107 protein-coding genes, 3 tRNA genes and 2 pseudogenes (1 of these 112 cut by a window edge) are annotated in these 113668 nt (G+C 62.1%); 41 read left to right on the top strand and 71 right to left on the bottom strand.

Features of this window, described 5'->3' with window-relative positions; all coding sequences use genetic code 11:
- From AB8A27_RS08835 to AB8A27_RS08810, 6 genes and pseudogenes are all read right to left on the bottom strand, one after another.
- Positions 1–80, bottom strand: a pseudogene (locus AB8A27_RS08835) (GFA family protein) (it extends 335 nt beyond the left edge of the window).
- Between the two features lie 98 nt (positions 81–178).
- A complete protein-coding gene (lon, locus tag AB8A27_RS08830; protein WP_441241589.1) occupies positions 179–2605 on the bottom strand; it encodes an endopeptidase La in 2427 nt (808 codons plus the stop codon).
- Between the two features lie 306 nt (positions 2606–2911).
- Positions 2912–4186: an ATP-dependent Clp protease ATP-binding subunit ClpX gene (gene clpX, locus AB8A27_RS08825; protein WP_092142213.1), complete on the bottom strand. Its 1275-nt coding sequence runs from the start codon at positions 4184–4186 to the stop codon at positions 2912–2914.
- Positions 4187–4631: 445 nt separating this feature from the next.
- Positions 4632–5267: an ATP-dependent Clp protease proteolytic subunit gene (locus AB8A27_RS08820; RefSeq protein WP_441241588.1), complete on the bottom strand. Its 636-nt coding sequence runs from the start codon at positions 5265–5267 to the stop codon at positions 4632–4634.
- A 310-nt stretch (positions 5268–5577) separates the two neighbouring features.
- Entirely contained in the window at positions 5578–6930 is a 1353-nt protein-coding gene (tig, locus tag AB8A27_RS08815; protein WP_092142207.1) for a trigger factor, read from the bottom strand.
- Positions 6931–7091: 161 nt separating this feature from the next.
- A tRNA-Leu gene (locus tag AB8A27_RS08810) sits at positions 7092–7176 on the bottom strand.
- Between the two features lie 149 nt (positions 7177–7325).
- On the opposite strand from AB8A27_RS08810, the gene AB8A27_RS08805 reads away from it, so the two are divergent.
- Positions 7326–8642: a multicopper oxidase family protein gene (locus AB8A27_RS08805; RefSeq protein ID WP_441241587.1), complete on the top strand. Its 1317-nt coding sequence runs from the start codon at positions 7326–7328 to the stop codon at positions 8640–8642.
- A 68-nt stretch (positions 8643–8710) separates the two neighbouring features.
- On the opposite strand, the gene AB8A27_RS08800 is transcribed toward AB8A27_RS08805, so the two are convergent.
- Positions 8711–10207 (bottom strand): NAD(P)H-hydrate dehydratase, encoded by a 1497-nt coding sequence (locus AB8A27_RS08800; RefSeq protein WP_441241586.1) that lies wholly within the window; start codon positions 10205–10207, stop codon positions 8711–8713.
- 443 nt (positions 10208–10650) lie between these two features.
- Between AB8A27_RS08800 and AB8A27_RS08795 the strand changes: the two genes are divergently transcribed.
- Together AB8A27_RS08795 and glnA are read left to right on the top strand one after the other, a co-directional pair.
- Positions 10651–10989 carry a P-II family nitrogen regulator gene (locus tag AB8A27_RS08795; protein ID WP_068730910.1) on the top strand — a complete coding sequence of 113 codons (339 nt, stop codon included), beginning with the start codon at positions 10651–10653 and terminating at the stop codon, positions 10987–10989.
- Between the two features lie 187 nt (positions 10990–11176).
- Positions 11177–12586 (top strand): type I glutamate--ammonia ligase, encoded by a 1410-nt coding sequence (gene glnA / locus AB8A27_RS08790; protein WP_441241585.1) that lies wholly within the window; start codon positions 11177–11179, stop codon positions 12584–12586.
- A gap of 78 nt (positions 12587–12664) precedes the next feature.
- Here glnA and AB8A27_RS08785 read toward each other — a convergent pair whose 3' ends face one another.
- On the bottom strand, positions 12665–13345 hold the full coding sequence (locus AB8A27_RS08785; protein ID WP_441241584.1) for a hypothetical protein: 681 nt from the start codon (positions 13343–13345) through the stop codon (positions 12665–12667).
- Between the two features lie 128 nt (positions 13346–13473).
- On the opposite strand from AB8A27_RS08785, the gene AB8A27_RS08780 reads away from it, so the two are divergent.
- Positions 13474–14613, top strand: coding sequence for an AI-2E family transporter (locus AB8A27_RS08780; RefSeq protein ID WP_441241583.1), 1140 nt, complete (start codon positions 13474–13476; stop codon positions 14611–14613).
- Between the two features lie 72 nt (positions 14614–14685).
- On the opposite strand, the gene AB8A27_RS08775 is transcribed toward AB8A27_RS08780, so the two are convergent.
- The 6 genes from AB8A27_RS08775 to AB8A27_RS08750 form a co-directional block, all read right to left on the bottom strand.
- Positions 14686–14982 carry an antibiotic biosynthesis monooxygenase family protein gene (locus AB8A27_RS08775; protein ID WP_441241582.1) on the bottom strand — a complete coding sequence of 99 codons (297 nt, stop codon included), beginning with the start codon at positions 14980–14982 and terminating at the stop codon, positions 14686–14688.
- A 78-nt stretch (positions 14983–15060) separates the two neighbouring features.
- Positions 15061–15297 (bottom strand): hypothetical protein, encoded by a 237-nt coding sequence (locus tag AB8A27_RS08770; protein ID WP_441241581.1) that lies wholly within the window; start codon positions 15295–15297, stop codon positions 15061–15063.
- Positions 15298–15333: 36 nt separating this feature from the next.
- Positions 15334–16584, bottom strand: coding sequence for a diguanylate cyclase (locus tag AB8A27_RS08765; RefSeq protein ID WP_441241580.1), 1251 nt, complete (start codon positions 16582–16584; stop codon positions 15334–15336).
- A 247-nt stretch (positions 16585–16831) separates the two neighbouring features.
- Positions 16832–17308 (bottom strand): 30S ribosomal protein S9, encoded by a 477-nt coding sequence (gene rpsI / locus AB8A27_RS08760; protein ID WP_441241579.1) that lies wholly within the window; start codon positions 17306–17308, stop codon positions 16832–16834.
- Positions 17308–17772, bottom strand: coding sequence for a 50S ribosomal protein L13 (rplM, locus tag AB8A27_RS08755; protein ID WP_092142175.1), 465 nt, complete (start codon positions 17770–17772; stop codon positions 17308–17310). The genes rpsI and rplM overlap by 1 nt, the downstream gene beginning before the upstream one ends.
- 151 nt (positions 17773–17923) lie before the next feature.
- Entirely contained in the window at positions 17924–18355 is a 432-nt protein-coding gene (locus tag AB8A27_RS08750; RefSeq protein ID WP_068730919.1) for a PaaI family thioesterase, read from the bottom strand.
- 76 nt (positions 18356–18431) lie between these two features.
- On the opposite strand from AB8A27_RS08750, the gene AB8A27_RS08745 reads away from it, so the two are divergent.
- The 3 genes from AB8A27_RS08745 (at position 18432) to AB8A27_RS08735 (ending at position 21410) form a co-directional block, all read left to right on the top strand.
- A complete protein-coding gene (locus AB8A27_RS08745; protein WP_441241578.1) occupies positions 18432–19253 on the top strand; it encodes an enoyl-CoA hydratase in 822 nt (273 codons plus the stop codon).
- A 130-nt stretch (positions 19254–19383) separates the two neighbouring features.
- Positions 19384–19980, top strand: coding sequence for a CoA-binding protein (locus AB8A27_RS08740; RefSeq protein WP_441241577.1), 597 nt, complete (start codon positions 19384–19386; stop codon positions 19978–19980).
- 149 nt (positions 19981–20129) lie between these two features.
- Entirely contained in the window at positions 20130–21410 is a 1281-nt protein-coding gene (locus tag AB8A27_RS08735) for an O-acetylhomoserine aminocarboxypropyltransferase (protein ID WP_441241576.1), read from the top strand.
- A gap of 19 nt (positions 21411–21429) precedes the next feature.
- Here AB8A27_RS08735 and AB8A27_RS08730 read toward each other — a convergent pair whose 3' ends face one another.
- On the bottom strand, positions 21430–22239 hold the full coding sequence (locus AB8A27_RS08730; RefSeq protein ID WP_441241575.1) for an FTR1 family iron permease: 810 nt from the start codon (positions 22237–22239) through the stop codon (positions 21430–21432).
- A 119-nt stretch (positions 22240–22358) separates the two neighbouring features.
- Positions 22359–23450, bottom strand: a complete 1092-nt coding sequence (locus tag AB8A27_RS08725) for a COX15/CtaA family protein (RefSeq protein ID WP_441241574.1) — start codon at positions 23448–23450, stop codon at positions 22359–22361.
- A 154-nt stretch (positions 23451–23604) separates the two neighbouring features.
- Between AB8A27_RS08725 and AB8A27_RS08720 the strand changes: the two genes are divergently transcribed.
- Complete coding sequence (locus AB8A27_RS08720; protein WP_441241573.1) at positions 23605–23826, top strand: DUF2842 domain-containing protein; 222 nt, start codon at positions 23605–23607, stop codon at positions 23824–23826.
- Between the two features lie 105 nt (positions 23827–23931).
- Here the strand turns inward: AB8A27_RS08720 and AB8A27_RS08715 are convergent, their stop codons facing one another.
- Entirely contained in the window at positions 23932–24969 is a 1038-nt protein-coding gene (locus tag AB8A27_RS08715) for a polysaccharide deacetylase family protein (protein ID WP_441241572.1), read from the bottom strand.
- Between the two features lie 127 nt (positions 24970–25096).
- Here AB8A27_RS08715 and AB8A27_RS08710 point away from each other — a divergent pair, with 127 nt between their 5' ends.
- The gene (locus AB8A27_RS08710; protein WP_441241571.1) at positions 25097–26278 is read left to right on the top strand and encodes a GNAT family N-acetyltransferase; all 1182 of its coding nucleotides are present in this window, start codon (positions 25097–25099) and stop codon (positions 26276–26278) included.
- A gap of 171 nt (positions 26279–26449) precedes the next feature.
- Here AB8A27_RS08710 and AB8A27_RS08705 read toward each other — a convergent pair whose 3' ends face one another.
- A complete protein-coding gene (locus AB8A27_RS08705) occupies positions 26450–28759 on the bottom strand; it encodes a GumC family protein (RefSeq protein ID WP_441241570.1) in 2310 nt (769 codons plus the stop codon).
- Between the two features lie 233 nt (positions 28760–28992).
- Here AB8A27_RS08705 and AB8A27_RS08700 point away from each other — a divergent pair, with 233 nt between their 5' ends.
- From AB8A27_RS08700 to AB8A27_RS08690, 3 genes are all read left to right on the top strand, one after another.
- Positions 28993–30126, top strand: a complete 1134-nt coding sequence (locus AB8A27_RS08700) for a glycosyltransferase family 4 protein (protein WP_441241569.1) — start codon at positions 28993–28995, stop codon at positions 30124–30126.
- A 108-nt stretch (positions 30127–30234) separates the two neighbouring features.
- Positions 30235–31773, top strand: a complete 1539-nt coding sequence (locus tag AB8A27_RS08695; protein WP_441241568.1) for an undecaprenyl-phosphate glucose phosphotransferase — start codon at positions 30235–30237, stop codon at positions 31771–31773.
- 204 nt (positions 31774–31977) lie between these two features.
- Positions 31978–33246, top strand: coding sequence for an O-antigen ligase family protein (locus tag AB8A27_RS08690; protein WP_441241567.1), 1269 nt, complete (start codon positions 31978–31980; stop codon positions 33244–33246).
- A 64-nt stretch (positions 33247–33310) separates the two neighbouring features.
- Here AB8A27_RS08690 and AB8A27_RS08685 read toward each other — a convergent pair whose 3' ends face one another.
- Entirely contained in the window at positions 33311–33571 is a 261-nt protein-coding gene (locus AB8A27_RS08685) for a hypothetical protein (protein WP_441241566.1), read from the bottom strand.
- Between the two features lie 192 nt (positions 33572–33763).
- On the opposite strand from AB8A27_RS08685, the gene AB8A27_RS08680 reads away from it, so the two are divergent.
- Entirely contained in the window at positions 33764–33934 is a 171-nt protein-coding gene (locus AB8A27_RS08680; protein ID WP_441241565.1) for a hypothetical protein, read from the top strand.
- A 347-nt stretch (positions 33935–34281) separates the two neighbouring features.
- Positions 34282–34560, top strand: a complete 279-nt coding sequence (locus tag AB8A27_RS08675) for a hypothetical protein (protein ID WP_441241564.1) — start codon at positions 34282–34284, stop codon at positions 34558–34560.
- A 128-nt stretch (positions 34561–34688) separates the two neighbouring features.
- Here the strand turns inward: AB8A27_RS08675 and AB8A27_RS08670 are convergent, their stop codons facing one another.
- From AB8A27_RS08670 to AB8A27_RS08635, 8 genes are all read right to left on the bottom strand, one after another.
- Positions 34689–34826, bottom strand: coding sequence for a hypothetical protein (locus AB8A27_RS08670; protein ID WP_441241563.1), 138 nt, complete (start codon positions 34824–34826; stop codon positions 34689–34691).
- Positions 34827–35275: 449 nt separating this feature from the next.
- Positions 35276–35353: transfer RNA gene (locus AB8A27_RS08665), tRNA-Pro, on the bottom strand.
- Positions 35354–35433: 80 nt separating this feature from the next.
- Positions 35434–36279 (bottom strand): MerR family transcriptional regulator, encoded by an 846-nt coding sequence (locus AB8A27_RS08660; protein WP_441241562.1) that lies wholly within the window; start codon positions 36277–36279, stop codon positions 35434–35436.
- Between the two features lie 35 nt (positions 36280–36314).
- Entirely contained in the window at positions 36315–36650 is a 336-nt protein-coding gene (locus AB8A27_RS08655) for an integration host factor subunit alpha (protein ID WP_092152083.1), read from the bottom strand.
- 145 nt (positions 36651–36795) lie between these two features.
- Entirely contained in the window at positions 36796–37773 is a 978-nt protein-coding gene (locus AB8A27_RS08650) for a beta-ketoacyl-ACP synthase III (protein ID WP_441241561.1), read from the bottom strand.
- Complete coding sequence (plsX, locus tag AB8A27_RS08645; protein ID WP_441241560.1) at positions 37770–38831, bottom strand: phosphate acyltransferase PlsX; 1062 nt, start codon at positions 38829–38831, stop codon at positions 37770–37772. The genes AB8A27_RS08650 and plsX overlap by 4 nt, the downstream gene beginning before the upstream one ends.
- Positions 38832–39034: 203 nt before the next feature.
- Complete coding sequence (locus AB8A27_RS08640; protein ID WP_441241559.1) at positions 39035–39625, bottom strand: YceD family protein; 591 nt, start codon at positions 39623–39625, stop codon at positions 39035–39037.
- Positions 39622–40164, bottom strand: a complete 543-nt coding sequence (locus AB8A27_RS08635; protein WP_441241558.1) for a ubiquinol-cytochrome C chaperone family protein — start codon at positions 40162–40164, stop codon at positions 39622–39624. The genes AB8A27_RS08640 and AB8A27_RS08635 overlap by 4 nt, the downstream gene beginning before the upstream one ends.
- A 140-nt stretch (positions 40165–40304) precedes the next feature.
- On the opposite strand from AB8A27_RS08635, the gene AB8A27_RS08630 reads away from it, so the two are divergent.
- The gene (locus AB8A27_RS08630) at positions 40305–40775 is read left to right on the top strand and encodes an outer membrane protein assembly factor BamE (RefSeq protein ID WP_441241557.1); all 471 of its coding nucleotides are present in this window, start codon (positions 40305–40307) and stop codon (positions 40773–40775) included.
- Between the two features lie 160 nt (positions 40776–40935).
- Entirely contained in the window at positions 40936–41940 is a 1005-nt protein-coding gene (locus AB8A27_RS08625; protein ID WP_441241556.1) for a Bug family tripartite tricarboxylate transporter substrate binding protein, read from the top strand.
- A 71-nt stretch (positions 41941–42011) separates the two neighbouring features.
- Here AB8A27_RS08625 and AB8A27_RS08620 read toward each other — a convergent pair whose 3' ends face one another.
- From AB8A27_RS08620 to AB8A27_RS08605, 4 genes are all read right to left on the bottom strand, one after another.
- Positions 42012–42254 (bottom strand): DUF2171 domain-containing protein, encoded by a 243-nt coding sequence (locus AB8A27_RS08620; RefSeq protein WP_441241555.1) that lies wholly within the window; start codon positions 42252–42254, stop codon positions 42012–42014.
- 83 nt (positions 42255–42337) lie between these two features.
- Entirely contained in the window at positions 42338–42493 is a 156-nt protein-coding gene (locus AB8A27_RS08615) for a hypothetical protein (RefSeq protein WP_441241554.1), read from the bottom strand.
- 88 nt (positions 42494–42581) lie between these two features.
- Positions 42582–43412 (bottom strand): arylamine N-acetyltransferase family protein, encoded by an 831-nt coding sequence (locus AB8A27_RS08610; RefSeq protein ID WP_441241553.1) that lies wholly within the window; start codon positions 43410–43412, stop codon positions 42582–42584.
- Between the two features lie 1090 nt (positions 43413–44502).
- The gene (locus AB8A27_RS08605) at positions 44503–45303 is read right to left on the bottom strand and encodes a hypothetical protein (RefSeq protein WP_441241552.1); all 801 of its coding nucleotides are present in this window, start codon (positions 45301–45303) and stop codon (positions 44503–44505) included.
- 156 nt (positions 45304–45459) lie between these two features.
- On the opposite strand from AB8A27_RS08605, the gene AB8A27_RS08600 reads away from it, so the two are divergent.
- The 3 genes from AB8A27_RS08600 (at position 45460) to AB8A27_RS08590 (ending at position 48904) form a co-directional block, all read left to right on the top strand.
- Positions 45460–45942, top strand: coding sequence for a YaiI/YqxD family protein (locus AB8A27_RS08600; RefSeq protein WP_441241551.1), 483 nt, complete (start codon positions 45460–45462; stop codon positions 45940–45942).
- Positions 45943–45951: 9 nt separating this feature from the next.
- Positions 45952–47763 (top strand): ABC-F family ATP-binding cassette domain-containing protein, encoded by a 1812-nt coding sequence (locus AB8A27_RS08595; RefSeq protein ID WP_441241550.1) that lies wholly within the window; start codon positions 45952–45954, stop codon positions 47761–47763.
- Positions 47764–47824: 61 nt separating this feature from the next.
- Positions 47825–48904, top strand: a complete 1080-nt coding sequence (locus AB8A27_RS08590; RefSeq protein ID WP_441241549.1) for a D-TA family PLP-dependent enzyme — start codon at positions 47825–47827, stop codon at positions 48902–48904.
- Here AB8A27_RS08590 and AB8A27_RS08585 read toward each other — a convergent pair.
- The 9 genes from AB8A27_RS08585 to AB8A27_RS08545 form a co-directional block, all read right to left on the bottom strand.
- Complete coding sequence (locus AB8A27_RS08585; protein WP_441244860.1) at positions 48901–50076, bottom strand: TIGR03862 family flavoprotein; 1176 nt, start codon at positions 50074–50076, stop codon at positions 48901–48903. The genes AB8A27_RS08590 and AB8A27_RS08585 overlap by 4 nt on opposite strands.
- 84 nt (positions 50077–50160) lie before the next feature.
- Complete coding sequence (locus AB8A27_RS08580; protein WP_441241548.1) at positions 50161–51078, bottom strand: SDR family NAD(P)-dependent oxidoreductase; 918 nt, start codon at positions 51076–51078, stop codon at positions 50161–50163.
- Positions 51079–51090: 12 nt separating this feature from the next.
- Complete coding sequence (locus tag AB8A27_RS08575) at positions 51091–51552, bottom strand: MaoC family dehydratase (protein ID WP_441241547.1); 462 nt, start codon at positions 51550–51552, stop codon at positions 51091–51093.
- Positions 51553–51658: 106 nt separating this feature from the next.
- The gene (locus AB8A27_RS08570) at positions 51659–53401 is read right to left on the bottom strand and encodes an AMP-binding protein (RefSeq protein ID WP_441241546.1); all 1743 of its coding nucleotides are present in this window, start codon (positions 53399–53401) and stop codon (positions 51659–51661) included.
- Positions 53402–53415: 14 nt separating this feature from the next.
- Positions 53416–54303 carry a 3-hydroxyisobutyrate dehydrogenase gene (mmsB, locus tag AB8A27_RS08565; protein WP_441241545.1) on the bottom strand — a complete coding sequence of 296 codons (888 nt, stop codon included), beginning with the start codon at positions 54301–54303 and terminating at the stop codon, positions 53416–53418.
- 62 nt (positions 54304–54365) lie between these two features.
- Positions 54366–55436: an enoyl-CoA hydratase/isomerase family protein gene (locus AB8A27_RS08560; protein WP_441241544.1), complete on the bottom strand. Its 1071-nt coding sequence runs from the start codon at positions 55434–55436 to the stop codon at positions 54366–54368.
- A complete protein-coding gene (locus AB8A27_RS08555) occupies positions 55433–56578 on the bottom strand; it encodes an isobutyryl-CoA dehydrogenase (protein ID WP_441241543.1) in 1146 nt (381 codons plus the stop codon). The genes AB8A27_RS08560 and AB8A27_RS08555 overlap by 4 nt, the downstream gene beginning before the upstream one ends.
- Before the next feature lie 87 nt (positions 56579–56665).
- The gene (locus tag AB8A27_RS08550; RefSeq protein ID WP_115033219.1) at positions 56666–58162 is read right to left on the bottom strand and encodes a CoA-acylating methylmalonate-semialdehyde dehydrogenase; all 1497 of its coding nucleotides are present in this window, start codon (positions 58160–58162) and stop codon (positions 56666–56668) included.
- Positions 58163–58325: 163 nt separating this feature from the next.
- On the bottom strand, positions 58326–59036 hold the full coding sequence (locus AB8A27_RS08545) for a TetR/AcrR family transcriptional regulator (protein ID WP_441241542.1): 711 nt from the start codon (positions 59034–59036) through the stop codon (positions 58326–58328).
- Positions 59037–59211: 175 nt separating this feature from the next.
- Between AB8A27_RS08545 and AB8A27_RS08540 the strand changes: the two genes are divergently transcribed.
- The 4 genes from AB8A27_RS08540 to fabF all read left to right on the top strand — a co-directional run bounded on the left by AB8A27_RS08540 (position 59212) and on the right by fabF (position 63959).
- Complete coding sequence (locus tag AB8A27_RS08540; protein WP_068730701.1) at positions 59212–59982, top strand: enoyl-CoA hydratase; 771 nt, start codon at positions 59212–59214, stop codon at positions 59980–59982.
- 109 nt (positions 59983–60091) lie between these two features.
- Positions 60092–61288, top strand: a complete 1197-nt coding sequence (locus AB8A27_RS08535; RefSeq protein ID WP_441241541.1) for an acetyl-CoA C-acyltransferase — start codon at positions 60092–60094, stop codon at positions 61286–61288.
- Positions 61289–61361: 73 nt separating this feature from the next.
- Positions 61362–62645, top strand: coding sequence for an MFS transporter (locus AB8A27_RS08530; protein WP_441241540.1), 1284 nt, complete (start codon positions 61362–61364; stop codon positions 62643–62645).
- Positions 62646–62696: 51 nt separating this feature from the next.
- Positions 62697–63959, top strand: a complete 1263-nt coding sequence (gene fabF, locus AB8A27_RS08525; RefSeq protein ID WP_441241539.1) for a beta-ketoacyl-ACP synthase II — start codon at positions 62697–62699, stop codon at positions 63957–63959.
- Position 63960: 1 nt separating this feature from the next.
- Here fabF and AB8A27_RS08520 read toward each other — a convergent pair whose 3' ends face one another.
- Positions 63961–65517, bottom strand: a complete 1557-nt coding sequence (locus AB8A27_RS08520; protein ID WP_441241538.1) for an acyl-CoA carboxylase subunit beta — start codon at positions 65515–65517, stop codon at positions 63961–63963.
- Complete coding sequence (locus AB8A27_RS08515) at positions 65447–66415, bottom strand: IclR family transcriptional regulator (RefSeq protein WP_441241537.1); 969 nt, start codon at positions 66413–66415, stop codon at positions 65447–65449. The genes AB8A27_RS08520 and AB8A27_RS08515 overlap by 71 nt, the downstream gene beginning before the upstream one ends.
- A gap of 238 nt (positions 66416–66653) precedes the next feature.
- On the opposite strand from AB8A27_RS08515, the gene AB8A27_RS08510 reads away from it, so the two are divergent.
- The 3 genes from AB8A27_RS08510 to AB8A27_RS08500 all read left to right on the top strand — a co-directional run bounded on the left by AB8A27_RS08510 (position 66654) and on the right by AB8A27_RS08500 (position 70446).
- Positions 66654–66875, top strand: coding sequence for an acetyl-CoA carboxylase biotin carboxyl carrier protein subunit (locus AB8A27_RS08510; protein WP_439093414.1), 222 nt, complete (start codon positions 66654–66656; stop codon positions 66873–66875).
- A 169-nt stretch (positions 66876–67044) separates the two neighbouring features.
- Positions 67045–68196 carry a TAXI family TRAP transporter solute-binding subunit gene (locus AB8A27_RS08505; protein ID WP_441241536.1) on the top strand — a complete coding sequence of 384 codons (1152 nt, stop codon included), beginning with the start codon at positions 67045–67047 and terminating at the stop codon, positions 68194–68196.
- A 45-nt stretch (positions 68197–68241) separates the two neighbouring features.
- Complete coding sequence (locus tag AB8A27_RS08500) at positions 68242–70446, top strand: TRAP transporter permease (RefSeq protein ID WP_441241535.1); 2205 nt, start codon at positions 68242–68244, stop codon at positions 70444–70446.
- 37 nt (positions 70447–70483) lie between these two features.
- On the opposite strand, the gene AB8A27_RS08495 is transcribed toward AB8A27_RS08500, so the two are convergent.
- Positions 70484–70936, bottom strand: coding sequence for a hypothetical protein (locus AB8A27_RS08495; protein WP_089267265.1), 453 nt, complete (start codon positions 70934–70936; stop codon positions 70484–70486).
- A 150-nt stretch (positions 70937–71086) separates the two neighbouring features.
- Positions 71087–72604, bottom strand: a complete 1518-nt coding sequence (gene ilvA / locus AB8A27_RS08490; protein ID WP_441241534.1) for a threonine ammonia-lyase, biosynthetic — start codon at positions 72602–72604, stop codon at positions 71087–71089.
- A gap of 227 nt (positions 72605–72831) precedes the next feature.
- Between ilvA and AB8A27_RS08485 the strand changes: the two genes are divergently transcribed.
- Positions 72832–73905, top strand: coding sequence for an acyltransferase family protein (locus AB8A27_RS08485; protein WP_441241533.1), 1074 nt, complete (start codon positions 72832–72834; stop codon positions 73903–73905).
- Here the strand turns inward: AB8A27_RS08485 and AB8A27_RS08480 are convergent.
- On the bottom strand, positions 73902–75344 hold the full coding sequence (locus AB8A27_RS08480; protein WP_441241532.1) for an O-antigen ligase domain-containing protein: 1443 nt from the start codon (positions 75342–75344) through the stop codon (positions 73902–73904). The genes AB8A27_RS08485 and AB8A27_RS08480 overlap by 4 nt on opposite strands.
- Positions 75345–75447: 103 nt before the next feature.
- Here AB8A27_RS08480 and AB8A27_RS08475 point away from each other — a divergent pair.
- Positions 75448–75524: transfer RNA gene (locus AB8A27_RS08475), tRNA-Arg, on the top strand.
- Between the two features lie 46 nt (positions 75525–75570).
- On the opposite strand, the gene AB8A27_RS08470 is transcribed toward AB8A27_RS08475, so the two are convergent.
- Positions 75571–76566 carry a hypothetical protein gene (locus AB8A27_RS08470; RefSeq protein WP_441241531.1) on the bottom strand — a complete coding sequence of 332 codons (996 nt, stop codon included), beginning with the start codon at positions 76564–76566 and terminating at the stop codon, positions 75571–75573.
- 203 nt (positions 76567–76769) lie between these two features.
- Between AB8A27_RS08470 and AB8A27_RS08465 the strand changes: the two genes are divergently transcribed.
- The 3 genes from AB8A27_RS08465 to AB8A27_RS08455 all read left to right on the top strand — a co-directional run bounded on the left by AB8A27_RS08465 (position 76770) and on the right by AB8A27_RS08455 (position 77825).
- On the top strand, positions 76770–77081 hold the full coding sequence (locus tag AB8A27_RS08465; protein WP_092151936.1) for a pilus assembly protein PilZ: 312 nt from the start codon (positions 76770–76772) through the stop codon (positions 77079–77081).
- A gap of 142 nt (positions 77082–77223) precedes the next feature.
- Positions 77224–77442, top strand: coding sequence for a hypothetical protein (locus AB8A27_RS08460; protein ID WP_441241530.1), 219 nt, complete (start codon positions 77224–77226; stop codon positions 77440–77442).
- A 104-nt stretch (positions 77443–77546) separates the two neighbouring features.
- Positions 77547–77825, top strand: a complete 279-nt coding sequence (locus AB8A27_RS08455) for a hypothetical protein (protein WP_441241529.1) — start codon at positions 77547–77549, stop codon at positions 77823–77825.
- Here AB8A27_RS08455 and AB8A27_RS08450 read toward each other — a convergent pair.
- Positions 77794–78033 (bottom strand): hypothetical protein, encoded by a 240-nt coding sequence (locus AB8A27_RS08450; protein WP_093758827.1) that lies wholly within the window; start codon positions 78031–78033, stop codon positions 77794–77796. The two genes, AB8A27_RS08455 and AB8A27_RS08450, sit on opposite strands and share 32 nt — an antisense overlap.
- A gap of 498 nt (positions 78034–78531) precedes the next feature.
- On the opposite strand from AB8A27_RS08450, the gene AB8A27_RS08445 reads away from it, so the two are divergent.
- Entirely contained in the window at positions 78532–79731 is a 1200-nt protein-coding gene (locus tag AB8A27_RS08445) for an MFS transporter (RefSeq protein WP_441241528.1), read from the top strand.
- Between the two features lie 4 nt (positions 79732–79735).
- On the opposite strand, the gene AB8A27_RS08440 is transcribed toward AB8A27_RS08445, so the two are convergent.
- Positions 79736–80188 (bottom strand): hypothetical protein, encoded by a 453-nt coding sequence (locus AB8A27_RS08440; protein WP_092151942.1) that lies wholly within the window; start codon positions 80186–80188, stop codon positions 79736–79738.
- A gap of 400 nt (positions 80189–80588) precedes the next feature.
- Here AB8A27_RS08440 and AB8A27_RS08435 point away from each other — a divergent pair, with 400 nt between their 5' ends.
- Complete coding sequence (locus tag AB8A27_RS08435) at positions 80589–80948, top strand: GrlR family regulatory protein (protein WP_092151944.1); 360 nt, start codon at positions 80589–80591, stop codon at positions 80946–80948.
- Positions 80949–80957: 9 nt separating this feature from the next.
- Here AB8A27_RS08435 and AB8A27_RS08430 read toward each other — a convergent pair whose 3' ends face one another.
- Together AB8A27_RS08430 and AB8A27_RS08425 are read right to left on the bottom strand one after the other, a co-directional pair.
- Entirely contained in the window at positions 80958–83639 is a 2682-nt protein-coding gene (locus AB8A27_RS08430; protein WP_441241527.1) for a PAS domain S-box protein, read from the bottom strand.
- Positions 83640–83741: 102 nt separating this feature from the next.
- Positions 83742–85802: a PQQ-dependent dehydrogenase, methanol/ethanol family gene (locus AB8A27_RS08425; RefSeq protein ID WP_441241526.1), complete on the bottom strand. Its 2061-nt coding sequence runs from the start codon at positions 85800–85802 to the stop codon at positions 83742–83744.
- Positions 85803–86163: 361 nt separating this feature from the next.
- Between AB8A27_RS08425 and AB8A27_RS08420 the strand changes: the two genes are divergently transcribed.
- Entirely contained in the window at positions 86164–87732 is a 1569-nt protein-coding gene (locus AB8A27_RS08420; RefSeq protein ID WP_441241525.1) for a long-chain-fatty-acid--CoA ligase, read from the top strand.
- 9 nt (positions 87733–87741) lie between these two features.
- Here AB8A27_RS08420 and AB8A27_RS08415 read toward each other — a convergent pair whose 3' ends face one another.
- The 9 genes from AB8A27_RS08415 to AB8A27_RS08375 form a co-directional block, all read right to left on the bottom strand.
- A complete protein-coding gene (locus AB8A27_RS08415; protein ID WP_441241524.1) occupies positions 87742–88542 on the bottom strand; it encodes an NUDIX hydrolase in 801 nt (266 codons plus the stop codon).
- A gap of 163 nt (positions 88543–88705) precedes the next feature.
- A complete protein-coding gene (locus AB8A27_RS08410) occupies positions 88706–89662 on the bottom strand; it encodes a dihydrodipicolinate synthase family protein (protein ID WP_441244859.1) in 957 nt (318 codons plus the stop codon).
- Between the two features lie 79 nt (positions 89663–89741).
- Entirely contained in the window at positions 89742–90620 is an 879-nt protein-coding gene (locus tag AB8A27_RS08405; protein WP_441241523.1) for an SDR family oxidoreductase, read from the bottom strand.
- A gap of 195 nt (positions 90621–90815) precedes the next feature.
- Positions 90816–91676 carry a MaoC/PaaZ C-terminal domain-containing protein gene (locus AB8A27_RS08400; protein ID WP_441241522.1) on the bottom strand — a complete coding sequence of 287 codons (861 nt, stop codon included), beginning with the start codon at positions 91674–91676 and terminating at the stop codon, positions 90816–90818.
- A gap of 89 nt (positions 91677–91765) precedes the next feature.
- Complete coding sequence (locus AB8A27_RS08395) at positions 91766–92155, bottom strand: Zn-ribbon domain-containing OB-fold protein (RefSeq protein WP_441241521.1); 390 nt, start codon at positions 92153–92155, stop codon at positions 91766–91768.
- Positions 92155–93303, bottom strand: coding sequence for a thiolase domain-containing protein (locus AB8A27_RS08390; protein WP_441241520.1), 1149 nt, complete (start codon positions 93301–93303; stop codon positions 92155–92157). The genes AB8A27_RS08395 and AB8A27_RS08390 overlap by 1 nt, the downstream gene beginning before the upstream one ends.
- A 1261-nt stretch (positions 93304–94564) precedes the next feature.
- Positions 94565–95002, bottom strand: a complete 438-nt coding sequence (locus AB8A27_RS08385; RefSeq protein WP_441241519.1) for a DUF1489 family protein — start codon at positions 95000–95002, stop codon at positions 94565–94567.
- Positions 95003–95052: 50 nt separating this feature from the next.
- Positions 95053–96021 carry a hypothetical protein gene (locus AB8A27_RS08380; protein WP_441241518.1) on the bottom strand — a complete coding sequence of 323 codons (969 nt, stop codon included), beginning with the start codon at positions 96019–96021 and terminating at the stop codon, positions 95053–95055.
- A 160-nt stretch (positions 96022–96181) separates the two neighbouring features.
- Positions 96182–96838 carry a glutathione S-transferase family protein gene (locus AB8A27_RS08375; RefSeq protein ID WP_441241517.1) on the bottom strand — a complete coding sequence of 219 codons (657 nt, stop codon included), beginning with the start codon at positions 96836–96838 and terminating at the stop codon, positions 96182–96184.
- Between the two features lie 128 nt (positions 96839–96966).
- On the opposite strand from AB8A27_RS08375, the gene AB8A27_RS08370 reads away from it, so the two are divergent.
- Positions 96967–97668, top strand: a complete 702-nt coding sequence (locus AB8A27_RS08370) for a DUF599 domain-containing protein (protein WP_441244858.1) — start codon at positions 96967–96969, stop codon at positions 97666–97668.
- Between the two features lie 35 nt (positions 97669–97703).
- Here the strand turns inward: AB8A27_RS08370 and AB8A27_RS08365 are convergent, their stop codons facing one another.
- Positions 97704–98642 carry a hypothetical protein gene (locus AB8A27_RS08365; protein ID WP_441241516.1) on the bottom strand — a complete coding sequence of 313 codons (939 nt, stop codon included), beginning with the start codon at positions 98640–98642 and terminating at the stop codon, positions 97704–97706.
- Positions 98643–98758: 116 nt separating this feature from the next.
- On the opposite strand from AB8A27_RS08365, the gene AB8A27_RS08360 reads away from it, so the two are divergent.
- Entirely contained in the window at positions 98759–99076 is a 318-nt protein-coding gene (locus AB8A27_RS08360; protein WP_441241515.1) for a DUF3253 domain-containing protein, read from the top strand.
- Between the two features lie 4 nt (positions 99077–99080).
- Here AB8A27_RS08360 and AB8A27_RS08355 read toward each other — a convergent pair whose 3' ends face one another.
- From AB8A27_RS08355 to AB8A27_RS08340, 4 genes are all read right to left on the bottom strand, one after another.
- Positions 99081–99884 (bottom strand): YdcF family protein, encoded by an 804-nt coding sequence (locus AB8A27_RS08355; RefSeq protein WP_441241514.1) that lies wholly within the window; start codon positions 99882–99884, stop codon positions 99081–99083.
- Positions 99885–99970: 86 nt separating this feature from the next.
- A complete protein-coding gene (locus AB8A27_RS08350) occupies positions 99971–100789 on the bottom strand; it encodes an aldo/keto reductase (protein WP_441244857.1) in 819 nt (272 codons plus the stop codon).
- A 94-nt stretch (positions 100790–100883) separates the two neighbouring features.
- Positions 100884–101204 carry a helix-turn-helix domain-containing protein gene (locus AB8A27_RS08345; RefSeq protein WP_081421759.1) on the bottom strand — a complete coding sequence of 107 codons (321 nt, stop codon included), beginning with the start codon at positions 101202–101204 and terminating at the stop codon, positions 100884–100886.
- 184 nt (positions 101205–101388) lie between these two features.
- Positions 101389–101772, bottom strand: coding sequence for a c-type cytochrome (locus AB8A27_RS08340; protein WP_441241513.1), 384 nt, complete (start codon positions 101770–101772; stop codon positions 101389–101391).
- Between the two features lie 567 nt (positions 101773–102339).
- Here AB8A27_RS08340 and AB8A27_RS08335 point away from each other — a divergent pair.
- Entirely contained in the window at positions 102340–103101 is a 762-nt protein-coding gene (locus AB8A27_RS08335) for a hypothetical protein (RefSeq protein WP_441241512.1), read from the top strand.
- 207 nt (positions 103102–103308) lie between these two features.
- On the opposite strand, the pseudogene AB8A27_RS08330 reads toward AB8A27_RS08335, so the two are convergent.
- Positions 103309–103449 (bottom strand): annotated as a pseudogene (locus AB8A27_RS08330) (magnesium transporter); the annotation flags it as partial.
- Between the two features lie 45 nt (positions 103450–103494).
- Complete coding sequence (locus AB8A27_RS08325) at positions 103495–103977, bottom strand: lysozyme inhibitor LprI family protein (protein WP_441241511.1); 483 nt, start codon at positions 103975–103977, stop codon at positions 103495–103497.
- A gap of 601 nt (positions 103978–104578) precedes the next feature.
- On the opposite strand from AB8A27_RS08325, the gene AB8A27_RS08320 reads away from it, so the two are divergent.
- Complete coding sequence (locus tag AB8A27_RS08320) at positions 104579–105277, top strand: hypothetical protein (RefSeq protein ID WP_441241510.1); 699 nt, start codon at positions 104579–104581, stop codon at positions 105275–105277.
- A 217-nt stretch (positions 105278–105494) separates the two neighbouring features.
- Here AB8A27_RS08320 and mgtE read toward each other — a convergent pair whose 3' ends face one another.
- Positions 105495–106925, bottom strand: a complete 1431-nt coding sequence (gene mgtE / locus AB8A27_RS08315; protein ID WP_441241509.1) for a magnesium transporter — start codon at positions 106923–106925, stop codon at positions 105495–105497.
- A gap of 166 nt (positions 106926–107091) precedes the next feature.
- Here mgtE and AB8A27_RS08310 point away from each other — a divergent pair, with 166 nt between their 5' ends.
- On the top strand, positions 107092–107874 hold the full coding sequence (locus tag AB8A27_RS08310) for a polysaccharide deacetylase family protein (RefSeq protein WP_441241508.1): 783 nt from the start codon (positions 107092–107094) through the stop codon (positions 107872–107874).
- 117 nt (positions 107875–107991) lie between these two features.
- Positions 107992–109281 carry a polysaccharide deacetylase family protein gene (locus tag AB8A27_RS08305; RefSeq protein WP_441241507.1) on the top strand — a complete coding sequence of 430 codons (1290 nt, stop codon included), beginning with the start codon at positions 107992–107994 and terminating at the stop codon, positions 109279–109281.
- A 27-nt stretch (positions 109282–109308) separates the two neighbouring features.
- Here AB8A27_RS08305 and AB8A27_RS08300 read toward each other — a convergent pair whose 3' ends face one another.
- Both AB8A27_RS08300 and AB8A27_RS08295 read right to left on the bottom strand, forming a co-directional pair.
- A complete protein-coding gene (locus tag AB8A27_RS08300; protein WP_441241506.1) occupies positions 109309–110412 on the bottom strand; it encodes an alkene reductase in 1104 nt (367 codons plus the stop codon).
- Positions 110413–110646: 234 nt separating this feature from the next.
- A complete protein-coding gene (locus AB8A27_RS08295) occupies positions 110647–111033 on the bottom strand; it encodes a nuclear transport factor 2 family protein (RefSeq protein ID WP_441241505.1) in 387 nt (128 codons plus the stop codon).
- Between the two features lie 133 nt (positions 111034–111166).
- Between AB8A27_RS08295 and AB8A27_RS08290 the strand changes: the two genes are divergently transcribed.
- Positions 111167–111799 (top strand): TetR/AcrR family transcriptional regulator, encoded by a 633-nt coding sequence (locus AB8A27_RS08290; RefSeq protein WP_441241504.1) that lies wholly within the window; start codon positions 111167–111169, stop codon positions 111797–111799.
- Positions 111800–111824: 25 nt separating this feature from the next.
- Here the strand turns inward: AB8A27_RS08290 and AB8A27_RS08285 are convergent, their stop codons facing one another.
- Both AB8A27_RS08285 and AB8A27_RS08280 read right to left on the bottom strand, forming a co-directional pair.
- Positions 111825–112199 (bottom strand): hypothetical protein, encoded by a 375-nt coding sequence (locus AB8A27_RS08285; RefSeq protein WP_441241503.1) that lies wholly within the window; start codon positions 112197–112199, stop codon positions 111825–111827.
- 152 nt (positions 112200–112351) lie between these two features.
- A complete protein-coding gene (locus tag AB8A27_RS08280; RefSeq protein ID WP_441241502.1) occupies positions 112352–113566 on the bottom strand; it encodes an ABC transporter substrate-binding protein in 1215 nt (404 codons plus the stop codon).
- Positions 113567–113668 lie beyond the last annotated feature (102 nt).

Here is a 113668-nt window from a genome sequence, read left to right as displayed (position 1 = left end):
TGGCAGATCGACACCCGCTGCGGATCGATTGTCGCGCGATAGCTGATGAAGCCGCAGTGGCATTGGCCGTCGATCTGCATGTCGCACTCCTCCCTCATGGCCTCATCTGTGCCGGATGATGCCACAAAAAAAGCGGCGCCCCGAAGGGCGCCGCGGATTGTTGTCGAGAAGTCCGGCCTTAGTGGGCCGTCAGGCCGCCTGCGGCCTCTTCCGCGCCGTCGGCCTTCACCGGCAGCTTGGTGTCCTCTTCCCAGACGATCGCCTTCGGCGCCCTTACCAGGGCATTGGCAATCACCTCGTCCATCCGGGCGACCGGGATGATGTTCAGCCCGCCCTTGATGGCGTCGGAGATCTCGGTGAGGTCCTTGGCATTGTCCTCGGGGATCAGCACCGTCTTGATGCCGCCGCGAGCCGCCGCCAGTAACTTCTCCTTCAGACCGCCGATCGGCAGCACCCGGCCGCGCAGCGTGATCTCGCCGGTCATGGCGACATCGTGCCGGATCGGAATGCCGGTGAGCACCGACACGATCGTCGTCGCCATCGCCACGCCTGCGGACGGACCGTCCTTCGGCGTTGCGCCCTCGGGCACGTGGACGTGGATGTCGCGCCGCTCGAACAGCGGCGGTTCGATCCCGAAGGTGATCGCGCGCGAACGGACGTAGGACGCCGCCGCCGAGATCGATTCCTTCATCACGTCGCGCAGGTTGCCGGTGACGGTCATGCGGCCCTTGCCGGGCATCATGACGCCTTCAATGGTGAGCAGCTCACCACCGACATCCGTCCATGCCAGACCGGTGACGACACCGACCTGATCGTCGCTCTCGATTTCCCCGAAGCGATACTTGGGCACGCCCAGGAACTCTTCGAGATTCTTCTCGGTGACCTTCACCACCTTCTTCTTCGAGAGCATCAGCTCCTTCACGGCCTTGCGGGCCAGTGTGGAGAGCTCACGCTCCAGATTACGCACACCCGCTTCGCGGGTGTAGCGGCGGATCATCAAGAGCAAGGAATCGTCGTCCATCGACCATTCCTTGGCGTCCAGACCGTGCTTGGAGAGCGCGATCGGGATGAGATGCTTGCGGGCGATCTCGACCTTCTCGTTCTCCGTGTAGCCGGCGATCCGGATGATCTCCATACGATCCATCAGCGGGCCCGGAATGTTCAGGGTGTTCGCCGTGGTGATGAACATCACGTTCGACAGATCGTAGTCGACCTCCAGATAGTGATCGGCAAAGGTGCCGTTCTGCTCGGGGTCGAGGACCTCAAGCAGAGCCGACGACGGATCGCCGCGGAAGTCGGCGCCCATCTTGTCGATCTCGTCCAGCAGGAAGAGCGGATTCGTCGTCTTGGCCTTGCGCATCGACTGGATGATCTTGCCGGGCATCGAACCGATATAGGTCCGGCGATGTCCGCGGATCTCCGCTTCGTCACGCACGCCGCCGAGCGACACGCGCACGAACTCACGTCCGGTCGCCTTGGCGATCGACTTGCCGAGCGAGGTCTTGCCGACGCCGGGAGGTCCGACGAGGCACAGGATCGGTCCGCTCAGCTTGTTGGCGCGCGTCTGCACCGCGAGGTACTCGACGATGCGGTCCTTGACCTTCTCGAGCCCGTAGTGATCGTCGTCCAGCACGGCCTGCGCCGCGGCGAGGTCCTTCTTGACCTTGGACTTCTTGCCCCACGGAATCGACAGCAGCCAGTCGAGATAGTTGCGCACGACGGTCGCTTCCGCGGACATCGGCGACATCTGGCGCAGCTTCTTCAGCTCATGCTGCGCCTTCTCGCGAGCTTCCTTCGACAGCTTGGTCTTGGCGATCTTCTCTTCGATGTCGGCCAGCTCGTCACGACCTTCGTCGTCGCCGAGCTCCTTCTGGATCGCCTTCATCTGCTCGTTGAGATAGTACTCGCGCTGCGTCTTCTCCATCTGGCGCTTGACGCGCGAGCGGATACGCTTCTCGACCTGCAGCACCGAGATCTCGCTCTCCATCAGGCCAAGCACCTTCTCCAGGCGCGCGGTGACGGACAGCGTTTCCAGGATGCCCTGGCGATCCGCGATCTTGACGGCGAGATGCGACGCGACGGTATCGCCGAGCTTGGCGAAGTCAGTGATCGCCTGCACGACGCCGACGACTTCGGCGGAGATCTTCTTGTTGAGCTTCACATAGCTCTCGAAGTCCGAAACCACCGAACGCGACAACGCTTCCGCCTCGACGCTCTTCGCATCGGTATCGGCCAGCGCGACTGCGGTCGCTTCGTAATATTCGGTGCGATCGGAATACTTCTCGACCTTCGCGCGCTCGAGGCCTTCCACCAGCACCTTCACGGTACCGTCGGGAAGCTTCAGCAGCTGCAGCACGCTGGCGAGCGTACCGATCTCGTAAATGGAGTCCGGGGCTGGATCATCATCCGACGCATTCTTCTGCGTGGCGAGCATGATGAGCGCATCGTTCTTCATCACCTCTTCGAGCGCGCGGATCGATTTCTCGCGGCCGACGAAGAGAGGCACGATCATGTGCGGGAAGACGACGATGTCGCGCAGCGGCAACACCGGATAGGAGTGGCTTTCGCCGTGAACAATGGTTGGCCGGGGTTTGGAGGCAGTCATGGCCCATTCCTTTTGCTGTGCCCCCTTGCAAGCAGTCCGCCCGATGGCGCAACCGCACAAGGTGCCGATTTTCCGTCTTTGCTCGGCCGTCTCAGGCTCTACGTGTCCGGATCGTTATGGCGAATCTTGAGGGAGATTTTGTGTTCGCCGAGAGCATTAGGTGGCTATGGCCCGGGGGGGTGTCAAGTCGCGGAAATACCCATGAACAAGGGCGGTTTACAGAGCGTAGCAGCAATAAAATAGGCGGCTGCCGATCACCGGCAGCCGCCTATTGAACTTAAGTCGATGGGCCCGAAAGCCGCCCTATCAGGCGCTTGCGCTGCTCTCCGCGGTCCGGTCCGAACGGTCGGCGTAGATGTAGAGCGGGCGAGCCGTTCCATCCACAACCTCCTTGGAGATGACGACTTCCTCGACACCTTCCAGGCCAGGCAGATCGAACATGGTTTCGAGCAGGATGCTCTCCAGGATCGACCGCAGACCACGTGCACCGGTCTTGCGCTCGATGGCCTTGCGGGCCACCGCGCCCAGCGCTTCGTCGGCGAAGGTCAGCTCGATGTTCTCCATCTCGAACAGGCGCTGGTACTGCTTGACCAGCGCGTTCTTCGGCTCGACCAGGATCTTCTTCAACGAGGTCTCGTCGAGATCCTCGAGCGTCGCGACCACTGGCAGACGGCCGACGAATTCGGGGATCAGGCCGTACTTCAGAAGATCTTCCGGCTCGACGTGACGGAAAATTTCACCGGTGCGGCGATCTTCCGGCGCCAGAACCTGCGCGGCGAAGCCGATCGAGGTGGTCCGCCCGCGCGACGAGATGATTTTCTCGAGGCCCGAGAACGCACCGCCGCAGATGAACAGGATGTTCGTCGTATCCACCTGCAGGAATTCCTGCTGCGGATGCTTGCGGCCGCCCTGCGGAGGCACGGAGGCAACGGTGCCTTCCATGATCTTCAGCAGAGCCTGCTGCACGCCCTCACCCGACACGTCGCGGGTGATCGACGGATTGTCCGACTTGCGCGAGATCTTGTCGATTTCGTCGATATAGACGATGCCGCGCTGCGCACGCTCGACATTGTAGTCAGCGGCCTGCAGCAGCTTGAGGATGATGTTCTCGACGTCCTCACCGACGTAACCGGCTTCGGTCAGCGTCGTCGCATCGGCCATCGTGAACGGCACATCCAGAATGCGCGCAAGCGTCTGCGCGAGCAGCGTCTTGCCCGAACCGGTCGGGCCGATCAGCAGGATGTTCGACTTCGCGAGTTCGACGTCGTTGTGCTTGGTCTGGTGGTTGAGGCGCTTGTAGTGGTTATGCACCGCGACCGAGAGAACCTTCTTCGCATGGAACTGACCGATGACGTAGTCATCGAGCACCTTGCAGATTTCCTTCGGCGTCGGAATGCCGTCGCGCGACTTGACCAGCGAAGACTTGTTCTCTTCGCGGATGATGTCCATGCACAGTTCGACGCATTCGTCGCAGATGAATACGGTAGGACCCGCGATCAGTTTGCGAACTTCGTGCTGGCTCTTGCCGCAGAACGAACAATACAGCGTGTTCTTGGAGTCGCTGGTACCGACCTTACTCATTCCTATCTCCGTCCGCCGTTCGATCTTTGTCTGCCGGTCGCCCAGTTACGGGACATATCCCGTAGATAGAGCAAAATCCGTACCAAAAAAGACCTCGTTCCAGAATGCCGTTCGAATCACGGCTCACTCGAATCCCCGCGATAGTAACCGATCCGCATCAGCGAACCATGCTGACAGCCGATGATCAAGAATTCGCTAATCGGCTCCATCGCCTGGAGCGTGACAATAGCGTGATTTGCGGCATTTGCGCGGGAGAACCCCGAAAATTGGGGAACGTTGCGTGAATGACACCACCCGACCAGCACGAAAGCGGAACTCTCGCGTCTGCTGGCGTCGGCACATAGTACCAATTCGGGAATAACTCGATCGATATGGCTTGTTTGGGACAGGCGGCGCGCGGGCGCCGTCTGTCTCGGTCTCGATATGTTCGCCGAAACGGCGTCGTTTAGGCCGGCTTCGCCGGGGTCGCTTCTTCAGCGCGCTTGTCGATGACCTTGTCGATCAATCCGAAATCCTTCGCCTGATCCGCCGTCATGAAGTTATCGCGCTCGAGTGCGTTGTGGATGTCCTCGTAAGGACGTCCCGTGTGCTTCACATAGATCTCGTTGAGGCGACGCTTGAGGCTCTCGACTTCCTTGGCATGGATCAGGATGTCGGTGGCCTGGCCCTGGAAGCCGCCCGATGGCTGATGAACCATGATGCGGGCGTTCGGCAGCGCAAAGCGCATGTCCTTCTCACCTGCTGTCAGCAGCAGCGAGCCCATCGACGCAGCCTGACCGACGCACAGCGTCGACACCGGCGGACGAATGAACTGCATCGTGTCGTAGATCGCGAGGCCCGACGTCACCACGCCACCGGGCGAGTTGATGTACATCGAGATTTCCTTCTTCGGATTCTCGGCTTCGAGAAACAGAAGCTGGGCGACGGTCAGCGTCGACATGCCATCCTCGACCGGACCGGTCACGAAGATGATGCGCTCCTTCAGAAGGCGCGAAAAGATATCGTAAGCCCGTTCACCGCGGTTGGTCTGTTCGACCACCATCGGGACGAGGTTCATGTAGGTTTCTACCGGATCGCGCATTGATCACCCGAAAGGTTGGAGGAGACACACGTCCATCGGCAAGACTGGAACCGGTTACGGTTTGCCGGGGAAGGACGAGCGTCCCGTGATGCAGGAACAACAAACAGAGCCCACAGATATGGACCAATCGAGCGGCAACAAGACCACCGGTCCGGATGCCGCCTCTAACCTCAGTTCAAGCCGATTCGGACGGCCGCCGCAAAGCACTGGAGCCGTTTTGGAACCTGTTTCGAGCGGTATCCTTAACATCAGAACGCCGGCTGGAGGACCCAGCCGGCGTTCATTTTAACGCCTTCTAAGAAGTTGCGGCTCAGGCCGCAGTCTTCTCGTCCTCGTCCTTGTAGAGGTCGTCCTTGGACACCTTCTTCTCGGTCACATTGGCCAGTTCGAGGATGAAGTCGACGACCTTGTCCTCGTAGATCGGTGCACGAAGCTGGGCCAACGCCTGGGGATTGCTGCGGTAAAAATCCCAGACTTCCTTCTCGCGGCCCGGCATCGAGCGGGCGCGCTCGATCACGGCGCGGCTGACCTCGTCATCGCTGACGGTGATCTTGTTCTTCTCGCCGATCTCCGAGAGCACGAGACCGAGACGCACGCGGCGGTCGGCGATCTTGCGGTATTCTTCCTGAGCAGCTTCTTCGGTCGTGTCCTCGTCGGCGAAGGTCTTGCCGGATGAGGCCATCTCCTGCTGGATCGAATTCCACATCAGCTTGAACTCCTCGTCGACCAGCGACGGAGGCGCATCGAACTTGTGGGTCTCGTCGAGACGGTCGAGCAGCACGCGCTTGACGCGCTGGCGGGTTGCACCGGCGAATTCGGCAACCAGACGCTCGCGCGCGGCTTCCTTCAGCTTGTCGAGGGACTCAAGGCCGAGGGTCTTGGCGAACTCGTCGTCGATCACGGTGTCGACCGGCGATTCAACCTTGGTCGCGGTGGTCTCGAATTCGGCGGCCTTGCCGGCCAGCGTCTCGCTCGCATAGTTGGTCGGGAACGACACCTTGAGGGTGCGGGTCTCGCCGGCGGCGATGCCGATCAGCTGGTCCTCGAAGCCCGGGATGAAGGTGTTGGAGCCGATAGCCACCGGGATGTCCTCGCCGGTGCCGCCTTCGAAGGCGACGCCATCGATGGTGCCCTTGAAGTTGACGACGACACGGTCGCCCGACTCGGCCTTGCCAGCCTTCTCGGTGAACGAACGGTTCTGATCGGCAACGCGCTTGATCGCCTCATCCACGTCCGCATCGGTGACTTCGGCCACCGGCTTCTCGACGGTGAAGCTCTTGAAGTCGGCGAGCGTGATCGGCGGCACGACTTCGATCGCGACCGTATAGTTCAGGTCCGACTTGCCCGACAGGATGTCTTCGACTTCCTTCTGCTCGGTCGGCATCGTGATCTTCGGCTCGGAGGCGAGCTTGAAGCCGCGCTCGGTGAAGATCTGCGTGTTGGTGTCGCGGATCAATTCATCGACGGTCTCGGCGGCGACAGAGCGACCATAGAGGCGCTTCAGGTGACCGACGGGAACCTTACCCGGACGAAAACCGTTGAGCTTGACCTTGCCCTTCATGTCATCGAGGCGCGCATCGACCTTGGCTTCGATGTCGGCAGCCGGCACGTTGACCGAAAATTCGCGCTTCAATCCCTCGGAGAGGGTTTCATTCACCTGCATGGCGTCAATCTTCTTCCCGCTTGGTCCGGCCCAATGGCCGGACATTGTAAAATCTGTGCGGCATCAGGCCAGAGCCTGCGCCGGTGGTGCGAACCGTCTCTGCAAGGCCAGCCTTGCGGAAACACGTCCGAAAATCGTCATGGTCAAACGCTATGTGCGCTTGGTGCGGGCGGAGGGACTCGAACCCCCACAACTTTCGTCACTGGAACCTAAATCCAGCGCGTCTACCAATTCCGCCACGCCCGCGAAAAACATCATGTCCGGCCGCGATGTCGCGAGCGGCGGGCTTATAACATGGGGACCGTGGTTCGCAGCAAAAAAATGGTCACATAGCGGCTTGTTTGCCGCGGCCCGGCAACTGGACTTTGGCGCGGCAAAATGGTCGGGATTCGGGCATGACGAACCGCTTTCTCCCTCTCACGCGCCGGACCCTGCTTGCAGGCGCCGGGACCGCGCTGATCGCCCCGATTCTGCCCCGGGTCAGCCTTGCGCAAGCCATCGCCGCGCTGGAACTCCAGGCCAGAGCTGATCCCTTCCCGGTGAAGCCCGGCGCCTCCACTGAGGCCTGGACGCTCCATTCGGCCCAGAAGGGTCCGCTGCGTTTCAACCGCGGCGACGAGATCACGGTTCAACTCGCCAATCAGCTGCCGGTTCCTATCGCCTTGAACTGCCGGGGGATTAACGGCTCGTCGGGAATCGCGCCCCTGCTCGACCGCAAGCCGGTCGCAGCCGGGGCCAAGGATGCATTCAAGCTGCAGATGCGCAGCGCCGGCACGTCCTATCTGGACATGCGCCTGCTCGGCGACGGCCAGACACTGCCGTCCCAGGTTCGCAGTGTGGTCGTCCAGGAGAGCGATCCGGTCGAGGTGGACCGCGACGAGGTGCTGCTGATCGAGGACTTCCGCCTCAAGCCGGACGGCGGCCTGCTCGCCCCCGCCAGCGATCCCAAAGACGCCACCGCGCTGTTCCTGATCAACCGGAAATCCACGCTGGACCTGTCGGCCCGGGTCAATGAACGGCTCAGACTCCGTCTCATCAATGGCTGCCAACGCAATGTGGTTGCTCTGAAATTCGACGATCACGAGGTTCGGGTCATGGCCATCGACGGTCAGCCCTCGGAGCCATTTCCGGCCCGCAACAATCAGTTGGTTCTGGCGCCCGGAACCCGGGTCGACGTCTTCCTCGACGCCGTCAGACCGGCTGGGTCGACCTCGGCGATCCTGCTCCATGATGGCAAGACCGCCCGGCCGATCGGCCAAATCAAGATGTCCAATGATCCGCCGCTACGGGCTGCGCCCCTGCCGGCCGCCGCGCCGCTGCCCTCCAACGGCTTGCCCGCTCAGCTCGACCTCAAGGGCGCGCTGCGCGTCGATATGGCGCTCAGCGCCGTCAGTCCGGAATGGGGAAAGCCGGTGGACATGTCCACCAGCACACCGCCGGCATTCCGGACCAAGCCCGGCCGCACCGTGGTGCTTGCGCTGACCAACCGGGCCACCAGCCCGATGGTGTTCCAGATCCACGGCCATCACGTCCGGCTGCTCGACAGGCTCGATGATGGCTGGAAGCCGTTCTGGCTCGACACCCTGGCGCTCGGCGCCGGTCAGACCCAGCGCGTCGCCTTTGCCGCCAACAATGTCGGGCGCTGGCTGATGGAGGCCTTCGTCGCCGACTGGGCCGCCCCGCGTCAGGTCCGCTGGTACAGCGTCGACTGACAGAGCGTTTTCAAGCGAAGTGGATACCGGGTCGCGTCAAGGAAACGCGACCCAACAAGACTCCTAGCTCAGTACTGGATGCCGAGCTGGTCGTAGAGCCGACGGAATACCGCCGGCAGCACCTCGGTCAGATCCTCGGCGATCAGTCCGGGGCCAGCCTCGCTGCCCGCCTCGCCATGCATCCAGACGCCGATACAGGCGGCCTCATAGGCCGGAACGCCCTGCGCCAGCAGCGCGCCGATGACCCCCGCCAGCACGTCGCCGGACCCCGCGGTGGCCAGCCAGGGCGGCGCGTTGGCAGCGATGGCGGCCCGGCCATCAGGCGACGCCACCACCGTATCCGGCCCCTTCAACAGTACGATAGCACCCGACTCTTGCGCCGCCAGACGAACGCGCTCCAGCTTAGATAGCGCTGGATGTTCCCCGTCCATCTTGCTGAAGATGCGCGAAAATTCACCTTCGTGGGGCGTCAGCACGACACCCGCCTCGGGATTGCCCTTGATCAAGCCGAACAGCCGCTCGGGCGCATCGGCGAAGCTGGTCAACGCGTCGGCATCGAGCACCGCATGTCGTTTCGCGGCCAGGATCGCCTCCACAAACATGCGCGTCCGTTCGCCCACACCGGCGCCCGGCCCGATCACGCAGACTGACACTTTGCCGCCGATCAGCGCGGCGAACTCTGCCGCCGTATCCACCGGCCGCACCATCACCGCGGTCAGCGCCGCGGCATTGACCGCCAGTGCATCGCGCGGCGATGCCACCGTCACGAGGCCTGCCCCGCCGCGCAGCGCGGCCCGGGCCGACAGCCGGGCGGCGCCGGTCGCAGCGATGTCGCCGGAGACGACCACGGCGTGCCCCCGCGAGAATTTGTGGCTGTTGATCTTGGGCACCGGAAAGGCGTCGGCCCACAGGTCCGGATTGTTCTCGGAAGTCTGGGGGCGAATTTCCGCCAGCACATCCTCGCCGATGCCGATGTCGATCACCCGGAGCCGGCCACAATGCACCCGGCCCGGCACCAGCAGATGACCCGGCTTCGGCCTGAAGAACGTCACGGTCTCGGTCGCCGTGATCGCGCCGCCCATCACGGCGCCTGAATCGCCGTTGATGCCGCTCGGCAGATCGACAGCCAGCACGGGCACGCCGGCCGCGTTGATGGCGTCGATCATGATCAGCGGGTCGCCTTTGACCGGACGATTGAGCCCGGCGCCGAACAACGCATCGATGATCAAGGCCGGCTGTCCGATCAGCGAGGGATCGCAGGGCAGCACCTCGCCCTTCCATCCCTTGGCAGCCAATGCTGCGTCGCCCTTCAGCGTCGCCCGGTCGCAAAGCAGGATCACCGCGACATCCCGCCCCTGCGCCGCAAGCTCGGCCGCCGCCACAAAGCCATCACCACCATTGTTGCCGCGCCCGGCCACGATCAGGATCGGCCCCTCTTCCGCCAGTTCATTGGCGACATCAGCCACGGCCCGTCCGGCCGCACGCATCAACTTGAAACCGGGCGTCCCCGCCGCAATCGTGAGTTGATCGGCGCGCGCCATCTCGTCGGTCGTTAGAATATCCATCTCGCTTCTCACTACGCCTTTTTGGAAGGCACTCGCGTCACACGCGAACGCAGCAGAGTAAAACTGCACAACACACGATCATTTTGATCACTATGTAGGCAAAAGTAGTCGAATACTCTTGATGCGAACCTCGTCAGGTGCGATGTAATAACCTGATAATGCTTCAAAAATAGCCGAGCGGCGAACTTGGCACGGACCCTGCTTTTAGGGAAGCCAGCTTCGGGTCCGTCGCGCTCACCGGCAAATGTTGAAAGACACCTGTTTAAGAGACAGGGGGTGGCCGACCGCCGACCGCATCGGGCGAGATTTCGTCGGTGCGGCGTGGCGGCAGCGCAATAACGCCCGAAATTGGGTATCGAACAGTGTGCGCGAAACGCGCAATGGTCAAAGCTACTTGAAGCAAACTACTTACGGCCTGATTAGAAATGCCGGGGAGACGTTCAGTGAAAAAGATCGAAGCCATCATCAAGCCCTTCAAGCTGGACGAGGTGAAAGAGGCTCTTCAGGAAGTCGGGTTGCAGGGCATTACCGTCACGGAAGCCAAGGGCTTCGGCCGTCAGAAGGGCCACGCCGAACTTTATCGCGGCGCTGAATACATTGTCGACTTTCTACCCAAGGTGAAGATCGAGATCGTGATTGGCGACGACCTCGTCGAAAAGGCGATCGACGCTATCCGTCGCGCCGCACAAACCGGCCGCATCGGTGACGGCAAGATCTTTGTGTCGAATATCGAGGAAGCCGTGCGCATCCGTACCGGCGAGTCCGGACTCGACGCGATCTGACGGACTGGACGCTCTTCAAGCCGGGTGCTATCCGACATTCAACGCCTCAAGGCGTCACCAAAAAGGCTGCTTCGGCAGCCTTCTCTTGTTGACGACTTGTCTTGTTGAAAACATGCCGTTGTGACCTGATCGTCACGACAGATTGTTACGTCCCGGAAATCGGCCCGCAAAAAAGGTAGGGAGCCCCATGACGACCGCCAAAGAAGTCCTGCAGTCCATCAAGGACAATGACGTCAAGTACGTCGACCTGCGTTTCACCGATCCCCGCGGCAAGTGGCAGCATGTGACCTTCGACGTCTCGATGGTCGATGAAGAGATGTTTGCCGAAGGCACCATGTTCGACGGCTCCTCGATCGCCGGCTGGAAGGCGATCAACGAGTCCGACATGATGCTGATGCTGGATCCGGCAACGGCGACGATCGACCCGTTCTTCGCAGAGACCACCATGGTCATTACCTGCGACATTCTCGAACCCTCCACCGGCGAGCCCTATAACCGCGATCCGCGCGGCATCGCCAAGAAGGCCGAAGCCATGGTCAAGTCCATGGGCGTTGGCGACACCGTGTTCGTCGGTCCGGAAGCCGAATTCTTCGTGTTCGACGACGTGCGCTTCTCGAGCGACCCCTACAACACGGGCTTCAAGCTCGACTCGTCGGAATTGCCGACCAACTCCGGCACCGAATATGAAGGCGGCAATCTCGGCCACCGCATCCGGACCAAGGGCGGCTACTTCCCCGTCCCGCCGCAGGACTCGGTGCAGGACATGCGCTCGGAAATGCTCGGCGCCATGGCGCGCATGGGCGTCAAGGTCGAGAAGCATCACCACGAAGTGGCATCCGCCCAGCACGAACTCGGCATGAAGTTCGACACGCTGACCTACATGGCCGACCAGATGCAGATCTATAAGTATTGCATCCATCAGGTCGCGCACATCTACGGCAAGACCGCTACCTTCATGCCGAAGCCGGTTTTTGGCGACAACGGTTCGGGCATGCATGTGCACCAGTCGATCTGGAAGGACGGCAAGCCGACCTTCGCTGGCAACAAATATGCCGACCTCTCCGAGACCTGCCTCCACTATATCGGCGGCATCATCAAGCACGCCAAGGCGATCAACGCCTTCACCAACCCGTCGACCAACTCCTACAAGCGTCTGGTCCCCGGCTATGAGGCTCCGGTGCTGCTCGCCTATTCGGCGCGCAACCGTTCGGCCTCCTGCCGCATCCCCTACACCACCAACCCGAAGGCCAAGCGCGTCGAAGTCCGCTTCCCGGATCCGATGGCCAATCCGTATCTCGCTTTCGCCGCGATGCTGATGGCCGGTCTCGACGGCATCAAGAACAAGATCGATCCGGGTCCGGCCATGGACAAGGATCTCTACGATCTGCCGAAGGAAGAGCTGAAGTCGATCCCGACGGTATGCGGCTCGCTCCGCGAAGCCCTCGAGAACCTCGACAAGGACCGCGCCTTCCTCAAGAACGGCGGCGTGTTCGATGACGACTTCATCGATAGCTATATCGAACTGAAGATGACCGAAGTGATGCGCTTTGAGATGACGCCGCACCCGGTCGAATTCGACATGTACTACTCGCTGTAATCCCGTCAGGGATCGCAGTTCGAACGATCAGGGCGCTCCGGAAACGGGGCGCCTTTTTCTTTGCGCCTCGTCTGGCACTTATTTGCGGGCGAGAGCCATTGCCGGTTCAGGCGTGTTCGGGAAGCCTATCGCCGCAAGCGCCCTGGCTGCCTCCCCTTCGCTGGCCGCCCACGGCAGCTTCGCGGTGACACTACGCGTGACGGGTTCGCCGAGGCTCCCGCCGAAGTCGATCGGCCACAGACCATTCGGCACCGCCTCGACCGTGATGCCGCGCAGGCGCGTGCCAGTGCCCAGCGGTGACAGATCGTCGGGCTGTAGCCGCCGCGCCGTCGATGCGTCCCGGGGGTCTGCGAAACTGGCGAGCACCGGCATCAATTCGCCGGTGACAGGCACAGCGCCGGTCTGACTGCTGACATCGCGAAAGGCGATCTTGCGCCCCGCCGCCTGGTAGGCGCGCATCGCCACGAAATTGGCGCCATCGAAATCGGCGCTGCCGTTGTCATCGTGCAGCATCAGCGCGGCGAGGTTCCTGCCGCCGCCGAGATCGACAACCACCGCATCGCCCCGTGACGTCACCTTGCCGGACGGTTGGTAGCCCCGATAGGGATGCACGGAGACGACATGCGAGGCCGACTTCACGCCATCCGGCGTCTCGACCTCCAGGGTGAGCCGATATTTGTGCGCGGGCCGGTTTATCCGGATCTGGTCGCCGATCACCAGGGCTGCGAGCAGTCCAAGCGGCCCGACCCATTTCAGCATGTTCATTATTATTAGCCTCCCCCATCGGCCATGCACGATGGCGAGGGAGAGGTCAAAGCGGCGATATGTCTTGATCCCCGATGCAATTGACGGAACAGTGAAAGTTCAATCAATGCGAAGGATCCACCGTGCCCGCAGAAGCCAATGTCCAGACGCGTAGTGACCTTGCCTGGGCGATCACGGCGGGCGGCATCGCCACCGTCAGTTTCGCGATCCTCGTAGGCTTCGCCTGGTACTTCTCGGGAACGCTATTCCTGATCTTCGCTGGCGTCCTGCTCGGCGTCGCGCTCAATGCGCTGTCGGAATTATTCGGGCGCTTCATGGGCGGCCCGCATCCCATGCGGCTCGTCGTGATCTGCATCGTGCTCGCCGGGATGCTGGCGGGCGTGATGTATCTCGGCGGATCGACCATCGCCAATCAGGCCAAGACGCTGTCCGGCACCCTCAAGTCACAGGTCGTCAACGTAAAGACCTATCTCGAGCAGCACGGCGTCGACACCAGCTATTTCGATTTCAACAGCATCACCTCGGATACGCCCGCCGAGCCCGGCACGTCGCCTGCCACCTCAACGCCGAAGTCGGGTAGCGGCCTGCCGAGCGCCGGCACCATCGCATCATCGGGCGGCGCCATCGTCAGCCAGACACTGAAGATCCTGCTCGGCACCGTCGGCGCGGTCGGCAACTTCTTCATCGTGCTGTTTCTGGGCTTGTCGTTTGCCGCACAGCCCAGTGTCTATCGAACAGGGCTGTTGCATCTCACGCCGGCGAAGCATCGCGCGCCGATGACGGTCATCGTCGATCGCATCAGCGACACGCTGCAGCGCTGGCTGATTGCGCAGATGATCACCATGCTGGTGGTCGGCGCCATCACCTGGATCGGGCTCAAGCTGATCGGAATTCCCAGCGCCTTCATTCTCGGCGTTCAGGCCGGCCTGCTCGCCTTCATCCCCACCGTGGGCGCCCTGCTCGGCGGCTTGATCGTGGTGCTCGCCAGCCTCGCCTCGGGCTGGGTCGCCGCGGCGTCAGCCTTTGCGCTGTTCCTCGCAGTACATGCGCTGGAGAGCTACATCCTGACGCCGATCCTGCAGCGGCAGGCACTGGATATTCCGCCGGCCACGCTGTTCGCGTTCCAGATCCTGCTCGGCGTCGTGTTCGGCGTCTGGGGCCTCGCACTGGCGCTGCCGGTGCTGGCGATCGTGAAAGTCGTCATCGACTTCATGCGCGAAGAGGACGAAGCCTCCGCGCAGGACAGAGCGATGGCGGCTTAACCCGATCCCTCATCCTGAGGAGCGCGCTGAAGAAGCGCCACCTCACCATGAGGGACTGAGTTTAGATTATCCCTAGGTGCTCAGCACGGTCTCGGTGTGCTCGACATAAGGCGGCGTTTCGAAATACGGGCCGACCAGCGCGCGCCATTCGGCGAAATCGGGCGAGCCGCGGAAATCGACGGTGTGGTTTTCGAGGGTTTCCCACTTCGCGACGAGACGGTAGCGCGACGGCATCTCGACCGACTTGTGCAGCTCAAAACCCTTGCCGCCCTTGGCGCGGAGGAACAGCGGTTTGGCCTTGGCGACGGCCGCCTCGAAATCCTTCTCGGTGCCCGGCTTGACGTCGATCTGCGCGATTTCAGTGATCATGGTTTCCCGACCCTTTGTTTTGCGGTCGGTGTCTTTACCGCAAAGTCGGGGTTCGGTGAAGGCGGCGCGGAAACGCGATCAGGCGAACAGCAGAACCGTGCCAACGACCATGACACAACAGCCAATCAAGGCGATGACCGGCAGTTTGCTGTGCTGCACGCCGTAGCGTCCCTGCGCACGGCGCTCGGTGATCAGCGCGGTCTCGTATTCGTCCGAGCTGGAAAACATGCAGGCAAAGCCGGCACGGGCCGAAGCGGCAGCCGCTTCGAGCGACATCAGGGCAGTAGTCGAGGTCGAGTCACGCGAGGTCATCATGCGATGACCATAGGGATCGAATGGTAAATGGATTCTTTATCGCGCGCCGCTTGCCGTCATCGTGACCGCAGCCCGCACGACGCTCGGCTTTGGCGCTGCCGCTTGCCCGATCGCCGCAGCGCGGCGCCCCTGCTCCAGCGACAGCGGTTCTTCTTCCGCCGCCTGCACGCGGTTACGTCCACCGCGTTTGGCCTGGTACAGCGCGGTGTCGGCCGCAGCCAGCAGGACATCCAGTTCGGTGCCCGCCGGTCCACCGGCCACGCCGATGCTCACGGTGGTGGCCACCGGGGCCTCATCGACCTGGATGCCGCAGGTCGCAAAGGCTTCGCGCACGCGCTCGGCCGCCTGCATCGCCTCGTCCAGGCTGCAGGGCAACATCGCCGCAAACTCCTCGCCGCCGATGCGGCCAGACAGATCGGTGATCCGCAGCGTATGCGTGATGACCGTGGCGAACAGTTTCAGCACCTCGTCGCCGGCGGGATGGCCGAAGCGATCGTTGATCGACTTGAAGTGATCAATGTCGAAAATCATGACTGTGACCGGACGCCCGGCTTTCGCCTCGCGCTCGATCATCCGCGCCGTCGCCTCGGAGAAGCCACGACGGTTGAACAGGCCGGTGAGCGGATCACAGGATGCCGCGACCTTGTGCGCAGTGACCGCGCGCTCGGACACCAGCATGAAGATCAGGAACACCGTGCCCACCGCATAGAGCACGAGTTCGATAGCGAAGGCCGTGACCCAGATGCTGCTGCCGAAACTGCTGTGGTCCGGATGCAGGAAATCGCCGAGCAGGATCGGCAGCATCAGCACGAAACCATGCAGCATCGGCACCAGGATGGTCGGCCAGCGCCGCTGCACCGCCTTGCGACGCTCGTTCCACAATTCATGCGCGGTCAGCATCGCATAAAGCGCAACGATACCGGCGCCGATGGTCATGCGCAGCGATGCGGCTTCGGCCGGCAGGCTGAAGATCACCGCGATCCAGGCGATGGCGCCGAGAAACAGGCCAGCCCAGCTCGGGCTGCGGCCATGGAACACGCGCGCAGCATTCCACACCATGCCGCAGGCCACGAAGCCCACGGCATTGAACGCCAGCGACAGCATGTCACCCAGGAACGACGAGGCCAGTGTCCACAATGCCACCGACACGGCGCCAAGCAGGTAAGCCAGCCCCCACCAGTTGAGGGCCGCGATCTTCTCCTGTCGTCCGAAGAACAGCAGCATCCCGCCCAACATCGCCGCAACCAGGGTTGCCACCAGATAGAGCGTGGAAGAATCGAGCGACATATTCGAGCACCGGCAAGTGTTGCGAGATGTCCAAATCATCATGATTCGGACTGGCCTCTTCGCCATCATCGAACATACGAGTGTACCGATTGGAAATCCGTTTGCGCGCCGGCACAAGTTTTCTCGAAAAACTGCGTCAATCTGTCTGCATCAGGCATATGGAACCGAACGCAAAAAGGGCGCCCGAAGGCGCCCTTTTCGAAAATTGTATGCGCCGCATTTGCGGCAAATTGTATCGAAGCAGAAATTAGCGCTTCGAGAACTGGAAGGACTTGCGGGCTTTCGCCTTGCCGTACTTCTTACGTTCAACCGTACGCGAGTCACGGGTCAGGAAGCCGCCCTTCTTGAGGACGCTGCGCAGATCCGGCTCGAAGTTGGTCAGCGCCTTCGACAGACCGTGACGCACGGCACCAGCCTGGCCCGACAGACCGCCACCGGCAACGGTGCAGATCACGTCGTACTGGCCGGCGCGGGCTGCAGCGACCAGCGGCTGCTGGATCAGCATGCGCAGCACGGGGCGTGCGAAATAGGTTTCGACTTCACGGGTGTTGACCACGATCTTGCCGGCGCCCGGCTTGATCCAGACGCGAGCGACAGCGTCCTTACGCTTGCCGGTCGCATAGGCGCGGCCCTGCTTGTCGACCTTCTTGACGTACTTCGGCGCGTCGGGCGACGACACCTTCAGCGACGACAGCTGGTCGAGAGACTGCATGGTATCGGACATTATGCGGCCCTCTTGTTCTTGCGGTTCAACGCGCCAACGTCGAGCGCTTCTGGTTGCTGGGCCTCATGCGGGTGCTCGCTACCTGCGTAAACACGCAGATTGCCGAACTGGACGCGACCGAGCGGACCGCGCGGGATCATGCGCTCGACAGCCTTCTCGACAACGCGCTCCGGGAAACGACCTTCGAGGATCGACTTCGCAGTCTTTTCCTTGATGCCGCCGATGAAACCGGTGTGGTTGTAATAGACCTTGTCGTCACGCTTGCGACCGGTGAACACCACCTTGTCGGCGTTGACGATGATGACATGGTCGCCGCAATCCACATGCGGGGTGTAGGTCGGGAGGTGCTTGCCGCGCAGCCGCATCGCGACCAGCGTGGCCAGCCGGCCCACCACGAGACCAGTGGCGTCGATGACGATCCACTTCTTCGTGATCTCGGCGGGCTTTGCCGAAAACGTCTTCATTGTGAATATCCATGAAAAGGGGATATCGGCGGTAATCCGCCGAACTGAGGGTGTTTCTAGATAGCCAACCGGATTCCGTCAATGCCAAATATGGCAAAATTCGCCTGTTAAATCATGGCGTTATAATTATGGTTCTATAATACCTTTTAAATTAGCCAACGTTCGGAATGGAATAGGTCGACGTCACATGGGCAATCGGGTCGGCGGAAGTGCCTGATAACAGGGTCACTTCGCCCACTGCGAGGCGCTTTCCGAGCTTCAGCAGCTTGGCGGCCGCCAGCACATCCTGCCCCGGCAGGCCCTTGCGCAGGAAATTGATGTTCAGGCTGGTGGTCACTGCGAGGCCGACCGGGCCGATGGCCGACAGCAGAACGACATACATGGCGAAATCGGCCAGAGCCATCAGGGTCGGACCCGATACCGTGCCGCCCGGCCGCAGCATGCGCTCGCCATAGGTCTGGCGCAGCAGGCAAGTGGTACCGTCAGCGCTTTCAATCGCAATATCGCCAGCGCCAAAGGCCTGCGGGAACTCGCGCTTCAGAAACGCCTCGAGTTCAGCCACGCTCATTTTCGCAGTCGCCATGTCTCTACCCTGCTCTCGCTTGTGCCGTCCTGTTACAATATGGTGACGGTCCTGCCCAGCGATGGAATCTCAAGTCATGGTTCAACCAGCACGCGCGGAAACAGCGCGGCCTTCCATTCTCCTGCGTGAAACGATCGGCAGCATCGGCGCGTTGACGCTGAATCGTCCGGCCGCCCGCAACAGTCTCTCCGAAGGACTGATCGGCGAATTGCACGCCGCCCTCGATGACATGGCCAGCGACAAGGCCGTGCGCGCTGTGGTGATCGCCGCCAACGGGTCGGTGTTCTCCGCTGGACACGACCTGAAGGAACTCACTGCGCGCCGCACTGACGCCGATCGCGGCCGCGCTTACTTCGCGCATATGATGACGATCTGCAGCGCCATGATGCAGGCCATCGTGCGGCTGCCGAAGCCGGTGATCGCAGCGGTGCAAGGCGTCGCTACTGCCGCAGGCTGCCAACTCGTGGCGAGTTGCGATCTCGCTGTCGCCTCCGAACATGCAAAATTCGCGACACCCGGCGTCGATATCGGCCTGTTCTGTTCGACGCCCATGGTGGCGCTGTCGCGAAACGTGCCGCGCAAGCAGGCGATGGAAATGCTGCTCACCGGCGAGCCCATCTCTGCCGAACGTGCGCGCGAGATCGGCCTGGTCAACCGCGTGGTCCCTGCCGGCACCGAACGCGATGCAGCGATCGCGCTGGCAGAGCAAGTTGCGCGCAAGTCCGCGCATACGGTCAAGATCGGCAAGGAAGCTTTCTATCGCCAGGCCGAGATGAGCCTCGCGGATGCCTATCGCTTCGCCGCCGAGGTGATGACCGAGAACATGATGGCCCGCGACGCCGAAGAAGGCATCGGTGCGTTTATCGAAAAACGCGCGCCGAAGTGGGAAGACCGGTAACACCGGCCTCATCCTGAGGAGCGGCCACTTGGCCGCGTCTCGAAGGATGGCGGCGCGCACCATCTCATGGTTCGAGACGGCGCTACGCGCCTCCTCACCATGAGGCATCGAGTTTCGAACTGGAATTACAATGAACCACGACAGCTATAACGACGCCTATATCCGCGAGATCCTCAACACCGTCAAAACCGTCGCGATGGTTGGCGCCTCGCCGCAAAATGTGCGGCCGAGCTATTTCGTGTTCAAGTATCTCGCCGAACGCGGCTACGACATGATCCCGATCAATCCGGGCCAGGTCGGCAAGAGCCTGCTGGGCAAGCCGTTCGTCGCCTCGTTGCAGGAGATCGGTCGCCCGATCGACATGGTCGACATCTTCCGCAGCGCCGAGCATGTCATGCCGATCGTCGACATCATACTGACGCTCAATCCGCTGCCCAAAGTGGTCTGGATGCAGCTCGGCGTCCGCCATGACGAGGCCGCCGCGAGGCTTGAAGCTGCAGGCATCAAGGTGGTGATGAACCGCTGCCCCAAGATCGAATATGGCCGGCTGTCGTCGGAGATCCAGTGGATGGGTGTCAATTCGCGCACGCTCAGCTCCAAGCGCGCACCAATCCCGACCCAGGGCATGCGGCTGTCGCTCAATCGCAGCAGCGTCGGCGGCGGCAGCACCGCTGCGGCCGATCGCGTCGCGCAGCTCAGTAACAAGGACAAGAACGACACCGCTTGACGGTGCGTTTTGCGATTTTATTTCCTTTGAAATGACACAGCGCAGCACGACTGTTGCGAAGTCACGGCAAAATGTCGCCTCGCCTTGACGGCAGCGCCGCGCCCGATCAGGTTGGCGCCAACAAACCGACTATTCCAAAGGGAGTGATGATGAACGATCGTATTCCAGGCTTCGGCACCCTCGCCGTCCATGCCGGCGCGCAGCCCGACCCCACCACCGGTGCACGCGCGACGCCGATCTATCAGACCACCTCGTTCGTCTTCAACGACGCGGATCACGCCGCCTCGCTGTTCGGCCTGCAGTCCTTCGGCAACATCTATACGCGCATCACCAATCCGACCACGGCGGTGCTTGAAGAGCGCGTCGCTGCGCTGGAAGGCGGCACTGCAGCGCTCGCCGTCGCATCCGGCCATGCCGCCCAGCTCGTGGTGTTTCAGCAGCTGCTGCAGCCCGGCGACGAATTCATCGCGTCCCGCAAACTCTATGGCGGGTCGATCAACCAGTTCAGCCACGCCTTCAAGAGCTTCGGCTGGAACGTGGTGTGGGCCGATCCCGATGACATCCCCTCGTTCGAGCGCGCAGTGACCGCCAAGACCAAGGCGATCTTCATCGAGTCGATCGCCAATCCTGCGGGCTCGATCACCGACATCGAGGGCGTAGCCGCCGTGGCGCGCAAGGCCGGCGTGCCACTGATCGTCGACAACACGCTGGCGACGCCCTACCTGATCAAGCCGATCGATCACGGCGCCGACATCGTCGTCCATTCGCTGACCAAGTTTCTCGGCGGCCACGGCAATTCGCTCGGCGGCATCATCGTGGATGCCGGCACCTTCGACTGGTCGAAGGACAACAAGTATCCGGTACTGTCGGAGCCGCGCCCGGAATATCACGGCATCAAGCTGCAGGAGACGTTCGGCAACTTCGCTTTCGCCATCGCCTGCCGCGTGCTCGGCCTGCGCGATCTCGGCCCGGCGCTGTCGCCATTCAACGCCTTCCTGATCCAGACCGGCATCGAAACCCTGCCGCTGCGCATGCAGAAGCACAGCGACAATGCCAAGGCGATCGCCGAATGGCTATCGGCCCATCCGAAGGTGGCGGCGGTGAATTATTCGGGATTATCGGATAACCGCTATCACACCCTCGCCCGCAAATACGCGCCGAAAGGTGCCGGCGCCGTGTTCACCTTCAGCCTGAAGGGCGGCTACGACGCCGGCGTCAGTCTCGTGTCGAACCTGAAACTGTTCTCGCATCTCGCCAATGTCGGCGACACCCGTTCGCTGGTGATCCACCCGGCCTCGACCACCCACAGCCAACTCGACGACGATGCCAAGACACGCTCCGGCGCCGGCCCCGACGTTGTCAGACTGTCTGTCGGCATCGAGGACAAGGAAGATCTGATCGCGGATCTCGAACAGGCGCTGAACGCGTAAACCGGACTGCGATGCGCGCTCACACCTCGGCGCGCATCGCTTTCGCTTCGCGGATCAGCCGCGCATTGCGCTGGAACACCGAATAGGTCGCCAGCGCAAACAGCACCACCAGCAACTGGATCGATAGCGCCTCCAGCGTCGGATTGAAGCCGATCGCCGTGAGGAATGCGCCGCCCGGCGCGTCGGTGACCGGGATGATCGCCTGTTCCTGCAATTCCTGGATCGCCTCGCCGATGAACTTGATGCCCATCACGAACAGGAAGGCCGAGGTGATGATGAACAGCGGCCGCAGCGGGATGCGCTGGGCGATCATGTTGATGAAGTAGAACAGCACGACCAGACCTGCCGTCGCCGCTGCCAGACCGCCGAACAGTCCGACGCTCCAGCCGCCTTCGGTGGTCGCGAGCGTGTTGATGAACAGCACCGTCTCGGCGCCTTCGCGGAACACCGCGAGAAACGCCAGCATCGCAACGGCGAGACCGGTATCCTGCGCGAGCGCATGATCCGCCTTCGCCGCCAGATAATCCTGCCAGCCGCGCGGATCCTGCTTCACCATCAGCCAGCCGCTGACATAGAGCATCAGGCCCGCCGCAAACAGGATAACGATGGCCTCGAAGACATCGCTGTGATCGCCGGAATTGAACACCGCAAAGACCCAGGCCGCGATCAGGCTGGCGAGGATCGCCGCCAGCGCGCCCAGATAAAGCGCCGTCACACGATGGCCGCCGCCGGACTTCCTGAGATAGCCGGCCAGCGCCGCGATCACGAGCATGGCCTCGAGACCCTCGCGCAGCAGAATGACGGCAGCCTGAATGAATGCGGACGACATGACCCGATCCCGTGTGGTGATGCGCCGTATCTATTGCGCGGTGCGCATGAGCGAAAGCCGCACAGCCACACGACTGCGTCAACTCCATTACAATCGTTCTAGAAACGTCTCGCTATTCTTCACGCGGCCTTGCCGACCGCGAGATCGAGCGGACGTTCCGTCGACGCCGCCCCGCGCGGCTTCATCCGCTCCACCTGCAGGATCGCCAGCGTGAGCACCACGATCGCCACTGCCTGATGGGTCAGCGCCAGATCGATCGGCACCTGATACAGCAGCGTGAGAATGCCGAGCGCCGCCTGCACTGTGATCGATGCCGCCAGCCACAGCGCGCCATTGACGACGGGTGCCCCTGCCCGCGCGCGGATCGCATCGATCACATGCCAGATCGCCAGCGCGAACAGCGCATAGGCGGTCATGCGATGCTGGAACTGAACCGTCAGCGTGTTGTCGAACATGTTGCGCCACCACGGGTCCTCGAAGAACAGCCGCGATGCCGAGGGGATCAGCGCGCCGTCGATCTCCGGCCAGGTATTGAACACGCGGCCGGCACGAAGCCCCGCGACCAGCGCACCGAAATAGATCTGCAGGAACGTCAGCCCCAACAACACCCAGCTCGTGACGCGCAAGCGGCCTGCGGCCAGCACCGGCGCGCGATCACCGAGCCGCCGCAGCGTCCAGACGATGGCGGCGAAGATGATCAGCGCCAGCATCAGATGCACCGCCAGACGATATTGCGAGACCTCGACACGATGGGTCAGGCCCGAAGCCACCATCCACCAGCCGACAAAACCCTGCAGGCCGCCAAGGCCGAAGATCACCCACAGCCGCTTCTTCAGCTCCGAGGTGAGAACGCCGCGCCACAGGAACCAGAGGAATGGCAGCAGGAACACCGCGCCGATGGTGCGGCCGAGCAGACGATGGCTCCATTCCCACCAGAAGATGGTCTTGAACTCGTCCAGCGTCATGCCGCTGTTCAGTTCGCGATATTGCGGGATCTGCTTGTAGGCTTCGAAGGCCGCGATCCAATGCGATTCATCGAGCGGCGGGATCGCGCCGGTCACCGGCTTCCATTCGACGATCGACAGGCCGGACTCGGTGAGCCGCGTCGCGCCGCCCACCAGCACCATCGCCACGATCATCGCGGCGACGGCAATCAGCCACCAGCGCACCGGGCGTAATTCCTTGTGGCGGGTTTGGGACGGAGCGGTCATCGCAGGGGTCTCGGGAACAGCCGCAAAATCAGCGCCAGAAATCAGCACTTTGAATGAAATTTCGAGCCCCTTATAGTCCGCCCGCGAAGGCCTGCAAAGTTGGGCACTTTGCCCAACCCGATCTCAAGCCGACTTTGGACCGCACATTTCCGTCATGACCATCCGCACCCGCAAATTCTTCGGAACCATCTTTCTGCTGATCCTCGTGGTGGTGTGGTCGCTGCTCGGCATGACCGTGGCGCAGACCCCTTGGCTGGCCAATAACGGCTGGCTGCAGGCGGCCTTCTACGTCATCGCAGGCCTCGGCTGGGTGCTGCCGGCGATGCCGATCATCAGCTGGATGAGCAAGGCCGATCCTGAGCGGGACGTCAGCTGACATCGTAGGATGGGTAGAGTGAAGGCGCGGAGCGCCGGAACGAAACCCATCATGCCAACGTGAAGTGATGGGTTTCGCTTCGCTCTACCCATCCTACACCATGCGTCAGCGCCGCGCGCCCGCGCCGAGCATCACGCCCGCTACCATCACCCGCAAGGCGCGCAGCGATTGCCGCCGGCCGTCCCAGGCCAGCCGCGGCAGCGCGAGAGGATTTGATCCGCCATCGGCCTCGACGACACCGGGGAGCGATGTCACGGCGCTGGCAAAGCCGGCCTGCGCCACCATCGCGACGTGACGCCTGTCGAATGAGGCTTTATCGCCGAACGGATAGGCGAAATGCCGTGGCTCGTAGGGCAGCGCAGCTTGCGCCACAGCCCGCCCCATGGCGATCTCGCGCGACGCCGCGCTGTCGCCGAGATTGGCGAGGACGGGATAATTGACCGTGCTGCTGCCGATCGTCGCCCGCGGATTTCCCACAAACGTTGCCACATCGTCCCAATGCATCGCCGCATGATGTGACAGGGTCGCAAGATCGACGGAATAGCGTTTGCAGAGATCGTCGGTCGCAACGGCCAGTTCATGCGGCGGCAACGTCCGCAGCCAGCTATCGAGATAGTAATAGGCGCGATATTTGTCAGCGACAGTGGCCGTCTCGAAATGCCGCTGCCGGTGATCGACGATCAGGCTGATGCGATCATGCGTTGCGATCGCCTGCTCCAGCGCCAGCCACCACATGGCGCCGAGCCCATCGGCAAATACGCTCGGCAGATAGAGCGTGAACGGCACCTCATGCGCCGCCAGCAGCGGATAGGCGAAATCGACGAAGTCGCGCGTGCCGCCATCGAAGGTCAGCGCCACGAAGCGCCGTCCCGATCGCGGTGCACTCGCGCGGCGACACACCTCGTCCATGCCGACGATATCAACAGGCCAGCGCTTCAGCGCGCGGATCGTGCGGTCGAGAAAGTGCGGCGTGATCTCGCGGGATTTCAGCGGCTGGAAAGCGTCCTGCCGCGATGGCCGCACGCGTTCGAATTTGAGGATGATACCGGCACCGCCGTGGCTGCGTTCCAGCAGACGGTGCATGCCGCTGAGATAAGTCAGCTCTAAGCCGAGCGCCGCGCGCCAACCGGTCTTGTATGACACCGCAGATTCCCCCAAGCGGCGTCGTGCCTCTCGCCAGTCGGCTATTCTCATTACTGTTTGTTGACATTTCTTTGCAAAGGTCGGCCCAAACCTAAAAATCTAAACAAAATCTGAAACAGGCTTCGCGATGACCATGGCTGCTGTGATGGAAACACCTGTGGCAATGGCAGTTGCGAGCCGCATCGCACGCGTCGATGTCATCAGCGATTTCAGCGCCGCAGAAGCCATCTGGCGCGGCCTCGAGAGCTCCGAACAACTCTCCACGCCCTATCAGCGTTTCGATTTCCAGTCGGCATGGCAGACCCATATCGGCGCCCAGGAAGGCCTGAAGCCCTTCATTATCGTCGCCTATGACGCTGCACATCAGCCGCTGATGTTGCTGCCGCTCGCGGTCAGCCGTGAGAACGGCATGCGCGTCGCCGGCTATCTCGGCGGCAAACACGTCACCTTCAACATGCCGCTGTTCCGCCGCGACTTCGCGATGCAGGCGACAAGGGCCGATATAGACGCGCTGCTGCAAGGAGTTCAAAAGCACACCGAGACGGTCGACGTCCTCGCGCTGCTCCGTCAGCCCAAAAGCTGGATCGGCATCGACAATCCGCTCGCGCTGTTGCCGAGCCAGGCCTCGACCAATGATTGCCCGGTGCTGAAGATGGTGCCCGGCGAAGCGGCGACCGATCGCATCAGCAATTCGTTCCGCAAGCGCCTGAAGACCAAGGAAGGCAAGTATCGAAATCTTGCCGGCTATCGCTACATGCATGCGAAGACGGAGGCCGAGGTCAAGCGCGTGCTCGACGCCTTCTTCGCCATCAAGCCGCTGCGCATGGCCGAACAGAACCTGCCCAACGTCTTCGCCGAGCCCGGCGTCGAAGCCTTCATCCGCCAGGCCTGTACGACGCCGCGCGCAGATGGCTACACCATCGATATCCACGCGCTGGTCTGCGACGAGGAAGTGATCGCGATGTTCGCCGGCGTCGCCGACGACAACCGCTTCTCGATGATGTTCAACACCTACACCATGTCGGAGAATGCGAAATACAGCCCCGGCCTGATCCTGATGCGCACCATCATCGATGCCTATGCCGAACGCGGCGTGACCTCGCTGGATCTCGGCATCGGCGGCGACGACTACAAGCGGATGTTCTGCAAGGACGACGAACCGATCTTCGACAGTTTCGTGCCGCTCACCACGCGCGGCAGGCTCGGCGCCATGGGCCTGTCGTCCTTCGCCCATGCCAAGCGAATAGTGAAGCAGACACCAGCCCTGCTGCAGATGGCGCAGATGTTGCGCCAGACGTTTCAGCGCTGAGTTACGATTGTCGTCCCCGCGAAGGCGGGGACCCATAATCACGGTCAGTCCGGCTCAAAGCGGCAGAGCCAGATCGAATTTTCTCGAAGCATCTCTTCAGCGTGTATGGGTCCCCGCCCCGCGTGCGCCTTCGGCGCACTAGGCGGGGACGACGCATTGATAGTTACATGATCACGCCGCAAACACGCGGCCGCCCGGCCCGACCGGATCATTCGCCGGCGGCGCTGAACGCAACATCTTCACATCGGCGAAGCCCACGGCCTTGAGCTGTTCGGCCATCAGCTCGCGCGCATCCATGCTCATGCTCGCTTCCGGCACCACCACGGCGCGGGCCTGATCGGTCAGAAGTCCCGCAGGCAGATCAGCCGCGGTACCTGCGTCGAGGAGCACGTGATCATAAACGCGCAGCAGCGCATCGAGCGCCATGGTCAGGCGCGGAGACTGCAACAGCGACCGATCGGCGCCGGCGCGGCCGGCCGCCACCATATGCAGGCCCGACATCCGGTCCTTGGTAATCACCTGGCCGAACGACGCCTCGCCCAGCATCAGCTCCGCCAGTCCGGGGGCGCGCGGATCGTTCGACACAGCTTCCAGCGTCGGCGACGACGCGGCCAGATCGACCAGCACCACCTTCGCGTCACGCGACAGGATGCGCGAGAGCGTCAACGCCGTGAGCGCGATATTGTCGTTGTGGCCGGTGCCGAGGATCGTGATCTTGCGCGCCGATTTGCCGGCAGCTCGAAACTCCTGCGCAAGCTGTTCGATTTCGCTGACGCCGGCGGCCAGTTCGGGATGGGTGTCGCGCACCACGGGCTGCGGCGCGGCAACAGGAGCCGGCTCAGGCACGAGGCCCGGCGCAACGACAGTTTCCGGCTCACGCACGGCAGCAGGCGCCTGTTCCACGAACGGCTTGAACACCGGCTCGGTGACGCGGGCCTGCACGACCGGCGCCATTGGTGCAGCACCGCGCGGCGCGGTCATGCGCAGCAGCTCGCTGGTGACGATGCCACCGGCAGTCAGCATCAGCGTGGCCAGCGTCGCGATCAGCACGATCGGGAGTTTCTTCGGATAGGCCGGCGTGTTCGACACGATAGCGCGGGAGATGATGCGACCATCGGTCGGTGCCGCCTCGATATTCTCGCGCGTGGACGCTTCACGGTATTTCGCCAGATAGGATTCGAGCAGGTCGCGCTGCGCCCTCGCCTCGCGCTCCAGCGCCCGCAACTGCACATCCTGGCCGTTGCTGGACGTCGCCTGGCGCTTCAGCTGTTCGAGATTGTTGGTGAGACCATCGACGCGGCCACCGGCAATGCGCGCATCGTTCTCGAAGGTGCGCGATAGTTTCGCGGCTTCGTCGCGCAACTGCTTGTCGAGATCACCGAGCTGCGCCCGCAACTCCTTGATGCGCGGGTGATTGTCGAGCAGCGTTGAGGACTGCTCAGCAAGCTGCGCACGCAACGTCACGCGCTGCTCCGAGAGCCGGCGGATCAGGTCGGAATTCAGCACGTCCGAGAACTCGATCGGCTTACCGGTCTGCAACATGTCCTTGATGAGCCGCGCCTTGGACTCGGCATCGGACTTCAGCGAGCGCGCATTGTTGAGCTGGCTGTTGATCTCACCGAGCTGCTGGTTGGAGAGCGACGTATTGTTGGTGCCGATGAACAGGCTGGACTTGGAGCGGAATTCCTCCGCGCGCGCTTCCGCCTCGACGACCTTCTTGCGCAGGTCATCGATCTCGCCGGACAGCCACTGCCCGGCCGACCTTGCCTGATTCTGCCGCGCGTTCTGCTGCATCACCAGATAGCCGTCGGCAATGGAATTGGCGACGCGCGCGGCAAGCTCGGGATCACGCGACTGGAATTCGACGACCATGACGCGCGACTTGTCGACCGCATAGGCCGTCAGGCGCTCGTAATAGGCATCGAGCACGCGCTCTTCAGGCGTCATCGAGAACGGATCGCGGCCGATGCCCATCAGGCCGAGCAGCGACCGCCATGGCTGCGCCCCCTGCAACACCGGATCGAATTCCGGGCGCTCGGCGAGCTTGTTCTTCTTGATGATCTCGCGGGCGAGATCGCGCGACAACAGCAACTGCACCTGGCTGGTCACGGCTTCCGCATCGAGCGAGGTACGCTCTTCGTTGCGTTCGCCGCTTGGCCGCAGGAAAACGTTTTCACGTCCGTCGATCAGGATGCGCGCTTCGGACTTGAAGCGCGGCGTGATGATGTTGACGATGACGAGCGAACCGACAAGTGCCAGCAGCGTCGGGACGATAACCCACATCCTGCGACGGACGAGTGCCTGCCACAGCGCGCGTAGATCGAGGTCGCCGAGATCGGGCGCCTGCGCCGGCGCAGCGATCACACGCTCTGCTTTCTTCTCGGGATTTTTGCGTGCAGCCGGGTTTGGCATGGTTGGCGCCTTGACGGCCCGTTCGACCGACGCATCGCCTTTGCCTGCACGCCAGAATGCCAAACGCATCGCCTACCCCACCAGAACGCCACTGCGCCTACTCAACGGAACCGATTAAATACGATTAAGGTTGCTGTGCGGTTAATCGGCAGACTGATACCGCATATTGCGGCGGAAGCCCTGTATCCACACGGTTTTTTAACGACGAAGCCTCTTATTGGATTCAATTGCTTCAGGGATTTTCCGATGTGCGTCCCAGCTCCCGGCGACGCCCTCCTCGTCAGCGAATGCCGATTCTGATTATGCGCGCACCTTCGGACAAGCCGCTTCGCATCCTGCACGCTGTCCGCGCGCCGGTCGGCGGCATCTTTCGCCACATCATCGATGTCGCCAACGGCCAGGCGGATCGCGGCCATCATGTGGGCATTGTCGCCGACAGCCTCACCGGCGGCGACCGTGCGCGCGATGCGCTGGCCGAGATCGCGCCGCGCCTGACACTCGGCACCCATCGCCTGCCGATCCACCGCGAGCCGCATCCCACCGACGTTCTGGTCTGGATGCAGTTCATGCGCCTCGCCAGCCGGCTGAAGCCGGATGTGCTGCATGGCCACGGCGCCAAGGCCGGCGCCTTCGTGCGCCTGAAGGCAAAGTCGAACAATGTCATCCGCATCTACACGCCGCATGGCGGCTCGCTGCACTATCCGCAAAACACCGCGAAAGGCGCCTTCTACAGCCGCCTCGAACGCGCGCTGATGAACCGTACCGAACTGTTCCTGTTCGAGAGCGCCTTCGCCCGCGACACCTATCAGCGCATGATCGGCACCCCGTCAGGCCTTGTGAAATGCGTCTTCAACGGCGTGACATCCGATGAGTTCGACCCCATCGAGCCCGCCGATGATGCGACCGATGTCTGCTATGTCGGCGAATTCCGCCGCATCAAGGGCGCGGACCTGCTGGTCGATGCCGTGGCGCGCCTGCGTGCCGACGGCCAGCCCGTCACCCTGACGCTGGGCGGCGACGGCGAAGAGACCAACGCATTGAAGGCACAGATCCAGCGCCTCGGCCTCGGCACCGCCGTGCGTTTCATCGGCCATGTCAAACCGCGTTACGGCTTCTCGAAAGGACGCCTGCTGGTGGTTCCATCGCGCGGCGACTCGATGCCCTATGTGGTGATCGAGGCCGCAGCCGCGGGCATTCCGATGATCGCCGCCAATGTGGGCGGCATTCCGGAAATCTTCGGATCGCACACCTCCGCATTGTTCCAGTCGAACAATGTCGACGCCATGGCCGCAGCGATCAAAACCGCTCTCGACGACATCACCGCTGCGCGGACGCGTGCACAATTGCTCCGTGAGCGCATCGCGGAACATTTCTCCCAGGACGCGATGGTCGAGGGCGTCATCGACGGCTATCGCAACGCATTTGCGGAACGTTAACTCTCCTTAACCTGTAACCAAATCTTCCGATTTGTCCGGTAATTTTCACGAAAAGCAGTAGGCTTGACGTGCGACATCGCACGCTAGCGCAACAACGGACATTTCACCTTGGAACCGATCAACGCACGCTCAATGATCGACGCGGCCGCGACGGACGCGCCCGGTCAGCGCCAGTTCGAACGTCGTCGGCGCCTCACGCCGGAAGCGCTTGCCGTTGTCGATCAGAAGGTGCGCGCCGCCTATTCACCGGTCGTCATCACCGGCGTCGTACGCGTCATCGATTTCCTGATGCTCAGCATCATCGGCATTGGGCTCAACCTGCTCTATGTCGCGCCGGTCGCAGGCGTCAGGTGGGAATACCTCGCCGCCATCGTCGCGATGGCGGCTGGTGCCGTGGTGTGTTTCCAGTCTGCCGATATCTATCAGGTGCAGGTCTTCCGCGGCCACATCAAGCAGCTCACGCGCATGATGTCGGCATGGGCCTTCGTGTTCCTGCTGTTCATCGGTGTCTCGTTCTTCGCCAAGGTCGGCGGCGCGGTGTCGCGTGTTTGGCTGTCGTCATTCTTCTTCATCGGTCTCTTTGCCCTGATCGCGGAACGCGCCGTCGTGCGCGCGCTGATCAAGCGCTGGGCGCATCAGGGTCGGCTCGACCGCCGCACCATCATTGTCGGCGCCGACACCAATGGCGAGACGCTGATCAGGGATCTCAACGCCCAGGAAGATTCCGACATCCAGATCCTCGGCGTGTTCGACGACCGCAACGACAAGCGCTCCATGGACACGATCGCAGGCGCGCCGAAGCTCGGCAAGGTCGATGACATCATCGAATTCGCGCGGCGCACCCGCGTCGATCTCGTGCTGTTCGCGCTGCCGATCTCGGCCGAGACGCGCATTCTGGAAATGCTCAAGAAGCTGTGGGTGTTGCCGGTGGATATCCGCCTGTCCGCGCATACCAACAAGCTGCGTTTCCGCCCCCGCTCCTATTCCTATCTCGGCAAGGTGCCGACCCTCGATGTATTCGAGGCGCCGATCACCGACTGGGATCTGGTGATGAAATGGCTGTTCGACCATATCGTCGGCGGGTTGGTCCTGCTCGCTGCATTGCCCTTCATGGCGCTGGTCGCCATCGCCATCAAGCTCGACAGCCCGGGCCCGGTGCTGTTCCGCCAGAAGCGCTTCGGCTTCAACAACGAGCGCATCGACGTCTTCAAGTTTCGCTCGCTCTATCACGACCAGGCCGACCCGCTGGCCAAGACCGTCGTGACCAAGGGCGACAAGCGCGTCACCCGCGTCGGCCGTTTCATTCGCAAATCCTCCATCGACGAGCTGCCGCAGCTCTTCAACGTGGTGTTCAAGAACAACCTGTCGCTGGTCGGCCCCCGCCCCCACGCGGTTCAGCAGAGGGTACAGAGCCAGCTGCTGGACGAGGCCGTGGACGGCTATTTCGCCCGCCACCGCGTCAAGCCCGGGATCACCGGCTGGGCGCAGGTCAATGGCTGGCGCGGCGAGGTCGACAGCGAGGAGAAACTGCAGAAGCGCGTCGAGTTCGACCTCTATTACATCGAGAACTGGTCGGTGCTGTTCGACGTCTACATCCTGCTGAAAACGCCGGTGTCGCTGCTGACCAAGAACGAGAACGCGTATTGAGGCGGCACCCCACTCCGCATGTCGTCCCCGCGAAGGCGGGGACCCATACACGCTGGAGAAAAAAATGAAAGCGTTGTCTGGGTAACTCTGCCGTTCTTAATGCATCGACCGTGGTTATGGGTCCCCGCCTTCGCGGGGACGACGCATGAGCGTTTTTCCAGCCTACACCACTCGTCAACACCACAACGCTAACATCGCGCCGCCATGAGCACTCACGCCTCACTCGATCACTACATCGCCTCGCCCGCGGCGCCTCCCGCCGTGGTGACGCTGCAGCGCGCGCTGCTATGGGCGATGGGTTTTGGCGGCGCCATCGTCTTCATCGAGCCGAGCCCCTTCGAGATCGCGACCCTCACCGCGATGGTCGTCTTCTTCGCGTCGGGCCTGCGTATGCGGCTGGTGTTCGTGCCGCTGCTGATCCTGCTGTTCCTGGTCAATATCGGCTACACGATCTGCGCGGCCTATCTGCTCGACAAGGCGCCGGTCGTGAACTGGATCCTGACCTCCTGGTACATGGCCATCATGGCGATCTTCGTCGCGCTGGTGATGTCCGAGGACACGCTGACGCGCATCGATCTCTTGCGCCGCGGCCTGATCGTCGGCGCACTGGTGGCATCGCTGACCGGCATCTTGGGCTATCTGAATCTGATCCCCGGCGCCGGGATGTTCACGCTCTATGGCCGCGCCTCCGGCACGTTCAAGGATCCCAACGTGCTGGGCGCGTTTCTGGTGCTGCCGGCGCTGTTCTGCCTGCAGAGCGTCGTCAGCGACGGTTTCGGTCGCTCGCTGCGCAGCGCTATCGCGCTCGGCATCATTGCGCTCGCCGTCCTGCTCGCCTTCTCCCGCGCCGCCTGGGGCCTGCTGGCGATCACCTCCGCCTTCATGCTGATGCTGATGGTGCTGACCAGCCAGTCCAACAAACAGCGCTCGCGCATTATCATCATGGCGCTGGCGGCCATCGCCGTCGTGGTACTGGTGATCGTGATCCTGCTGCAATTCGACTTCATCGCCGACATGTTCAAGCAGCGCGCCTCGTTCGATCAGAAATATGACGAAGGCCGCTTCGGCCGTTTCGGCCGGCATGTGCTCGGCGCGCAGATGGCGCTCGATCTGCCATTCGGCATCGGCCCGCTGCAATTCACGCGCTTCTTTCCGGAAGACACCCACAACTCCTATCTCAACGCCTTCATGTCCGGCGGCTGGATTTCCGGCGTGTGCTATCCCGCGCTGGTGTTCATCACCGCCCTGCTCGGCTTCCGCTATATTTTCGTCCGCGTGCCATGGCAGCGCGCTTATCTCGCGGTGTTCGCAGCCTATCTCGGCACGGTCGGCGAGGCCTTCATCATCGACACCGATCACTGGCGCCACTTCTGGATGATGCTCGGCGCGATGTGGGGCATGTTCGTCGCCACGCAGCAATATATGGCCACAGCGCAATCGCGTGCAGCCTCCGCGCAGCCAGGCAGCGCCTGACAAACGCACAAAAGAAAACAGCCCCGCTTGCGCGAGGCTGCTTCGTTCAAACCATTGACGTCCGTTAGCGAACGATCACGGTCTTGGTACGCGAACCGCCGCGATCCCAGCCGTGATGGCGGTGACCGTAGTCGCGACGACCGTAGTCGCGGCGCATATAGGCGCGGCTCTGGCGATAGCCAGGACCGCGATGATAGCCACGATCATGATGGTGATAGCCACCGCCGCCGATCTGCACATTGATGCCCTGCGCAGACGCGGGGCCTGCAGGTGCTGCGACATAGAGAACGGCCGCAGCCGCCAGCAAAGCCAGTTTCTTGATCATGACAATTTATTCCTTCCTTTAAAAAGTATCGTGGGACAAGCCGCTACCATCCGGATGGTTCCGCATAAAATGGAACACATCGACGCAGGACCCACATATTCGCGTCGTGTCAGACTCTCTCGCGATCTCTCTCGTGATTTGCGATGGACATCATCACTGGGAACACGCGCGAAACTGAGTCGTTCTCTTTGCATGACACAGCAAGCAAAGAACCGCGCCTTCGACAAACAACCGAAGCCCGATCAGAAAATTCCGCCGGCCGGCCCGCATGACAGACCGGAACTGACCGACGAGAGCAGGACGCCCGGCAGCGGTGTTTTGCCTGACAAGGATCACAAGGAAGTCGAAGGCCCGACGGGATGATCGCAATCGGTCATCATGCCGTCACGCATTGACGTTAGACATTCCTTAACCTTCTCGACTCAGTGTGGAGTCAAGGAGCGCGGACCGGATGTACGTCTGCGTTTGATGGCTCGGAGTTCGCTCCGGGCCATTATCTTTTTCTGGAACCATCATCCGCTGCGAGATGACCGACGGTGCACGCGCATCTCGCTTTCGGTTGCAACACGTAAAGCTGCGAGACTTGTTGCTCGTGAAGCAACGTCATTCGTTCCCTCATCGCGGCAAAATTTGTGGTCGATGTGCCATGAATTGGAACCGAACCTTCAAAACACCGATACGTTGACTTCTCGATACGAAGGAGAAGCAGCATGAAGAAAACAGCTCTTGTTCTTGCCACCGTCGCTGCCGTCGGCGCAGCGTCGATCGCATCGAAACCCGCAGAAGCGCGTGGCGGTCGCGGCGCCGCCATTGGTCTTGGCATCGCAGCCGGCGCATTGGCGGCCGGTGCCTATGGCGCCTACGGCCCCGGTTACGGATATTATGGTCCGCGCCATTACGGGCCGCGTTATGCCTATGGTCCGCGCTACGGTTACGGCGGCGGCTACTATGGCGGTCCCCGCTACTATCGCAGCTACGGTTACTACTAACCGCAGCTAGCTGAAACGAAAGAGGCCCGGAGCATTGCTCCGGGCCTCTTTTCGTCACTATCCCTCAGCACTCGCTCGCATCGCTGCTGCGTCGTCACTCACCGCAAGTGCTTTAATTACGCAGTGGCCTAGATACCAAACAGCCAGACAGCCGTGATGGTCGCAACCACCGCCAACCCGCTGATAGTCCAGCCACCGTAGTAGCCGATATCATCCTCATGCCGGATCTCCGACGGACCATCTGCGGTATGCCAGTGACTTGCCATGCGAGCCTCCTGTTTTCAGGATAACCGGCTCGATGACGAAGGGTTCCATTGGCGCAAAAACGACATACGGCGCCACCCGCCTGCCGCTATTCCGATCGCGGCACCTGGATCTGTGGCCAGCGGCATCTGTGGCCAAAGGGTCACGACGGAAAGGATTCATTAAGGAATGCGGCCGGGGCAATTGACGGAGCCCGGCGCCGGGAGAAGTCTAATGTTTTCAGCGTAGAGTAGATATTATGTTAGAGATTATTGTCCTCGGCTTCCTCATTTGTGCAGCGGCCTATATCGGGCTTCTCTGGTTCGCCGGACGGAAAGACGACGTGATTCACGGTAATTTCGTCGAGCCGGGATCGTAAGGCCTGCGCCACGAGAGTTTGGTCGAGGCCGCCCAATCCAGGCGGCACCGCTCACATGCGGGACCTATAATATCTTGAAATTATTTGGAAAAATGGTCGGAGCGAGAGGATTCGAACCTCCGACCCCTAGTCTCCCAGACTAGTGCGCTAACCGGGCTGCGCTACGCTCCGATGGGGCATCGTGTAGCTTCGATCCGTCCGAGGCGCAAGAAGGCTGAGCGGATTGAAACGGATTGGCTGTGGGACGCTGGCTAGCCGTCCTTCATCGCCGTATCGAGCGCGCGGCGCGCCGACAGCAGCTCCTCGAGCACGGCTTCGAGCCGCTCGCGCTCCAGCCGGCGCTGCGGGTTCGGCCTTGGGCCCGGGGCCGCAGCCGGTCTGGCGCTCTGCGCCGGAGCCGACATCGCCGGTTCGGGCCGTGCTGCAACAGGGTTTGCCAATACGGGGTTTGCCCGCGATGGCGGCCGCTGCAGCTGTGGTTCCACGCGCGGCGAAGTCGACGTCATCGGAGGTTCGCGGCGGCCGGCGACGGGAGCAGGAGCGGCTTCCTCCTCGTCTTCCTCTTCCTCAGCCTCTTCTTCCTCGTCCTCTTCGTCTTCCCCCTCTTCTTCTTCCTCGTCGCCCTCTTCTTCCTCGTCCTCGGCGTCTTCCTCTTCGGCGTCCTCGGCCTCAGCCTCGTCTTCGGCCTCTTCCTCGATCTCCTCCTCGAGTTCGGCCTCGTCCTCGACCTCTTCTTCCTCGTGCTCCTCCTCGACCACGGGACGCTTCGCCTGGACGCGCGGCGCGACGGCGGCAGCGGACATCGGCGCGAAGCTCGGCGCAGCGTGGCCGTCGACCAGCCCCTGCACCGACTTGATGCCGTTCTCTTTCAGGATTCGTTGCACGCCGCGGATGGTATAGCCCTCGCCGTAGAGCAACCGGCGGATGCCGCGCAGCAGATCGACATCGTCCGGACGATAATATCGCCGGCCGCCGGATCGCTTCATCGGTTTGATTTGAGTGAACCGCGTTTCCCAGAACCGCAGAACATGCTGCGGTATATCGAGATCGTCAGCGACCTCGCTTATGGTTCGAAACGCATCCGGCGCTTTGTCCAAGTGCAGGATCCCTGTGGTTCGCCCTGTTTCTCTAGCTAGTCGTCGTGATCTTTACCGTTGCCCACTGCGGCGCTGTCGCCGTTGATCCGCTGTTTCAGGATCGCCGACGGCTTGAATACCATGACTCGCCGCGGCGAGATCGGTACTTCTGTGCCTGTCTTCGGATTGCGGCCGATGCGCTCGCCTTTTTTGCGCACCATGAAGGAGCCGAACGACGACAGCTTCACTGTCTCGCCCTTCTCCAGACAATCCGTAATTTCTTTCAAAACCAGTTCAACAAACGCGGACGACTCCGTGCGCGAGAGACCTACCTTTTGGTAGACCGCCTCGCACAGATCGACGCGTGTGACTGTTTTTCCCGTGCCCGTCATCGCCTGCCCCAACTACTCTCGGCGAACCAAATTCGCGTCAGAAATTAGGAGGTTAACGCGCTCCGGTCAACAGTCACCATCGATGCAAAGGCATGGAAAATCATGACAATTTGAGATGTTGTTGATCTGCATCAACGCCGGCGCATCACCAGCGAATGAGCGCAGACCCCCAGGTGAAGCCGCCGCCCATGGCTTCGAGCAACACAAGGTCGCCCTTCTTGATGCGGCCGTCATTGACCGCCACCGACAATGCGAGCGGAATCGACGCCGCCGATGTGTTGCCGTGAAGGTCCACGGTCAGCACCACCTTTTGCGGCGCAATATGAAGTTTGTGCGCCGACGCGTCGATAATGCGCTTGTTGGCCTGATGCGGCACGAACCAGTCGATGGTCTCCGCGCTCGCACCGGTCGCATTGAACGCGTCGACGATCACGTCGGTGATCATGCCCACCGCATGTTTGAAGACCTCGCGGCCTTCCATGCGCAGGTAACCCACCGTCTGCGTCGAGGACGGGCCGCCATCGACGAACAGCTTTTCCTTGTGCCGGCCGTCGGAACGCAGATGCGTGGTCAGCACGCCGCGATCGCTGGCTGCGCCGGGCTGGGTCTGTGCTTCCAGCACCACCGCACCGGCACCATCACCGAACAGCACGCAGGTTCCGCGATCGGTCCAGTCGAGAATCCGCGAGAAAGTTTCCGCGCCGATTACCAGCGCGCGCTTGCCGGCGCCGGTGCGCAGCAGGCTGTCGGCGGTGGTCAGCCCAAAGATGAAACCGGAACACACCGCCTGTAGGTCGAACGCCGCGCCGTGCGTGATGCCGAGCGCGTTCTGTACCGCAACGGCGGTTGCCGGGAACGTATTGTCGGGAGTCGAGGTCGCCAGCACGATCAGGTCGATGGACTGCGCGTCGACGCCGGCATTGGCCAGCGCCGCCTGCGCGGCCTTGATCGCCAGATGCGAGGTGAACTCGCCGTCGGCAGCGATGTGGCGCTGCTTGATACCGGTGCGCTGGACGATCCACTCGTCCGATGTATCGACCTTGGATGCCAGTTCGGCATTGGTCAGGATCCGCTCCGGCAAATAGGAGCCGCAGCCGAGCACGACCGAACGTATCGCAGTCACGAGACAGCCTCCTGCGCAGCCGGGCTCGCAGGGAGCGCTTGGCCGTCGCGGTTGAGCATTTGATTGATCTTGGTGAGAAGGTCGTAGCGGACCATGTCGTAGCCGACATCCACCGCATAGGCGAAACCGTCGGCATTGGTGCCACCGTGGCTCTTCACCACGATGCCGCGCAGGCCGAGAAACACCGCTCCGTTGGACTTGTTGGGATCGACCTTGTCGCGCACCGCCTTGAAGGCGTTCTTGGCGAACAGGTAGCCGATGCGCGAGCGCCAGGTGCGGGCCATGGCATTGCGCAGATATTCTGCGAACTGCCGCGCGGTACCTTCGGCGGCCTTGAGCGCGATATTGCCGCTAAAGCCTTCAGTGACGATCACGTCGGCATCACCGCGGCCGATGCCGTCGCCCTCGACGAAGCCGACGAATTCGAGCTGCGGCAGGTCGGCCTTGCGCAGTAGTTCGGCGGCATCGCGGATTTCGTCGCCGCCCTTGATTTCCTCGACGCCGATATTGAGCAGGCCGACCGTCGGCCGCGCCAGATCGAACAGCGCGCTGGCCATGGCGCTGCCCATCACGGCGAGCGTCTTCAGATGGTTGGCATCGCCGCCGATGGTGGCGCCGAGATCGAGCACCACCGAGTCGCCGCGCGTGGTTGGCCAGATCGCGGCGAGACCCGGACGCTCGATACCGTCGAGCATGCGCAGGCAGAACCGCGCCATCGCCATCAGCGCGCCGGTGTTGCCGGCGGAGACCGCGACATCGGCCTCGCCCTTCTTCACCGCTTCGATCGCCAGCCACATCGACGAGACCTTGCGGCCACGGCGCAGCGCCTGGCTCGGCTTGTCATGCATGCTGACGGCAACGTCGGTATGGATCACCTTCGATACGGCCTTCAATGCCGGATGATTGGCGAGTTCTGTCTCGATCAGCGCGCTGTCACCGAACAGCAGGAACTCACTGTCGGGATGTCGGGTCAACGAAATCGCAGCGCCGGGAATGACCACCGATGCGCCGATGTCGCCACCCATGGCGTCTAGCGCGATGCGAACCTTTTTCGGCATGGACGTTCCGGAAACCTGTCTCTTGCGGCCTGTGACGCTCGTGGCCGCGGACGAAGTCTGCCGCAATTGGCGGCAGACGGCGAAGTTATGGCATTAACCCGATTTCGGCCGGGGACAATAGCGTTTCCGTGACCCGATACAACATCTTGACCGGGCACTTTTGTCCCGCCAGCCACACAAAGCGTGGAATCGGCCCCTCGTTTTCAGCCCTTGCCGGGCTTTTTGGCCTTGGGCTTCTCGGGGGCGGTTTTCAGCGCTTTCAGGGCCGCAAACGGGTGCTCTTCAGGGTCCGGAACCTCGACCACCGGCTCGAATACGGCATCCGGCTTACGGGGATACGGGTCCAACCCCAGAAACAGCGCGTCGGTCGCCAGTTTGCCGAGGTCGATCAAGCCGTTTTCGATCGGCTCCGGCGGGTCCGGGGTCTCTTCGTCGCTCTCGACGTCCTCGTCCACCGATTCGGCCAGTTCGCGAATCTGCGATGGCGGCGCGAAAATCACGTCGATCTCTTCCTCGAAATCGGCGGTCAACGGGTCCAACGTCACCACGCAGGTCTGCTCGACCTTGCCCCAGATGCGACCGGTGACATGCACGGTACCGCCCTTGACCGGCATCAGCAGCAATTCACCCTTGGCCGCGCCCACACTGACGAGGCCGCCGAGCGCAGCGATTCCCTTGCGCTCCTCGGGCGTGGCCTCGATGTCGCGCTCCAGCCCGGTTTCCGGGATCTGAACCACGGCGATGGGCACGCTCCAGGGCGGCGTCAGATCCACGGTGCGGTCGGGTTTGTTCATGTCGTTACCAAGGTTTCTGCAGGCGACGGGAAGTGCCACGCGCCTGATGTCAGTGTCGTTTCATCGAGCGTGCCCAGATGGGCATTCGCCGCTTCGACATAAACAGCGAGACGCCGGGCGTTCTCGATGTCCATGCCATTATAGATATTCTTCGACAGGGCCGCCGCCAGAGGCTCCCTGCCCGCGCCGAGCGCTGCGTCATAGGCGCCTGTCCGGCCATAGAACGCGTCGCCGAATTCCCGCATCTTTTTCGGCACCTTCATGTCGCTGGTGCCGAGTTCGCGCAGGTTGTCGTCCATATCGCTGCAGAACCTGTCGAAAAGTCCCTGCGACAGGTCGTCCTTCGGGTTCATCCGGCGCAGCACCAGCCACAGGTGCAGGAGCAACATATCGAAACGCCCGTTTACCGTATCCGGCGCTCCCAAGTCCCGATAAAACAAGGGTTCTCGCGCCTGCGCCACGATCATGCCATAGATGGCTTCAATGGTGCCGCGCAACGGCGCCGGGGGCTTTCTGAAGTGACTGAACGGCCAGACCATCTTGGGTTCCTCAGGCGGGCCCCTCGGGCGCGCGCATGTTGCATTCAGAGGTTCTGCCCGGTACGTCAACGCCTTCTGGGATGCAAGTCTTTCGGAAGCAAGGCCTTCCCGAGAATCAAGAGGATGGGACCCCCTCCGCTATGACAATTTCGACCTCCATCAGCGCGAAGGCGCGGCTGACACGTGGCTGGCGCGGCATGCGCGCGGCACTCGCGGTCGCGGCCCTGTGCGTCACGCTGGGCGCCTGCGCCGAGCAATTCCAGAAGGGCTACATCCTGCCCCCCGGCGCGCTGGAGCAGATCCCGATCGGCGCCAGCCAGGATCAGGTCCTGATCGTGATGGGCACGCCCTCCACCGTCGCCACGCTGTCAGGCGAAGTGTTCTACTACATCTCGCAGCGCGCCGAGCGCGTCGTCGCGTTCATGCCGCAGAAGGTCACCGACCAGCGCGTCATCGCGATCTATTTCGACAAGGATCGCAAGGTCACGCGTCTGGCCAATTACGGCATGCAGGACGGCAAGATCTTCGACTTCATCAGCCGCACCACGCCGACCTCCGGTCAGGAAATGAGCTACCTCACGCCGCTGTTCAAGCTGATCAGCTTCCGGTAGTTGGACGACACCATCACCGACTGAATTGCAAAAGCCCCGCAGCACACGCTGCGGGGCTTTTTCTTCGCGCTTCGACAAACGTCGGCTTGCCCGTCTCAATCAGCCTCTTTACGCTTTCGACAACACCAAAGAACAAACGACACCATCGAGGGAAGAAGCTATGACCAATCTGGTTACCCGTCGCCGTATGCTCACCGGCGCCGCCGCAATCACCAGCGCGGCAATCCTGCCGCGCGCGAGCCTCGGCGCCGGCGAATGGAAGCCCACCGAAACCGTCCGCGTCATCGTGCCCGCCGCAGCCGGCGGCTCCACCGACGTGATGGGCCGCATGCTGGCGGCGCATCTGCAGCCGGTCTGGGGCCAGTCCGTCGTGGTGGAAAATCGCTCTGGCGGCGGCGGCACCATCGGCGTTGCCGAGGTCGCGCGTCTCAAGGGCGATGGCCACACCATCCTGGTCGGCAATCCCGGCCCCAATGCCATCGCCTACAGCATCTTCAAGAACCTGACCTACAAGAGCGACCAGTTGCAGGCGGTCTCCAATATGATCAAGATTCCGAACATCGTCTGCGCGCATCCGAGCGTGCCGATCAAGACGATCCCGGAGCTGATCGCCTATATCAAGGCCAATCCGGACAAGCTGAATTATGGCTCATCGGGCGTCGGCCAGAGCCCGCATCTCACCGGCGCATGGTGGCTGCAGCTCACCGGATTGAAGATGCAGCACGTGCCGTTCCGCGGCGCAGGCCCTGCGTTGCAGGCGGCCCTCGCCGGCGACATCCAGATCCTGTTCGACAATCTCTATCCGTCACTGCCCCAGGTGCTCGACGGCAAGCTCACCGGCCTTGCCGTCACCACCCAGCAGCGCAACGCGCAGGCGCCGAACGTTCCCGCGATGCGCGAGACCGCGCCCGAGCTGGAGAAGTTCGACGTCGCGTCATGGTTCGGCGTGTTCTATCCGAAGAGCACACCGACCGAAGCCGTGACCTCGCTCAATGAGCAGATCAAGGCTCTGCTCGGCACCGATGCGACCAAGAAGACCATCGCGGCCATGGGCGCCGTGTCGGACTACGGCACGCCCCAACAGTTCCAGACCTTCGTCGAGGCCGAGACGGCCAAGTTCAAGACCATCATCGACAAGGAAGGCCTGCAGATGGAGGTGAAGTGAGGCACCTCACGTCACTCAATGGCGCTATGCAAACGAAAGCCCCGCGGTTCGCACCGCGGGGCTTTTTCGTTCTACTTCTCTTCTTCCATCGCAACGGCGACATCGCCATTCGCAGAGAGCCGCACCTTGTTGCCTTCCACTTCGGCAATCAGACCACCGTCGATGAAGTGATGATGACCCTTGTGATGGCCCTCGCCACTATCCTTCCTGGTCAGCTTGATACGATTGCCCTCGACCTTGTCGACGGTTCCGACATGGACGCCATCGGCGCCAATCACTTCCATATGTTCCCGAATTTTGCTGAGCGCGCTCATGTCACGTCCTCTGATGTGGAGAACACTGAACGTGCACCTGCGCGATAGGTTCAATTCGCGATCGCTTGACCGCGGTGCGCGCTTTACTTGCCCTGATTGATTTTCTTGATCTTGGCGTCCGTCGCCTCGATGGCCAGCGTCAACTCCATGATCGCCTTGGACAAAAGCTCGGTGGCTTCCTTCTGGTCCTGCGACTTGGCGGCGCGTAGCGCGTAGTTCTTGGCGGATGACAGTGACATTTGACGGCCCTCGTGATGTTCCCGGGGCGAATTAGCCGAACGCGTCATTCGCCGCAACCGGGTGGAAATAGAGGGGATTACACAGCGGTCAACGGCGCTCCGCATTCGCATTGATGACCGCGAATATCTCGTCGGCGGATGCCGGCGGCGTGACGCCGAAGGTCTCGTCGAGAACCTGCTGCAACTCCGCAGCGCTACCCAGCACGCGTTCAGACACCGGTTCGCCGTCACGTCCCTCGATGGTCAAATGGCGATTGACCAGCTTATAACGCCGGCCACGGCTGACGCGCTCCATCACCAGCACCGAGGTGAAGGGCACGAAGGGACTGGTCGATGTGTACCAGTTGCCGAGCTCGTAATCCGACGGCAGTTGCGGCGCGCGATCAAACACATACATCGTCCGCCAGCCGTCCGCCCGCTTCACGCTCAGCGACAACAGGCCATCGGCCTCGATCAGCCGATAGGTCCCCATCGCCGTCTGCTGCTCGGTCCCCGCGAGGAGCTGCAGAGGTGCATCGAGCACGCAGGCGCCAAAACCAACATCGGCGAGATAGGGGCCGTCCGGAAGATCGACCTTCAGGAGCATATGCGTCCTGGGACCGAGCGGACTGTCGACAGGCGCATTCCAGCGCACCCGGGCGCCGAGGCCCGTGACCTTGAAGCCGATAGCCTCGAGCGCAGCCCTCAGCATCGCGTTCATCTCGTAGCAATAACCGCCACGTCGGCCATCGATGAGTTTCTGCTGCAACGACGCCATGTCCAGTTTGACCGGCAGGCGCAGCAACGGATTGAGGCCCTCGAACGGAACCGCATCCACATGCGCGGCATGAATGGCCGTCAGCGTCGCCAGATCCGGCGCAACCGGTCCGTCAAAGCCGATCCGCGCGAGATAGCGATCCAGCCGAAAAACATCCGTCATCATCTGCTCCAGAATCATCGCGCTCCGAGATAGCCGATCTGGCAGCGGCAGGCGATAAAGCATCGCGCACTCTGTCGTTCCCCGGCAAACTAATTGGTTGCCCGAGGACGCATGAAAGCGGCAAAGCCGGCAGAGCGCGAACCTCAGCCACTCCACATGGAGTGGGAGAATCCCGCTCCAAACTCGTCATTCCGGGGCGCGGCCGGCACTTGCCGGACGCGAACCCGGAATCTCAGAGTGTTCTGCGCTGACTAGAGACTCCCATGCTGAGATTCCGGGTTCGTCTGCGCGAAGGTGCGCAGCCGCCCCGGAATGACGAGTTTGTGGCCGGGACAGAGAATAAACATTTTTTCCTATGTCTGTTGACAATATCCCCACAAGGACTATTATCCCCTCTGTCCTGCCCCACCGAGAGGGGCGATCGCGATCGTCACGTTCGCGGGGTGGGATGCGGTGGACGCCGGAGATGCGGCGTTACGCGGTTCATGGGTGACGTCTGTCTTCGGGCAGGACGGATCTGCGCCAGCACTGCCACTGGCAAGGACACGGCCAGCTTTGAGATGGAAAGACCCCTGGACAGTGTGACGGACGACCAAATCAAAACGCGTCCGGCCCAAGTGCTTGAGGCTACCCTGTCCCTCCGCCCTGGGACACTAATTTTGGTGATGGGGCCGTTCGCCAAGGCAGATGTGCAAGCAAGTCGAAAAAACACCGCAGGCGGAACGCTGGGCACTTGCCTGACGCTTCCGAAAGTCCTGATGCACTCTATAGATTGCGGAAGACCGCATTCGCATCAGGCCCAAGGGTGCAACGGGCACCTGGCGTTCCGCACGCCCTCTCACAAGGGGGCGGGAATGCGAAACACGACGGCGCCCCCGCGCCGCAAACAACAGGGGCGATAACGCATGCCTGAAGCGCAGTGGCTGTTTGACAGTTGAATCGGAAATCGCGTGACGCGCACGCTCCACCAAACGCCGTCATGCCCGGCGAATGCCGGGTATCCACGCCTTGGCCACACACGAAGGAAGACGTGGATGGCCGGGACATCTAGCGAAGCTCGCTTCGCGCTGCCCGGGCATGACGAGCTTCGCTACGCCGCCACGACCTCGCGCGGCTGAGTGATCGCAATATGCTGGCAATGCGCCACCGGTGTTGTGCCATTGGCCACGATGAGCGCATCGAGCTCGACGAAGCGATGCCCCTTCTTCTCGTAATTGGCGGTCACCTTCGCCCGCGCGATCAACTCGTCATCGGTGTTCGCGGTCGCCAGCAACTGCATCCTGCTGCCGACGTGAATCCACGGCCCGAGGATGGCATTGTCCACCAGCACCTTGTTCATGATCCGCTGCAGCACGCCGGGATGCACGATGCCCTCGCGCAGATACCGATCATCGGCCTCGCGAACCTCACCCAGATATTCGGCGAGCCCATCTTCCGGCCAAACCCGCGGCGCGGTGCCGAGCCACTTGTCCAGCGCATAGGATTCGGCATTGACCGGAAGCCGCCTGGCGGCCGCAGCCGTGTCCGGGAAGGCGTCGAGCGACGGCACGACGGGAAACTGCGTCAGCGACGCCGTGCCGGTTGCGCGAATCTCGCCGCCGCCCTCGACGCTCAGCGCGAGCCCCTCGCCGGCTTCCTCGGCGATCACCTCGACGGTCTCGCCGTCATAGACCGGCTTGGTGAACCGGGCCTCGATCAGGCCGCGTTCCAGAAAGTCCCGTCCCCAGTGCTCCACCGGCGGGTGGATCATATAGGCCAGCACGTCGACGCCCGGCACCAGACCGCCGCTGAAGCCGAATTTCCGGGCGACGCTGTCGTCATGCATCTTGTTTTCGGACTGTTTGGCCGTGTTAAAGGCCTCGACACGGTACGGTTCGAGCCGCTTTGTCATGATTCCTCCCGAAAACTGCGCGAAATTGAGTGTTCGCATTGGCAGGAGATGATACCCGTCACCATGTTCGAGGCAAGGCGACGAGCGGGGAACAGCCCCGCGTCGGCGCCGCATCGCCCAGCCGCAAATGACTGTCTTTCTGGAACCCGTAGCCCCTTGACCACGCGCATCTATATCGACGCCGACGCCTGCCCGGTGAAAGACGAGATTTACCGCGTCGCTGCCCGCTTCAGCCTGCCGGTTACCGTTGTGGCCGGGAACTTCATCCGCATCCCGCAGGACCCTCTGATCGACATGGTATCCGCTGGCGCTGGCATGGATGCCGCCGACGACTGGATTGCGGAACGGGCCACAAAGGGCGATATCGTGATCACGGCCGACATTCCGCTGGCCAGCCGCTGCGTCAAGGCGGGCGCCGCGGTGATTGCCCCCAACGGCAAGCCGTTCACTGAACAATCCATCGGGATGACGCTCGCGATGCGCAACCTGATGACCGACTTGCGGTCATCGGGCGAAGTCACCGGTGGTCCCAAATCATTCGCGCCGCGCGACCGCTCGGCGTTCCTCTCGGCCCTGGATCAAACCATCCGCCGTATCCAGCGCGACCCGGCCTTTGCGCCCGCGCCGAAACAAAGTTGAACTGACTCTATGGCTCCTCCGCTTATCCAGCTCAAAGACATCTCCCTCACCTTCGGCGGCACGCCGCTGCTCAACGGCGTCGAACTCTCGGTAAGCCAAGGCGAGCGCGTCTGTCTGATCGGCCGCAACGGCTCCGGCAAATCGACGCTGCTCAAGATCGTCGCCGGCCTTGTCGACAACGACAAGGGCAGCCGCTTCGTGCAGCCCGGCGCCACCGTGCAGTATCTGCCACAGGAGCCGGACTTTTCCGGCCATGCGACGACGCTTGCTTATGTCGAGGCCGGCATGGGCGATGGCCACAACATCTATCAGGCGCAATATCTGCTCGAACAGCTCGGCCTCACCGGCCATGAAGATCCGAACAACCTGTCCGGCGGCGAAGCGCGCCGCACGGCGCTGGCCCGCGTGCTGGCGCCCGAGCCCGACATCCTGCTGCTCGACGAGCCGACCAACCATCTCGATCTCACGACGATTGAATGGCTGGAGGGCGAACTCGCCAGCCGGCGCTGCGCGCTGGTGCTGATCAGCCATGACCGCCGCTTCCTCACCAATCTGTCGCGATCCACCGCATGGCTGGATCGCGGCCAGATCCGCCAGATCGATCGCGGCTTCGGCGCCTTCGAGGAATGGCGCGACGAGGTGCTGGCGGAAGAAGAGCGCGACCAGCACAAGCTCGACCGCAAGATCGTCAATGAAGAACACTGGCTGCGCCATGGCGTCTCCGGCCGCCGCAAGCGCAACGTCAAGCGCCTTGCCGGTTTGCACGAACTGCGCGCGCAGCGCCGCGAATATCGTGGTGCCCAAGGCAATGCGACGCTGGCCGCGGCGGAAGCCGAGAAGTCCGGCAAGCTGATCTTCGAGGCCAAGAACATCTCGCGCACCTATGGCGACCGCAAGATCGTCGACGACTTTTCGATCCGCGTGCAGCGTGGCGATCGCATCGGTGTGGTCGGTCCGAACGGTGCGGGCAAGACCACGATGATCAATATGCTCACCGGCGCCGAGCCGCCGGATTCCGGCAGCGTCCGCTTCGGCGCCAATATCGAAATGGCGACGCTGGACCAGCATCGTGAAAGCCTCAATCCGAAGACGACGCTGGCCGAAGCCCTCACCGGCGGCCGCGGCGACCATGTGATGGTCAACGGCACGCCCAAACACGTGGTCAGCTACATGAAGGACTTCCTGTTCTCGCAGGAGCAGATGCGCACGCCGCTGGAAGTGCTGTCCGGCGGTGAACGCGGCCGCTTGATGCTGGCGCGCGCACTCGCGAAACCGTCCAACGTGCTGGTGCTGGACGAACCGACCAACGACCTCGATCTCGAAACCCTCGACGTGCTCGAGGAAATGCTCAGCGACTACGAAGGCACCGTCATCCTGATCAGCCATGACCGCGACTTCCTAGATCGCGTCGTCACCTCGGTGATCGTGCCGGAAGGCAACGGCAAATGGGTCGAATATGCCGGCGGCTATACGGATATGCTGGCGCAGCGCGGCGCGGACCTGAAGCGCGAGGCGAAGACCGAGGCTGCGGCTGCCAAGAGCAACGGCAACAAGCCGGATGCGTCGAAGCCCGCTGCGAAGCGCAAGATGAACTTCAAGGAAAAGCACGCGCTGGAAACGCTGCCGAAAACGATGGCCAGTCTGCAGGCGGAGATCGCCAAGCAGCAGCGTCATCTCGACGATCCCAATCTCTATGCGAAGGATCGCAAGAAGTTCGACACCGCATCGACCGCGCTGTCAAAGGCGCAACAGGAACTGGCAGACGCCGAAGAACAGTGGCTGGAGCTGGAAATGCTCCGCGAAGAGATCGAGAACGCGTAGTGCGTGTTCCGCAAAAGTGGACACCGGTTTGCGAACAGAACACGCGCAGGAGACCAACGAAATGACAACATCGCTTGCAGCCAAGATTTCCCGCGACTACGGTACACCTGCCCTCGTCATCGACATGGACCGCGTGGAGCGCAACATCGCGCGCATCCAGAAGGTCTGCGATGATGCCGGCATTGCCAACCGGCCGCATATCAAGACCCACAAGAGCCCGGTGATCGCGAAAATGCAGATTGAGGCCGGCGCCAAAGGCATCACCTGCCAGAAGCTCGGCGAAGCCGAGATCATGGCAGATAGCGGGATCGACGACATCCTGATCAGCTACAATCTCCTCGGCGATGAGAAGATGGCGCGCCTCGGCGCGCTGCAGGCAAAAGCCAATGTCACCGTTGCCGCCGACAATTCCGTCGTCATCGGCGATCTGCCGAAGGCAGCCGCGATCTCCGGCCGCAACGTCAACGTCGTCGTCGAATGCGATACCGGCCGCAAGCGCGCCGGCGTCGAGACGCCTGCCGAGGCGATTGCGCTGGCCAAGGAGATCGCCGCATCGAAGGGTCTCACCTTCGCAGGCTTCATGCTGTATCCGACCGAAACCGGCTGGCCCGATGCGCAGAAATTCTACGACGAAGCGCTGGCCGGCGTCCGCGCGCTCGGTCTGGAGCCGACCATCGTCTCCACCGGCGGCACGCCCAACCTCAGGAATGTCGGCTCGCTGAAGGGCGCCACGGAACATCGCTTCGGCACCTATATCTATAACGACCGCATGCAGGTCGCCGCCGGCTCCGCGACCTGGGACGATTGCGCGCTCAACGTCTATTCCACCGTGGTGAGCCGCGCCGGCCCGGAACGCGGCATTCTCGATGCCGGCTCCAAGACGCTGACGCCAGACACCGGCGGTCTCGACGGGTATGGCCTGATCCTCGAACATCCCGAAGCCAAGATCGCACGCTTTGCCGAGGAACATGGATTCCTGGATCTCGGGCGCAGCAATACGCGACCCAATGTCGGCGACGTCGTCCGCATCGTGCCGAACCATGTCTGCGTGGTCGTCAACATGTTCGATGAAGTCGTAATGGTCCGCGGTGACGAGATCATCGGCACGCTGCCGGTGGCCGCGCGGGGGAAGCTGCGCTAGCGCGACAGAAAGCGCAGCACGCCCTCGCCGGCCACTGCGCCCGTCGCAAAGGACGCCTGCAGCAGATAGCCGCCGGTCGGCGCTTCCCAGTCGAGCATTTCGCCGGCGACGAACGTGCCAGGCATGCGCTTCAGCATGAAGGCGTCATCGACCTCGTCGAACGAGATACCGCCCGCTGTTGAAATCGCGCGCGCAATCGGCGCAACGCCGGTGAGATCGATAGGCACGGCATTGATCAGTGCAGCCAGCTTCTCCGGCGACAATGACGCCAGTTGAATCCCCTCTGCGATGGCGACTTCCTGCAGCAGCCCAATGGCGACCGGCGACAGATGGATCGCCTTGCGCAGGAAGTTGGAGAACGACTGCTTGCCACGCGATGCCGCGAGCTTCGTGGTCAAGTCGCCGGGATTGAGATCGGGCCGCAATGCGACGTGGAGCGTCGCCTTGCCGTCCGCGATCACTGCCTCGCGCAGCACCGACGACAGCGCATAGATGCCGCCGCCTTCAATGCCAGTACGCGTCACCATCGCCTCGCCGCGCGCACTGTGTGCAGCGAACGACAGCGCAACGCCTTTCAGCGGTTGCCCCTCAAAACGGTCCTTGAAAATCTCCGACCACGCAATCGTAAAGCCCGAATTCGCCGGCCGCAGCGGCGCGATGCCGACGCCCTTCGCCGCCAACATATCCACCCATGCGCCGTCAGAGCCAAGCCGCGGCCAGCTTGCGCCGCCGAGTGCGAGCACCACGCTCTTGCAGACGACCGCCCGCGAACCGTCCGGCGTCTGGAAATTCAAACGACCCTCGCCGTCCCACCCGGTCCAGCGATGTCGAAATGCGAATTGAACGCCGCTCTCGTCCAGCCGCCGTAACCACGCGCGCAAAAGTGGCGACGCCTTGAACGCCTGCGGAAATACCCGACCGCTGGAGCCGACAAAGGTCGGTTGCCCCAGCGCCTCGCTCCAGTCGCGTAAAGCCTGCGGCGTGAAGGCCGAAACCACCGGCGCGAGCCACGCTTCCGCGGTGCCGTAGCGCCTCAGAAACTCCGGCAGCGGTTCGCTATGGGTGAGATTGAGCCCGCCGCGTCCGGCCATCAGGAACTTGCGGCCAGCCGACGGCATCGCGTCATAGACCGTGACGGCGGCGCCGCCACGGCTCAAAACTTCGGCCGCCATCAGCCCCGCAGGGCCTGCGCCAATGACCGCAACTTGGTTCTTCACAGGTTCTGTCACGGTCTCACGTAGTGGCGAAGCCGCCGGTCAGACCTTCACGCCCAAGCGCGTGGCGGCCTGCCCGACATACTTCTGGGTCTGATGGAAAGCGCCTTCCAGCGCCTTGGCCTTCGACATATCACTGATGTCAGCGAAATGCGCGGCAATCGTGTCCGGGCTCCAGTCAGCTTCGGCGAAATTGACGCCTTCGCTTTCGAGGATACTGATGACCGCAAAGGAACCTGCACCGGCGCCCATGATGGTCTTGGTCGGCGCATTCTCGCTCAGGAGATATTCGACGGCCGGCGTGATCGCTTCCGGCTTCATCAGTTGCAGCGCCTGCGCGGGCAGCAATTCTTCGGTCATGCGGGTTGCAGCCGTCGGCGACACGATGTTGACGCGAATGTCGGTCTTGCGACCTTCCTCGGCGAGCACATTCATCAGACCGACCATGCCGGTCTTGGCCGCGCCGTAATTGGCCTGACCGAAATTGCCATACAGACCCGACGACGAGGTGGTGAGCACGATACGGCCATAGTTGCGGGCGCGCATGCCTTCCCACACGGCCTTGCAGCAATAGAAGGTGCCGGTGAGATGCACATCCAGCACCTTGGCGAAATCGGCAAGCTCCATCTTGGCGAAGGATTTGTCGCGGAGGATTCCGGCATTGGCGCACATCAGATCGACGCTGCCCCAATCCTTCGTGGCCTTGTCGACCATCGCCTGGACCTGCTCGAAATTCGAGACATCCGCGCCATCGGCCATGGCCGTACCGCCGGCCGCACGGATTTCCTCGACAACGGACTCCGCCGCCGTCATCGATCCGCCGGTGCCATCGCGCGCGCCGCCGAAATCGTTGACAACGACCTTGGCGCCGAGCTTCGCAAGGCCGAGCGCATGGGCGCGGCCCAGTCCATTGCCGGCGCCGGTGACGATGGCGACGCGGCCGTCAAATCGAATGGTCATTTGGAACTCTCCTCAATTGAAATAGACAAGGCCGAGCCAGTCGGCGACCAATGCCGGCTTGTCCTCGCCTTCGATCTCGACGGTCACATTGGTGCGTGTGAACAATTCCTTCGGCTTGCGCAACGTCGCCTCGATCAGCGTAAAGCGGCCGCGCACGCGAACGCCCGCTTTCACCGGCGACACGAACCGCATCTTGTCGGTGCCGTAGTTCACGCCCATGGCGACATCGGCCAGCTTGGGCAGCGCCTCATAGGAAAACACCGACAGCAGCGACATGGTCAGGAAGCCATGAGCGATCGTCGTGCCGAACGGCGTTTCGCGCGCACGCGCGGGATCGACATGGATGAACTGGTGATCTTCGGTGGCACTCGCAAAAGCATCGATGCGCGCCTGATCCACGAGGTGCCATTCGGAAATGCCAACTTCCTTGCCCACCATGGCGATATAGGCATCACGTTCAATCATCGCGCTCATTCAGTCTCAGTCCTCAAAATCCACATGCGTTGCGGGTGCAGATTCCACAGCAGACACCCTGACGCCAAGCGAAATTGTGCGCTGCAGCCATGCAAAACGCCATAAATTACCGCTCGCCTTCTTGCGATCCCGCGGCGCGGAGTGCCTGCAATTCCGGGAAATCCTCTTCGCGAAACTCGACGCCGCGCAAGGGATCGCTGCGATCGTCGGCATGTTCGAGCCGCCGCAGATGGACCCTGCGAATCTTGCCCGAAATCGTCTTCGGCAGCTCGGTCACGAACTCGATCCGACGTATCCGTTTGAACGGCGCCAGACGCACATGCAGATGCTGATAGATCGACAGCGCCGTCGCTTTCGAGGGCGCGGTATCGCCGATCAGCAACACATAGGCCTTCGGGATGGCGAGCCGGATCGGATCGGGGCTCGGCACAATGGCAGCCTCGGCCACGGCGTCATGTTCGAGCAGGATACTCTCCAGTTCGAAGGGGCTGATGCGATAGTCCGAGGATTTGAACACGTCGTCGGAGCGACCGACGAAAGTGAGATAACCGTCGTCGTCGGCAAATACGACGTCGCCGCTGCGATAGATCTCACCGCTTGCACCGCTGACGCTACCGTCTTCGGCCTGATAGCCCTGCATCAGTCCGGCCGGACGATCGGCGCCGAGCACGAGACTGACCTCGCCCTCCTTCGCCGGATTACCATCGGCGTCGACAACACGGACCATGTAGCCCGGCAGCGGACGGCCCATGGAGCCGACCTTGACGATCTGGCCCGGCGAATTGCCGGCCAGCGCTGTGGTCTCGGTCTGGCCGTAGCCGTCGCGAATGGTCAGGCCCCAGGCCGCCTTGACCTGATCGATCACTTCCGGATTGAGCGGTTCGCCGGCGCCGCACACCTCGCGCAAGGCGACCTTGAAGCTGGCCAGCTTCTCCTGAATGAACAGCCGCCACACGGTCGGCGGCGCGCAGAGCGTGGTCACTCCGCAACGTCCGATGGTGGCCAGCAGACCCTTGGCATCGAAGCGCGGCTGGTTGACGACGAACACTGTGGCGCCGGCGTTCCATGGCGCAAAGAAGCAGCTCCAGGCATGCTTGGCCCAGCCCGGCGAGGAAATGTTGAGATGCACGTCACCCGGCTGCAGCCCGATCCAGAACATGGTCGAGAGCCCGCCGACCGGATAGCTGCGCTGGCTGTGCCGGACCAGCTTCGGCTTCGCCGTGGTGCCCGAGGTGAAATAGAGCAGCATCGGATCGTCGGCCCTTGTCGGGCCATCCGGCGTGAATGTGTCGGGGAATTCGGCTGAGGTCTCGAAAGCCAGCCAGCCGTCGTGAGGCGATGCGGCGTTGACGACAATCTGCCCGATGCCTTCGGTCTTCAGGCTGCCGAACTTGGCGACCTGATCCTCTGCCGCCACCACAAGCCTCGCGCGCCCGCGGTCGAGCCGGTCCTGCAATTCATCCGGGGTCAGCAGCGTGGTGGCGGGAATGATGACGACGCCAAGCTTGATCGCCGCCAGCATGGTCTCCCACAGCGGCACCACATTGCCGAGCAGCAACAACAGATGGTCGCCGCGCTTCAGACCCTGCGCGCGCAGGAAATTGGCAACCTGATTGGAACGGCGCGACAGCACCTCGAACGACAGCCTGGTCTCGCGGCTGGCGGCCGCATCGACGATCCAGAGCGCGGTCCGGTCCTTGCTGACGGGATCACGAGCAAGTTCGGCGTCGAACCAGTCGAGCGCCCAGTTGAAATCGACCGGATCGGGCCAGCGAAAGCCGGCAACGGCAGTGGCGTAGTCGGTGCGGTGTTCGAGGAGAAAGGCGCGGGCCTGCTTGAACGTGGTCATGCCGACGCCTTCTGCTATTTCGGCATCAGATGCCTGAGGTGATGAATGATCCCGGAGAAATCGTCACCGCCATGACCTTCCTTCTCGTAGGTCTCATAGATGCTCTCGGCATGGGCGCCGAGCGGCGTCCAGGCGCCGGCGGCTTTCGCGGCCTCCTGCGACAGCCTGAGGTCCTTGAGCATCAGCGCCGCGGCAAAGCCGGGCTTGTATTCGTTGTTGGCCGGCGATGTCGGCACCGGACCCGGCACCGGGCAATAAGTCGTCAGCGACCAGCACTGGCCCGACGAGGTCGACGCCACATCGAACAGCGCCTGATGTGACAGACCGAGCTTCTCGGCGAGCACGAAGGCTTCACTGACGCCGATCATGGAAATGCCAAGAATCATGTTGTTGCAGATCTTGGCCGCCTGCCCCGCGCCGGCATCGCCGCAATGAACGATCTTCTTGCCCATGGCTTCGAGGACCGGCTTGGCTGAGGCAAAAGCCTTGGAATCGCCGCCGGCCATGAAGGTCAGTGTCGCGCCCTTGGCACCACCGGTGCCACCCGAGACCGGCGCATCGACCGATGGTAGCTTCTGCGCAGCCGCCAGTTCATGCGCCTTGCGTGCGCTTTCCACATCGATGGTCGAACAATCGATCATCAGCGCGCCCTTGCTGGCGGCAGGAATGACCTCGCTCCAGACCGACACCACATGCTTGCCGGCCGGCAGCATGGTGATGATGACATCGGCTCCCTTCACGGCATCGACCGCCTTGTCAGCAATGGTCAGACCATCGGCCTTCGCCTGCGCGCGGGAAGCCTCGACGAGGTCAAAGCCCGTCACCTTGTGGCCTGCCTTGACGAGATTGGCGGCCATCGGGCCACCCATATTGCCGAGACCGATGAATGCAATGCTGGTCATGTCCTGCCCTCGTGATTGTTTGTTTTTAAAGCCTGATGAAAACAGCGAAATCCAACTTTCGTTCAGAAGGTCAGCGCAACGTCGCGCGGCGCGAGATAGCGCGCGACGATCTCCGGCGTCACGCCCTTGAGATCCGGCGGCCGCCATTTCGGATTGCGATCCTTGTCGATGATGGCCGCGCGCACGCCCTCGACGAAGTCGGCGCTATCGAACACCTCGAGCGCCGCGAGATATTCGCGCGACAGGCACTCCTCGAGCGATTTTGACGCGCGCGCGAGCCGCAGCAGCTTCAAGGTGACCTTGAGGCCGCGCGGCGATTTGTCGGACATGGCCTTGAGTGTCGCCAGCGCAAACTCCGAACCGTCCTGCTCAAGCGCAGCCACGATCTCCTCGACGCTGTCATGGGCGAAAGCGCGATCGATCAGCGCACGCTGCGCCGTGACTGGACCGGTTTGTTCCGGAGCTGCAAACTTCCTAAGTGTCGTCATCACCGACGCTGCATCGGCGCCCGCCGACAGCTTTGTCAACGCCTCGCGCAATGCCGGCCAATTGACGGTGTCGATCAGGACGTCCGCCATATGTGCAGCAAGCGCATCGGCACCATTTGCCGTCAGTCCGGTCAGACCGTAATACGTCCCGAGTTCGCCCGGCGCGCGCGACAGAAGCCATGTGCCACCGACATCCGGGAAGAAGCCGAGGCCCACTTCGGGCATCGCCATCCGGGTCTTCTCGGTCACGATACGGTGGCTGGCATGGCCAGCCAGACCGACGCCGCCGCCCATCACGAAGCCGTCCATATAGGCCACATAGGGCTTCGGGAATTTCGCGATCCGCGCGTTGACGATATACTCCTCGCGCCAGAAGATCTTGCCGAGATCGCCTTTGACCCTGGCGCTCTCATAGAGACCGCGGATATCGCCGCCGGCACAAAGCCCGCGTTCGCCTGCACCTTCCAGAATGATCAGCGCAACTTTTGGATCGGCTTCGAAGGCATCGAGCGCCATTGCAATCTCGCGGGTCATCTCCAGCGTCAGCGCATTCAGCGCCTTCGGCCGGTTCAGGCGGATCACACCGGCCGCGCCTTCGCGTGCGACGATCAGGTCGCCGGCCTCGGTCACAACGTCCGAACTCATCGCGCGCCCTCGATCAATTTGCGCGACACGATCAGCCGCATGATTTCATTGGTGCCTTCGAGGATCTGGTGCACGCGCAAATCGCGCACGATCTTCTCGACACCGTATTCGGCGAGATAGCCATAGCCGCCATGCAGCTGCAGCGCCTCGTTGGCCACCTCGAAACCGATATCGGTGCCGAAGCGCTTGGCCATGGCGCAAAGCATACCGGCATCGGCGTCCTTGCGATCCAGCGCGGCAGCAGCGCGCCACAGGAAAGTGCGCGCGGCTTCCAGTTCGGTCGCCATGTCGGCGACACGGAACTGCAGCGCCTGGAATTCGTCGAGCCGCTTGCCGAACGCCTTGCGCTCTTTCATGTAGCTCAGCGACTTGTCCAGCGCGGACTGCGCACCGCCAAGCGAACACGCCGCGATGTTGAGACGACCACCGTCGAGGCCGGCCATGGCGATCTTGAAACCGATGCCTTCATCGCCGAGCCGGTTGGCGATCGGCACCCGGCAATTTTCGAAGATCACCGCGCGTGTCGGCTGCGCGTTCCAGCCCATCTTGCGTTCGTTGTTACCGAACGACAGACCGGGCGTGCCGGCCTCCACCACGATGGTCGAGACGCCGCCGGCACCCTCGCCACCGGTGCGCACCATCACGACATAGATGTCGGTATCGCCGGCCCCGGAGATGAATTGCTTCTGGCCATTGAGCACATAGTGGTCGCCGTCCACGAAAGCACGCGTGCGCAGCGCTGCTGCATCCGACCCTGAGCCGGGTTCAGTCAGGCAATAGCTCGCGAGCAGCTCCATGGTGCAAAGTCGCGGCAGCCACTTCTGGCGCTGCGTTTCGCTGCCATATGAATCAATCATCCACGACGCCATGTTGTGGATCGAGATGAAGGCCGAGGTTGTCGGGCAGCCAGTCGCCAGCGCCTCGAAAATCAGCGCGGCGTCGAAACGCGTCAGCGCGGAACCGCCGACATCATCACGAATGTAAATGCCGCCCATGCCGAGCAGCGCGGCCTCGCGCATCACCTCTTTGGGGAAATGCTTGTCCTCGTCCCATTTGAGCGCAAAGGGAGCGATCTTTTCCGCCGCAAATTCGCGCGCCATGTCGCGAACGGCGGTCTGTTCCTCATCGAGAGCGAATTGCATCACGCCCTTCTTGTTGATTGCTGATCAGCGGGAAGCGAAACGGCCCGGCTCACCACCCATGGGGTGCGCCGGGCCGCTTGTGTCGTCTTACTTCATCAACGGGATCGAGAACTCGGCGCCTTCCTTGACACCCGATGGCCAGCGCGCGGTGACCGTCTTGGTCTTGGTGTAGAAGCGGATCGAATCCGGACCATGCTGGTTGAGATCGCCGAAGCCGGACTTCTTCCAGCCACCGAAGGTGTAATAGGCAATCGGCACCGGGATCGGCACGTTGATGCCAACCATGCCGACATTGACCTTGGCGGCGAAATCGCGCGCAGCGTCACCATCGCGGGTGAAGATCGCAACGCCGTTGCCGTAGTCATGATCCGACGGCAGCGCGAGCGCTTCTTCGTAATCGTGGGCCCGGACCACGGAGAGCACGGGCCCGAAGATCTCTTCCTTGTAGATGCGCATGTCCTTGGTGACGTTGTCGAACAGACAACCACCCATATAGAAGCCGTTCTCGTAGCCCTGCATCTTGAAGCCACGGCCATCGACGGCGAGCGTGGCGCCTTCCTTGATGCCGATATCGACGTAGTTCTTGACGCGGTCGACGGCTTCCTTGGTCACCAGTGGACCGAAATCGGCCGACGGATCCACGGAGGTGCCGATCTTCAGGCTCTCGACGCGCGGGATGAGCTTTTCCATCAGACGATCAGCCGTGGTCTTGCCGACAGGCACGGCCACCGAAATCGCCATGCAGCGCTCGCCGGCCGAGCCGTAGCCGGCGCCGATCAGCGCATCCACGGTCTGGTCCATATCCGCATCGGGCATGATGATGGCGTGGTTCTTTGCGCCGCCGAAGCACTGGGCGCGCTTGCCGGTCGCAGCGGCGCGCTCATAGATGTACTGGGCAATCGGCGACGAGCCGACGAAACCCACCGCCTTGATGTCTTCGTCGTCGAGGATCGCATCGACGGCTTCCTTGTCGCCGTTGACGACGTTCAGCACGCCGGGCGGCAGGCCAGCTTCGATCATCAATGCGGCGAGCATCATCGGTACGCCGGGATCGCGCTCGGACGGCTTCAGGATGAAGGCGTTGCCGCAGGCGATTGCCGGGCCGAATTTCCACATGGGAATCATTGCCGGGAAGTTGAATGGCGTGATGCCCGCGACGACGCCGAGCGCCTGGCGCATCGAATAGATGTCGATGCCGGGACCGGCGCCTTCGGTGTATTCGCCCTTCATGAGGTGCGGAATGCCGCAGGCAAACTCGATCACTTCCAGACCGCGCTGGATGTCGCCCTTGGCGTCCGGCACGGTCTTGCCATGCTCACGCGCCAGGCAATCGGCCAGCTTGTCGTAGTCGCGGTTGGCGAGCTCGAGGAACTTCATCAGCACGCGAGCGCGGCGCTGCGGATTGGTGTTGCCCCAGGCAACCTGCGCCTCGGCGGCATTGAGCACCGCGGCGCGCATCTCGGCCTTGCTGGCCAGCGCAACCTTGGCCTGAACTTCGCCGGTCATCGGCTCGAAAACGTCGGCGAAACGCCCTGACTTGCCTTCGACCTCACGGCCGCCGATGAAATGTCCGATCGTGCGCATGCGTTTCCTCCTGGGAGCCAAATTTGGCCCGATGTTGATCAGGCTTTTTGGCGTTTGGAAAGGCCCTGTGCGCGCGGCGGATTTGCGAAATTGCAGGCTCGCTGCAGTTTCGCCCTGTCAGAATGTCACCGCCGCGACAATGTCGCAGGCGGCGCGCCAATTATCAGTTCTTGGCCGCAGATACGGCCTTGGTTACCGCCTTCTTCGCAGCCGGCTTTCTGGCCGCGCTCTTGGGAGCCACAGCCTTGGACGCTGCAGCCTTGGACGCTGCAGGGCTGGACGCAGCAGGCTTCGGCGCTGCAGCACGCCCGAGCACAGCCTCGCGGCCAGCGCTCAAAAGCTCTTCGGACAACTCGCCATTGCCGGCGGCGCGGGCGAGCACGATGGTGCCCATCATGGTGGCCAGCGCCGCCATCGCCTGTTTGCGCGCCGACTTGCTCGGTCCGCCATGAAACTGCTCGGACATCATCTCGATCATCTGATCGAGCTTGGCAGCAAACACCTTGCGCGTCTTGGGGCTCTCGCGTGCGAGCTCAGCGCCCAGCGCCGGGACGGCACAGCCATGACCTGGATTGTCGCGGTGCTGCGGCGACAGGTAGAAGTCCACAAACGTGGCCAGGCGCTGGTCCGGCGCCGCCTGCCCGGCCAGCTGACGCCAGCGATCGGTCGATCGGTCCATTGCATAGGCGAAGGCTTCAATCACCAGCGCCTCGCGCGAATCGAAATGCGCGTAGAACCCGCCATGGGTCAGACCCGCATCCTTCATGAGATCTGCGACGCCGATGCCATGCGCGCCCTTTTCGCGCAGACGCACGGAAGCCTTCTTCACGATCCGCGCGTGAGTTTCGAGCTTGTGTTCCTTCGAATAGCGCATCGGTGGTCCATTCAAGAGAAATAGATGATGTCAATCATATTACCCGCACCGCCTCGCGCGCGCAACGCGTGCTTGGCCGCAGCCCTTGACAACAACGCAGTTTGACGCGGAATTGATAGGACAAGACCGGCGATCCGCGCCGGCCCAAGGGAATGCCAAGGGACGAGACGATTTCATGCATATGCTCAATCCCCACTGCGGTGTCGAACGTGACCCGCGAGGTATTGTTCGGCTGACGATCTGCAATGCCGGTTCACTCAATATTCTCAATTCAGCCGCAATCAAGGGCGTTCGCGAAGGCATCGAGGTATTGGCCACGGAACGCACCATTCGCGCGCTTGTCATCGCTGGCCAGAGCGAAAAGAGCATGATCGGCGGCGCCGATATCAAGGAAATGGCGACGCTGGATCAGGCCTCCGCCGAGAAGTTCATTTCCGGCCTGCGCGATCTCTGCGAGGCTGCGCGCGCGTTTCCTGCGCCCGTGATTGCCCGCATCCCGGGCTGGTGCCTTGGCGGTGGCCTCGAATTTGCCGCCGCCTGCGATTTCCGTATCGCTTCGCACGATTCCAAATACGCCATGCCCGAGGTCAGGGTCGGTATCCCGTCGGTGATTCACGCCGCCCTGTTGCCGCGCCTGATCGGTTGGGGCCGAGCGCGCTGGCTGATCATGACTGCCGCCACCATCGATGCACCGACCGCGCTGAATTGGGGTCTGGTCGATGTGGTTGCGGCCGAAGGCGCGCTGGATGCCGAGGTGGAAAAGACAATCGAAGCCATACTCGAGTGTGGCCCCGAGGCCATGCGGTCGCAAAAAGCCCTGCTGAAACAGTGGGAAGAACTGCCGCTGAAGGAGTCAGTCAATCTCAGCGTCGGCGTGTTCGGCGAGGCCTATCTGACCGGCGAGCCACAACGACTGATGCAGGGTTTCATCAACCGCAAACGCTAACAGCTCGACCTCACGAGAATTTTGCGGGGACCGGCATTGCGTATCTCGCAGCGCATCATATGATGAGTGTCATCCAAATGACCCGCGCTTGCGCGAAGGAGCCCCCATCATGTCCGCAGCTACAGATCCGGTCGTCATCGTCTCGGCTACCCGCACCCCGCTCGGCCGCTTCCGGGGCGAGCTGTCGCCCTTCTCCGGCCACAAGCTCGGCAGCCACGTCATCGGTGCCGCCGTGGCACGCGCGAAACTGACGCCCGAGCGCATCGATGAAGTCTTCATGGGTTGCGTGCTTCCCGCAGGCCAGGGTCAGGCGCCCGCCCGCCAGGCCGCCCGAGGTGCCAAGCTTCCGGACGCTACCGGGGCCACGACGATCAACAAGGTCTGCGGCTCCGGCATGAAGGCGACCATGCTTGCCCACGACATCATCCGTGCCGGTTCGGCCGAGATCGTCGTCTCCGGCGGCATGGAGAGCATGACCAATGCGCCCTATTTGCTGCAAAAGGCACGCGGCGGTTACCGCGTCGGCCATGATCGCATCATCGATCACATGCTGATGGATGGGCTTGAGGATGCCTATGAGGTCGGTCGCTCGATGGGGGACTTCGGCGAAGCCACCGCTGAGGCCTATCAGTTCACGCGTGGAGATCAGGACGCCTATGCGATCGAAACCCTGACCCGCGCGCGCAAGGCCGTGGAGAGCGGCGCCTTCAAGGCAGAGATCACGCCACTGACCGTCGTCGAGAAGTCCGGACCGCGCGAGATCGCCAATGACGAACACCCACTGAAGGTCGATCCCGCCAAGATCCCGAACCTCAAACCAGCCTTTCGCAGCAACGGCACCATCACGCCCGCTGCGTCGTCCGCCAATGCCGATGGCGCTGCAGCCCTGGTGCTGGCCAAGCGTTCCCTCGTGGATCGTGAGGGCCTGCCCTCGCTGGCCGTGATCCATGGCCACGCCACGCACAGCCAGGAACCGCAATGGTTCACGACTGCGCCCATTCCGGCAATCCGCAAATTGCTCGACAAGGTCGGCTGGAGCGTCGGCGATGTCGATCTGTTCGAGATCAATGAAGCTTTCGCCGTGGTCCCTATGGCCGCGCAACGCGACCTCGGAATCGACAGGGACAGGCTCAACGTCAATGGCGGCGCCTGCGCGCTGGGCCATCCCATCGGCGCGACGGGCGCGCGGCTGATCGTGACACTGCTGCATGCACTGGAAGCCAGAGGCCTGAAACGGGGCGTCGCGGCACTGTGCATCGGCGGCGGCGAAGCCACCGCGATTGCCGTCGAACGCATCGTTCACTGAGCCGATTTTCCGCCTATGATCGTCGCGGCGATCGGCGCCGCGACGCCTTTTCTCATGGATTGCAGGACCCCCAATGATTTCCGGATGGCTCTCCACTGCCCTCGCCCGCCGCAACATCCATTACGGATGGGCGATGATCGCCGTAACCTTCGTGACGGCGCTGGTCAGCGCTGCCGCGGTTGGCGCGCCCGGCGTGTTCATCGTGCCGCTGCAGAAGGAGTTCGGCTGGAGCACCGCGGAGATTTCTTCGGCCATGTCGATCCGCTTCGTGCTGTTCGGCCTGATGGCGCCGTTCGCTGCAGCGCTGATGAACCGTTACGGTTTGCGCAACGTCACGCTCATCGCCTTGCTCGTCGTCGCCGCAAGCCTCGTGCTGTCGCTCGGGATGACGCAGGTCTGGCAGTTGATGGCGCTCTGGGGCGTCGCGGTCGGCATTGGCACCGGCATGACCGCGCTGGTGCTCGGCGCCACGGTTGCAGCACGCTGGTTTCACGCACGCCGCGGCCTCGTGGTCGGCATCCTCACCGCGAGCGCCGCAACGGGGCAACTGATCTTCCTGCCGATCCTCGCCAGCATCACCGAACACAGCAGCTGGCGCTGGGCACTGGCGCTGATGTGTCTGATGCTGGCCGTTGCCGCCCTCGGCGTACTGCTGGTGATGCGCGATCGTCCGAGCGACATAGGCCTCCGTCCTTTTGGCGACACCAGCACCGAACCACTGGCCGTTCCGCCACCGAACACCTCGCCGATCATGGCGGCAGCACTCGGCGCCCTGCGCGATGCCGCCCAGACCAAGGTATTCTGGATCCTGTTTGCAACCTTCTTCATCTGCGGCGCCAGCACCAACGGACTGGTCCAGGTTCACCTGATCCCGATGTGCCTCGACTTCGGCATTCCGCAGATTCAGGCAGCCGGACTGCTTGCGGCCATGGGCGTGTTCGATTTCGTCGGTACCATCGCGTCGGGCTGGCTGTCTGACCGGTATGACAATCGTTACCTGCTGTTCTGGTATTACGGCCTGCGCGGCCTGTCGCTGCTGGCGCTGCCATTTACCGACTTCTCGTTCTATGGCCTGTCGCTCTTCGCACTGTTCTATGGCCTCGACTGGATCGCCACCGTGCCGCCGACCGTGCGCCTCACCGCATCCAAGTTCGGTCCCGAACGCGCGGGCCTGGTGTTCGGCTGGATCTTCGCCGGCCATCAGTTAGGTGCAGCAACGGCGGCCTTCGGCGCCGGCCTGTCGCGCACGGTCCTGCTGAGCTATCTGCCGGCCTTCTTCGCGGCGGGTGCGCTGTGCATTATTGCGGCGCTGATCGTGCTGGCGATTTCAAAGGACAAGAAGGTCGCGACCGCCTGATCCCAGTGGGATTCAGGCCGCTCGCCTCTCATATCAGAACGGGAATACATCATGCGCCGCGTTGTAATTACGGGGATGGGAGCGGTGTCACCGCTCGGTTGCGGCGTCGAGATCAACTGGTCCCGGCTGCTCGCCGGACAATCCGGCCTTCGCCTGTTGCCGGAGACCATGACCGCTGATCTCGCCGCCAAGGTCGGCGGTCAGGTGCCTGACATCGCGAGCGATCCGGAAGGCGGTTTCGACCCTGACAAGGCGACCCCGCGCAAGGATCAGAAGAAGATGGATCGCTTTATCCTGTTTGCGCTCATGGCCGCCGATGAGGCCATCGCGCAGGCAGGCTGGCAGCCCACGGATGCGCGAGAACGCCAGCGCACGGCCACGATCATCGCCTCCGGTATCGGTGGCTTCCCGGCCATTGCCGACGCCGTCCGCACCACCGACACAAAGGGCATCCGCCGGCTGTCGCCGTTCACCGTGCCCTCGTTCCTGGTCAATCTCGCGGCCGGTCATATCTCGATCCGCTATGGCTACGAAGGGGCGCTCGGCGCACCCGTAACAGCCTGCGCCGCCGGTGTGCAGGCGATCGGCGACGCTGCACGTCTTATTCGCGCCGGCGAAGCGGATGTCGCCATCGCCGGAGGTGCGGAGGCCTGCATCGACCGCGTCAGCCTCGGGGGCTTCGCCGCCGCCCGCGCGCTCTCCACAGACTTCGTTGCCAATCCGGAACGCGCATCGCGCCCGTTCGATCGCGACCGCGACGGCTTTGTGATGGGCGAAGGTGCCGGGATCGTGGTGCTTGAAGAGCTCGATCACGCCCTGGCGCGTGGCGCAAAGCCGATCGCCGAACTCGTCGGCTACGGCACGACATCCGATGCGTTCCACATGACGGCCGGTCGCGAGGACGGCGACGGCGCCAGGCGCGCGATGGATATCGCTCTGGCACAGGCCAACGTGAGGCCTGCCGATGTCCAGCATCTGAACGCCCACGCCACATCGACACCGGTCGGCGATCATGGTGAGCTCGAAGCCATCAAGTCGATCTTCGGTACGACTGGCGGGATCGCCGTGAGTTCGACCAAATCCGCTACGGGCCACCTGCTCGGTGCAGCCGGAGGGCTTGAAGCGGTCTACGCGATCCTCGCGCTGCGTGACCAGATCGCGCCGGCCACGCTCAATCTCGAAAATCCCGACCCGTCTGCCGAAGGCATCGATCTGATCCGTGGCAGGGCACGCCCGATGGCCATCGAGCATGTGCTCTCGAATGGCTTCGGCTTCGGCGGCGTCAATGCCAGCGTGGTGCTGCGGCGAATATAGCCTACGGCCGCATAGCCAGCCGTGACGGCCCTGCGGTGCGGAGCGGCTCGGCAAGACGCGCAAACTCACACAGTAATGAACGCGTCTTCGTGGGATTAATGACCTCCTCGACCCAGAATTTCTCGGCCGAACGGAACGGGGAACGCAGCTTGTTGAGACGCTCCTCGATTTCCTGAAGCTTGAGCTTGGGATCCTCCGCTGCATCGATCTCGGCGCGATAGGCTGCCTCGATGCCGCCTTCCAGCGGCAGCGACCCCCAATAGGCTGACGGCCAAGCGTAACGCATCGAGAACCGGTTGGCCGGCTGATGCACCACGCCAGCGACGCCGAACGCATTGCGAATGATAATCGTGCACCACGGCACCGTGGTCTGATTGACCGCGGTCATGGCGCGAACACCGTGTCGGATGGTTGCCGCCTTCTCCGCGTCGAGCCCGATCATGAAGCCCGGACAGTCCATGAGATAGACGACCGGGAGGTGGAACGTTTCGGCGAGATCGACGAAGCGCACCACCTTCTGGCAGGCCTCCGCGGTCCACGAACCGCCATAGTGGAATGGATCGCTCGCGAGCAGCAGCACCGCACGACCTTCGAGACGCGCAAAACCGGTGATGATCGGCCGGCCGAAATTCGCCGCCATCTCGAAGAACGAGCCTTTGTCGACCACTGCATCGATGATCGGGCGCATCTTGTAGACCTGCCGGCGATTGCGCGGCACGGCATTCAGCAAAGATTCTTCTACACGTTCGGGATCATCGTTGCAGGCGATCGTGGGCGGCAGATCATAGACGGACGATGGCAGATAGGACAGGAAGCGCCGCGCGCAGGCGAAGGCCTCCTCTTCCGTCTCCACGGCATGATCGATGCCACCGGCGCGCGTCTGGATATCAGCGCCGCCGAGCTCCTTCTTCTCGAGCGACTGGCCGAGACGCGCGACAACCGGAGGCCCCGCGACGAACATCGCGGAATTCTTCGTCATCACCGAATAATGGCTGGCCGCGAGCCGCGCGGCGCCGAGGCCGGCGACTGAACCAAGGCCGAGGCCCACGACCGGCACCTGCGCCAGATTGGAGGTCGTGTACCAGTACCAGCGCGTGCCACCGACACCGCCCGGCAGATTGGCTGCGCCCCTGCTCTCGATGGTCTTGACCGAACCGCCGCCGCCGGAGCCTTCGATCACGCGAATGATCGGCAGCCGGAAGTCATGCGCCATTTCCTCGGCCATCAGCGGCTTGGCCGAGATCGAGGCGTCGGCCGAACCGCCGCGCACGGTGAAGTCATCGCCAACAACGACGACAGGCCGGCCGTCGATCTTGCCACGACCGAACACACAATTCGCCGGCGTCAGGTGCTTCAGCTCACCGGATGCATCATATTCACCGATGCCGGAGACGGCCCCGACTTCGTGAAAGCTCTTTGCATCGATCAGTCTGTCGATACGCTCACGAACCGTGAGCCGGCCCTGGTCATGCTGTCGCTTGACCTTGTCAGCGCCCCCCATCTCCCGCGCGAAGGCTTCGCGCCGGGCGAGGTCGTCGAGTTCCGGCTTCCAGTTCATTCATTCCCTCCGGGAGCATTTTTTTCTGAGCTGTTGGCGCGGGAGGCGCATCTGGAATGGGCGCACTGGTCAGGCCGCTATCTGCATTCTGAACCATCATGCTGATCGTGCTGCTGAGCTGGCGCAGGATCGGAGCGATCTCGTCCTGCAGGCGCTGCTCGTCATACATGGCGGCAAGCAGACCGATGGTGACGACCACATAGGTCTGATACTGCGGCGACCAGATCGGCGTCGCAATGCCGGTGATATGCGGCGACCAAAGTCCGCCAGCAAGAACGTAGCCGTTGTCACGCAGACATTCGCGATTCCCGGCAATCTTGCCGCGCAGGATCTTAGCGTCCTCAGGCATTTCGCGCGCGATATCGTTGATCAGGGCATTGCCGACGTCTTCGTCGAGCGCTGCGGTGTAGGCATGACCGGCTGCAGTGCGGCCCATGGCAATGCGGCTGCCGGTGGTCGAGTGCAGTCCGAGCGCATGATCGGCGCGGGCATATTCGAGATAGACCATGTGGAAACGATCGGGGATCGTGAAGCCGATCGTGCCAGGCACCTGCTCTGCCACTTCCTGCAGACGCAAGCGGATCAGGTTGCGCACCTGAAGTCCCCGCATCATCGACGCGCTCATGGCGACGGCGCTCGATCCGATGCGGTACTTCTGATCTGCAGGCAGATAAGCCAGCTGCCCCATGCGCGTCAGTGTATGCGTCAGGCGCGATACGGTAGAGCGCGGCAGGCCGCAGCGATTGGAAATTTCGAGGTTACCCAGCCGGGCATCATGGCCCTCGAAGCAGCGAAGAATATCAAAGGCGCGCGAGACCACCTGGATCACATCGCCGTCGCCTGCCAGATCGCTGGCGAGCATGCCTTGTTTGCTGAGCCGTTCCGAACGTCGTCCCATGATGCGTTTCCCTTAAGACGACGCATCTCGCGGGGAGCCAATCCGCTGGATTGCCCCGATGTGCGCCGCCGTCCCGTTCCACTCTGCGGAATTATATTCCACTTGCGGGCTACGCTACCTCAGGCAATCTGCGGCGACAACACCAAGCTGCTCGTTTCTTCTCATTCTTAGGAATTGTCCGGTCGCGTCGGCGCTACACCCATAGCGAGCAGCCGCCCGCGTGATCGCGGAGAACACCATGCCAGAGATCAAGATCCTCAGTGAAGTCGCCGGCCGCATCTGCTCGCTGCCGCTCGCAACCGGCGATTCCGTGAATGAAGGAGACGAGGTGGCATTTGTCGAAGCCATGAAGATGGAAATTCCGGTCGCCTCCCCTGCCGCAGGTAAAATCAAATCGATGGTCGTCGCGGTCGACGACGTGGTCGCGGAAGGACAGTTGCTCGGCACCGTCGAGACGTGAGCGGGCATGTAGTGACGGCCTGCCAGTGCGCTGCGACATTCTGTCTGAGATGGTGACTGCTCCCATCATCCAGCGAACTGCCTCAGAACATTGCCAGCGCCTGACGGCGATGACATGATCGTCGAACAATAAAAAGCAATTCGCAAAGCGAATGCATCTGGAGGGGAAAATGCTTCACCGGCTCATCGCGCTGGCGTCCGTTGCCGTGCTCAGTACGACCGGCGCTGTCTGCGCACAGGATATCAAGCTTCCACCGACCATGGCGGTGACCGCCTACGACACCGGCACTGCCGGCTTCAACATCGCGGTCGCCGTCGGCAAGATGATGAAGGACAAATATTCCACCGACGTGCGTGTGCTGCCTGCCGGCAATGATGTCGCACGGCTCGCGCCATTACGCGCCGGTCGCGCCGCTATCGCCTGGATGGGCTCGGGCATCTACTTCGCGCAGGAAGGCGTGTTCGAATTCGGCGTCAAGGAATGGGGCCCACAGCCAGCGCAGATCACGCTGTCGACCATCGACTGTAACGGCGCCTCGCTCGGCGTCGCTCGCGATATCGGCGTGAAGGAGATCAAGGATCTGCGCGGCAAACGCGTCGGCTTCGTCGTCGGCTCACCTGCCCTGAACCAGAACTCGCTTGCGATCATGGCGTTCGGCGGTCTCACAAAGGCAGACATCAAGCCGATCGAGTTCGCAAGCTACGGCGCAATGTGGAAAGGCATGGTGAACAACGATGTCGATGCGGCCTTTGCGACCACCATCACCGGTCCGGCCAAGGAAGTCGAGACATCGCCGCGCGGCATCATCTGGCCGCCCCTCCCCGCTGAAGACAAGGCCGGCTGGGAGCGCGTCAAGCGCGTGGCACCGTTCTTCAATCCGCATGTCGCGAGCTGCGGCGCGGGCATTACGACATCGGCGCCGGTCAACATGAGCACCTACCCCTATCCCGTCGCGACCGTCTACGGCTCGCAGGCGGAGGATCAGATCTACGCAATCACCAAGGCAATGATCGTCAATTTCGACGCCTACAAGGACAACGCACCAGGCGCTTTGGGCCTCGCTGCCAAAGCGCAAACGATGAAATGGGTCGTTCCGTTTCATCCCGGTGCCGTGAAAGCCCTCAAGGAAGCCGGCAACTGGACGCCGGAAGACCAGACCCATAACGACGGACTGCTGAAGCGACAGGACGTATTGAAAGCCGCGTGGGGCGAATACGCCAAGGCAAATGCATCAGCCGGCGAAAAGGAGTTTCTCGACGGCTGGATGAACGCCCGCGCGGCCGCACTGAAGAAGGCCGGCATGCCGAACGGCTTCGAATAACATCGCCATTTTCAGCCTTACCCGCGAACACTGATCGGGGCCATCATGTCAGTTTCGTCACCCGAACATGCGCGGCTCGCATCCGACATTCCCGTAAAAATGGAGATCGACGATCCCCACGGGGTCGCCGACCTCCAGGAATCCGAGGTTTCACGCGTCCGTGCGTTGCATGGCGTGTGGCGCTGGGCGCTGATACTGGCCACGCTCGCGACGATCCTGCTCTGTATCAATCAGCAGTTCTCGCTGCGCTTCTTTGTCGATGTCACGCAGCTCAATACCGAATATTTCTATCTGCTGATCGCGCTGATGCTGCCGTTCACGTTCCTGATCTTTCCGGGAACGTCGAAGGCCAATCTCGACCGTGTGCCGTGGTACGACGTCGTGTTGTTTGTCGCCACTTTCGCGGCGGCGATCTTTCTGATGATGAACATCCGCAAGGCCGCTCAGTTTGGCTGGGAATTCGACGGCGCACCTAAGCCCGTGATCGCCGCAGGCCTCGTGATGTGGTTCGTGCTGATGGAGGCGCTGCGCCGTACCGGTGGCTGGAGCCTGTTGCTCAGCGTCGCCCCCTTCACACTGTATCCGTTGTTTGCCGACGCCAAATGGCTCGGGCCATTTCGCGGCACCCAGTCGACGCTGGAGCAAACCACGGCCTATCACGTGCTGTCGGGCGAGAGCCTGCTCGGCATTCCGATCCAGGCCTTCGCCGACACAGTGATCGGCTTCCTGGTATTCGGCACCGCGCTGATGATGACCGGTGCCGGGAAGTTCTTCATCAATATTGCCTTCGCGATGTGCGGCACCTTCCGCGGCGGGGCTGCCAAAGTGTGTATTTTTGCATCCGGCCTGCTCGGCACCGTCGGCGGCAGTATCGTCTCCAACGTGCTGACCGCCGGAACAATGACGATCCCTGCCATGAAGAAAACCGGCTTCACGCCGTCCTATTCGGGAGCGATCGAAGCCTGCGCGTCCACCGGCGCCGTGCTGGCACCGCCGGTGCTGGGCGCGACGGCCTTCGTCATGGCGCAGTTCATGAACACGAGCTACGCCGACGTCGCCCTCGCCGCCACCATTCCGTCAGTTCTGTATTATTTTGGCCTGTTTGCGCAGGTCGACAGCTATGCCGCACGCCACAAACTTGAAGGCATCCCGCGCGAAGAACTGCCGCGCTTCATGGATGCGCTCAAGGAGGGTTGGTACTACCTGTTCGTCATCTTGATCCTCGTGGTGATGCTGCTCTATTTCAAGCGCGAGAGCCACGCGCCGTTCTATGCGACGGCCTTGCTGGTGATCCTGCATCAGTGGTCCGGCCCTGCACCGTGGAAAGCAGGTAATACCGCAGTCCTTGCCCTGTGCGTGGCACTGACCGGCGCTATGGTCTGGTTCGATGTCCCGAACGCCTATCTTTGGGGGATGTGCATCCTGGCTGCCCTGAACGAACTCTTCCCCGGCAAGAACTGGGGCGGCGCGCGCTGGATCCACTTCCTCGAGCTCAACGGCAAGACCTTTGTCGAGCTGATCGCCATCCTTGCCGGATGCGGTTTGCTGATCGGCGCCTTCTCGCTGACCGGCGTGATTTCCAGTCTCGCCAACGACCTCCTGAACATTGCAGGCGGCAACGTGTTCCTGCTGCTGATCATGTGCGCCTTCACCAGCCTGATCCTCGGTCTCGGCCTGACGACGACGTCCTGCTACATCTTCCTCGCCATTCTCGTTGCGCCAGCGCTGGAGAAGCTCGGTCTCAACAAGATGGCCGTGCACATGTTCATCTTCTATTGGGGCATGCTGTCGTCGATCACGCCACCGGTCGCCATCGCATCCTTTGCCGCCGCCGGCATTGCCGGCGCACCGGCAATGAAGACCGGCTGGGAGTCGATGTGGGTGGGCAGCATCATCTATTTCATCCCGTTCTTCTTCGTACTGAACCCGGCGCTGCTGCTACAGGGCGACAGCCCTTATCTCGAAGCCTTCGGCCTCACCGGCCTTGCCTGTCTCGGCATCGTCTTCATCTGTGGTGGCATCCAGGGCTATCAGGCCTATGTCGGCGATCTCAGGCGGGCTGGCGCGATGGAATGGCCGCTGCGCGTGTTGCTGGTGATTGGCGGCTTTATCTTGGCGACCCCCGGCGGCGGCATCAATCCGCTGTCGCAGTGGCAGATCATTGCCCTCGCCGCCTGCATTCTCGCACCCACGGTGCTGGTCGCTCTGGCGCTGATCAGGCGCGGCGATGCGCGGCTCGTGGCATCATGACCGCGAAAAGGCATTCAGGTCGATTGAAGACTGAAAGCTAGAAGAACTCTTCCGGGCAGGGATCGACGATCTTCCAGAGATCCATGCCGTTCTTGATCTTCTTCATTTCCGGCGTGAGACCGCCATTGCGCGCAAGCCAGTCTTTCACCGGCGGCGGATAATAGGCCATCAGATCCGAGGTGCCCTCGTAGCTGATCACCTTCATGCCGAAGGTGAAAGCCTTGTCGTAATAGGCCTGATGGAAGCCGAGACTGGCGCGCGGAGTCACGCAGACCTTGTTCATCGGCACGATGCCGAACACCAGCGTGCAGGCCGAATTGCAGATGCCATCGATGATCACCCGCTCCTTGCGATCGCGGATGCGCTCATACTTGGCCTTGTATTCCTCGACATAGCCGCCGTGGTCGCGGGTGATGCGCAAATCGGCCTTGGCCGGAGCCACGGACAGCACCAGCAGCGACATCAGGACGGGCAGCAGCGAAAGGCGCATCGCGCGATGAAACCGGTAATGGGATCCCCAAGCCGATACCCGATCCGGCATCAGCACACCGCCTGACTCTCGCCGGACAGTGCTAGCATTCCGTTAAGCATCGGCTTTGAGCGAAAAAAAGGCAGGGACTGGCCCTGCCTTCCCGCCCCCCTAGCCGTTCAGAAACATGCGATAGACCGGGTTGCTGGTCTCGTCCTCATAGGGATAGCCGAGCGAATCCAGTCGCTTAACCATCTTCGGGCGATCATCGACCGGAATCTGGAGCCCCACCAGGATGCGCCCATAGTCGGCGCCATGGTTACGGTAATGGAACAACGTGATGTTCCACGCCGGCTCGAGCTGGTCGAGGAATTTAAGCAATGCACCCGGCCGCTCCGGGAATTCAAACCGCAGGATGACCTCCCCCTGCAATTCGGGCGGAGCGCGGCCACCTACCATATACCGGATATGCAGCTTGGCGGTTTCGTCCGCGCTGATGTCCAGAACCTTGTAGCCGAGGTGCTGCAACTGCGCGATCAGACTCGCCTTTTCGAGCCGTGCGTCATTCAGCTTGAGGCCGACAAAAACATTCGCCTCTTTCTGACTGGCATAGCGATAGTTGAACTCGGTGATCGTGTGATTGCCGATGGTCTGGATGAAGCGGCGATAGCTGCCCGGCTGTTCCGGAATGGTGACGCCAAGCAGGATCTCGCGGGCCTCACCCACCTCCGCGCGTTCGGCAACATGGCGCAGACGATCGAAGTTCATGTTGGCGCCGCTGTTGATAGCGATCAGCGCACCGGTGCGCGTGGGATTGCTCGCGGCATAGCTCTTCAATCCTGCCAGCGCCAAAGCGCCGGCTGGCTCCGCAATCACGCGCATATCCTCGAAGATATCCTTGATGGCAGCGCACATCTCGTCGGTGTCGGCCGTGATCACATCATCGAGCAATTCACGGCAGAGACGGAATGTTTCGACCCCGGCCTGACGCACGGCCACACCGTCGGCGAACAGACCGACGCGATTGAGAACGACGCGCTCGCCAGCATCTATCGCGGCTTTCATCGATGCGGCATCCACTGGCTCGACACCAATGACCTTGGTCTCCGGACGCAGGAATTTGATGAAGGACGCAACGCCCGCCGCAAGCCCGCCGCCGCCGATCGGCACGAACACCGCCTCGATCGGATCGGGATGCTGCTGCAGGATTTCCATGCCGATGGTGCCCTGCCCCGCGATCACCTCGGGATCATCATAGGGATGCACGAAAGTCAGATTCTGCTCGGCCTCGAGCTTGCGCGCATACGCCGCTGCTTCGTCGAACGTGTCGCCGAACAGCACGGCATTGCCGCCATAATATCTGACTGCATCGATCTTGATTGGCGGCGTGGTCACCGGCATCACGATGGTTGCCTTGATGCCAAGTCGCTGTGCCGACAGCGCCACGCCTTGCGCGTGATTGCCTGCCGACGCGCAAATCACGCCGGCCGCGCGCTGCTCCGCGGACAGTCCCGCAATACGGTTGTACGCGCCGCGAATCTTGAACGAGAACACCGGCTGCAAATCCTCGCGCTTGAGCAGCACGGGGCTTCCCATGCGCGCGGTCAGCCGAACCATCGGGTCCAGCGGCGTCTGGACCGCAACGTCATAAACGCGGCTATCCAGGATTTTGCGAACGTAGTCAGTCACGTGAGGTCCTTGAACGTGTCGGCGCACCAGTTGAGCACAGAACCGCTTGCCGGCGGCTTGTCGGGGCAGATGGGCACCGAAATGACCGAGAAATCAAGCCCCGTTTGCGGCTAAAGACCTGTGAACGGCTGGGCACTATTTCTCATATGGGCGTTAACGATGGCGTACGGCTCTCGGCGTATATTGGCTTGCTGATCCAGACCATCAGAACCAGCGGCGCCCACACGATGCAACTATCGCCAATCGAACAGGCAGCAACATCAGGCTCTCGAAGCGATCACACGCGTCAGGTCTGGATTGATTTTGCACGCGGTATAGGCGTCATTCTCGTGGTCTATGGCCACGTGCTCGGCGGCTTGATACCGCCGCATCTGTTTCCTGACGGGTCGCTCGCGCAGTGGATGAACTATACGCTCTATACGTTCCACATGCCGTTATTCTTCTTTCTCGCGGGTCTGAACGTGCAGCACAGCCTCGCACGCGGCACCCGAGAGTTCCTCACCAGTAAGGCGTGGACGATCGCCTATCCCTATGTTCTGTGGTCGCTGATCCAGGGAGGCGTGATCATGCTAATATCGCGCAATGCCAATATTCCCATCACAGCCAGCGACCTCGCGGCGATCTGGTATCGGCCGATGGCGCAGTTCTGGTTTCTGTATGCCCTGATGATCTGCCATGTACTGGCGGTGCTCATTCCCAATCGCACCATCATGATTGTCGTCGCGCTCGCTGGCCTGATCGTGTTCATGCTGTTGCCGATCCGGCCGGATCTTGCGCTCACCATGCATCACCTGCCGTTCTATGTCGCAGGTCTCTACGCAACTCGCATCGTGATGGCGTGGCAGCCTCATGGGCGAACGGGCTGGACCATGTTGACTGTGATCGCTGCCGCTTTCGCTGCTGCGGTTGCCATTGGAGGACAGCTCTCCAGCTTCGATGCAAATGGCGCGGCTTCGCTTCCGGCATGTATTCTCGGCATCAGCAGCGTGGTGCTGCTTTGCAAGCTGCTCAACGAAACACGGCATCGCTGGCTTGCACTCGTCGGCGTCATGTCCATGACGATCTATGTGCTGCATATCATGGCGGGATCCGGAACGCGGATCATCATGCAGATGCTGCACGTGCCACCCATGCCATGGGTCTATCTCCTTGCGGGCACCGCTGCCGGCGTGATCTTGCCCATGGTCGCCCATGTCGTGCTGCAGCGGCTTAACCTGCTGGCACCACTCGGGCTCGCGCCGCTGCCTAAGCGCAGACCTGTACCCGCTCCGCTTGTCAGCCAGGCGGCCCGATCGGACTAGACTCTGCCGGTCCGGATTCCAGGCTGCGCCTGCTGCAGGGACATCGCGGCATCCTCGGCAGGCCTGACAGTCTGGTCGTGCGGACAGGCCATCGCGAAGATCATCCAGAACAGAGCGGATATCTCACCTGACGAGATACTGGTCAGGGGCAAGTGAATCAGGATACCGCCGAGCGACAGGGCGCCGAGCACCACGCCTTCTTTGGTCGGCATCCGCCATGCCGCAGACGTGCTCCAGACCCCGACCCAGATATAGGCGGCCAAACAGAGCAGTCCGACGGGAATGCCGAGCGTGAGCCAGCTCGCAATGATCTGGCCATCGACCGGCATGGTGCCTGCGACACCGATATCGGTGAAGCTGAAGCCCGATCCCACCACCATGCTGTCAGGCGTATTCCACAACGTCACGAATTCTTCGAGACGCTCGTTGCCGCTGCCATCCTCGGAGCCGCTGCCGAGCGACTGCAGCCGGTCAGTGATCACTTCGCCAAATGGCGTGAACAGGACCGCGGCCGTGGCTGCGCCGACGATGCCAAGTCCGGTTGCAAGAGCCCGCCGCCGCGTGGATTGAAACACCATGCAGAACATCACGGCCACCGCGAGCGCGATCCAGCCGGTCCGATACAGCGACAGCAACAGGCCCAGTGCCGCGGGCGCCAGGGCAATCAGAGACTGCCAGCCCGGTCTCAGGAAGCCCAACAACAGCAGTCCCGTTGCGGTGAAGGTCGCGTAAGTGGCGGGTCCGTTCATTGTGCTGAAGACGCGCACCATATAAGGCAGCGGATAGCCTGCCGACAGGATCGAGGCGTAGTTCATCCAGAACCGATCCCAACTCGGCGGATCGACATATTGCCAGATGCCATAGAGACCCGTGAGCGGCAGCACCACGAGAAAGATGCGCGCCATGGCATTGACGAGTTCGCCATCGGACTTCGCGCGCTGCTGCAGAGCGATGCCGTAAAGCACAGGTGCCGCCCACTTCAACGCACCTGTCGCCGCGCTCATCCAGTCATTCTGGAAAATCGACAGCATGGCACCGTAAGCGATGCAGGCCAGCACGATAGCCGGTGCGATCAGCCAGGGATCACGCAACTGCTCGCGGGATGAGAGCAACGTCCACAGGCTAGGTAACGGCGTCAGAATGAACAGCATAGGCCCGATCAGCATGATGCTGGCCGCATCGTAGCCCACCGACACATCGACCACGCGCCGCACGAATGGCGCGAAGGCAAACAGCAGGATGGCCGACTGGATATGAGCCGCGGTGCTGCGTTGCCAGGCCAGCCAGCCAGCAGCGGCGCAGCCAACGACGAAGAGCGGACGCGACAGGCCGCCCAGCGCGGGACCGACCACCAAGGTCACGATCAGAAGCAGCGCGGTCGGTAGCCACCCGGACAGGACGAAATCCACCGGACCGGATTTGAGTCGGCCTTGATTCATGACGGCAGACTATAGCGAGGAGCGCCCTGACGTTAGGCAAAACCGCTGCGCCCGGCATCGCGGGGCTAGCTTTTGCGACTTTCGCCGCTATGGTGCCGCCGTCGCACTCGTAGCTCAGCTGGATAGAGCATCGGATTTCGATTCCGAGGGTCGGGCGTTCGAATCGCTCCGAGTGCACCATTACAGATGCCCTTAAACGCCTGTGCTCATTCGGCTTTTCCGGGGATTAGGCGCTCGCTTCGCGCTCGATTGTCCGTAACCGCACGAATGCCGCCCAGGCTTGGGGAAACTCCGCACTCTTGGCATCGATGGCCATCAGGGCCCGGAGGGCCTCTCGAATTTCGTCCGGCGAAGGCCGCTGAGATGAGGTCCCCGCTTTGGACTTCGCCCAGAGATCTTCAACCGATTTTGCCAGCACCAACGCCTCGGCATTTGTGCGTTTCTGCACAGGCTTCGCCAGCACGTGGTTCGGCGGAAAGACTGGCCAGGCGGTCGGCGGCTTGTCGGAACGCCAGTCGGATTCAAGACTGGGCGTGGTTTTGAATGTCTGGTTTCCCGATTGCTGCCCGCCCGAGCCGGGTTGGCCTGCCAGACGGCCGAGTTGCTGCTCGGTCGTCCCGGCCGGTCCACTGCCCGCAGGTGATAGTTGCGACGCCATGTCCGTGAGCACTGACGGATCGGCTGTCGGCAGCGTCTTTTGAACCAGCTTGATCGCCTGGAGCGCCCCCGGTGATATTCCGATCTTCTGTTGAGCCAGCTTCTCTTCTTCTTCAGAGACCGGACAGGCCTTGTACGCATCGTGCCGTTGCGCGATCTCTCCGTCATCGTCGATACGCGCAAAGTCGATGGCAACCGCGTAGACGAAGGCACGATGCCCGCGGTAACTCCCCGATCTGTCCTTGGCGTTCACGGTGCCGCAAACATACTTCCCGGCAACGACCTGGACCGACCGCAAGCCATCGAATTGCGCAGATGACGGATTCAGCAAGAGTCGCGTAACCGCAGCACGCGCCTTCGAATGATTGGTCGTCAGGACGGCATCCAGCGCGTAGTCAGGCCGAATGAAGGACGGCTGATAATAGAACGCGGATGCGGCCGCAAAAAACGCTACGCCCACGCCGGCAGATATGAGAGCAGCTGGCGTGTTCATGCAGTACGGCGCTCCGCCCAAGCTGTTCAACAGCCATGAATACCACTTTACATTGCACCTGCCTGTGACCATTCCGTTAACGCGCATCCCCACAAACCGCCGCGTCTGGAACCCGTCGTTACGGTTGCGCCACTGAGCCAAATGAGGCTGTGGGGCGCGGCGTCCTTTCAAACCAGCATCTCGGTGGCTTGCCGAACGGCAAAGGCCGCCGTCAGCGGTATTTACCAGCCGTTACCACCTCCAATTTACAATTCCGGCGCCAAGGAAGCGCGTCGATGATCCCTGAAAAACCAAATGCTGGCCGCGTCGCGTTCGAGCGCGGTTTCCCTGTCTGGCTCATGGCCATCGACGGCACATGGCGCCGCAGCTGCCGCATCATGGACGTGTCCGAAACGGGCGCGCGCCTGATCGTCGAGAGCTCGATCGAGGGCATCAATCTCAAGGAGTTCTTCCTGCTGCTATCGTCCACCGGACTGGCGTTCCGGCGCTGCGAGCTGGCCTGGGTCAATGGCGAGGAGATCGGCGCGACATTCCTGCGACAGGGCGCCAAGAAGAAAGCCGTCCGGCCGGCTGACACCGAATCCTGACCTCCCTGCGACAATTTCTGGAACTTGGCAGCTGACGCCGCTGCCCGGATCTGCCCAACTTTGCGGCAGGAACATCCGCGCGCGTCAATTCTTGTCCCGTCAACAGTTGGGTGCGTTTGTCCGTTTGAACCCGGGAGCCACCGTGAAGAATTTTTCTCATGCCGCATTTCCGCCCGACACGATCTCAGTGATGCAACAGGCGCTCGACGGGGCTGTGTCCACGCTGCCGCATCCCGTCAACTCGTCCCATGTTCAATGCATCGCCGAAAGTATTCTGCGGACGACGCGCGAGGGCGAACGCGATCCCACGATGCTCCAGACCATGGCGCTGCTGGAACTGCAGATTACCCAGCGGGACTGACGGCCGATTTATCATCACGACTTCGTGGACGACGAAAGTCGGGCTTGCTGCAGTGCAACCGGATGCCATATTCCGCGTTATCGCCTCACAACGGAGGTTGCCGCATGCCCTACGCGCTGTTTTCAAACTCGGTCAAAGTCAGCAAGGCCTTCCCCAATAAATCGGATGTCTGGCGGCATGCCGTCGAGAGAGGCTTGGTGATAGAGGTCGGCCTGGGCGAGGAAGATCCGCCACGTCGTCTTCTCGATATCGGCTATGCGATCCACGCATGTGCCGCCGATACAGTCGAAAAATCGGACGCCAAGGGCATGAGCGAGCACGACATCAGTCGGATGATTGCCGCTTGTCAGCTCAATCAGCGGTCCGCAGCCGCCGCATCGTAAATTCGATGTCGCCGTCTGGCAGCTCGCGCCAGCGCTCGACTTCGCTCATATAGGCTTGCTTCGGGAACCGATCCAGAAACGCCCGCGCCGTCTTGCGGGCGTTTTCGCGTGGCTGTGTGAAGCTCTCGCGCACATAGCCGTCATCGATGGCACGCCGCTGCTGGCGCGCTGCCATTCTCTCCGCCAGATCGCGCGGTGTTCCCGGCATTGCTGCTACTCCGGACACAAGCAACGTCTGCTAGATTGTCACGGATAGCCTGCAGATCAAGCACCATATTCTTGGCCTGCCGAGCTTCGAGGCCAGAAGAAAGGGCGCACCGATCACTCGGCGCGCCCTTTCCCTGTTCTCGCTGAACCAGGCGCCGAGGGCGCCCTTGCGAAGCTCAAAGAGTGAGCCTAGCGGGCGGCCTCAGCGAGGTGACAGCGCTTGGAATTAGACACTGGACCACCTCCTTTCATTGTTCGTGACACCTTGAGTATAGGAAAGATTCGCGCCGTGTTAAGGGGCGCGATCCAGACGAGCCATGCAATCTCGCACAGGCCGCGCGAGCCAGCCGCCGTTGTGAAGGCCTCGCCGTGCATGCATCATCTTTCTCTGCTATTGCCGCGCGCATCACCTGAGCGAGCCGCGGACAGCGGTAAAATCAATCGAGGACGGAAGCGACCATTGGGCTTGTCCCACTTCGTCCATTAGGCCCTTTCCCCGATGTCCAGCAATCTCGACGCCCGGCCGAAAGGCGTGATGACGCGTCGCGCTGCCGTTGTTTTTCAGATCGCAACACTCGGCACTGTCGCCATGTTCGCAAGCGCGCCGACACCGCTCTACCGGATCTATCAAGACCACTGGCATCTATCGCCGGTGATGGTCACGACGGTGTTCTCCGCCTACGCGCTCAGCCTGCTGATCGCGTTGCTAACGGTGGGGGGATTGTCGGATTACATCGGTCGCCGGCCCGTGATGTTCTCGGCGCTGATCCTGAATGTCGTGGCGCTGCTGGTTTTCATTACGGCAGATTCCGTCGTGGCACTGATCACCGCCCGCACCATTCAGGGATTTGCAACCGGCATTGCCTTCGGCACCATCGGTGCTGCCATGCTCGACCTGAACCGCGCGCATGGATCGCTGATGAACAGCCTGACGCCTGTAACGGGCACAGGCATCGGCGCCTTGCTATCCGGCATACTCGTCAGCTACGCGCCAATGCCGACGCAGCTGGTTTATCTGCTGCTCCTCGCAGTAACGCTCCTACAAGCCGTTCTGCTGTGGTGGATGCCGGAAACGGTCGTTCGTCGATCCGGCGCGTGGGCGTCGCTCCGGCCAATCGTCACCGTCCCGCCTCACGTGCGACAACCCTTGACCCTGGTCTCGCCGGGCAACATTGCCGTCTGGGCGTTGGGCGGATTCTATTTATCGCTGATGCCCTCGCTGCTCCGGCTCATCACCGGATTGAATTCGCCTCTCCTCGGCGGTCTTGCCGTGACGACGCTGACCTTGAGCGGCGCCGCGTCGATGCTGGTGGTGCGTAAATGGCCCGGCACCACCATTATGATCCGCAGCATGGCATGTCTTATTCTCGGCGTGTTGATCACGCTGGCTGGGGTCTACACACAAAGCATCCCGCAACTATTGGTCGGCACCGTCATCGCCGGCTTTGGCTTCGGCGCCGGATTCTTCGGCAGCATCCGGACCGTTGTGCCGCTCGTGCCTGCACAGGAGCGTGCCGGATTGCTCTCAGTGATTTTCATCATCTGCTATCTCGCCTTTAGCCTGCCAACCATTGTTGCAGGCTTGGCGATACCGACATTCGGCCTGCCGCTGACCCTCGATATCTATGGCGCAGTGGTGATCATCCTCGCGGCGATTTCGCTGATCGCCGCGCTCGCATCGAGCCGCCGGGCATCGTGACCGGCTACGTCATGCTACCTGGCATGAAACAGCGGATCACTGTGCCGGACGAGCCCTGTATCGGCCACACCATAGTGCGACCGACGCGGTTCGGCACCGTGATGACAGCTTCGTCAGGTACGTCGAGCCACATCCCGTCGATCCGCACCTTGTAGTGCCCGCTGTTGGATTCCCAATCCACATCGCTGACGGCGCTGCCGTCTGCATCGGAACAACACGGCCCCTTGCCGCTGCGCAGACTATCGAACCAGGCTTTCAGATCGGGGCTGGTGTTGGCGAATTGTCCGCGATCGCGCGCAGCGACCGATTGCATCAGCGGCACTGATAACAGAGCCGCAACACACAAGGTCGGCGCTCCCAGCTTCAGCCAGCCTGCACGACGCCGGACGCGTCGATCGTGAGAGATAGTAGTTGGCGAACACGGCGCGTCGGCGCCGGAAGTCTTCCAGTCGCTCATTTGCTTGCTCCAGCCCCCGGCCGGCACAATGATGTTCAGATTTGTCACGGGCAACGTACCCGCCTCTTCCGTAGTCACTCACGCAAAGCGGATCATACGACTATCGAAGAGCGGCTGCGCTTCAACTTCGCGGCAGACGCCCGATCAAAACGATAGGCGATTCTCCGTTAGCACCGGCAGGCTCTCTTCGCACTGCAGCGAATTTGTGGTGATAACTTCAATGGCAGAGGTATTTAAGAACGCCCTCGTCACGAAGTGCCAAGGCGGCAAGCGAACGCGCCTGCGTCACTCGGTTTTCGCTCGTATACCAACATCACGCGAATGCGTTGACGTTGGTATACGGTCTTTGCAATACTTCTGATTGCGCAACCAAGGGACGGGTTCGCGCCATCGGGCTATTATGAAGAACGGACTCTACTCGATCCATGTCGAGCTTCTCGACGGGCGTTCAGGCAAGGGCAGCGGTGTTGTAACCTTTCGCGAAGGCGAGCTGCTCGGCGGTGACGCATACCTGTTCTACGTCGGCACCTATGTGCTCAACAAGGAAGCCGGCACCTTCAAGGGCGAGGTATCTGTCATGCAGCATACGCCCAGCCCTAACATGAGCCCACTGTTCGGCGGCCAGAGCCAACCGGTCGGCATCGGTCTGTCGGGTACTTTCACGGATACGTCGGCGACGATGAACGGCACAGCGCTCGTCGGCAAGCACAGCCAGATATTTCGCGCGACACTGCGCAAGCTTGCGGAATTTCAGCAGTAGCAGCATCCGCTATTCCGCAGCCATCTCCAGCGGCGCAACGCGCGGCAGGATGATCTGGATGCGCGTTCCCTGCCCCGGGTCGGACTGCAGATGCAGACGACCACCGAGGCGGCTGGTGACGATACTGTAGACGATGTGCAGGCCCAGGCCCGTGCCACCCTGATCCCGGCGCGTCGTGAAGAACGGATCGAAAGCACGCCGCCGAACCTCAGGGCTCATGCCGACGCCATTATCCGCGAAAAGAATTTCCACATGATCGTTGCCGGCTTCCTGCACCTTGATCTCGACCGAGCCACCATTGCCATCGGGAAATGCATGAGCGACGGAATTGAGGAACAGATTGGTCAGCACCTGACCATATGGGCCCGGATAGCTGTTCATCGTCAGTCCCGGCTTGCAGTCGACCGAAAGCGCCAGCTTCTGTTTCCGTAATCCCGGCTTCAAACTCATCACCACCTGCTCGGTGAGATCGGCGAGATCAAAGACGCGCTGGTCGGAATAATTGCGGTCAGCGGAAACCTGCTTGAACGACTGGATCAACTCAGCCGCGCGATTGAGATTGGCGACCAACTGCGCCGCCGCGTCGCGGTTGGACTCGATGAATTCGGTCAGGGTCGAGCGGCGCAGTTCGCCGCGCGCAACCTCCTCGCCGAACAGCGCGATCTTGCGTTCCAGCGATGACGCCACGGTCAGGCTGATGCCCACGGGATTGTTGACCTCATGGGCCACACCGGCAACCAGCCGCCCAAGCGCCGCGAGCTTCTCCGCCTCGATCAAGGAATTCTGCGTCTCACGCAGATTGCGTAGCGCCGTCTCGGCGGCGTCCTTGGCCTTGAGCATCTCCTGCTCGCTGCGCTTGCGCTGGCCGATATCGAGCGCCACGGTCACGATGTTCTGGATATCGCCATCGGCCGTCAGCAAGGGCAGCTTGTTGACCAGCCACTGCCGCATCACGCCGGCAGCATCCTTGTATTCTTCCTCGTAGAAACCGAGGCCCTTCCTGGTCGCCAGCACCATCTTGTCAGGCGAGTCGGTCTTCGACGCGCCAAAGCGCGTCATCAGCTCGCCGGTGGTTTTCCCGATCGCGTCACCGGGCTCGATGCCGAAAATCCCCGCCATATAGCGGTTCATCAGGACGTATCGCAGATCGGTGTCCTTTACATTGATGACGGCAGGAACGGTGTCGATGACCTGCTGCAGCAACCTGCGGCCTTCCCTGATCGCCGCTTCGGCATGCTTCTGATCAGTAATGTCGCGGACCGTTCCCTCATATCGCACAACCTCGCCATTCTCGTCGCGAACCGCCGTGGCGCTGTCCGACAGCCAGAGGATCGCGTCGTGCCGTTGACGGACCTGATACTCGAATTCGCGCACCATGCCGTCGCTTTCCATGCGCTGCTGATACTCGGCGCGCGCCGCGGGATCGACATAGATGTTGCGCGAGATATCCAGCGTGGCGCGGATCAGGTCTTCCGGTGAATCATACCCCATCATCCGCGCCAGTGCCGGATTGGCATTGAGCAGCGCGCCTGCCGGCGTCGTCACATAGATGCCGTCGACGGATCCTTCAAACAGCTTGCGATAACTTTCTTCCGCCAGCTTCTGCTCGGCCAACGCATGCAAGGCTGCCTCACGCGCGGCATCGGCGTCGACCAGCGTTTTGCGGAACACCTCCGCGGCGCGCGCGATGTCACCGATTTCATTCTCCAGATCCATAGCCGGGATCGGCGTGTGCTTGGCGCCACCGGCCAGCGCACGGATCGACCTGGCAATCGCCTTCAGCGGCTTCACGATCCGCCGCACCACGAACAGTGCCGCCAGCAAGCCAACGAGAACGCCGGCAGTGCCAAGAATGATACTTTGCCATCTCGCCTCGGTCAGCGTGTGCGCAAATTCACGCGACAGGACCCGGCCGCGACGGGCGCTAAGCTCTCGCAACAATTCGGTCACCCGGCCGATCAGGCGGCCTTCCGCCCCGAGCACGTCCCTGTCGAGATCGGCGATCTCGCTCTCGGTCTCCGAAATCGCGATGATCGCATCGGTATAGGCATCGGAGGCCGCACGAAGCGCGGGTGTACTGACTGGTAGCGCGCGCATGCGCTGCGCGGCCTGCTCGGCCCCGACAGGATCGCGCGCCAGCAAGGCGGCAGCGATCTCGTTCTGCGCCCGGAACATCGCCTTGGCGCCGTTGGAATTCGTCACATCCGGAATGGCATTCTCGAATTGCTCGCGCAGCGGCGGCAACGTCGCCAGCAAGGCAGAGCGGCGCGCAATCATCGACGAGACGCGTTCGATCCCCTCGCGATACTTGATCAGGCGGGCGTCGACGCCGTCAATCATGTCGCGCTGCTCAGGCGCAAGCTCGATCCGGGTCTTCTTCAGGAGATCGCCGAGCGCCGTGGCAGCCTGTGAGACCCTCTCGGGTTGCGTATCGGGATCGGTGACAAAATCGCGCGCGGCCAGCCGCAGCCTGGTCAGGCGGCGGTCGATATCCTCGGCCAGATCGCCAACGGTCTGCAGGCGCTGAAGCTCGGCGAAGGTATTGTCGATATGACGGATCGCGACCACGCTGGCGATGCTGGTGATGAGGATCACCGTCAGCACCAGCAGGAACCCGCTGAAGGTCAGCTGGCCGATCGAGAGCGAGGACGATCGGACCCGCTGAAAGAATGCCGTAATGGCAGAGGACATGGTTGTGGGACCGGACTTCAGAGCGTCCCAATATATCCCGACTTCAGGCGCGGGGGGAACATGCTGGACGGCCCGATCGGGCCGAACCGTCCAGCATGGTGTCTATTTTGGCCGTATGGCGTCGGCGGTGCCCTGGATGAAGGCCTGGATCTTGACCACGTCCGCTTCCGTGAGCTTGCCGGTAAAATCAGGCATGCCCTTGTCCTTGAATGGCCCGTTGAAGACGATGTCCCTCAGGTTGGTGATGGTCTCGGTCGACACGTAGCCAAGATTGGGAACATTGCCGCCCTTGTCCACGCCGGGCACGCCGTGGCAGGTCGCACAGGCATTAACGTAGATCGAAGTCCCCTCCGGGACGTGGGTGGGATCGTATTTCACGCCGGTCAGCAGATTGCCGATCTGGTACTTGGTGAAGACAGGCAGCGGCGCCTTGCCGCCGATGGCAAAGGTGTAAACCGTGCCGGGTGCCTCACGATCCGTCGCGCGCTGGGTGATGCCGAACACGCCGCCCCACCCGACCGCCACCGAGACATATTGCACGCCATCGACCATATAGGTCGCAGGTGCGGCCACCACGCCGGTGCCGACCGGCGTTTCCCAGAGCTTCTCACCCGTCTTGGCGTTATAGGCGATGAAGCGGCCGTCCGCGGTCCCCTGGAACACGAGATTGCCGGCCGTCGTCAGCGTGCCGCCATTCCAGGGCGCAATATATTCGGCGCGCCATGCTTCTTTCTGCTTCACCGGATCCCACGCGATCAGGCGACCGAATGGCGGGTTCTTCGGCGGCTCGGCATTGAGCGAGAAGCCGACATTCCAGCCCGTGGTGCCGCCGAACTTGTTCGAGCCCTGCGCATTCTGCACCAGCGTTTTCTCACCCGTGAGGTTCAAAGGCACGCCCTGTGCCGGCAGATAGACCAGCCCGGTTTGCGGATTAAACGACATCGGGTGCCAGTTGTGAGCGCCGAACGGTCCGGGAATGCTGTCGAAGGATTTGTCCGGCGAGCGGGCTTCCGGCACCTCGATCGGTCTTCCACTGGCATCGTAGCCGGTTGCCCAGTTCACATCGACGAAGTTCTTGGCAGAGATGAACTTGCCGTTGGTGCGGTCGATGACGAAGAAGAAGCCGTTCTTCGGCGCATGCAGCACCACCTTGCGCGGCGCGCCGTCGATGGTGAGATCGGCGAGGATCATCGGCTGCGTCGAGGTGTAGTCCCAGTTGTCGCCGGGCGTTTCCTGATAGTGCCAGAGATATTTCCCGGTATCGGCATTCAGCGCGACAATTGAGCCGAGATAGAGATTATCGCCGCCTCCCGGACTGCGCAGATTGCGATTCCACGGCGAGCCGTTGCCGGTGCCGATATAGACCATGTTCAGGTCGGGATCGAAGGTGATCGTATCCCATGCTGAGCCGCCGCCGCCATTGACCCAGTATTTGCCGGCGGGATCCCACGTCTTCGCCGCGGCAGCCATCGAGTCGTCTTCGAACGGCTTTGCAGGATCGCCGGGCACCGTAAACCAGCGCCATGCCTGATTGCCGGTCTCGGCGTCGTAGGCCGTGACATAGCCGCGGACGCCATATTCGGCGCCGCCATTGCCGATCACCACCTTGCCGTTGAACACGCGCGGCGCGCCCGTGATCGTATAGGACATCTTGCGATCGATGACGGTGTCCTTCTCCCAGACCTTCGTGCCGGTCGCAGCATCCAGCGCGACCAGCCGGCCGTCATAGGCCCCCACGAACACCTTACCCTTGTAGAGCGCGACGCCGCGATTCACGACGTCGCAGCAGCCGCGATAGCCCTTCTCACGATCCACTCCCGGATCGAATGTCCAGATCCGCTTGCCGGAGCGCACATCGACCGCATGCACCACACTCCATGGTGCCGACACATACATGATGCCATCGACGACCAGCGGCGTCGCCTCGACGCCGCGGATGGATTCCAGGTTATAGGTCCACATCAGGCCGATATCTTTGATGTTCTCGGCCGTGATCTGATTGAGCTTGCTGAAACGTGTCTCGGCATAATCGAGGCCGTAAGTCGGCCAGTCCTTTGACGTCGCCGTATTGGCCGTGATCGCGGCACTATCGATTGCCGATGTAACCGCCTTGATATGATCCGGTGTACCCTTGGTCTGTGCGTTGGCAGCTCCGCCCAACAACGTCGCGCCAAGCGCTACCCTGATGGATGTTCGGAGCCAACGGTGCAGTACTATATGTGAGTTGAGTGTCCCGTTGAAAAATGGACGCGAAGACGCGCCCCGACGAGCAAGCTGTCTCATGCATTTCACTCCCAATGGCCTCTGGCGGGCCTGTCGCGATGTTACGCGCAGGAGTTGAATCGTCAACAGATCAGAACAGCTCCAGATTTTTCTCTCGCGTTTTGCATCGCAAAGATCGCGGAGATTTATTGAACCATCTGGTGAGATATAAGCGATCGACCACGCTTGCCCGTCCCTCACCTATCGTTATGATCGCGCGACAGAGATGCGCACAGCATCCGTAGTATCGAGGGGAAACGCCATGAACATCACGCAGGGCCTGCGCCGTGCGCTGCAAACCAGCCCGCAGACAATAGCCACCATCGACGGCGATCGTCGCCGAACATGGCGCGAGGTTGGTGATCGCGTTGCGCGTCTCGCCGGTGCGCTGCAAAAGCTTGGCGTCAAGCACGGCGACCGCGTGGCGGTGCTGATGCTGAATTCCGACCGCTATCTCGAGCTCTATCTGGGCATCGCCTGGGCCGGCGCTGTGATCGTGCCGACCAATGTGCGCTGGAGCCAGGCCGAAATTCTCGACTCCCTGCTCGACTGCCGCGCCAGCGCGTTGGTCGTCGACAGTGCGTTCGCGGCCATGGGCGTCGAACTGTCGAAGGCCATGCCGCTCACGCTGGTCTATGCCGATGACGATACAAGTCCGGCCGAAGCGCACGACTATGATGAGCTTGTCGAGACGACGTCACCCATTCCGGATGCCATGCGCGGCCGGGAGGAACTGGCCGGCATTTTCTACACCGGCGGAACGACCGGTCGTTCCAAGGGCGTGATGCTGAGCCATGGCAACATCATGAGCAACTCGCTGCATATGATGAGCGAAGGGCTCCTGCCCTACGGTTCGATCTATCTCAATGCCGCACCGATGTTTCACGTCGCCAATGGCGGTGTGATGTTCACCTCGCTGGCCTCTGGCGGCACCAATGTCATTGTCCGCATGTTCAATCCGGAGCTGGTGATGCAGACCATCGCCCGCGAGAAAGTATCGGCCACGTTGATCGTCCCGACTATGATCCAGATGCTGGTCGATCACCCCGCATTCAAGACAGCCGATCTCTCCTCACTAAAACTCATGATGTATGGCGCATCGCCCATCAACGATGCTCTTCTGAAGCGCGCGATGGCCGGAATGCCCGGCACCGAATTCCATCAGCTTTACGGCATGACCGAATTGTCCCCGCTGGCGACGCATCTGCCATGGGATCAGCATGTCGGCGAGCAAGCTGCGGCGAAAAACCGCCAGCGCGCCTGCGGCCGGGCGGCGATCGGCTGCGAGGCGCGCATCGTCGATGCCAATCGCAATCCTGTGCCAAATGGCGAGGTCGGCGAAGTCGCCGTGCGCGGCCAGAATGTCATGATGGGCTATTGGGAGCGACCGGAGGAAACAGCCAAGGCCGTCATCGATGGCTGGATGCACACCGGCGACGGCGGCTACATGGACGACGAAGGCTATATCTATCTCGTCGACCGCATGAAGGACATGATCATCTCGGGCGGTGAGAACGTCTATTCCACCGAGGTCGAGAATGTCGTCGCACAACATCCGGCCGTGGCGCAATGTGCCGTGATCGGCATTCCCGACCCGCAATGGGGCGAGGCCGTACATGCCTTTGTCATTCAGAAACCCGATGCGAGTGTCAATGCCGCCGAGATCATCGCCTTCTGCAAGGAGAAGATCGCCGGCTACAAGTGCCCGCGCAGTGTCGATGTCCGCAGCGAGCCGTTCCCCCTGTCGGGTGCAGGCAAGGTGCTGAAGCGCGAGCTGCGACGGCCGTTCTGGGAGAATGCCGCAGCGGCGCCGCAAGCCAGGGCGGGATAGACCTGAGCGCTACGGCGCGCCGGTCAATTCGAACACCTCGCCGTCATAGCCCGCCTCGATCGGAATCCGCAGCTGGCGCTTGTCGCCATCGCGCGTGACGATGGGCGTGACGCTGATGATCGTGCTGCGATTGGCGTCGTCGAGTGCCCCGGCGACACTGGGCTGCTTGCCGAGCTTGATGAGATTGCGCGTGGTTGGAAACGGCAGCGTAAAACGGCCCGAGGCGCCGCCTTCCAGCGCTTCGCGTGGCGACAGCCAGATCGAGTCCGTGGACTCCTTGCCGTCATGCATGCCGACCTGTTCGGGCGGCGCCTCGGCGAGGAAGAACCAGGTGTCGAAACGCTTCTTCATGCCTTCCGGCGTGATCCAGTGTGCGTAGGGCACCAGCAAATCGAGCGCGAGCTCCAGATCGTTCTCGACGATGATGTCGGCAAACTTGACCTTGCCCTCGTTCAGCGCGTCGCGATGCTGATCCGCGATGGCGCTCGCCTTCGTCGCGGCGATCAGGTCGCTAGAACCGCGCGGCCGCGCCAGCAGGATGCGGCTTTCCTCGAAGGTCTCGCGGATCGCGGCGATCTTGAACGCCAGCGTATCGGGATCGAGACCTTCACCGCCGCTATAGAGTTTCGGCTGTGTGCCGATCTCGCGATCTCCGGCATCGACACTGCCGCCTGGAAACACCAGCGCACCGGATGCGAATTCGATCTGATAGTGCCGCACCATCATGAAGACGTCGATGGCGTCGGTTTCACCCTTGCGCAGCAGCAGGATGGTGGAAGCGGGACGCACAACGCCGGGCTCGCTTGGCATTCAGTTTCTCCCTGATCGGCATTCTTGGATGCCGTGTCTCTTGTTGTTGACCTTTCGGTCGTCATGGCCGGGCTTGTCCCGGCCATCCACGTCTTGGGCCGGCGAAGACGTGGATGCCCGGCACAAGGCCGGGCATGACGAACTTCGACAGCTCTTTTGTTACCTAGCCCGCCGCACTCGACTGCGGCGCGATGTTCGCGCGTTTGTCGTAGCGTGCCACACGCGAGAGGAGATAATCGACTTCCGCCTTCGCCTGCGCCGTGATCGCCACACCCGGCTTGCGCTGCGCGGCCGAGGCAATGACGCCGCGCTTCTGCAGCACGTATTTGCGGACCGCGAGGCCGATGCCGAGCTGCTGCTCGTAGCGGATCAGCGGCAGATGGGCGTCGAACAGATCATGCGCCTTGTCGCGCTCGCCCTTCTTCGAGAGATTGACGACGTCGATCAGCAGCTCAGGGAAGGCATAACCGGTCATCGCGCCATCGGCGCCGCGTTCCATTTCGAAATCCAGAAAGACTCCGCCATTGCCGGTGAGGATCGAGGTTTCGCGCAAGCTGCCGTCCTTCTGGAAGCCACGCAGCGCGGTGATCTTCTCCAGGCCCGGCCAGTCCTCGTGCTTGAGCATCACGCAGGACTTGGAGTCCATGATGATCTTGCGGATCACGGCGGGGGTCATCACCACACTGAGGGTCAGGGGGTAATCCTGCAGCACCCACGGCACATCGTCGCCGATCGCTTCGACAGCGCCCTTGAAATAGTTGGTGATCTGGTCGTCGGTGCGCAGATGCGGCGGCGGGGCGATCATGACACCGGCAGCGCCCGCATCCATCGATTTGAGCGCCAGCGAACGCATGGCGGCGAAACCGGGGGCGGAAACACCGACGATGATTTGCATCTTGTCGCCGGCGCGCTTGATGAAGCGGGTGGCGACGGCCTCGGATTCGACACCCTCGAGCTTCGGCGCCTCGCCCATGATGCCGAGCACGGTCACACCGTTGCAGCCGACCTGGGCGTAGAAATCCGTCAGGCCGTCGATCGATTTGTCGTCGATGCGGCCGTCGTCAAGGAACGGGGTCGGTGCGATGGCGAAGGTGCCTGCGGCTTTGGCGGTCAGTTTCATCATGGGCCTCTGTGAATGGATGCCGGCATTCTACCGGGAAATATCCCGCCTGTCCGCCCGAACCGGGCCTAGATGCCCCTCAAAAACGCCGTGCCCCGTGCTGGCTCGCCTCCTCCGAGAAGAAGATCTCGCCGGCATGGGTGACCACGTCCTGCGCGCTCCAGCCGTCATGGGGCGGTTTCCAGCCTTCCATTTCCATCATCTTCATTTCGCGGACGCCGCGCGGGCCGGAGACGCCGAGCACCTTCCCCGTTTGGCTGCCGGAGAGATCGCTGACCATGTAGAGCACCGCCGGTGCGATGCCGTCCGGGCCGAGCGCCGCGCCGGGATTTTCGATATAGCGCGGCAGGTCGGCCGTCATGCGGGTCAGCGCGCCCGGCGCCAGCGTCCACACGCGGATGTTGTATTTGCGACCCTCGATGGCCAGCACATTGGACAGGCCCCAGATGCCGCCTTTGGCCGCACCGTAATTGCTCTGGCCGAAATTGCCGATCAGGCCCGAGGTCGAGGACGTGTTGACGATGACGCCGCCGCCGTTTTCCTTCATCCACTTGAAGACCGGCTGGGTGACGCAGAACGTGCCTTTGAGATGCACCTTCATCACCTTGTCCCATGCCGCTTCCGAAGCCTTGGCGAAGGTCTGGTCGAGCAGGATGCCGGCATTGTTGACGAGAATGTCGACCTTGCCGAAGGCCTTGATTGCGTCGTCGTACACCGACTGGCCGCCTGATATGGTCGAGATGTCAGAGCCGTTGGCAATGGCCTTGCCGCCCTCTTTCCCGATGGCGTCGACGACCTGTTGCGCCATGGAAAGATCGGAGCCGGAACCATCGCGCGGGCCGCCGAGATCGTTGACCACGACGGATGCGCCCTCGCGCGCAAACAGTTTGGCGTAGGCTTCACCGAGGCCGCCACCGGCGCCTGTGATGATCGCAACCTTGCCGTCGAGAAGACCCATGACGCGCTCCCTGTGATGTTTTTTATCGTTCTTTAGCTCGCAATCGACGTTGCGTTTTCTTCGTCGTCCCCGCGAAGGCGGGGACCCATACAAGCCGTAGCGTTAGTTAAAGCGAGGTCGTGGCGACTCTGCCATTTCGACCACGCTGCCTGAGGCTATGGGTCCCCGCCTTCGCGGGGACGACAGCCGAGAGGTCTAAGCCAGCACCGTCTTGCCGCTCTTGATCACGGTGACGCCGCGTTCTTTCACCTTCGCTTCGAACGACACGACATTGCCGTCCTTCCACAGGTCCATGCTCACGGTCTCGCCCGGAAACACCGGCGACGAGAACCGTACCGCGTGCTGCTTGAACGCCGAGGGATCGTAGTCGGCATAGGTCTGCAGCACGCCGCGGCAGGTGATGCCATAGGTGCACATGCCGTGCAGGATCGGACGCGGGAAGCCAGCCTTCTTGGCAAACTCCGGATCACTGTGCAGCGGATTCCGGTCGCCGCAGAGTCGATAGACCAGTGCCTGATCGGGCCGCGTCGAGATATCGACGGTCCGGTCCGGCGCACGTTTCGGCATTGCATGCGGCTCAGGCTGGCCTTCCGACGGACCGCCGAAGCCGCCATCGCCACGGGCGAAACGCGAGGCCACAAGGGTCGCGAGGGCTTCGCCCTTCTCGTCGCGCAAAATGGTCTGGTGCAGGATCACCGCGCCCTTGTCCTTGCCCTTGTCGAACACGCCGAGCACCGAGGAGTCAGCGGTGATCTTTGCCTCGACGGGCAGCGGCTTGTGGAAGGTGATGTCGCGTTCGCCGTCGACGACCATCACGCGGTTCAGCTTCATGTCGCCGGGACCCGAGCCCCAGGCGGCCACCGAGGCGAAGGTCGGGACAACCTTCAGCGCACGCGGCGTATAGGTGCCTTCATTGACGAAAGCGAGTTCGGTCTCATTCATCGGGTCGGCGCCCATGCCGATACCATAGGCGTAGAGCATGACTTCGCGATCGGTCCAGGAATATTTCTGGCCGATATTCTTCATCGCCATCAGCTCTTCGTAGACGATAGGCATTGGTCACTCCCGGTTTCTTGTTTGTTGTCAGCAATAAAATCGATTGCCGCCGCCCGACATGATCGAGCGGCGGCAATGTGAGTGTGTCGTCAGGCCGGCGTGAAGAACGGCAGCGGTGCGCCGTCGGTCTGCTTCCACACCAGTTTCACCTTCTGGCCGATCTTCAGACTGCCCGGATCGCAATCGACGATGTTGGTCTGCACCGAGGGGCCTTCCTTCAGCGTCACATAAGCGATCACGTAAGGGCCGGTCGCTGATTTGCGCATGTGGCTGTAGGTATAGATCTCGCCCTCGCCCGACGACTGCTCCCACTCGGTCTTGTCGGAGAAGCAGAACGGGCAGATCGCGCGCGGGAAGAAATGCGCTTCGCCGCAGGTGGTGCAGCGCTTGATCATGAACTTGCCGTCCTTGGCCGCATCCCAGAACGGCTGCGATTCAGGATTGCCGGCGGGCGTTGGATACTTCTTGGCTTCAGTCATTACACGCGCTCCAGAATGGCGGTCGATGCGGCGTGACGCACGCCGAGCAGGCCTCCGGTGCCATGGGCGATCGCCAGATCGCAGTTCGGCACCTGCACCTTGGGATGGGCTTCGCCGCGCAGCTGGCGCACGGCTTCGAGAATCTTGGTCATGCCGCCGCGATTGACGGGATGGTTGCTGCAGAGGCCGCCGCCATCGGTGTTGAACGGCAGCTTGCCGACGCCGGAGATGAGGTTACCATCGGCGACGAACTTGCCGCCCTCGCCCTTCTTGCAGAAGCCGAGGTCTTCGAGCTGCATCAGCACGGTGATGGTGAAGCTGTCATAGATCGACGCATACTTCATGTCCTGCGGCGTCACGCCCGCTTCCTCGAAAGCGCGCGGACCGGACCACACACCGGCGGAGTAAGTGAGGTCGAGATCCTTGCCGCCGCGCGGACCCTTCATGGCTTCGCCATGACCGATCAGGCGCACCAGCGGCTTCTTCAGGCTCTTGGCGATTTCCGGCGTGGTCACGATCATCGCACCGCCGCCATCACTGACGACGCAGCAATCCATGCGGTGCAGCGGATCGGAGATCATCGGCGAATTCAGCACGTCCTCGACGGTGACGACATCCTTGAGCATCGCATGCGGGTTGTATTGTGCGTGATGCGAGGCCGCGACCTTGATCCAGGCGAGCTGTTCGCTGGTCGTACCGTAGTCGTGCATATGACGCATGGCACACATGCCATAGGCATTGTGCGTGGTTGCGCCGTAAGCGGTCTCGAAATCAGCCTCAGGCCCCTGCGCGCGCGGCGGCATCGCGCCGGTGCGCGGCTTGCCGGCCAGCGTGACGAGTGCGATCGAGCACTTGCCCAGAGCGATGGCCTGCGCGGCATGGCCGAGCGCGATGATGTAAGAGCAGCCACCGGTTTCGGTGGAGTCGACATGACGCGGCTTGAGGCCGAGATAGTCGACCATCGGCCACAGGCCCCCTTGCGCATCGCCTGCGCAGAAATAGCCGTCGACATCCTTGTGCGCGAGGCCTGCATCCTCGAGCGCGCCCTTGGCGACTTCGGCATGCAACTGCGCGATGGATTTATCCGGCGCATGCCGGGTCGGGTGTTCGTAGATGCCGGCGATATATGCCTTGCCCTTGATGCTCAAACGTCTCTCCGCTTGGTGTTTCGTCCCAGTTCAGTTTTTTGTGACCTTTCACGGCAGGCTTGGCAAGCGACAACATTTCACGCTGCGGACGTGAATTTCACAGAGCGGAATGGTTGCAACACAGCCCGGGAGTTTTTCGCCGTGATTTAGCTGTTTACCAATCTGGTCAGCGAGCTCTTACAAAAGCGGAGGTCTGGATTTCCGGAAGCGGTGAGCTGGGTCATACCGGTGATCGCGCGCACTACCCGCAAACCGCGACGTCCGATCCGCATTCAACTGTCACACAGCGCGCTCGCAGGATGCTCTCGGTCGTCATGGCTGGATGACGCGAAGCGAGCTTAGCGATGCTCTCAGGTCTATCACCACGTCATGGCCGGACTTGTTCCGGCCATCCACGCCTTGCTGTGGATGTCGCCAAGGCGTGGATACGCGGGACAAGCCCGCGCATGACGGCGGCGGGTGCGATAACGGCTGCGCGTCGTTGCTATTCGTATTTCAAACAGCCACTGTTCTGCAGACATGCGTCATCGCCCCCATTATTTGCGGCGCGGGGGCGCCGTCGTGTTTCGCATTCCCTGCCCCCTGTGAGAGGGCGTGCGGAACGCCAGGTGCCCGTTGCACCCTTGGGCCTGATGCGAATGCGGTCTTCCGCAAGTGAGAATGCATCAGGACTTTCGGAGGCGCCGAGCAAGTGCCCGACGTTCCGCCTGCGGTGTTTTTTCGACTTGCTTGCACTTTGCCTCAGCGAACGATCCGACCACCGAATTAAAGTCCCAAGGCGATGGGAAGGGAGCCTCAAGCACTTAGGCCGGACGCGTTTCGATTTGGTCGTCCGTCACACTGTCCAGGGTTCTTTCCATCTCAAGGTCGGCCGTCTCCTTGCCAGTGGCAGTGCTGGCGCAGACCCGTCCTGCCCGAAGACAGACGTCACCCATGAACCGCGTAACGCCGCATCTCCGGCGTCCACCGCATCCCACCCCGCGAACGTGACGATCGCGATCGCCCCTCTCGGTGGGGCAGGACGATGGGGATAATAATCCTTGCGGGGATAGTGTCAACGGGAGATAGGAAAAAATGTTTGACCCGGACCTCTCCGCTGTCGTCCCCGCGCAGGCGGGGACCCATAACCTCGGTCGGCGCTTCTGAAACGGCAGAGCTATCACTATAGCGCTTTCACCAATTCTCCAGCGTGTATGGGTCCCCGCCTGCGCGGGGACGACATGTGAGTGCGTGGCAAGCCGCCCGCCTCATTCTCGCGCCCTTACAGCAGCCCCAGTTCCCGCAACTCGCGCCGCATTGGCTCGGGCATCGCCTCGATACTCGCTGCGGCCTTGCCGAGATCCGGCGGGGCGTCCTTGTCGGTGAGATAGCGCCAGCCCTGGAACGGACGCAGCGGACGCGGCGCGACGGTGACGGGTTTGGGCTGCATCACCAAACGACAGCGATTGATACCGTCGCTGTCGCGGAACGGTTCGATGGCCAAGATCTTTTCGCGCAGCGCGATCTCGCCCTTGATCACCCAGTAAAGCGAACCGCCATCGAGAATTTCGGTATCGCGCTTCGGCACCATGCGCGTGATGTGGATGTGATGCTGGGGTGCGCCGCGCGCTTTTGCTGCGCGCATCCGTTCCGAGAGATAGCTCTTGAAATCGGCGATGGATTCGCAGCCGACGGCGAGCTTGATGAGATGCAGGGGCATGGGTCAGAAATCGGCAGTGCGACGCGGTTTTACAAGGCGTTGTCCACCGCTCAGTTATCGGCCGGCGGGGCCTCCGGTGCAAGCTGCACGGGCGCCGGGGCCGCAGGCGCCTGTGGACGAGCGGCGGTCTTCGGTGCAGCCGGCTGCTTCTTCGCGGCAGCAGGCGGCGGCGTTGCCGGCGCGGCACGCGGCGCAGGCGCCTGCGCATTGGCGGCGGCCGGCGGCGTCTTCGGCGCGGGCACAGGTGTTTCGGTCATGATCGAGATCGGCGGGATCGAGGCTGATGACGGGAAGTCGGCCGTGGTCGGCTTGCCGGTCGGAACCGACGCCGGCAATCCAGCGAGCGCACCCGTCGCGGCGGCGGCAGCTGCAGGCGGCGCGTTCCAGCCGGACGCATAGCGCGTCACGAGACCCTCATAGGTCCGCTCTTCCATATTCGCGGCAATCCGCTTGTGATCGGTCAGCGCGGCATAGGCAGCGCAGCTCTCCGGCATGCAGCGATCGCGCGACTGCAACACATAGGCGATCAGGCCATAGCGATCGCGCTCGACCGCGCGGCGCAGCCCCGCCAGTTCAGGCGTCATGGATTTATTCGCTGCGGCGACATCGCCATAGGAAGTCAGACGGTTGATCTGCGCCGCCGAGGCGGACACGGCAGCCGCCACTGAATCCGCCGAGCCAAACAGCACCTTCTCGCAACCTGCGAGCACCATGTCGCCGGCGAGATCGTCGAGGCAGGACAGCGCCGGCAGCGAGGCATTCACCTGCGGCACGGCAACGACGGCGTGCGCTGCCTCCTGCCCTGTGGTTTCGGATTTGCGCAGCGTCGCCGCGGCAGCGACACCGATCGCCAGCAGCGTGATCACGGTCAGCGCACCATTGGCGACTGACTTCTCGGCACGCAGCAGTGTCGCCAGCACGATCAGGGCGAAGAAGACGGAGGCGGCCAGCGCGAGCCACATCGGAAGCGTCGGCGCGCGCCAGATCTGATCGAGCGAATTCGCCCATACCCCGTTCATCGAGTCGTCCCCGCATATGTGGAAGCCATACGTCCGAAGACGATGGTTCCAAAGAAAGTCGGGCTGCCATGAACCCGCAATATGCGGTTGTTATGGCACGGCCCCGGTCATGACGAAATCGTGGCGGCGCGAACCGGGACCCGTTCCGACCGAAAACGCTCTAATCGTCCTCGAAGCGCGGGATGACGATGGTTTCAGCGAGACCCTCATCGGTCCATTGCCTGAACGCCGGCAGCGCCTGCATCGTATCCATATACGCACGCGCCTCCGGCGTGACATCGATGTCGTAGGTCAGGAACCGGTGCACCACCGGCGCATACATGGCATCCGCGCCGCTGAAGGCGCCGAACAGATACGGTCCATACTTGCCGTAACGCGCGCGGCAATCGGCCCAGATCTGCTGGATGCGCCGGATATTGGCCTTGGCATCGTCGGACAGCGCCTTCGCCCGGATCGGCCGGTGCAGGTTCATACCGCATTCGTTGCGCAGCGGCATGAAACCGGAATGCATCTCCGCGGACACCGAACGCGCGTGGGCGCGGGCGGCCCGGTCTTCCGGCCACAGCTTTGCATCCGGAAAACGCTCGGCGGCATATTCGATGATCGCCAGCGAATCCCACACCGTGATCTCGCCATCGACGAGCGCCGGCACCTTGCCGGACGGGGTCACATCGAGAATGCGCTGCTTGTCGGCGGCATCCGTGTATAGCGGGACGAACACCTCCGCGAAGGGGATGCCGCAGGCCTTCAGCGCAACCCATGGCCGCATCGACCACGACGAATAATTCTTGTTACCGATCACCAGCGTCAGCGACATCAACCACTCCTTGCGAGACCGGTAAATTGCCACGCCTACGCCGCTGCAATCAAGCCGCGCGCACAGGCTTGTTGCTGCATCACGGCATGCGTGGCAGAAGTGCCAATCGATACGATGGGTGCTTCATGATCAACTATTCCTGGGTCGACGTCTTCGCGCTGGGCTTCTTCATCCTGGAGTGGACGACCTATGCGATCACGCTGGAGCACACCAAATACGGCCGCGACAGCCTCTCCGCGCGCATGCATGTCTATCGTGAGGTGTGGATGCGGCGCCTGATGGAGCGCGAGGCGCGTATCGTCGATACCCACATTATGACGTCGCTGCAGAACGGCACCGCGTGGTTCGCCTCGACCACGCTGATCGCCATCGGCGGTTCGCTGGCGCTGCTGCGCGCCACCAACGAAGTGATGCCGATGATGCAGAACCTGCCGTTCGGCTTCAACACGACGCCCGGCCTGTGGGAGATCAAGTGCTTCGGGCTGATTTTGATTTTCGTCTACGCGTTCTTCAAATTCGCCTGGTCGTACCGGCTGTTCAACTATGTCGCGATCCTGATCGGCGCGATGCCGCTGGCCTCGAAGCGCGACACGCCGGAGGCCGAAGCGCATGTGGTGCGCACGACGCGGATGTTCGGCGCGGCGGCCCGGCACTTCAACCGCGGGCAGCGCGCCTTCTTCTTCGCGCTCGGCTATCTCGGCTGGTTCGTCAGCCCCTGGGTGTTTCTGGTCTCGACGGCTGCCGTCGTGGTGGTGACATGGCGCCGGCAATTCGCCTCCAATGCCTGGAGGGCCATGGCGCCCGACGCCGAGATAAGAACAAGGGTCTGATCCGAAAACCGGCAACCACTTTTCGGGATCATGCCCTATCCCGCGAAATCCTGTGGCGTAAAATCGAGATCGAGCACTTTCCACTCGTCGTATTTGTCGGGCGGCAGCATCGCATAGGGCTGGCAGGCTTCCAGCGCCTGTTTGGCTGCCTGCATCAGGAGCGCGGCCTTGGCCGGCCGCCGGACCTCGATCACCGTGGGCTCGGCGACCAGCCGGCCATCCGGCGAGAACACGGCGCGCAGCTTGACCTTGGCGTCATCGCCGCGCGCGACAGTGGCGGGCAATTTCGAGCAGCTCCGCAGATGACGCCGGAAGGCGGCGATATCCAGCTTCGACAGATCCGCCTGCTCCGACGCGGCGCCGCCGCCAAAACCTTCCGGCAAGCCCAGCATGACGCCGTATTTCACGGTGATATCGGCCTCGGCCTGCGGCGGCGCCTGCTGCGGGCCGGGCTGTAGCGCCGGCGGCTGAGCCTGCAAGGCGGCCTGCTGCTGCAATGGCGGTTGCGCGGCGGGCGGCGCTGACGGTGCCGGCGTTGCGGGAGTGGCCTGCGGCTGTTGCTGAGCTGGCTGTGGAGGCGGCGGCGGTTGCTGGGCGGCCTGTTGCTGCGGTGACGGTGCGGGTTGTTGCGGCGATGTCTTTTGCGGCTGCGGCGGGGTGTCATGCGCCGACGACTGCGGTTTGGCGGCGACAGCCTGCGTCTTCTGCTCTTCGAGGGTCGGCTTGTTGGTCAAATCGGGCAGCCGGAATTCCGGCTCCGGCTTCTTCTCCGGCTTTTTCTCGGGCTCCGGCGGCGTCTCCTCGGCCTTCTTCTCTGCCTCTGCGAGCTGCTGCGGCGTCACCAGATCGACGGCAACGCTCTCCTCCTGCGCCTCCATCGGCCGCGCATCGGCGAAATAGACCCCGGCTGCCAAAGCGAGATGGCCGACCACCGAGACGGCAATCGCTGCGCGGATGAGGTGCCTTGGTTCCATGGGGCTAACGAGACTTCTATACGCCGACTGACCGGATCATAGCGTCGGGCCCTCCCCCGCGCCATGTCCACCAAGCCACAGCTTGCGTCATGCGATACGATCGGTCATGGCAAGGGATGGCCAAATCCCAATCCAAGACCCCGAAACCCGCTGCCAAGCCGAAGCCCGCGACGGCGAAGCCCAAGCCCCTTCCCCTCGACGAGAGGCTTCTCGCCATTCTCGGCCGCGATCCAGCCCGCAGCCTGAGCCCGCCCGAGATCGCCCATCTGATCGAGCCGGACGGCGACTGGCATGCGCTCCTGATGCCGATCCGCCGCGCCGCCGTCGCGCTCGCGCTGGACGGCAAGCTGGTGATCTATCGCAAAGGCAAGCCGGTCGAGGATCCCAACGACTTTCGCGGCGTCTACCGGCTCGGGCTGCCGAAGGCGGAGTGACCTATCACCGCGTCTTCGGCCCCGGCAGCAGCTCGTTGCTGCGGCCGGCGAGCCAATAGGTGATCAGCCCCACCCATTCGTGAACCGCGATGTCGCTCCGGCTGAGGCCGGCGCTGGCGGAATCGAAGGTCTCGGTGGCGTCGATCCAGCCGCGTGTGCGCCAGTCCACCGGATAGGCCTCGACATCGAAGCCGGCCCTGCGGAACGCGCCGACCGCGCGCGGCATGTGCCAGGCGGACGTCACCAGCAGCCAGCGCTCGCCGGGTTTCGGCGTTACCAGGCGGGCGGTCAAGGCGGCATTTTCGTCCGTAGTTCGGGACTCGGTTTCGAGCGTGATGCGTTCAGACGCCACGCCGAAACGCCGCAGCAGCTCGCCAGCGACCGGCGCTTCGGACAGCGCGATCTCGATCAGGCTGCCGGCGCCGCCGGTGAAGACGATGCGCGCCTGCGGATAGCGGCGCGCCAGTTCCAGCATCGCCGTGATGCGCTCACCGGCAGAATTGATCTCCAGCGAGCCCCGCGCCGTGGTGGAGTCAGCGTCGATGGCGCCGCCAAGCACGATGATGCCGTCGGGTGCGCGGCCATCGTCCTGCCATTTCGGAAAACGCTCGGTCAGTGACAGCAGCAGCACATTGCCGACAGGCGAATAGCCGAACACCAGCAGCAGCAGGATGCCGAAGGTCACCAGCAATGTCCCGACACGCTGGCGCTGCAGCAGCACCAGCACGATGCCGATCACGCAAATCGTGGCGATCGCATTGGTCGGCTCCGTGAAGAAGCCGAACAACTTGGAGAAAATGAAAAACATGAGGCCCCTGGCTTGCCGGACGGTGCCACTGCATGGGCCATCCCGTCTGTAAGATCAACGCCGCAAATGCCGGCTGGCCTGATGGATCAATCCCATTTCGGCGCGAAGCCGTAGTCGGTCAGTCGCCCCTTCGGATGCGCCAGATGCGAAATCCGCGTCATCTCGTTTTCGGACAGCATGAAATCGAACACGTCGATATTCTCCGACAGACGCTCGACCTTGGAGGTGCGCGGGATCGCCACTGCGCCCTGTTGGACCAGCCAGCGCAGGCAAACCTGTGCTGCGCTCTTCCCATGTGCCTTGCCGATGTCCGACAGCGTTTCATCGCCGCGGACATTGCCCTGGGCAATGGGGCTGTAGGCGACCATGGCCAGACCATTCTGCCGACAGGCGTCCTGCACCTTCGCCTGATCGAGATAGGGATGGTATTCGACCTGATCGCAGACCAGCGGTGCGGGACACACGGCGACAGCCTGTTCGATCAGCGCGACGGTGAAATTCGACAGGCCGATATGGCGGGTCAGGCCCATCTGCCTGGCATGCGCCAGCGCGCCGAGGGTTTCCTCCAGCGGCACCTGCGGGTTCGGCCAGTGCAGCAAGAGCAGATCGACCTCGGTCATCCGCAGCCTCGTCAGGCTCTCCTTCACGGAGCGTTCGAGATTGTGAGGGGCGAAATGCGTGGTCCAGACCTTGGTCGTCACGAACATCTCGTCACGCCGAATATGCGACGCATGGATGCCCTCGCCGACATCGCGCTCGTTCTCATAGACCTGTGCTGTGTCGATGTGGCGATAGCCGAGCCGGATCGCCTGCTCGACGACGCGCGCACAAATACGGCCGCGCAGTTCCCATGTCCCGAGGCCAATGGCCGGGATGCGGGCGCCGTTTGCTTCCACGAACTGCATCATCTTCTCCTCGAGCGGAGCAACGATACGAACGCCGACAAGCTTTCCTGGATATGGCCAGCGCGTCAGCGCAGGCGATGATCCACAACGATCTTCAGGCGTCCGCAGCGACCGGTGCAAGCGCCGCGAACACCGTCTCCGGTGCATGTGCGATCACCGCCAGCAAGGCACGGGCCGGACCGCGCGGCATGCGCTTGCCCTGCTCCCAATTGCGGATCGTCTCGACGGGAACGCCAAGACGCGCGGCAAATTCCATCTGGGTCAGCTGCGCGCGGCGGCGCAGATCGCGCACTTCGGCTTCGCCGGGCCGCACCGCGACCGGCTCCGGCACGACAGGCATATCGGGAACCAGCGGCACTTCGTGCCCGTCCCGCAATTCGACGATCCGTCCGTCAGCCTTCAACCGCAAGCGCATGTTCGACCTCATTACGCGCAATGGTCGGTCAATACCGTTAAGGAGCGGTGAAGAGCGGCAGGCTCAGCCCTCATGGTGAGGAGGCGCCACCTGGCGCCGTCTCGAACCATGACTGAGTATGCCGCCATCCTTCGAGACGCGCGCAAAGGAGCGCGCTGCTCAGGATGAGGGAGTGCCGCCTTGATCATTTGGCCCTGGCGATCCTGTCAGTCAGGTACTCATTCAGATCTCGAAAGTCCTTAACCGTCCACGCGAACGGAGGCAGTTTGACGCCGTTTTCGCGCAAGGTCCTTGGAATGAGATCGCCGTTGGGACGGAGTATCACGGACGATACAATGACGCCGGGATAGTCAAGCAGGCGCTTCTTGAACTCGGGTGTCGTGAGATCGGGTGTAGGCGGATTGCTTTTATCAGCCAAAGGCCCTGTGCCCTTAACGTCATTTCCGTGGCACATGGCGCAGCGGTTCAAGAAAATCCGCTCCCCGTTCCTGCTGTCAGCAAGAGACATCGACGGCATACACAGCACGATCGCCAATGCAGTGGCGATGCCGCCCTTCTTAGCTATCACAGTGCTCTGCCTCCGATACTGCCGAGCCATGTCGCATGGAATAATGACCAAGTGATTAGAGTGAATACGAGCCCGCTAACCAGCGCGTGAGCAGGTTCAACGCTTTTGGAGCGACAGCGATCGTTAAAGGCCACTTTCCTTGGAAAGCGGAAATATCCAATTCCAAATCAATCGAAGAGCACGCCAGAAAGAAACGGCGCAGTATCCCAGCAATAGAAATCCCGCCGACAGCACGATTGGTGCCAACACAAATCCGTCCCCCGGACCGGATGCTTCGTCAGCGGGAATTTTGGGGGCTGTCAAAATTCCGAAAAGAACCGGGGAAATGACCAACCAAATACAGGCGGCAAGGTGGGGTAACCATCGAAAGCGGACTAATCTGTTGGCCGCGCGCGTCGCCCATATACAAGCTAAAATATTCAGCGTCACGGCAAGGAGAGCACCGAGAACGGGCGGAAGGATAGTTGGATAGTGCGGATCAATAAACACGGTTCATGCTATCAATTGTTGACGCAGTCGACAACGCCCACGAGGTGACCTCAGCGGCCATGGAACAGGACTCCCGCAGTGATCGATTTTGAGACCCGCCTAGTTGCAATTGAGCAGCGCATCGACGCCATGGCCGAATTTATTCACGCGCTCTCATCATCAATGGAGCAACCAGTATTCAACCGCTCCGAACGTTATTTCCGATACAGTAATCCTTCCGCGATGCATTTTGTACTATTGAAAGGCACCCGAGTGGTTAGTGCATTTTACGCGTGCACGACACTTTGCCGCGGAGGTTTCGCGCAAGAGATCTACGTACTGCTTCGAACAGTGATCGAGTACTGTAGCCAAATTGACTACATGGCATCATCCCTAGACGGCACGCAGCGCCCAAGCGGTCGAGCAGCGGATATCGTTCGGGACTATTTTGAGGATCACTATGAGAGCCGTTCCGTGAGCGCAAAACGCCTAAAACTCAAGCAACAGGACGTGCATGAGCACGTCGCAAGTTTTATCGACCAATCTCTTGCTGTAGAACATCGCAGCGTTCCACTGTCAAAATTGATGTCTAACATCTACATTAATCTTTCGAATTTTGTTCACGGGCGCCATGTTGAGTGCATGGATCTATACGGTGGCACGCCTGGCCACTTTCATCTCTTTGGAATGTCCGGCACACCGAAGGATGCCGAGAATATTGAGATCCTCGAAACTTATCTGATTACTGCTGAACACTGCCTTGTAGGAGCGATACAGGCTTTTCGCTTGTTCCCCATTTTAGGCGAAAATGCAGTGCTGCAAGATTGGTACGATAGCGTTTTAAATCGTATCAGCGAATGAACTCTGGAGGCTCTCGCACTCCCGAATAATGAGTAAGTACGCCTCCATCCGGAGTGACACACGCGACAACGGCCTCAGAGTCCGAACGTAGGATGGGTAGAGCGGAGGCGCATCGCGCCGGAGCGAAACCCATCGCCCTGGGATGAAGGTGATGGGTTTCGCGAAGATGCTCTACCCATCCTACCCGCGCCTCAGGCCAAAACCCGACTACTTCAGCCCGCACCACAGCGTCGCGATCCCGAGGAAAGCGAAGAAGCCCACCACATCGGTCACCGTCGTGACGAATGTGCCGGAGGCCACGGCCGGATCGGCCTTCACGCGTTCGAGCACCATCGGAATCAGGATGCCGGCGCGATGCGCCTTCGCTCACCCCATCCTACTTACTAAGAGGTCTCAGTGCTCGTTGACCGCAGCGCCGAGCTTGATCAGGCTCAGCGAGCGGTTCGCGGTCTCGCGCAGGCGGCAGTAGCTCGCGCCGCCCCGGTACATGCCAGGCTCGACTTTGTCGAAGACCGCGCAGAAGCGATCACGCGACGCGCCGAAAGTTTTCTGCGAGTCCGTGGCCGCCTTGGTCACGTCGGCTCCGCCGGCCTGAGCCATCTTTAGCGCCTCATTGGTTTTCTGCGTCCAAATGGCGAGTTCGCGCGACGCGCAGGCCTTCCATTTGGCGACGTCGTCATTCGCGCCCTCTGCCGCCTTGATGCAGGGGTCGGCGACGAGCCCGACGCAAGCGCCGCCAAAGCCACCGTTTTCCTCCGCGGTCTTCAGGCAGGCATCGATCACTGCAACGTCGGTGGGCTTGGCGCCCTGGGCGAAAGCCACCGATGCGAACGGGAGGCTTGCAGCGAGCATGACAGCGGTAAGTTTGAGCCTCATTGGAGATCTCCGTTCGACGCATCGAGGTGTTTGGTTTTTCATGGATGTTGGTCATAGAACCACGCATGAGGTTCAACCGTAGGGTAACCACGCGGCTCGCGAGACACCCGCTCCTGATCTACCACCGTTGGATCTCACCATGACTTATCAGGCCGAAGTCGCGAAAGAACACCTGCGCGACGCCTTCCAATGAACCAGGGAATACACGTTTGCGACAAAATCCTGCCGAGTGGCACCAATCTATCAGGAATCAAGACTAGTGAGGCTTATCCCTTACATCATAGGCCTGATGGCCGCGACGTGGTTGATCGCGTTTTTTGTCGGCGAGCCGGTCAAATCGCAAATCGAGTCAGCCATGGTGGCTGTGTCGTCCGTCATGTGGCTGAGTGTAGCGGCGCACCTGGGCCGCCAATGGTGGACAGGCCGGAAATGATGGCGCAGGTCACCTCAACGCAGATGGAATAAAAAAACACCGTGTGAGGGCGGGTCGTTGCAGATTTGAGGCGCCGGAAACAATGACTGGCCACCTGATTGAACCGAATGGGCGTGCGCAGCGGCTATGACACATTGTGCCTTTCTTCATCGCAGGAGATAGACTGACGTGTCCAACACCCGAAAACTGACGCCCGCACTCTCGACGTCTGGGTGCGACCTGCTGAGGCAATTCGGATTTGACGGCCGAAAGACGCTCTTCTTGCTGCTTCTTCTTTTCGCGATACCCGCGAACGACTGCTCCGCGCAGACACCGCCGCCGCCAGCCGACGAACATGCGTTCGAGAGCGTGCCGCCGACGGTCGTGAAGAGATTGGCGACCCGCTTTTCGCTAGGCGTGTTCGCCGGCCGCTTCGAGAAGACGACGCTCAGCGCGGTCCGCGAAGCCGTGGGCGTAGGGACCATCCAACACCAGGGCGACGCTGGAAGTAGCATCTATTGGCTGTGTTATGGGCGCGCGGAGCATCGACTATGGGTCGTATCGAGCGGAGAGATAGGTGGCCCGGACCATCTCGTCACAGAGATCGTTGAAGAGCTCACCGAGAAAGGCACCGAGACCTCGACCGATTGCGCCACCATCCCGAAAAGGTTCGCCCCCCTCGTCTTCGACGGCAAGCTGCATTCAGGTATGTCGCGTTTGGAGGTCGTCACGGCGCTGGGACCACCGTCGAAGTCGGAAGCTGCTCAGATGGTGTATTCTCACCACGGAAAGCTCGCAGACGGTTTCGATGAGACCGCATGGCTCATTCTCCGGTTTCGTGAGGACAAGCTCGTGTCCATGCGCGGCGGCAAGACCACGACGAATTGAAGTGGCTGCTAGCAGCGTTCATGCTTCCCTGCGTGACGTGCGATGCGCCGGTGGGACGTGCGATTGCCGGGTGACATCGGATGAGCATCACTTGGGCGGATCGCGTCGCCAATCTCAGAAAGGCGCTGGGTCGAGAAACCCATCACCCTGTGATCAGGATGGTGGGGTTCGTGAAGATGCTCTACCCATCCCACGCAGATCTCAGGCGGAAACCGGACTACTTCAGCCCGAACCACAGCGTCGCGATCCCGAGGAAAGCGAAGAAGCCCACCACGTCGGTCACCGTCGTGACGAATGTGCCGGAGGCCACGGCCGGATCGGCCTTCACGCGTTCGAGCACCATCGGGATCAGGATGCCGCCGAGTGCGCCGGCGATCAGATTGCAGATCATTGCAAGGCCGATGACGATGCCGAGACCGGGTGTCTTGAACCACACATAGGCGGCGACGCCGGTGACCACGGCGAAGGCCACGCCGTTGATCAGGCCGACAAGACCTTCGCGGATCACGATGCGCATCGCGTTGTTGGGATTGAGCTGCCGCGTCGCCAAGGCGCGCACCGCGACCGTCATGGTCTGGGTCGCGGCATTGCCGCCCTGGCTGGCGACGATGGGCGCCAGCACCGCGAGCGCCACCATCTGCTGCAACTGGTCCTCGAACAGGCCGAGGACGGACGACGCGATGAAGGCGGTGGCGAGATTGATCAGCAGCCAGGTAAAGCGGCCCTTGGCGATGGTCCAGAAATTGTCCGACAGTTCTTCGTCCGAGGTGACGCCGCCGAGCGCCTTGAGGTCCTCGTCGGCCTCCTCCTCGATGACGTCGACCACGTCGTCGATGGTGATGACGCCGACCAGGCGATCGTCAGTATCGACCACGGGCGCGGCGACAAGATTGTACTTGCCGAACATCCGCGCCACTTCCTCCTGATCGTCCATCACCGAAACGCGGCGGCGGTCCTCGTCGATCAGGTCGGCCAGCGGCACCGGGCGGCGCGCGCGCAGCAGCGCGTCCAGCGACACGGCGCCCTGCCAGCGCTGGTCCGCATCGACGGAATAGATCTCGTAGAACCGGTCCGGCAGGTCCGGCGTTTCGCGCATGTAGTCGATGGCCTGACCGACATTCCAGTCCGGCGGCATCGCGATGAACTCGGTCTGCATCCGCCGGCCGGCGGAGTTTTCGGGGTAAGTGAGACTGCGCTCGAGCGCAACGCGCTCGGACAGCGGCAGCTTCTCGAGGATCTCGTCCTGGACCTCCTCGTCGACGCCTTGCAGCAGTTCGACGGCATCGTCGGAATCGAGTTCGCGAACGCCCTCGGCCACGGTTTCCGGCGGCAGATCCTCGAGCAGTTCCTCGCGGACGGTGTCGTCGACCTCGTTCAGCGCCGAGAAGTCGAAATCGGCGCCGGTCAGCTCGATCAGCGGTACGCGCTCATCCGCATCGAGGGCTTCGATCAGGTCACCGAGATCGGCCTCGTGCAGCTCGCCGACGATTTCCTTGAGGAATGCGGTATCGGCAATCTGAACCGCGCGCGAGATCGCCTCGACAAATTCGGGGCGAATGTCGCCTTCATCATTGCGCATCGGCATTTTGTCGAGTGCCGACAACTCCTCGGGAGCGACCGATTGGGCGAGATCGACATCATCGGCCATGCCGCACCTCGCCTGTTTGTTTGGGGGGTGACGGAGCTAGCGCTATCCTTTCGGAAATGCGCTAATCCATCTGTGAACGGAAGCTCACATCAGGCATTACCCAATGCGCAATGCCTGATGCAATCGGAAAAATGCGGTGCGCGAAATCAGCGGCCGGGAAAGTGTCGTGAACGTGTTGAAGGCCGCCATTTTTGCCTTGATTGCATCGACCGTCGTCGCACATGCCGACGACTGCCCACGCAAGGATACGCTCGGCACCGCGCGCATTCTCACCGTGGATCCCAAGGCCTACCCGCGAGTCGGGACGCAGAGTTTTCCGGATACGCTGCCGCTGGAAGACCGCGAGGTCGTGCTGACCTTCGACGACGGCCCGAATGCGCCGACCACGAGCAAGATTCTCACGGCGCTGTCGCGCGAATGTGTTCGCGCGACCTTCTTCCTGATCGGCAACAGCGCGGCGGCCAATGCGGCGCTGGTGAAGCGCATGGCCGCCGAGGGCCATACCATCGGCCATCACACCCTCGCCCATGCCCATCTCAGCAAGATCAGCAATGCGGCGGCCGTCGAGCAGATCGACAAGGGCATCAGCGCCGACGAAATGGCGCTGAACGGCAAGGCCACCACGGTGCCGACCACGCCGTTCTTCCGATTCCCTTATTTCGAGTCGACACCGGCTTTGCTGGACATGCTGCAGTCCCGCCGGATCGCGGTGTTCGGGGCGGATTTCTGGGCCAGCGACTGGAATCCCATGACCCCGCAGCAGCAACTGGAGCTGATTACCGGCCGGCTGAAAGCCGCCGGGCGGGGAATCATCCTATTTCACGACACCAAGGCGCAGACTGCCGCGATGCTGCCCGATTTCCTGCGCTATCTCCGGGAGAACCGCTACCGGGTCGTGCATATCGTGCCGCCGGCTGCAGGCTCCTCCGCCCGCTCCAGTACCCAGTAGAACGCGCGATCATCAGGATGCGGAAAATACCGTCGGCGGGCCGACATGATTAACATTGCGTTCATGGCCGCCCCGGTACCTTTCCGGCGGATATTGCAGCGAGTGACGGATCGATTGATGAACAAGGTGACGACTGACCGGGCACGACGCCTTCTGTGCCTGAGCCTGCTCACCGGCCTGACCGTGTTCACCGCCGCCGCAGCCTCCACCACCAGTGCTCTGTCGGCCGAGGCGTGCCCGGGCAATCCCGACGCGCTCGGCACCTCGCGCACCATCGTGGTCGATCCGCGCGAGCATCCCAAGATCGGCACCATGCAATATGCCGAGACGCTGCCGCTCAAGGACAAGGAAGTCGTGCTGACTTTCGACGACGGCCCGATCCCCAAGCACTCCAACGCGATCCTGGACATCCTCGCCTCCGAATGCGTGAAGGCGACGTTCTTCATCGTCGGCCGGATGGCGAAGGAACATCCCGAAGGCGTGCGCAAGCTGATCGCGCTCGGCCACACCGTCGGTACCCACAGCCAGAACCATCCGCTCAGCATGAACCGCATGCCGATCGAGAGGGCGCAGCAGGAAATCGAGGACGGCATCGCCAACACCACGGCGGCGCTCGGCGATCCCGCACTGCTGTCGCCGTTCTTCCGCATTCCCGGCCTGCTGCGCGCCAGCGTGGTCGAGGACTATCTGGCCTCGCGCGGCATCCAGACCTGGAGCGCCGACTTCCCGGCCGACGACTGGCGCCATGTCTCCCCGCAGAGGGTCCATGACCTCGCGATCTCGCGCATTGCCGCCAAGGGCAAGGGCATCCTGTTGCTGCACGACATCCAGCCGCGCACCGTCGCCGCCCTGCCCGGCATCCTGCGCGACCTCAAGGCCGGCGGCTATCGCATCGTCCATGTCGAGGCGGCGACGCCGGACAAGCCCAAGACGCCCACGGAGCCGCAGCAGTGGCAGCTGCATCCGGCGTCGGAGACCGTGGCCGTCACGCGCTGGCACAAGGTGCCGACATTCGCCTTCGCCCATGACGAGATGCTGCCGGCGCCGGCGATCTCGGCCTCCGACCAGATGCTGTCGCTGAGCAGGACTTTCGATCGGCGACGGGGCGCCGTGCCATTGCCTGAACAGGCGCCATGGCCGCGCAGCGCGACGCTGCATGCGATGACGGCCAATGCATCCTTGCCGGTGCCGGCACAGGACCTGTTCGAGATCACCGAGCGCCACAGCAAGCCCGTCAACGCGCTGGTCCGGCTGCCGCATCATGCGCAGCAGACGGCGCCGGTCCGCGCTGCTGAGTCAGATGCCATCGGGAAGCTGATCTCGATCGATGCCAGCGCTGCCAGGCGCACCATCCCCGGCGCCATTCCGCCGGGTCTGCATCCGACCGCAGCTGCCGCCCCGCACTGAGCGCGACGATATAGTTTCACGTTCCGATTACGACGCGCTCATCGGCCAATCGATATATCCCTTCGCGCCGCCACCGTAATATGCGTCTCGCGGCGCTTGAGCGAGCGCCACGTCATATTGCAGCCGCGCAACCAGATCGGGATTGGCGATGAAGGGACGGCCGAAGGCGACTGCGTCGACCTTGCCCGCCCTGCGGCGATCGATCGCGAGATCGAGATCGTAGCCGTTGTTGCCGATATACGGTCCTTCGAACTGAGCCCGCAACGCATCGAGATCGATGCCCGCCGGAATTTCACGCGTGCCGCCGGTCGCGCCTTCGACGAAGTGAAGATAAGCGAGATTGAAGCGATTGAGCGAGCGGATCAGATAGCCGTAGGTCGCCATCACATCGCTATCCATCGGCGTATTGCCGGCGTCTGGTGTGGTCGGTGACAGACGTATCCCGACGCGGCCCGCGCCCCACACGGGCAGCACGGCTTCGACCACCTCCTGCGTCAGGCGTGTCCGGTTCTCGATCGAGCCACCATAGCGATCGGTCCGCATGTTGGTGCTGTCGCGGATAAACTGATCCAGTAGATAGCTGTTGGCCGAATGGACCTCGATCCCGTCGAACCCGGCGCGCTTGGCGTTATCTGCAGCACGAACATAATCGGCGATCAGGCCGGGGATCTCGTCAATCTCCAGCGCACGCGGCATCGACACGTCGACCATGCCGTCATTCGTGTAGGTCTGCCCCTCCGCCTTCACCGCGGACGGCGCGACGGGCGCCTGCCTATCCGGCTGGAGATCGACATGGCTGAAGCGGCCGACATGCCAGAGCTGCGAGACGATCTTGCCGCCCGCGGCATGGACGGCATCGGTCACCTTCTTCCAGCCCGCGACCTGTTCGTCGCTCCAGATGCCGGGCGTCAGTGCATAGCCGCGCCCTTGCGGCGAGATGTTCGTCGCCTCGGCGATGATGAGACCGGCGGTGGCGCGTTGCGCATAATAGGTGGCGTGCAGTTCGGTCGGCACGCCATCGTCGCCCGCGCGGCTGCGGGTCAACGGCGCCATGACGATGCGATTGGCGAGATGGATGTCGCCCAGATTGACGGGCGAAAAAAGGTCGGTGCAGGTCGAATTGTCGGTCATCGGTTTCGTTTTCAGAATCTGGTTCAAGCTATTCGGCGGGTCAGCAAATCAGCCAGCGCACGTAGCGGCCGGCCATCAGGCCGCGAATGATTTCGACCTGTTCGGATCATTCATGGCCGAGCCGAACGTCGAAACGTGCAGTCCAGCGGATGAAGCTTCGCGGCTCGCCGGTGATTGGCACGAGGCTGAGGATGGGGTGATAATGATCGACCGGCAGCGATGCCGCGTCGGTGATCAGCCCTCGTATTGATGATAGACCTTGGCGACGATCTTCCAGCCGCCAGCGTCCTTCAGCAGTGTATGGAAGTCGGTATAGTCGGCGCCGATCGCGTCCTTCTCCATGTCGACCCGCACGACCGCCGTGGTCGGCGTGATCGCCAACACGTCGATCCGCGTCTTGATGTCTGGCGCTTTGCCGTTCTTTTCCACGAACTCGTAGAGATTGCGGATCGTGCCGGCCATCGGCGAGCCATTGGTAAAGCCGTACATCACGGCATCCTCGTGAAACGAGCCCGCGACATCCTTGGCGCTACCGACGCGAAGACCGTCCACATAGGTTTGCGCGACCGCAACAACAGCGTCGAAGTCGGCGGTTGAAACGGTCTTGATATTCCTGGTCATGACTGATCTCCTCTGAAACCATTGATCTGCTGCATAAAAATCACGTGACTCTCACAATGGACATATTGTAGTGGTTGATACAGAATAATATATGTAGCGACCGATACAGAAAGTCAACCCGGATTTCGAAAAGATGCCTGCTTCCGATCCTGCTCCGAAAATTTCGCCGCACCGTGCCAAAGGGCGTCCGCGCAGCTTCGATCGCGAAGCCGCGCTGGAACAAGCGTTGAAAGTGTTCTGGGAAAAGGGTTTCGCACCAGCGTCGATCGCTGAGCTTTGTACGGCAATGGGGATCAACCCTCCCAGTCTGTACGCCGCTTTCGGCAACAAGGCCCAGCTCTTCCTGGAAGCTGTCGGCCATTACGAGCGGGTGTTCTGGGACGAGACGTGGGACGCGATGGACGGCGAGCCCGACGTACACCGGGCGATTACCACCTTCTTCGCAGAGGCCACCGCCATTCTGACCAAGCCCGAGGCGCCGTGTGGCTGCATCGTGGTGCTGGGTGCGATCAATGTGCCGGCCGAGGCGCGTGACGTGGCCGACGCACTCAAGGCATTGCGGGATGAAGGGCGCCGGCTGTTCCTCAAGCGCCTGCGCCGCGGCGTCGTTGATGGTCAGTTGTCGGCAGACATCAACGTCAAGGCAGTCGCCAACACGCTCAACACGCTGTTGCAGGGCATGTCGATCGAGGCCAGCGATGGCGCCTCACGCGCGCAGCTCGATCAGGTGGCGGAGTGCGCCACTGCCCTGCTGGCGAAGCGCTAGGGGCTCCGTCACGAAAAAAGATCGGTTAGTTCGACACGATCTTGGCGATGCACAACATCACGATGATGCCAAGAAACAGCAGGTCGATATAGGACTTCATCTCGCCGGCCTGGCGCTGATCGACCACGTCCTTGACGACCATCTTGCGTGTTGCGACGGCAGCCGGGCCCTCGCCGGACAAGCCGCCGAGCCGGCGTGCTTCGAGTTCGAGCTTCTCGATCGCCTTGAAGAAGATGAAGGTGCGCAGCGCCGAGATCGCGCGCATGGCGGCATAGGCCAGCACCAGAGCCGCCACGATGGCGCGCTGCTGGTAGGTGCCGACGAAATTCAGGCTGAAATAGACCAGCGCCAGAAAGGCAAAGTTGGAGATGAAACGATAGGCATAGCTCAGATATTTCATGTCCGCTCCGGAAGATCGACCGGCACGGGATGGTCGCCGCCGGGTTGCGGCACTGCTAGCGGTAGATCGTTACGAGAGCGCTAAAACGCAACGACAACTGCAATCGATCTTCCGATTTGGCCAGGCTAAGCCCGCGTTGCCCCGTCACGCATCTATTTGAGCAGCGCACATTCGCTTTCCGCCACGGGTCTGAATACGTCCTCGCCGCGGACGGTCGAGAGGTACTGGTAGTAATCCCAGGGTCCTGTGGACTCCGATGGAGACTTGACCTGAAACAGATGCATGTCGCGCATCACGCGACCATCCTTGCGGATCTTGATGTCCTTGCTCATGAAATCGTTGACGGGCAGCGATCGCATCGTATCGGAGACGGCTGGTCCGGCGATCGAACCCGCTTTCTGAACGGATTTCAGATAGTGAGTGACTGCGCTGTAAACGCCCGCCTGGATCATGTTGGGTTTCTTCCTGGCGACCGCTTCGAAACGTTTTGAAAAGCGGCGCGTCTCGTCATCGTGGTCCCAATAGAAGGCCTCGGCGATAACGATGCCTTGCGATGCCTTGAGTCCGAGACCATGCACGGTGTTGATGAGAAGAAGGAGGCCGCCAAGCCGCTGGCCTCCCTTCACGATACCGAATTCATCGGCCTGCTTGATCGTGTTCAGCGAGTCGTCGCCGGAATTGGCGAGGCCGATGATCTTGGCGCCGGATCCCTGTGCCTGCAGCAGAAAGGATGAGAAATCGGCCGTCCCCAGCGGATGCCTCACGCGGCCGAGCACCTTTCCGCCCAGCCGCTCGATGGCGGTCGTTGCATCGCGCTCGAGCGCATGACCGAAGGCATAGTTGCTCGTGATGAAGAACCAGGTGTCGACGCCGGATTTCGCCATTGCTCTCGGCAGCGTATTGGCCAGCGCATATGTGTCGTAGGTCCAGTGAAAGCCGAGCGGCGAACAGGCCTTGCCGGTCAGGTCGGAGGTCGCCGGGCCGGAGAACATGGCGATCTTTTCTTTCTCCCTGACGATATCCTGGATCACCAGCCCGGCGGCGGAGGTGCCACCGTCGACGATGGCGCTGACATTCTCGACATCGATCCACCGGCGCGTGATCGCCGCTGCGATATCGGTCTTGTTCTGATGGTCGGCGGAAAGCAGCTCGATGCGACGCCCAAGCACCTTCTCTCCGAAGTCTTCAATTGCAAGGCGCGCCGCGATCACCGATCCCAGCCCGGTCACATCCGCGGTGCTGCCCGACTGATCATTGAGAACGCCTATGCGAAGCGGCGCGTCTTCAGCGCGCCCGTCGCCAAGCGACGCAAAGAGCGCAACCAGTGCAAGCGCCAGCAGTATGAAACGAGACCTTGAGCCTGGCATTCCACGTTCCCCTCACGACAGCCGACCTCGCCGATCGGCTCACCCCGTCCAAAACGCTCTCGCAACCAGTCATGCAAAAACATGGCCGGATTCTCGAATGCC

The organism is Tardiphaga sp. 768_D3_N2_1 (assembly GCF_052076105.1).
Lineage (GTDB): Bacteria > Pseudomonadota > Alphaproteobacteria > Rhizobiales > Xanthobacteraceae > Tardiphaga.
Note: the sequence above shows the minus strand (reverse complement) of the source record. Positions and strands in the feature narration are given on the sequence as shown.

Coding starts and splice junctions, on each gene's coding strand:
- lon (WP_441241589.1), bottom strand. CDS start 2,605: ATGACTGCCTCCAAACCCCGGCCAACCATTGTTCACGGCGAAAGCCAC.
- clpX (WP_092142213.1), bottom strand. CDS start 4,186: ATGAGTAAGGTCGGTACCAGCGACTCCAAGAACACGCTGTATTGTTCG.
- AB8A27_RS08820 (WP_441241588.1), bottom strand. CDS start 5,267: ATGCGCGATCCGGTAGAAACCTACATGAACCTCGTCCCGATGGTGGTC.
- tig (WP_092142207.1), bottom strand. CDS start 6,930: ATGCAGGTGAATGAAACCCTCTCCGAGGGATTGAAGCGCGAATTTTCG.
- AB8A27_RS08805 (WP_441241587.1), top strand. CDS start 7,326: ATGACGAACCGCTTTCTCCCTCTCACGCGCCGGACCCTGCTTGCAGGC.
- AB8A27_RS08800 (WP_441241586.1), bottom strand. CDS start 10,207: ATGGATATTCTAACGACCGACGAGATGGCGCGCGCCGATCAACTCACG.
- glnA (WP_441241585.1), top strand. CDS start 11,177: ATGACGACCGCCAAAGAAGTCCTGCAGTCCATCAAGGACAATGACGTC.
- AB8A27_RS08785 (WP_441241584.1), bottom strand. CDS start 13,345: ATGCTGAAATGGGTCGGGCCGCTTGGACTGCTCGCAGCCCTGGTGATC.
- AB8A27_RS08775 (WP_441241582.1), bottom strand. CDS start 14,982: ATGATCACTGAAATCGCGCAGATCGACGTCAAGCCGGGCACCGAGAAG.
- AB8A27_RS08770 (WP_441241581.1), bottom strand. CDS start 15,297: ATGATGACCTCGCGTGACTCGACCTCGACTACTGCCCTGATGTCGCTC.
- AB8A27_RS08765 (WP_441241580.1), bottom strand. CDS start 16,584: ATGTCGCTCGATTCTTCCACGCTCTATCTGGTGGCAACCCTGGTTGCG.
- rpsI (WP_441241579.1), bottom strand. CDS start 17,308: ATGTCCGATACCATGCAGTCTCTCGACCAGCTGTCGTCGCTGAAGGTG.
- rplM (WP_092142175.1), bottom strand. CDS start 17,772: ATGAAGACGTTTTCGGCAAAGCCCGCCGAGATCACGAAGAAGTGGATC.
- AB8A27_RS08750 (WP_068730919.1), bottom strand. CDS start 18,355: ATGGCGACTGCGAAAATGAGCGTGGCTGAACTCGAGGCGTTTCTGAAG.
- AB8A27_RS08745 (WP_441241578.1), top strand. CDS start 18,432: ATGGTTCAACCAGCACGCGCGGAAACAGCGCGGCCTTCCATTCTCCTG.
- AB8A27_RS08740 (WP_441241577.1), top strand. CDS start 19,384: ATGAACCACGACAGCTATAACGACGCCTATATCCGCGAGATCCTCAAC.
- AB8A27_RS08735 (WP_441241576.1), top strand. CDS start 20,130: ATGAACGATCGTATTCCAGGCTTCGGCACCCTCGCCGTCCATGCCGGC.
- AB8A27_RS08730 (WP_441241575.1), bottom strand. CDS start 22,239: ATGTCGTCCGCATTCATTCAGGCTGCCGTCATTCTGCTGCGCGAGGGT.
- AB8A27_RS08725 (WP_441241574.1), bottom strand. CDS start 23,450: ATGACCGCTCCGTCCCAAACCCGCCACAAGGAATTACGCCCGGTGCGC.
- AB8A27_RS08720 (WP_441241573.1), top strand. CDS start 23,605: ATGACCATCCGCACCCGCAAATTCTTCGGAACCATCTTTCTGCTGATC.
- AB8A27_RS08710 (WP_441241571.1), top strand. CDS start 25,097: ATGACCATGGCTGCTGTGATGGAAACACCTGTGGCAATGGCAGTTGCG.
- AB8A27_RS08705 (WP_441241570.1), bottom strand. CDS start 28,759: ATGCGTTTGGCATTCTGGCGTGCAGGCAAAGGCGATGCGTCGGTCGAA.
- AB8A27_RS08700 (WP_441241569.1), top strand. CDS start 28,993: ATGCGCGCACCTTCGGACAAGCCGCTTCGCATCCTGCACGCTGTCCGC.
- AB8A27_RS08690 (WP_441241567.1), top strand. CDS start 31,978: ATGAGCACTCACGCCTCACTCGATCACTACATCGCCTCGCCCGCGGCG.
- AB8A27_RS08685 (WP_441241566.1), bottom strand. CDS start 33,571: ATGATCAAGAAACTGGCTTTGCTGGCGGCTGCGGCCGTTCTCTATGTC.
- AB8A27_RS08680 (WP_441241565.1), top strand. CDS start 33,764: ATGACACAGCAAGCAAAGAACCGCGCCTTCGACAAACAACCGAAGCCC.
- AB8A27_RS08675 (WP_441241564.1), top strand. CDS start 34,282: ATGAAGAAAACAGCTCTTGTTCTTGCCACCGTCGCTGCCGTCGGCGCA.
- AB8A27_RS08670 (WP_441241563.1), bottom strand. CDS start 34,826: ATGGCAAGTCACTGGCATACCGCAGATGGTCCGTCGGAGATCCGGCAT.
- AB8A27_RS08655 (WP_092152083.1), bottom strand. CDS start 36,650: ATGACGGGCACGGGAAAAACAGTCACACGCGTCGATCTGTGCGAGGCG.
- plsX (WP_441241560.1), bottom strand. CDS start 38,831: ATGCCGAAAAAGGTTCGCATCGCGCTAGACGCCATGGGTGGCGACATC.
- AB8A27_RS08640 (WP_441241559.1), bottom strand. CDS start 39,625: ATGAACAAACCCGACCGCACCGTGGATCTGACGCCGCCCTGGAGCGTG.
- AB8A27_RS08635 (WP_441241558.1), bottom strand. CDS start 40,164: ATGGTCTGGCCGTTCAGTCACTTCAGAAAGCCCCCGGCGCCGTTGCGC.
- AB8A27_RS08630 (WP_441241557.1), top strand. CDS start 40,305: ATGACAATTTCGACCTCCATCAGCGCGAAGGCGCGGCTGACACGTGGC.
- AB8A27_RS08625 (WP_441241556.1), top strand. CDS start 40,936: ATGACCAATCTGGTTACCCGTCGCCGTATGCTCACCGGCGCCGCCGCA.
- AB8A27_RS08620 (WP_441241555.1), bottom strand. CDS start 42,254: ATGAGCGCGCTCAGCAAAATTCGGGAACATATGGAAGTGATTGGCGCC.
- AB8A27_RS08615 (WP_441241554.1), bottom strand. CDS start 42,493: ATGTCACTGTCATCCGCCAAGAACTACGCGCTACGCGCCGCCAAGTCG.
- AB8A27_RS08610 (WP_441241553.1), bottom strand. CDS start 43,412: ATGACGGATGTTTTTCGGCTGGATCGCTATCTCGCGCGGATCGGCTTT.
- AB8A27_RS08605 (WP_441241552.1), bottom strand. CDS start 45,303: ATGACAAAGCGGCTCGAACCGTACCGTGTCGAGGCCTTTAACACGGCC.
- AB8A27_RS08595 (WP_441241550.1), top strand. CDS start 45,952: ATGGCTCCTCCGCTTATCCAGCTCAAAGACATCTCCCTCACCTTCGGC.
- AB8A27_RS08590 (WP_441241549.1), top strand. CDS start 47,825: ATGACAACATCGCTTGCAGCCAAGATTTCCCGCGACTACGGTACACCT.
- AB8A27_RS08585 (WP_441244860.1), bottom strand. CDS start 50,076: ATGGCGGCCGAAGTTTTGAGCCGTGGCGGCGCCGCCGTCACGGTCTAT.
- AB8A27_RS08580 (WP_441241548.1), bottom strand. CDS start 51,078: ATGACCATTCGATTTGACGGCCGCGTCGCCATCGTCACCGGCGCCGGC.
- AB8A27_RS08575 (WP_441241547.1), bottom strand. CDS start 51,552: ATGAGCGCGATGATTGAACGTGATGCCTATATCGCCATGGTGGGCAAG.
- AB8A27_RS08570 (WP_441241546.1), bottom strand. CDS start 53,401: ATGACCACGTTCAAGCAGGCCCGCGCCTTTCTCCTCGAACACCGCACC.
- mmsB (WP_441241545.1), bottom strand. CDS start 54,303: ATGACCAGCATTGCATTCATCGGTCTCGGCAATATGGGTGGCCCGATG.
- AB8A27_RS08560 (WP_441241544.1), bottom strand. CDS start 55,436: ATGAGTTCGGACGTTGTGACCGAGGCCGGCGACCTGATCGTCGCACGC.
- AB8A27_RS08555 (WP_441241543.1), bottom strand. CDS start 56,578: ATGCAATTCGCTCTCGATGAGGAACAGACCGCCGTTCGCGACATGGCG.
- AB8A27_RS08550 (WP_115033219.1), bottom strand. CDS start 58,162: ATGCGCACGATCGGACATTTCATCGGCGGCCGTGAGGTCGAAGGCAAG.
- AB8A27_RS08545 (WP_441241542.1), bottom strand. CDS start 59,036: ATGCGCTATTCGAAGGAACACAAGCTCGAAACTCACGCGCGGATCGTG.
- AB8A27_RS08540 (WP_068730701.1), top strand. CDS start 59,212: ATGCATATGCTCAATCCCCACTGCGGTGTCGAACGTGACCCGCGAGGT.
- AB8A27_RS08535 (WP_441241541.1), top strand. CDS start 60,092: ATGTCCGCAGCTACAGATCCGGTCGTCATCGTCTCGGCTACCCGCACC.
- AB8A27_RS08530 (WP_441241540.1), top strand. CDS start 61,362: ATGATTTCCGGATGGCTCTCCACTGCCCTCGCCCGCCGCAACATCCAT.
- fabF (WP_441241539.1), top strand. CDS start 62,697: ATGCGCCGCGTTGTAATTACGGGGATGGGAGCGGTGTCACCGCTCGGT.
- AB8A27_RS08520 (WP_441241538.1), bottom strand. CDS start 65,517: ATGAACTGGAAGCCGGAACTCGACGACCTCGCCCGGCGCGAAGCCTTC.
- AB8A27_RS08515 (WP_441241537.1), bottom strand. CDS start 66,415: ATGGGACGACGTTCGGAACGGCTCAGCAAACAAGGCATGCTCGCCAGC.
- AB8A27_RS08510 (WP_439093414.1), top strand. CDS start 66,654: ATGCCAGAGATCAAGATCCTCAGTGAAGTCGCCGGCCGCATCTGCTCG.
- AB8A27_RS08505 (WP_441241536.1), top strand. CDS start 67,045: ATGCTTCACCGGCTCATCGCGCTGGCGTCCGTTGCCGTGCTCAGTACG.
- AB8A27_RS08500 (WP_441241535.1), top strand. CDS start 68,242: ATGTCAGTTTCGTCACCCGAACATGCGCGGCTCGCATCCGACATTCCC.
- AB8A27_RS08495 (WP_089267265.1), bottom strand. CDS start 70,936: ATGCGCCTTTCGCTGCTGCCCGTCCTGATGTCGCTGCTGGTGCTGTCC.
- AB8A27_RS08485 (WP_441241533.1), top strand. CDS start 72,832: ATGCAACTATCGCCAATCGAACAGGCAGCAACATCAGGCTCTCGAAGC.
- AB8A27_RS08480 (WP_441241532.1), bottom strand. CDS start 75,344: ATGAATCAAGGCCGACTCAAATCCGGTCCGGTGGATTTCGTCCTGTCC.
- AB8A27_RS08470 (WP_441241531.1), bottom strand. CDS start 76,566: ATGGTCACAGGCAGGTGCAATGTAAAGTGGTATTCATGGCTGTTGAAC.
- AB8A27_RS08465 (WP_092151936.1), top strand. CDS start 76,770: ATGATCCCTGAAAAACCAAATGCTGGCCGCGTCGCGTTCGAGCGCGGT.
- AB8A27_RS08455 (WP_441241529.1), top strand. CDS start 77,547: ATGCCCTACGCGCTGTTTTCAAACTCGGTCAAAGTCAGCAAGGCCTTC.
- AB8A27_RS08450 (WP_093758827.1), bottom strand. CDS start 78,033: ATGCCGGGAACACCGCGCGATCTGGCGGAGAGAATGGCAGCGCGCCAG.
- AB8A27_RS08445 (WP_441241528.1), top strand. CDS start 78,532: ATGTCCAGCAATCTCGACGCCCGGCCGAAAGGCGTGATGACGCGTCGC.
- AB8A27_RS08440 (WP_092151942.1), bottom strand. CDS start 80,188: ATGAGCGACTGGAAGACTTCCGGCGCCGACGCGCCGTGTTCGCCAACT.
- AB8A27_RS08435 (WP_092151944.1), top strand. CDS start 80,589: ATGAAGAACGGACTCTACTCGATCCATGTCGAGCTTCTCGACGGGCGT.
- AB8A27_RS08430 (WP_441241527.1), bottom strand. CDS start 83,639: ATGTCCTCTGCCATTACGGCATTCTTTCAGCGGGTCCGATCGTCCTCG.
- AB8A27_RS08420 (WP_441241525.1), top strand. CDS start 86,164: ATGAACATCACGCAGGGCCTGCGCCGTGCGCTGCAAACCAGCCCGCAG.
- AB8A27_RS08415 (WP_441241524.1), bottom strand. CDS start 88,542: ATGCCAAGCGAGCCCGGCGTTGTGCGTCCCGCTTCCACCATCCTGCTG.
- AB8A27_RS08410 (WP_441244859.1), bottom strand. CDS start 89,662: ATGAAACTGACCGCCAAAGCCGCAGGCACCTTCGCCATCGCACCGACC.
- AB8A27_RS08405 (WP_441241523.1), bottom strand. CDS start 90,620: ATGGGTCTTCTCGACGGCAAGGTTGCGATCATCACAGGCGCCGGTGGC.
- AB8A27_RS08400 (WP_441241522.1), bottom strand. CDS start 91,676: ATGCCTATCGTCTACGAAGAGCTGATGGCGATGAAGAATATCGGCCAG.
- AB8A27_RS08395 (WP_441241521.1), bottom strand. CDS start 92,155: ATGACTGAAGCCAAGAAGTATCCAACGCCCGCCGGCAATCCTGAATCG.
- AB8A27_RS08385 (WP_441241519.1), bottom strand. CDS start 95,002: ATGCCCCTGCATCTCATCAAGCTCGCCGTCGGCTGCGAATCCATCGCC.
- AB8A27_RS08380 (WP_441241518.1), bottom strand. CDS start 96,021: ATGAACGGGGTATGGGCGAATTCGCTCGATCAGATCTGGCGCGCGCCG.
- AB8A27_RS08375 (WP_441241517.1), bottom strand. CDS start 96,838: ATGTCGCTGACGCTGGTGATCGGTAACAAGAATTATTCGTCGTGGTCG.
- AB8A27_RS08365 (WP_441241516.1), bottom strand. CDS start 98,642: ATGGAACCAAGGCACCTCATCCGCGCAGCGATTGCCGTCTCGGTGGTC.
- AB8A27_RS08360 (WP_441241515.1), top strand. CDS start 98,759: ATGGCCAAATCCCAATCCAAGACCCCGAAACCCGCTGCCAAGCCGAAG.
- AB8A27_RS08355 (WP_441241514.1), bottom strand. CDS start 99,884: ATGTTTTTCATTTTCTCCAAGTTGTTCGGCTTCTTCACGGAGCCGACC.
- AB8A27_RS08350 (WP_441244857.1), bottom strand. CDS start 100,789: ATGCAGTTCGTGGAAGCAAACGGCGCCCGCATCCCGGCCATTGGCCTC.
- AB8A27_RS08345 (WP_081421759.1), bottom strand. CDS start 101,204: ATGCGCTTGCGGTTGAAGGCTGACGGACGGATCGTCGAATTGCGGGAC.
- AB8A27_RS08325 (WP_441241511.1), bottom strand. CDS start 103,977: ATGAGGCTCAAACTTACCGCTGTCATGCTCGCTGCAAGCCTCCCGTTC.
- mgtE (WP_441241509.1), bottom strand. CDS start 106,925: ATGGCCGATGATGTCGATCTCGCCCAATCGGTCGCTCCCGAGGAGTTG.
- AB8A27_RS08305 (WP_441241507.1), top strand. CDS start 107,992: ATGAACAAGGTGACGACTGACCGGGCACGACGCCTTCTGTGCCTGAGC.
- AB8A27_RS08300 (WP_441241506.1), bottom strand. CDS start 110,412: ATGACCGACAATTCGACCTGCACCGACCTTTTTTCGCCCGTCAATCTG.
- AB8A27_RS08295 (WP_441241505.1), bottom strand. CDS start 111,033: ATGACCAGGAATATCAAGACCGTTTCAACCGCCGACTTCGACGCTGTT.
- AB8A27_RS08290 (WP_441241504.1), top strand. CDS start 111,167: ATGCCTGCTTCCGATCCTGCTCCGAAAATTTCGCCGCACCGTGCCAAA.
- AB8A27_RS08285 (WP_441241503.1), bottom strand. CDS start 112,199: ATGAAATATCTGAGCTATGCCTATCGTTTCATCTCCAACTTTGCCTTT.
- AB8A27_RS08280 (WP_441241502.1), bottom strand. CDS start 113,566: ATGCCAGGCTCAAGGTCTCGTTTCATACTGCTGGCGCTTGCACTGGTT.